This window comes from Microcoleus asticus IPMA8 (genome assembly GCF_013179805.1).
Taxonomy (GTDB): Bacteria; Cyanobacteriota; Cyanobacteriia; order Cyanobacteriales; family Microcoleaceae; genus Microcoleus; species Microcoleus asticus.
Map to the genome: position 1 here is coordinate 1 of NZ_SRRZ01000015.1, position 82,348 is coordinate 82,348.

Below are 82,348 nucleotides of genomic sequence, written 5' to 3' on the forward strand. Positions count from 1 at the left end.
GGTTTTCTTTTTCACCCTCATTCTCTCCTGCCGCGGTGGCTCTAGTTCTTCTTTGGCCACCGTTCTCATCTTTGGTTAGTCTAAACTACAGTGAATGATGGTTGAGTGTTGAATGTTGACTCGATTTTACGCCCGACGATCAAGCGCAGATTTGATATTAGATGCTTCTGAGTCTGGTTCGGTGGTTGTCCAGGTTTTGTCTGCCACTCGGGCGAAACGGAAAGCTTCAACAAAGCGTACTTTGGATAAGTTTCCCGTTCAAAGTTTTCGGACGTTACTGACGAATTTATCGAGGATCGCTAAAAATCGAGTGCAGCATAAACTAGGGGGTGTTTCAGTTAGTTTCGACCTGACGACCCCAACTCCTTTACAGCATAAAGCTTTCGATTTGCTGGGGGTTTCGCTGACATTCTAGTCATGTATCCGGCGGGGGCTAAAGCCCGATCGCCCTACTGGTGGGGGCAATACTAGGAACTTTAAGATCGCGCGCGGGAAGTTCCTTTTCAGGTGCCGTTACTCTGAGGTAATCGGCAATAAACTCACCATACGTTTTCCTGATTTCGTCAGGGAGAAATTTATATCCAAGGATCTTCGATCGACATTCGGCGGAGCCACAACAACATTTGGGAATGTCAATGAAAGTGTACTCTGTTGTAGAGTAATCCCATGTAATCTCGCTTCCCGAAGGAATATCAACCAATGCCACGAAATCGTAGGCTCCGAATTGATTATTCCGAACCCCTGTGTTTGGGCTACAAGAATGATTGATCAATAATGCCGGTTCATCTAATTCTATATGCAGGTCAAAGTCCATCTGAATCGAGTGAGTAGTTCTTTCGGGCAAGATATCGACTCGGCGTCCAACCACCACCGTCTCACCTTTACGGAAGCCTCGGCTGGCAAAAACGCCTCTACCTTTCTCTGTTTGCTGGATCAAAGTATCGAAACCCATTTTCCTCACTCTTAATACAAATTACAAATCTAATTCTAATTCCACGAGGTTACTCTGAAGCGACACTGGAGCGTTAATGGGCTCAGTATCCGAATCTGACAGCGCTGCGACTATCGATTCGTTAACCTGGATTTCGCCATTGTGCTCAGCGTCCTGAGATTTGCTTTGACCAAAAACCATTGCCACCACTACAAGAGATGCGCCAATCACACCGCGTATTCCAAGTTTCTCTCCCAGTAGTAGAAAGGAGAAAATCGCTGCGAAAATCGGATCGAGCGTATAAATTAGCGCCGTCTGGTAAGCGTTAACCCATCGTTGAGCTAATACTTGAAGCACAATCGTAGCAGCAGTATCAAATAAGCCAATATATAAAATAATACCAAAATTCGCGCTAATTGCTTCCTGTTGTGTAACCAGATCTGGAGCGGCCCAAATTAAAGAAAATATTGTTATCACCCAAAGCTGGATCGCGGCGAGTGGCAAAATGGGGTGGCGCAACGTGGTGGACTCAAGCTTAAGAGTGTAGATCGAGTAGAGGAAGGCGTTGCCCAAGATCAACAGATCGCCGATCGCGATCTGTTCACTCTCCCAACACATCACTCCAATGCCAAAGATGGCAATTCCTGCGGCGAGAAAAGTTTTTGGGAACACCTGCCTACCTAGCAGTTGCCCTAGCAGAGGAACTAGGATGACGTTGAAACTGGCAATGAATGCAGCACGATCGGCAGAAGTCGTCTCAAGGGCAAGGGTTTGGAGGACTGATGCAGGAAACAGTATTAGTGATAAAAAGACTCCATCCCGTAGCAGGGAAAGATTCAGGAAGCGCAAATAGGGGGTAAACGGCAACGCTGCTATTACGTAGCGGGTTGCAAATATTGCAGAAGGAGAAAGACTGCTGAGAGCTCCCTTGATAACCGGATAGCTTGTACCCCAGATTAGGGTGACAAGGATCAACACTGCTATACCCCAAGCATGGAGAGTGCTTGGCGATCTTTGAGAACCAATATTTAATTCTGTAGTCATTGAGTAGCCTAATCGATTAGCAATTGAACTAAATTCCGTTAGTTAACCGTAAAGAGGTTGACTAGAGTAAGAAATATCAATATTTTTAACTCTAATGCAGCTTAAACTAGCGGGTATTGCAGTTAGTTTAGGTCTGACGACGCCCACTCGTTTACAGCATAAAGCCTTCGATTTCCTGGGGGTTCCGCTGATATTTTAGTCGTGTATCGGTCAGTGGATCGAACCCGATCGCCCTACTGCCAGATAGTTTACATGGAACTTACCCCGCGTGCGGGGTAAGTTCCGTTTAATTAGCCTTTTAATAGTCGCAAAAAAGAGTTTCGCGAGTATCTCTACCCGTCACGGGATTAGTACCTTTTGCAACTTTACAAAGTTTTTCTATCATATCGTCTCGCAGCAGTGTTTCTGTAAAATCAGCACCGTCAATGACAGCTCCTTCGAGTCTGGTATTGTAAGCGAAAGCACCCTCAAGGATAGCATTAGTTAAATTTACTTTCCTCATGCGAGCCAAATCTAAAGTAGCACCCGTTAAATTAGCCCCTTCTAAATTGGCCTCTTCCAGATTGGCACCAAAAAAGCTGACGCCGCGCAAATCTGCATTAGTAAAATTGCTGTTGCGAAGATTAGCTTTATTAAAACTGTCGTCAGTCAGAACTTTGCCAGTAAAATCAGCGCCGACTAGGATTTCTTTGTCGTGATCCAAAGCGAAAGCAGGTGCGGGATTAATGCCGATCGCCCCAGCGGCAATTACTGCTAAAATAACAAAACTCAGCAAAAAAGTATAAATATTTTTGCCATGTTGGCGAATTCGAGAATTCATAAGTTAAAGCTAATGGGCAGCAGTGACAGTTCAGAATTGAATTCTACCAGAAAGCGCGATCGCCCGATGATCGCGAAGCCCTCAAACAAGATCGCGACGGCTGACTCAAGTTCCCCCCAATCCCCAAACTCTCGGGATATCGGCACATTGGGAGAAAAATTAGTCGCCGAGTGGTTGCAGCAGCAAGGCTGGGAAATCCTGCACCGACAGTGGCACTGTCGCTGGGGAGAGATTGACATCATCGCACTCGGAAGAGATGAAGAAAGCGCAAAAAACCGAGTTCTTCCCAATCATCAATCCCCAACATTAGCATTTGTCGAGGTAAAAACTCGCCGCCGGGGAAATTGGGATGCTGGTGGAATGCTGGCTGTTACTACCACAAAACAAGCCAAACTTTGGCAAACAGCCGAAATATTTTTAAGCACTCGTCCCGATTTAGCAAATAATTCTTGTCGCTTTGATGTCGCCCTAGTCAGGTGCGAACCTTCACGACCAAACACTAAACAAATATTACCGTTAACAGCAGCGAACTCTCAATCCGCCCTTGCAGAAAACTACCGCCTTACCCTGCAAGAATACATTCGATCTGCTTTTAGCAATTAAAAATATATAATTAAAAATTAGAGGGTAAAATCACAGAGCAATGCCACTAGGTAGTTTTTAATTGTTAATTTCCCTAGGCTGTTGCGCATTTCTCTCTCGATCTTTAACGGACGTGAAAAAAGCGTTAAATCTTCTCCCTCTCTCCATTTCTCTCCCTCTCCCCCTCTGCCATAACAGCTAATTTATATGAGTAGAAGTCTAGGCGAGAGTTTCCGGGCAATATCCCAGGCCCTTGACAAACTGCTGGCGAAACGCTTCAATTTCCTTGCGGTCAGGGCTGCCGTGACAAACCACTGCCACCTGGTAGCGGCGCATCACGCTCAGCGGCGACTGTCCCGTTTCCAAACTCCAAAGAGCCATTTGCAAGCGAATTTCAGGATCGTAAGGAATCCCGAGTTCGTTCATAAAAGCCCGAAAATCCCCGTGCAATTCTGGAGTTAAATATTGGCTCATTTTCACCTTCACCACCCAGCCGTCTATTTGGTGAATAACAGTGATAAATTGCAAGGGAAGATGATGAGCTGTGCGCAGGTAATCTACGACTCTCAGAGTAAGGCTAGTATTGGCGATATAGTAGAGGTATTCCATAACGATCCTTCGAGCAAAGCTGATGCTATACCTCTATCATGGCGGGCTATACCCGCCGCCACAAGGGGAAAAGCACCCGACTTTGGATGGGGGTTTTTACCCAATTTGTTACCCAGTTGACAGATCGATCGCACAGGAATTCACTCGATGACAGAGATTGACTGGTCTTTGGACGGCTACGACTACGAACTTCCGCCCTCGCGCATTGCCCAAAATCCCGCAGTGCCGAGGGACAGTTCTCGGTTGCTGGCTGTAGATTCTCCCAGCAGCCAGCAACACCGGATTTTCCGGGATTTGCCAGATTTGCTGGAACCCGGAGACTTGCTGGTACTCAACAACACCCGCGTGCTGCCGGCGAGGCTCTACGGGCACAAACCCAACGGCCCGGCTGTGGAGATATTGTTGATGGAAGAACGGCAGCACAACTGCTGGCTGGCTTTGGTTAAACCCGGGAAACGCTTAAAGTTGGGGTCGCAAATAGAGTTTGACCCGATCGCCCCAGCAAGTGAGGACTCCGCAGCAGCTCCTTGCTGTTGCCTTCCCCAAGCCGCCGTGCTCGATCGTCGATTGACTGCGACAGTTATCGCCAGGGACGACGCAACAGGAGGGCGGCTGCTGGAGTTTGACATCCCCACAGATGCGAGTCTGGCGAAGTTTTTGGACGAATACGGCCACGTACCCCTGCCGCCCTACATCGAAAATTCCCAAGCTTCAGCGGAACAGTACCAGACTGTTTATGCCGATCGGCTTGGGGCAATTGCGGCCCCCACCGCCGGCTTGCACTTCACCGAAGATTTGTTCAGTCGCTTGCAGCAGCGGGGAATCGAAAAAACTTTTGTCACCCTACACGTCGGAGTAGGGACGTTTCGCCCGGTGGAGGTGGCAGACGTGACGGCTCACAAAATGCACGGCGAATGGGTGGAAGTACCCCCCACCACCGTTGAGAAAATCCGGGAAACTCAAGCCAGAGGCGGGCGGATCATTGCCGTGGGTACCACAGCAGTGCGAGCTTTAGAGGGAGCCGCCGCCGCGAGTGGCGATTTTTCCTTGCAACCTTTTTGCGGCCCGACCAATTTGTTTATCTACCCTGGTTACAAGTGGCGGGTTGTAGAGGGGATGATTACCAATTTTCACTTGCCCCGCTCTACTTTGATGATGATGATAAGTGCGATGATTGGAAGGCCTCGGCTGTTGGATTTGTACCGAGAAGCGATCGAGCATCAGTACCGCTTTTATTCGTTTGGCGATGCCATGCTAATTTTACCAACCGCAAAAATGGATTGATCGATCGGGCATTGGGTTCGCCCAATGCCCTGTATTCCGTTTCTATTCTTCCTCTTCTTCTTCATTGCCGGGATATACGAAGCTGTTGGAACGCCCAGTCAGAACAGATTTGCCCAGGGACAGAGCTTTCTGAGCTGCCACTACAGCTTTGCGCTTCCATGTGGCCTTGCGCATATTCTTCTTGGATTTGGAGGTTTTCTTCTTAGGGACTGCCATGACGCTAAATACTTTCTGCTTATATAGACAAACAAACATTCTAGCCGATTTTGCCAGCAATGCTTCCTCCACAAACGGCATTCGTCAGAAGGCATTCGTCAGAAGGCATTCGTCAGTCGATTTTAGATTTTAGATTTTAGATTTTAGGCGTGAGACGTTCGGCGAGTGCTCAGACGTTCGGCGAGTAGTAGGTTGCGTCAGCGATTAGCTTCTCGAACCACACATAAAATCACCGATTCTGACGCACCCGCAGCCCCTAAAGTTCGTGAAAGTGGTAGATCACGACACCAGTTACTGAATCGTTCTCGATACTGACATAACCCGTTTTGAGCATTGCCGTGAAAGCTTCTTCCACTTCGGCAAAAGTAGCGCCGGTTGCCATCACCCCTTGGGTGACAGATAATCTTCCCTTCTTGGTATAAGCTGCCTTCAGGAGTTTAACCCCTAACTGGTCGGGAGTTTGCTTGGGGTATGTCGCGGCGATCGCCCCGCTGCTGGGATATAGCGGTATACCTTCGCGAGATACGCCGAGTTTGCCCCTGAGAGTGGCATTGTGTTCGTCCACCATGTTCGGGAGCAGCAGCAAGTCAAACAATTGCCCGAACCCAAACAAACCAAAGGTAAACAGCCACAGTAAACCCGTACCAATTTTGCCGTTGTAGAGGCGGTGGAGTCCGAATGGGCCGAAAAAACAAGCTGCCCATAAAAGGTAACTAACACCTAAATTGCTCATTTTCTGACCGTCCTGCTTGGTTATTCTAACTATTGGACTCCCTCTCTATATTTTGTACTTTCTATTTAGTGTTTGAACAGTTTGACACGAGGAGAGATTTGTGCATCATCTGAAGGAAGAGAGAACACAAAAATTGCAATTCTCCCAGTCTCCCCCCCTCCCAGTCTCCCCCACTCCCAGTCTCCCACACTCCCATAAGTAATTCTGCGTAGCAATTCTTAACGCCAGCAATATATTTCCAGGGTCGAGAGCTTGGTAAAGTATAACGAGGCCGATCGGGCGGCCTGCCGAAGACGAACAGACAGGGGCGATCGATCGCCCGCAGTAACAGGCAACTGAAACTCAGAGTAGTTATAACCAGAAATCCAATAAACATATGGTAGATTCCCTCAAAAAACCCACTTTTGAAGAAATGCGGCCGGGAGTGAAAGCCCCAGCCAAAGAAACTATTCTCACGCCGAGATTTTACACAACAGATTTTGACGAGATGGCCAAAATGGACATCTCGGTAAATGAAGCCGAACTAGAAGCAATTATCCAAGAGTTCCGCGTTGACTACAACAAAAACCACTTCGTGCGGGATGCCGAGTTCGATCAATCTTGGGAACACATCGACGGCGAAAAGCGCCAATTGTTCATTGAGTTTCTGGAACGTTCCTGCACCGCTGAGTTTTCTGGGTTCTTGCTTTACAAAGAATTGGGACGCAGGCTCAAAGGAAAAAATCCCGTGTTGGCCGAAGGTTTCATGCTGATGTCCCGCGACGAAGCGCGCCACGCCGGATTCCTCAACAAAGCTCTCTCGGACTTTAATTTGTCCCTGGATTTGGGTTTCTTGACAAAGAGCCGCAGTTACACATTCTTTAAACCGAAGTTTATTTTCTACGCGACTTACTTGTCGGAAAAGATCGGTTATTGGCGCTACATCACGATTTATCAGCACTTAAAAGCCCATCCTGAAGACCAGATTTATCCGATTTTCCGATTCTTTGAAAATTGGTGCCAGGATGAAAACCGCCACGGAGATTTCTTTGATGCCGTGATGAGAGCTCAGCCTCAGATGTTGAACGATTGGCGCGCTAAGCTTTGGTGCCGTTTCTTCTTGCTGTCAGTGTTCGCGACAATGTATCTCAATGATATCCAGCGCGCCGGTTTTTATCGATCGCTCGGTCTCGATGCTCGCGAATACGACATCGAAGTGATTAAAAAGACCAACGAAACAGCAGGCCGCGTATTCCCCGTCATGCTCGACGTGAACAACCCCGAGTTTTACGAACGGCTGGATATTTGTCTCAAAAACAATCAGCAGTTGACCGCAATTGTTGCTTCTGAAACTCCGAAATTCTTGCAATTCTTCCAAAAATTGCCTCTGTATTTGTCGAACGGCTGGCAGTTATTGAAGCTGTACTTCATGAAAACAATTGAATCACCTTCTGTACAGGGTGCAGTCCGTTAAGTTTTGATTTTTCATCCTCTGTGACGGCGGTTCTGCGACAAGCGGAGCCGCTTTTTTTTGGTATCCAGATTCACCACAAAAAGTTCTCGCCAGACTTACACTCGCCCGGAATTGGAATTAATGCTGGTTTTTTTCATAAAATTTATCGCCATTCCCCCTGAAGGTTAAAAGCCGCCCAATAATAAGGAGAACGCCACTCTTCCTGCTTCAACATTTCCAGTTGCGCCGCCCTTAAAGCAGCCGCTGGCGTTAACCCTTTTTGCAGCATTTCCTGATAAAAACTTGCCATTAACGTAGCTGTTCCTTCATCATCCACATTCCACAAACTCACCACAACTCGCTGAGCCCCCGCATACATAAATCCCCGCGTTAATCCTACCATGCCCTCGCCTTGAATGTTCTGTCCTAATCCGGTTTGACACGCACTTAACACTACTAAATCTGCTGCTAACTTCAAATTAAAAATATCAGTAAGTCGCAGAAATCCGTTTAAGGGATTGCCCTTTTCATCTACCAGTGACAAGATGATTCCTGATAGTTCTGGGTGAGTGCTATTCGCTAAACCGTGAGTGGCAAAATGAAGGATTTTATATTGGCTTAAGTTCTGACTGGTTGCTGCGGCGCGGCTGGCTTCAAAATCCAAAGATTCGGTGCGAGAATTGGCAGGAACTAACGCTTGAATGATTTGAGCTTCTTGGCGTGTAAATTTTAAACGGCTCCACTGTATGTTATTGTCGCGACTAGAGCGGCTTAAACCGAGATTAACTGATTCTATTGCTTCCCGATTCGTGGCGGTTGACTCGTTTTTTACTCGTTCATCGTCACCGCTAAAAACTGGATCGGCGAGCATTGCTAAAGTCCGAGTAGGGGGTTGTCTGTCATTGTAGTTTTGTCTTAAGATTCCCAAGGTGGAAGCGGAAGGCAGCAGCACAATTTCATGGTTTACAATTAAAGGCGGATTCCGATTTTTACCGGGTGTTTCGGGGAGCGAGAGGGCGGCAAACGGCAGGTAATTGAGAATGCCATCGCCAACTATCAGCAGGCGTTTTTGAGCGAGTTGTGCTGCTACGGGCTGTAAAATAATTTGACTGAGCGTGTTGTTAGCTTCAGCAACTCGATCGGGAATGTTTCGGTAGCGCGGGTTAGTCACAGCATCGCGGAAATTGCGGGCGGCTTTTTCGATTTCGGCACGTTTGGGCAATTCATAACTGGTGATACTGGTTTTAGTCACAGCCCACAGATAGCTGCGCTCTTTCCCCAAAGAATACTGGAGTAAAATAGTATTGCGATCGAGGATTTGTTGTTGAATCTGTGCCAGGGTTAAAGGTTGCGGTTGGGTAAGGGCGGCGTACCGGGGACTGGTAGAGCGGATTTGGGCTTGAATGTCCTGATATTCTCCTAGTAAAGTTTGCCGCTTTTGGTCTAGTTCTGCTTGTTGTTCAGAGGTATGATTGGGGCGGCTTATAGTTTCGATTCGGCGTGTTTCTAAGGCATCGAGTTGCTGTTGTAAATTGCGTTCTCGCTGCAATAATTCCGGGGCTACACCTTGGCGAATATCGGCGTTTGCTTCTTGAAGAAGTTCCAATAAAGTGCGGGCGCGGGAGCGTTCGCTAGCTTGAAAGGCTTTTGTATCGTAACCAGAATTGGGTTGCGTTTTGTGCAGTTGCATTAACAGGTGAATGTAGAACTGGTAATAGTCCTGCACGGTGGCAAAGTATGAGATGCGGAGCTCGTGGTTGGTAATTTTGGTGCGGAGGTTTTCGATGATTTTGATGGAGGTTTCAATGTCAGTCAGGGCTGCGATTAAATTGCCTCGATCGCCTTTGATATTAGCGATATTGTAGAGGGTGAGGGCTTCCCCAGGACGATCGCCCACAGCGCGAAACAGCGGCAGGGCTTGGTTGAAATATTCTTCTGCTTTCTGCTGTTTTCCCAATTCTGAGTAAGTAGTACCTGTATTGTTGAGGGTGAGGGCTTCTCCACGCCGGTCGCCCGCTTTTTGTCTCAAATCGAGGGCTTGTTTGTAGTAGTCGAGGGCTGTTTGTTTTTCTCCCAAATCTGAATAGACTAAGCCAATATTGGTGAGGGTAGTTGCTTCTTTAGCGCGATCGCCCATAGCGCGGAATAAGGGAAGGGCTTGGTTGAAATACTCTTTTGCTTTCTGTTTTTCTCCTAAATCGTTGTAGGCTAAGCCGATGTTGTTGAGTGTGGTGGCTTCCCCAGTGCGATCGCCCAAAGATGTGTCGCTGTTTGCGGGTATGTTCGAGATGTTGCTGAGGTTGATACTTGCTTCAGGGCGATCGCCCATTTCCCGAATTAGGGAAAGGACTTGGTTATAGTAGTCGATGGCTTGCTGTTTCTCTCCCAAAGCATAGTAGACGGCGCCGATATTGTTGAGGATGACGGCTTGTTTAGGGCGATCGGCTAAAGTCCGATTCCAAGAAAGCGCTTGCTTGTAGTAGTTCAGGGCTTGCTGTCTGTCTCCTAATCTATTAGTAATGAAGCCCATTTGATGCAGCGTGTAAGCTTCCTTCTCCCGATTTCTAAGCATTTGATAAAGCGAACGTGCTGCATCAAACTTTTGCAATGCTTCCTGGTAAGATGCTCCTATTTCGCGATCGAATAATCGCCTAGCTTCCTGAACCAATCGGTCGGCTTCATCTGTTTTTTGGTTTAATAGTTGTTTGTTTTTCTGAATTAATCGATCGGCTTCCCCATCCGGGATTTGATTTCTACTGAGATCGAGGGTTGTCAGATTTACCAATCCCGCTAAAGGTTTGGCATCTGCAATTTGATTTCTACTGAGGTCTAGGGCGGTCAGATTTGTCAATCCCGCTAAAGGTTTGACATCTGCGATTTGATTGGATGCGAGAAAAAGCAGTATCAGATTGGTCAATCCTGATAATGGTCTAACATCTGCAATTTTATTCCCACTTAAATAAAGAAAATTTAACTCAGTCATTCTCGATAAAGATGTCACATCTACAATTTGATTAGATGCGAGGGACAGCCCTGTTAGATTAGTCAATCCAGCTAAAGGTTTTACATCTACGATTTGATTGGCTTCGAGGAAAAGCTCTGTCAGATTAGTCAGTCCCGATAATGGTTTCACGTCAGAGATTTGATTGAAATTGAGGACGAGAAATCTCAGATTAGTCAGTTCCGATAAGGGTTGCACATCTGTTATTTGATTTAAACTGAGGTTGAGCTTTCTCAGATTGGTTAATTTTGATAATGGTTTGATATCGACTATTTGATTGCGAATTAGGGAAAGTTCTGTGAGATTAGTCAGTGTTTTTTGAGCGCGATCGCACTCTTGTGTTTTTGCTTTTGATAGCAACACCTCCACCGTATGTCTGGCTTCAGGGGTCAAATTCTCTTTGTTGGTACAGAAATCAGCAAAACTTTCAAATGTCTTGGGATTTGGCGCGGCGGCAGATCCCATCAGGATAGTCGCACCTACAGCTAAGCCCCAACGCCCCCAAATCGAAAGTATGAGATTCATAAGCACTCGCTCAAAAAAGACATGATTAGCTGCTATCATAATCTATCGCACCTTGTGATGCGCGCTTTTCCTTCCTGCTTGCCAATTAGATGGGGAGCATTTGGTGAAACAATAGTCGCTACTGCTTCTCGCTGCACTCTCCAAGCATGATTAGAAACCGGGTTTAAGAAACTGAGTTTTTCCAAAAAACCCGGTTTCTCCTCAAAAATTCGGTTTCTGCACAAGTCCTATTTTACGTTACTCCCAACTCAGGAATTTAAAATTAGCGATCTCTATAAAATCTAGCATCTACTATTTTCTGCTGTTTTATGAAACTCAACAAAAAACAATTCAACAAATCTACTTTGGTTTTTTGCTTAGGAATGTTCGCTGTATTACTCCTATCTTTAACTCTCCGATTTTGGGAACTAGAGCGATTTAACACTTTAGTATTTGACGAGGTTTATTATGCTAAATTTGCCAACGATTATCTCACAAAAACTCCTTTTTTCAACGCTCACCCACCTCTGAGCCAGTACATAATTGCGATCGGCATTTGGATCGGCACTCACCTTCCCTTCGGCAAAACCGCCGTCAACAGTATGGCTGGTTCCCTGCTTTCCCCTTGGGATTACCGCTGGCTGAATGCTCTTACAGGTTCCTTTATTCCCCTAGTTGTGGGAGGGCTAGCTTATCAGCTAGTTCGGCGCCGCACCTTTGCTTTTCTTGCTGCTTTGTTTATCGCCTGCGACGGTTTGTTTTTAGTTGAGTCTCGCTACGCGCTGAACAACATTTATCTAGTTTTGTTTGGAATTTTAGGTCAGTTATTTATTTTAAAAGCCGTAGAAGCAGAAGGCAAAAAGCGCTGGCTTTGGCTGGTACTCTCCGGGATAGGTTTCGGCGCATCTGCGGCTATCAAATGGAACGGATTGTGGTTTCTTTTCGGTACTTATCTAATTTTAATCTGTGCTTGGGCAGTCCGTGTTATCCAGGGTAACAGAGGAAATGAAGAACAAAGCCGCGAGGTAGATTCACCTTTAATTCCTGCCGAAAGTCCCGTACAAAAACTGACTAAACTCAATTTTATAGAACTCTGCTTGAGTCTAGCTATTATTCCTCTTCTAGTTTACAGCATCTCTTGGATTCCTCACCTGCACTTTAATCCAACTCCCAATTTCTGGCAGATGCAAACGGAAATTTTGACTTATCACCAGCGGATTAAAAGCGGCCCAGATGTACATCCTTACTGTTCCACGTGGTACAGTTGGCCTTTGATGCTGCGCCCCATAGTTTACTTCTACAAAACTGCTAGCAGCAATGCCCAACCAGATCCGGTTTTGCCGCCTTTACCTGAAGGTGCAACTCAGGCAATTTTTGACGTTCACGCAATGGGAAATCCATTGCTTTGGTGGCTGTCAACCTTAGCTTTACTGCTAGTAATAGGAGTTTTAGTTCACCGGATTTTGGTGTGGCTGCAAACGCGCAACGAGGCTTCTGTTGAGACGATAGAACAGCAGCGGCCGATTTTGTTTCCGCCGACTGCTGAAATGTGGCTGGGGTTATATTTAATAGTTAATTGGGCCGCTAATTTGCTGCCTTGGGTGAAGGTGACTCGCTGCATATTTTTGTACCATTATATGGGCTGTTCTGTGTTTGCAGCCTTAGCACTTGCTTGGTGGGTTGACAGGTGGCTGCACAGCCCTCAAACTAGACTCCGAGGGATGGGGGTAACAATTATTTTTCTGGTTTTGGGTGCTTTTATTTTCTGGATGCCTATGTATTTGGGACTGCCTTTGTCGCAAATGGAATGGAAAATTAGGATGTGGTTGCCATCTTGGGTTTAAGTTAGAAATAATTCTTTTATTAACGGGCAAGATGCCGTTCCACAAGAAAATTAAGTTTTGTGGAACAGGCATCTTGCCTGTTCCTAACAAAGGTGCAAAAGGTAAGTTATAACATTTATTACCAAGGTGAGTTTGCAAAAGCGAGCATTATTTTTGATAGAGTGCTCGATAAACTGGTTCGCCCCGTTTCAGAGTAGCAATTTCTCTTTCAGTAGCAACAGGTAGGGGATTTTCTGCTAGCCAGTTGTCGCCGTTTTGACGTTGAAAACTAGGGTGAGATGAAAAGCGATCGCACATTTCCCTTTCTACTTCCTCAATATCTGACTGAATAAAAACTTCGCCGCCAATTCCCAGATAAATTGCCAATTCATTAACTAATTCCTGCTGCACCACCCGCCGTTTGTGGTGCTTTTTCTTGAACCACGGATCGGGAAACTGAATGCTAACTCGCTGCAAAATACCTGCGGGTAAAGTTTCTAAAATGGGCTTCAGGGAACTATTCGCATTGCAAAACAAATAGTGCAAATTTGTCAAGCCTTTTTCGTCCCGCCAAAGATTCGCCTCCTCTACCAGAGGTTCCCGAATTTCTAACCCGAGAAAATTCCAGTCAGTTTGTACTTGCGCCATGTGCCACAAAAACCTTCCTCTGCCGCAGCCGATATCTAAATGCAGGGGTAAATTTAAGTCGGCATAGATTTTAGTCCAATCCGGGGGACTTGCAGATGCTTGATATCTAATTGATAGGGGATTGACGTGTTCCCGCACTCTTACTCTTGCCAATGTTGCTGTCTCCTGAATGTATTTTTTAACCGCTGATGAAGGCTGATTAACGTGGATTAACGCCGATAAATATTGATTTTTGCGATATTGTTCAATACTTTTTAATTAATGAGCAATATTAAATTTCAGGGGAACAATTTAATATTGCTCATTATTGCATTAGGCTTCTGGTTCCATGCCTGCTGCTCTTAATTGTGCAGCTAGTCGATCGGCCCGCTGCCGTTCCCTTTCTACCATCTCTGCTCCCCACAATAACATCTCTCCGCTCTCATCCCACCAGCGCAACCAATATCCGGTTCTTTCGGCCTTTGTTCCCTGCCAAACACCCAAAAATAACCCAACTCCTTCTATCCAATAACGATTGTTTGAATCCGGCTGCTGTACTTGATATCGTCCTAATGAATTCAACTGATAGACTTCGAGAACTCCGGTGGCAGGTTCAAAAAGTGCATAGATTGGCACTCGCAATACTTGCTCGTAAAAAAACCATTTTCCCGGCGGATACGTTGGTTTTATTGAATATTCATCGTTGGCAGTAGCGGACAAAAATTCCATCACAATCGCCGGGACTTCCCCTTCTAAGTTGGGAGTGTAACTGCGGCGAATTTCTTGACTAGAAAGCGGCTGTACGTTGCGGGCATAAAACCAATCTGGAGCTTTGATTACTAGCTTGCTGTCTACTGTCGCACAAATTCCCATGTTTGGGGCAACTAATATTCCTGCTACTATTAGCCCCGCGATTTCTAAGATTTCTCGCAGGGCTGCGGCTAGCAAGGGTTGGTCGATATTTTCCACTGGTTCCTCGTCTAAAATGAAATCGTCTGGCAATTTTTCCCAGGTAATTTTTAAGTCTGCTGTACTGACTGTCATTGTATTTCACCTCTCAATGAGATTACTGAAGCGCGGCTCGCAATACTTCGCGATGAAAGAGCGATCGCCCTACTATAAATTTTATCCTGTCTGGCGATAATGCGTCGCCGTTGGCATAGTGTTCCATCCAGGTTTTGCTAATTAAATAAGGATCTTCTGGCAATTCTGATAATAAGTATCCCGGCATTTCTAACTCGTCCATCAATTGACTGACTTTCGGGTCGTAGCTGAGGGCAAAACAGCGGCATTCTTCGGATGCGGCCATAATTAAACTGTGGTAGCGCATCCCGATCGCCATTTCGACTCCCCGGAACACTCCTTTCAATTTTCTGGGGTCTTCTAAACTGAGGATGCGGCTTCTTTTGGGCAGCGCTTCGTGCAAATGTTGGGCAATCTCTAAGTCGTGAGACGCTTGAAAAGGCAGCAGCAAAATTAAGGTGCGAGTTGCTTTTTGAAAGTCAACTAAAGCTTGAGTTAAGATTGACAAACGGGCGGGAGTTAGTGTAGAATGAGAACGCAAACAAACAGCAACTCTGGGCGCAGGCAAATCCCACAAACCCGACACGGGAGAATTCTCCAAAGCCCACACGGGATCGGGCGCTAAAGTAAAGGGAATTTTCCAATCTGCAAGTAAAGTAGCTGAACCTTTATCCCGCACGCTGACGGCGGTGCATCCAGCAAAACACCGCTGAGATAACTTGCGAGTCATTTCCCGCTTTAAAGGGCCAATTCCCTGGGCCCAGGCAATAGTTTTTAAGCCCATCCGCTGCGCTATTCCCATCAAACCGCCATAATAGAAAGGGCTCGCAATGCTAGTAGCGTCTTGGATTAAACTACCGCCGCCCCAAATTAGCGCGTCGGAGGTGCGGAGTGCTTCGAGAACTTGGAACGCATTCATACGATCGCGCGCAGCTACCCCGTACCGCTGATTTGTCTCGACAGGATTGCCAGACAGGACGATCGGCGTCACGCCATCTGGTAACATTTGCAGTAGCGATGCCAACAGCGCCTCGTCGCCGCCGTTGCCTTTACCGTAATAGCCGCACAAAATTGCTCGCATTTCTACTCTTTTCTTTGTTTGTGATGGGGAATCTAACTATTTTAGATTTTAGATTTTAGATTTTAGATTTTTTTGATATTTGAGATTTGATCCTACTACCAAAAAAATTCTACTGTCAGCAAGCTTCAAGGCTTTACGTCATCAGTCAGCTCAAATCGCAAATCTAATAAAATTTCAACTCGCTAATCTAAAATTGTATGACCAGCCCAAAAACAGGTACAAGCCCCAACTTAAGTCGTGGATGCTCCTAAAATTTTAGACCAAAGCTCAAGCTCCAAGATTCATCTGTGGAGTAAATCTAAAATCTAAAATCTAAAATCTAAAATCGACTGACTCATCATACTTTATATGACAGTTGCGTAAGTCCCGATCGATAAATCTTTCATCTTCGTTCACGATACAAAAAATGCACGCTTTGTCAATTCCCACCTGGATTATTCACATCTCTAGCGTCGTCGAGTGGATTGCCGCCATCTGGTTAATTTGGACTTACGGCGAAGTCACTCAAAACCGAGCTTGGTGGGCCCTTTCCGCCGGAATGTTGCCCGCTCTTGTCAGCGCTATGTGCGCCTGTACATGGCACTATTTTGACAACTCTCCCGCCCTAGAATGGATCGTTACCCTGCAAGCGGCGATGACTCTCATTGGCAATTTTACTCTATGGGCGGCGGCTTGGTGGATTTGGCGATCGGCTCAGCCAGCAGAGAAAATTAAAGATTAAAAAAGGGAGAAACTAAGTGAAAAATAGCACTATTTGGGTAAACTTTGCGGCGAGTTTGCTTTTGTTGACAGCCGGATTTTTGCTTCCCAGCAAAGCCAGCAACATCCCTGTACAAGTCGCCCAACAGCCTAACTGCAAAAATCCTCAAACCACGCTAGAGATGAATGTCTGTTCCAGTCAAGAGTTTGAGGCTGCCGACAAAAAGCTCAATCAAGTCTATCAGCAACTGCAAGCAAAAATCAGCAGTAGACAAAAGCAGAGATTGACGGTGGCACAGCGTACTTGGATCAAATTTCGAGATGAAAATTGTGATTATGCAAAAGGGCAGTTTGAAGGCGGTAGTTTGGCTGCTTCTACCTACGGTTATTGCAGGGCCAGAGTGACGCAAGAACGGATTAAAGATTTGGAAGGTTATTTGAAACAAGCAAATTTGTAAAAGTTCGATCGCTATTGAGGGAGGTGCACACTGCTAACCCTAGGATATGGAACTATGGTTTTTATTGCACTTACCTAGTTAGCGAAAGAATTAGTAGCAATTAAACCTGCCTCAATCAACAATCGATCGAGACTGTCAACCAGTCCATCAAGAGAATGTAAAATTTGGCGATCGCCCGCAGGTAAGGAAATAGAATTAGTTAGACTGTGAATTTGGCTTTCCAAATCTTCAGGCAATTTTGAACACAAAGCTGTTGCCCTTTCTACCAGACGTTTTTCGCCCGGATGAGGAATAGAATTAATAGCAAAAACAATATCAAAATAACTGCCTAAAAAAGCGGCTGTTCGATGGATAATACTTACTGAATCGCGGCGCAAAACAGCGGATTCTAACTGGTGGCGAAATGAAAAAATCAGGTGGCGCAAAATCGGATAATTTTTGGCAATTACCGCTTGACGGAGTTGTTCGGGATAAGGTCGATCGACATTGGCTTGCAATTGCTGAAACCAACCGTCTCTGTCATACAATGATACTGAGGTGAGAACGTTCCACCAAAAACAGGTTGAATAACCTACTGATGCTTGATATTTGACCAGGACGCGATCGAGTTCTTCTTCGATCCATTCGGGCTGGCGGTACATAATATCTATACCGCAGCCAGTGTTAATATCTATCCACTCGTCCCCGGGTTCCCAAAATTGATTGTTGATTGCAATGCGATCGGAAAATTGTCTCGCTATTGCCTCCCGTATGTCAACAGGAATTTCCTCTTTAACATATACGTAAAAATCAAAATCCGACGACTCATCCGTAACTATCGTGGTTCGAGAACCTGCTAAAACGAGGGCTACAACTTGAGGCAAACTGCTAAACTGCTCCCCAATAGTTTGAGTCAGTGGGGGAATTTCTTTGAGAGCTAGTTGATAATTGTGCAGCATTTAATTACCTTGTTTTGCATTTAAAAAATCACAGCAAATGCTTAACTCTAGCACTCAATATTTTAACGCATAACTTTGAACTCGTAACTCAACAATTGATAATTGTTAACAAATACGGCAGAGGCGAACTGATGCGCTGTGGCATCGTATCCCCTACCACAATTATCTCAAAAGTAACATAAAACTTTGTTTTTTTATTTTACCCTTTGACACGCGGATAGTGTAGAATCTAAAATCTAAAATCTAAAATCTAAAATCCCTATGTCCTTCGTTGGTTTGCACATTCACAGCGATTATAGCCTGCTGGACGGGGCGTCTCAGCTACAGCAGCTCGCAGAACGGGCGGTGGAATTGGGGATGCCCGCGATCGCCCTTACAGACCACGGGGTGATGTACGGGGCGATCGAGCTAATCAAAGTTTGCCGAAATAAAAATATCAAGCCTATTATTGGCAATGAAATGTATGTCGTCAACGGCGACATAGAAGTCAAAGTTAGAGGTAGAAGAAAATACCATCAAGTTGTTTTAGCTAAAAATACCCAAGGTTATAAAAACCTCGTCAAACTAACCACGATTTCCCATTTAAAGGGAATGCCTGAAAGAGGTATTTTTGCTCGACCTTGCATCAACAAGGAACTGCTAAAACAATACTCCGAAGGTTTAATTGTCACCAGTGCTTGTTTGGGCGGGGAAGTTCCCCAAATGATTCTGCAAAACAAGCTAGATGCTGCCCGTGAAGTAGCCACATGGTATAAAGAAGTATTTGGGGAAGATTATTATATAGAAATTCAAGACCACGGTTCCCCGGAAGACCGGATTGTTAATGTTGAAATCGTCAAAATTGCCCGCGAACTCAACATTAAAATAATTGCCACCAATGATTCTCACTATATTTCCTGCAACGACGTAGAAGCACACGATGCTTTGCTGTGCATTAACACCAACAAACTGATTGAAGAAGACAAGCGGATGCGCTACAGCGGCACTGAATATCTTAAGTCTGCTATGGAGATGGCGCAACTGTTTCGAGACCATTTGGATGATGAAACAATCAAAGAGGCGATCGAAACCACTTTAGAGGTCGCAAATAAAGTATCGAGATACGAGCTCACAGGAGAAGCTCGGATTCCCACAATTCCAATTCCCCCAGAACATACAGCCGATACTTATGTAGAAGAAATATCCTGGCTGGGACTCTTAGAACGCCTCAAAGCCCGCACCAGAAATGAAATCCCCCCAGTCTACAAACAAAGGCTAGAATACGAACTGAAAATGCTTCAGCAGATGGGATTTTCGGAATACTTTTTAGTAGTTTGGGACTACATAAAATATGCGAGAGACAACGATATTCCAGTAGGACCAGGACGCGGTTCTGCCGCAGGTTCTCTAGTTGCCTACGTCCTCAAAATCACCAATATAGACCCCGTACACCACGGATTACTATTCGAGCGATTTCTCAATCCCGAACGCAAATCTATGCCAGATATTGATAGCGATTTCTGCATAGAAAGGCGGGACGACATGATTAAATACGTTACGGAAAAATATGGTAGCGAGCGCGTCGCGCAAATTATTACTTTCAACAGAATGACATCAAAAGCTGTCTTGAAAGATGTTGCCAGGGTGTTAGGTATTCCCTACAAAAAAGCCGACGAAATGGCAAAATTAATCCCCGTGTCCCGCGGAAAACCGGAAAAACTTAAAGTGATGATTTCCGATGAAACACCTGCACAGGAATTTAAAGACAACTATGAAAATACAATTTGCATAAATGCAGAAACTGGTACCGAAGTCCCCGTTCGTCAGTGGATTGACATGGCAATTCGCATTGAAGGAACTAACAAAACCTATGGTGTTCACGCGGCAGGTGTGGTAATTTCTTCAGAGCCGTTGGATGAACTTGTACCGCTGCAAAAGAATAATGAGGGGGCTGTGATTACCCAATATTTCATGGAAGATTTGGAATTTTTGGGGCTGCTGAAAATGGACTTTTTGGGATTGAAAAATTTAACAACGCTCCAGAAAACTGTTGATTATATTAAGCAAACCCAAAATCTAATTGTCGATCCAGAAATGCTACCTTCTGATATTGAGCGCAGAGCTCAAGAGACTTTTGGCAGAATCAAAAAGTTACCTGATGATGTAGATAAAACCTATAGACTTTTAGAAAGAGGAGATTTAGAAGGTATTTTTCAGTTAGAATCCTCGGGAATGCTGGATGTAGTGAAAAAACTCAAACCTTCCTGTCTGGATGATATTTCTTCTATTTTGGCACTTTACCGACCCGGCCCGCTGGATGCAGGTTTGATTCCTCAGTTTATTGACTGCAAGCACGGTAAAACAGTTGAGTACGATCATCCGTTATTAGAGCCTATTTTAAAAGAGACTTACGGAACACTTTGCTTTCAAGAGCAAATTATGCGGATGGCTCAAGAGTTGGCGGGCTATTCTTTGGGACAAGCTGACTTGCTGCGGCGCGCAATGGGCAAGAAGAAAGCTGATGAAATGCAGAAGCAAAAAGAAACGTTTATCGATGGGGCAACTAAGAATGGAGTTAGCCAAAGAATTGCTGATAAACTGTTCGCGCAGATGCTGCAATTCGCTGAATACTGTTTTAATAAATCCCATTCAATGGCCTATGCGTACATCACGTATCAAACTGCCTATTTAAAGGCGAATTATCCTCTAGAATACATGGCTGCACTGCTGACTGCTAACAGGGGCGATCAGGATAAAGTACAGAAATATATTGCCAATTGTCTCAAGCTGGGTATTGAGGTTGAGCCGCCAGATGTTAATAGCTCTGAACTTACTTTTACACCGATGCCGAAACAGATGACTGGCTCTGCAAAAGATAAAATTTTGTTTGGAATTTCTGCTGTCAAAAATGTGGGAGAAGCGGCAATTGAAAATATTTTGGCGGCGCGGCAGGAAGGGGGTAAGTTTAAATCGCTGCCGGATTTGTGCGATCGCGTAAATCTCCATTCTGTCAACCGCCGCGCTCTAGAAGCTTTAATTCAATGCGGAGCTTTTGACAAAATTGACGACAACCGTCATCAATTAGTAAACGACCTCGAAGGGGTAATGAAATGGGCGCAGGACCGCAAAAGAGATCGAGAAAGCGGGCAAGGTAATCTCTTTGACTTGTTAGGTACGAATAGCTTTGGCAAGTCGGTCAATACCTATGAGTCTGCGCCAAAATCTAAATTGGTTAAAGATTTTGACAAACAGGAGAAATTGCGCTTAGAAAAAGAATTGCTCGGTTTTTATGTATCAGAACATCCCCTAAAGTTTCTGATTCAAGTAAACCAAGACCCCGATGTTGTGACTCTCGAACAGTTAGCAGATAAAAAGGGGAAAGTAGCGGTTATTGTCATGCTCAGCGCTATTAAACTTGTAGTAACAAAAAAAGGCGAGGCGATGGCTATTTTGCAATTAGAAGATTTGACACATCAAATAAAAGCTGTTGTGTTCCCCAAGGCTTACGAACAAGTGAAACCTTACATTGTAGAGAATGCGATCTTACAGATTAGTGGAAAAATTGAGAAAGATGGCGAGGAAATTCAGATAATTGTAGACACTGCAAAGCCGGTTGAAACAGTACAGGTTACAGAGGAAATCGAGAGGGCGGAACCGGAAATAAACAACCCTTGGCCGGCGGAACCAGTCAACGTTGTACGATCGACAAAACCTGTCGAAGTTTTAGAAATGGTGATTGTCAAGCTGACACCGCAGCAAGTACAAGACGGGAAAAAACTCAATTCCCTCAAAGCTATTTTGCAAGAACTTTCCAATCGTGGAGAAGGTGCTAGCGTTTCTTTGGGGGGAATTGTTGTCGGTGAATATTCCTGTCAACCCCTTCGGATTAGCCCTCAATTGTGGGTGCAAGATGGCGAGGGAACTGTTAGCCGTCTTAAGTCGGCTGGATTTGATGCTTGGGTTTTTCCTCTAGACAATCGCGGGGATGCTGCGGTGTTTCGAGAAATGCGATCGCAACTTAATGTACACTCTTGGGCCAGTCGTTTACTTGACATTGACGCCGATCGCCTTCACAAGTATCTCAATTATCTCGCCCAATTAAACAGACGCCCGCCAAACTAACACTTCGCCGCCATCGCCACCGGTGACTAAAGTTTGACCGTCAGGACTAAAAGCCACCGGATTGCACCCAGCAAGACTGCACAAACATTCTCCTGTTTGCAGGTTCCAGAGTTTCACCGTACCGTCTCGACTGCCGCTAGCCATCGTTTCGCGATCTGGACTAATCGCCACCGAAATCACCGCATCAGAATGCCCGTTCAAAGTATTAATCAATTCCCCTGTATCGGCATTCCACAATTTAATAGTAGCGTCGGCACTTCCACTGACAATCGTCTTTCCATCTTGACTAAATGCGATCGCATAAACCCAATCTGAATGACCGACAAAAGTCCGTACACTCTCCCCAATACCTACAAGCCACATCTTGATAGTTTTGTCAGCACTGCCGCTGGCAAGCATCATACTTTGAGGGCGAAAACTAACAGATAAAACCTTGTCAGAATGTCCCGACAGTTTTTGAACCAATGCTCCGTTGCGCTGGTTCCACAATTTAATACTCTGGTCGCCGCTAGCACTCGCAATCGCTCCCGAGTCGCAACTAAAAGCCACCGAGTACACGGAGCCGTAGCGGTGACTGTACGGCGAACCAAAATCGCTGTAAAATTCGCGAATCATCGCCTTTTTATCCAGCTTCCACTCAATGACTTTCCTGTCAAAACTGCCGCTAACCATCATTCTCCCATCTGGGCTGATTGCCACAGCATCAACCCTGGCGGAATGGCCGAAAAAAGTATGGATGAATTCACCTGTTGGCAGGTTCCACAGCTTAATTGTTTTATCGTCGCTGGCGCTCGCGAGAATATTGCCTTGAGGATTAATAACAACAGCATTAACCGAGTCTGAATGACCGTGGAGAATGCGCGCGCACCGCCAGTTATTAGACAATAATTGCGGATTGCTAGCGGATGGCGCAACATGAACATTTTGGGCCGGCGCGGCCGATACGGCGGTTGCTGTATTTGGCTGCGAGTTAGTTAATGGCGAATTTATAGCTATTTTGGTTCGATAATTATAAGAAATTTGAGAACGGGGATATTGCCCAAATTTTACCAAGTCTTGCAGCACTTCACCAGCGGACTGATATCGATCTTTTACCGAATCTTTGAGCAATTTATTCAAAATAGTTGCTAATTTTTGGCTGACTTTTATGCCTTTTTGCGCCAAGTGCGATCGCCAAATCCATTTGCATTCCAAAGCATCGAACAAATCATTCAGTACCGCCCCAGTTAGCAGGTGAATGCAGGTAACGCCCAAACTGTAAAGGTCGCTCGCCGGATACGCTTTGCCGCTGCGAATTTGTTCGATCGGCGCATAGCCAGCAGTTCCAGTTATCGTCCCTGTTTTCGCCTCAGAAATGCCGGTAATGTGCTTAGCAACTCCAAAATCTACTAGCACAAACTGACCCCCCCTCGCCTTCCCCTGTACAGCAGGGGATTCAGCAACAATTATCCCTTCTATACCAGCAGAAGATTGAGGTAAAGTTGCCCCTCCTTTTTCTTTACCAGGAGTCGAGCTGCCATATCCCGCCGCCCACAAGGTTTGGGGAGTTCTCCGCACAATATTTTCCGGCTTAATATCGCGATGAATCACCTGCTGCTCGTGAACAAATTGCAAAACAGGCAACAAATTGATCAACAATTCCCAAATCTGTTCCTCGCTAAAAGCACCCCGCTGCTGCAACTCCTGAAACAAATTATTCCCCTCGATTAACTCTTCCACAAGATACAGACGTTTGGCTTGTTCAAAAGAAGCCAGCAAACTTGGAATCTGCGGGTGTTCTCCGAGTTCGTGCAGCCGATGAGCTTCTTGTTTGAACAGTGCAGTTGCCTTTTCTAATTCTTCCTTCTCTTGAACGTGGGGGAAAAATTGTTTGATGGCGCAGCGAGTTTTCAACCTATCTTCATCGACAGCTAAAAAAGTTCTGCCAAATGTTCCTTCACCGATAGGTTGAATGGCGCGGTAACGCTCTTTCAGTAGCAATTTAGAGCCGCACGCCAGACAAAAATTGCTTGAGTCAGCATTCTGCGGCTTTTGGCAATGGGGATTGAGGCAATAGCTCATCTTTTTTCCGGCCTGGAGATTCCCACCACAGCTAAACTTAGCAACATGGTAGTCTGTTTCCACTCACGCCCAGAGCACCATTCTCGATAATAACTGAGAAACTGGCTTTCTCAACCCAAAATCTCGGCTCTCAGGTTGAGCCTGTGGCAAGAAACCAAGGTGATGACACTAGAAGTGCTTGATGTGAGTTTCCATATATTCTAATGCTTTCCTAAAATTTTGCAGGTTGGCGGAGCACCAACTGGTATGTCAACAGTTAACTGTTAACTGCGGCTATTCGGGAGCATTTCTGCGGAGAGTAAATACAAAACTGAGATGATCCCGGCTATTCTCCCCCATCTAGAAGACACTCTTGCTCCCCGCCGCCATTCTGTGAGGATGCTTTGGCTTTAATCACCGCTTCCCTAAAGCCTAAAACTACTAAAATATTGGCAATTGTTAAGAATAATTCCGCAGAACCGTGCAGCCAATCGACATTTGCTAGCGACTCGTTGTAGGCAACTTTTGCGTAAATTGCGGCGGGAATAGTCACAGCCACAAAAACGAGAGTGCCGTAAAATCCCATCAGAGCTAAACGGGGTGTTTTTCCCGAGCGAGTCAAAAACCAGAGAAATCCCAAGTAGGGAAATAGAGACAGAACAAATAAAGTTTCTTTGGAAATCATTAGTAATTGGTGAGCAACCAGATACTATGATAAATTAAAAAATCCCAAATTAGTGTGAATAATTTTGAACTTTTAATTTTGAGTTTTTAATGTTTAATTCGACAGAGGCACCGGTTGCTCTCGAACCGCTAGAGAATCACCCAAGCTCATAGCTTTTAAGCAAAGCCGCAGCAGGTCGGAAGTATTCAAAACCCCTCACGCACATGAAGACAAAACCCGGCACTCGTCCCCTAACACGGTTTTTAGCATAACACATTTTCAACCGTGGCAGTCTGTTAATTGTCTCTCACCCCAAAGCTATCGAGCAATTATAAACTGAGACAGTTCCCAAGTTTTCGGTCTGCTAGGCATTAAGCAAGGATGGTTCAAAACCTCTAAATCCAAGCAGCGTTTTCTATCTGCTGCGATAGTTTCCTTCAGCTTAGCATCAAAATCAAAATACGGACCGCAATCTAAAATTTTGAGTTCCAACCGTCCCTTAAACACCATAATTTCCAGTTTAACAGGAGTTTCAACTGGCAGATTTTTGTGAGCGTGGCGAACTGCATTAGTGAAACCTTCAGCCAAAGCTAACTGAAACTTCCACCAAACCTCATTAGGTATCGATAAATCTTTCAACTGCTCAAACCACTCCAAAACTATAGTTAAAGCATTCACATCTGTGTTGACTTGCAGGCTAATGTGTTGAACACAACTTTCATGCAGTTCTTGTTCCTGCTGTATTTCATTCTGCCAATCCCAGGTATTTAAGCAATTCATTAACTCATCTAAAATGCTAGCATTTTTTATATTTTGCGATCGATTGCGACCTTCTACTTCGTAACTTTTGCTCAGGGACAAACAATTTCGACCGTCGAGAGTCCGTGTGTAACTTAGCTCGTCTGCAACCTGCCACATGAGTTTGATCCCCCTGCCGCCCTCTGCAAGTTGATCTATGCTGTTCGACATCTATTTTCCTCGTCTGAAAGTGTTAGCTGTACCCAATTTTATCACCCGCCGAGACACGCGGTATTTTTTTGATACTTCTTGGCTCGGTATTATTTCGGGGGTCACACCAGAATGCTATCTTTTTTACAAAAGGCAACGCATCAGCAATATGTCTTAAAAGTCTAAGCCAATTGGCTTATTTACCGATCGCCTGTACGGAGAACGATCGCCCTACGCAGCACAATCCAACTGCATCGAGTACAAATATTTATCCGCTGTCGGAGTCAGCCACTTGCTGCAGCCGTCGCAAGCTCCAGAATCCCTGGCATTCAGCGCCGGCTTCCTGCCGTGGGAAGCTGCAAGGGAGCCTGGAAGTGCGCGATCTCATCCCCAAGGCGTAGGTAATATCCGTAAGCGCGAGCGCGATCGAACCTTATACCGTCGAGCCGCGTCAATCCACTAAATTAGGACTTGCGCAAAAAACCCGGTTTCTGCTAAGAATATTGGGTTTGACAGCGAGGAATTAACGAGGAAACTGAGTTTTTAGTGCCCCGCGTGTAAGTCCAGCAGACAAATCGGTGATGAAAGGCAGTTACAGGACTTACCCAGACTATGACCAAAATCAACCTAAAAATTCTCGCTGCAGCAATACTGCTACTCCCATTTTGCGCAGCAATTCCCTTACAAGCTCAAAATCTGTCTCTACTTAAGCGGCTGCTAGAAACAAGAGGATGTCCCGGATGCGACTTATTTGGTGCTTCCTTGAGCCGTGCAGATTTGTTTGGCGCTTCCTTGAGCCGCGCCACTCTCAGCAGGGCCGACTTAGTTGATGCCGACTTGACTGCGGCTGACTTAATGGAAGCTAATTTAAATAACGCCAACATGAGAAACGCCTTTTTGACCGACGCCGACCTCAGCAAAGCCGACATGAGCAGGGCAGACATCAGGGGAGCCAACTTAGAAAATGCCAACCTCAGCGAGAGTTTTCTTCTAGACGCATCCCTCCAGTTGGCTAACTTAAAATGCAGTAATTTGAGCGCCGCCAAACTAAGTCGAACCGATCTGAGAAATGCCGATTTAAGCGGTGCAAATCTCACCGGTGCAGACCTCAAAGAAGCCGATTTAAGCGGTGCAAATCTCAGCGGTGCAGACCTGAGATCTGCCGACTTGAGGGATGCGAGATTGAACAAAGCTAATCTCACAGATGCCAATCTTTGTGGTGCCCGGATGCCAAACCAAAAAATATCTCGGCGAGGCTGCGAAGTTAAGAAAGAACAAGCGATAAGCACGAACAATTACTGTAATTACTGCTATGCCTTGAATGACTGGTGGCTTAATGTATTAAGGTTTTACTAAGCAGTATCATCGCGATAACTGCTCTGTTTCAGATATGTACTGTTAGAAAGAAGTGCGAGCAGGCGGTACAGATATTCAACTGAACCTGTTACCGCCAACAGCTTTTATCTAGTTTGAAGAACCTAAAAATTGGCTCAGTATTTGCAGATATTCTTCGCCGCCGATATGTGCCACATTAGTGTGACCTCCATCAGGAACTATGTAAAGCTGTTTGGGTTCAGGTGCTGCATCAAACAGTTTTTTGCTCATTTCCACTGGAACTACTTTGTCAGCAGCCCCGTGAATAAACAGCACAGGCATTTGCAGCCGATCGACTTTTGAAAGAGAATCAAACCGCTGTGTCAGCAAAACATCGATCGGAAACATCCAAAACAGCCCTTTTTGGAAATTCACCATCGCCCGTGTCGAAGTAAAAGAGCCTTCTACGATTAACCCCGCCGCCTCCGGGTGACGCACGGCTAGATCGATCGCGATCGCCCCTCCCAAAGAATGACCGTAGATATAAATTTGATTCGGGTTAATCCCCCGCTGTTTCACCAAATAATCCCAAGCAAGTTGAGCATCCTCATAAACCTGAGATTCGCTCGGAAAATCGCCCTGGCTTTTTCCATAACCGCGATAATCCATCACAAATACCGACAAACCTAATCGATGAAATCGATGAGCGTGTTCGACATTTGATCCCACATTTGAAGCATTGCCGTGCAGGTACAAAACTACCCCCCCTAACCCCCCCTTGTTAAGGGCGGGAACCGCAGCGATGACCCGTTTGTCACTTTGGGGCGCAGCCAGAAACGACTCCTCCTTTCTGGCTCCACCCCTTGCTAAGGGGGGGCTGGGGGGATTTTCCGAGGCAGGAATCCACCACCCGTGCACGCTTTCCACCGCGCCTGTTTTAGTTGAAATTGGCAGCCAGACATCTTGATATTTCAACTGAAAATCATCTGGCGTAGTTTCGATCGCGCGCGCGGGAAAAAAGATAAACTTACCTTGTGCTACAAATAGGAATACACAAGCAGCAGAATAAGCAACGGCCAAAACTATCCCAAAAGCTATTAGCGATTTAGACAAAAGGAATACTAGCAACTTGTTCATAGATAGAGCACGCGGGAAATTAGAGATCGCTCAAAAGCTAATGGCAAATGATTAATTCAGACAATTAGCCAAGATCGATTACTAACTTCCGCTGCCGCATTCCGCCGAATTTCAAAAATTAATGCAATTCAGGGTGGTGCAAGTGCCAATTCGTAGACTGTTCGTAAGCGTGAGCCACTTGAAACAGCCGAGATTCTTGCAAAACATTACCAATTAGTTGTATACCCACTGGCAGTCCTTTATCATCAAATCCGCAGGGCAAACTCAAAGCTGGTAAACCAGCAAGATTCACCGGAATAGTCATCAAATCTGACAAATACATACTCAGGGGGTCATTAAATTTTTCCCCTGCCTTAAATGCGGTAGTAGGAGCAGTGGGACAGACTAAAACATCAACTTGAGAAAAAGCTTTTTCAAAGTCTTCTTTAATCAAAGTCCGAACTTTTTGAGCTTTTAGATAATAGGCGTCGTAATATCCAGCAGACAACACGTAAGTACCGATCGCAATCCGGCGTTTAACTTCCGCACCGAACCCTTGAGAGCGAGTTTTGGCATACATATCCAAAAGATTATCGGAGTCTGGAGACCGAAAACCGTATTTGACTCCATCATATCGCGCCAAATTTGCCGAAGCTTCCGAGGGAGCAATAATGTAGTAAGTGGGCAAACCGTAGCGGAACCGGGGACAAGAAATGACTTGAATTTCTGCGCCCAATTGTTGAAATTGCTCGATCGCCTTAGTAACAGCGTCTTTAACCCCCGAGTCCAACCCGACACCAAAAGTTTCTTTAATTACACCAATTCTAATCTGACCCTTCGGTCGCAAACTGGGTCTTAAAGCTTGGGCGTAGTCAGGAATTGGGACATTAAGACTCGTGGAATCTCTCGGATCGTAACCCGCGATCGCCCCCAACAAAATCGCCGCATCCTCAACAGTCCGGCCAAAGGGCCCGATTTGATCGAGAGAAGAAGCATAGGCGACCAAACCGTAGCGAGAAACCAATCCATAAGTCGGTTTCAGCCCCACCAAACCGCAAAAAGCAGCAGGTTGGCGGATTGAGCCGCCTGTATCCGAACCCAAACTCACGACACATTCTTCGGCGGCTACCGCTGCGGCAGAACCGCCAGAAGACCCTCCGGGCACGCGCTCCAAGTCCCAAGGATTTGCGGTAACTTGATAGGCAGAAGTTTCTGTCGAGCTCCCCATTGCAAACTCGTCCATATTCGCCTTACCCACAATCACCGCACCGGCTGCTTGGAGTTTCGAGACGACGGTTGCATCGTAGGGAGGCACAAAATTCTCCAAAATTCGAGAGGCGCAGGTTGTGGGAACGCCCTCGGTACACATATTGTCTTTAACGGCGATCGGGATGCCGGCCAACAGGCCAATTTGCTCTCCGGCTGCGATTTGGGCATCCACTTTGTGGGCCTGCGCCAATGCGCTGTCTGCTGTCACGCACAGAAAGCTTTTCAACTTCGGCTCTAGCTGGGTAATTCGGTCTAATGCTTCTTGAGTAATTTCCACAGCCGAGCGTTCTTTATTGACCAGTTGTCGGTGCAACTCGCGGATGGATGCCATGCTCGTACCTTTATCATTTCTACTTTGAGACAATACAGTTAATATAACTGGCAATTGCACGCACTTACAGCTATTCGGCAAAGTCCGCTATTTTTGTGGCTTTGTTCGATCGCGCGATCGACCCTTTTACATACAATAGATTAAATTCTCAAAATCGCACCAGACAAAAAATATCGCTAGAGCTTTTTACCTAATGTTTTAAAAAATAAAGAATGCAACTGTATTAGGACTTAGGCAAAAAGTGGTTTGACGTGTTAATTATAAGGGTAAGGCGCGCAATGCGCCGCCTACATAATTAAGTTCTGCTTCCACAACTGTGTATGCAAAATTAAAATCCTTATAAAATTACCCATCCCGAATTCTTTAATCTAAAATCTAAAAGCAAATTAGCCCTTTCCAAAATTTAAAATTTCTCACCCAGGTTATATTCGACGCAACCAATGATTTAGCGTATAAAAATATCAAAAAAAATAAATTCCTTCCCGATTGTTGCTGCTACCCTTTATGGGGAATATAACCAGATAATCTTGGCAAGATTGCTCCTGAGCTCTTACTCCTTTCGCTAGATACAATTAATCCATAGTTTAAAAGCATATTTAGATATCAAGCGGATTTCAACTTGGATTACCCCCCTGATAGTCCTGAAAAAACTGAAGAAGAAATAGAAACTTATTAACCAATACGCTTGAGTCAACACTGTTTATTGCCCGGAGATCCCCCTCGTATACCCCCAATCGTTGGGGGGATGCAAGATCGAGTTCTTGTTGCCTCCTTGGTTCGGGGGGCTAGCGAGGATCGGGCTTAACTGAACCGTATTGACTTATGAGCAACAAGGTATTAGCTTGTAGCTGCAACTTCAAAAAGAATTATCCCCAGATAATGAAGTGCGCTATTCTAGCCAAAAATTACGAAAAGTTATCAGTCATCCGAGTGAATTAATGGCTGCAGCGTAATTACAAAAAAGATCGAGCTTTTCGCATCCACGCCCATTGTGCCACGGGTCAAAAAGCCGATCGGAAATGTGGGGTTCACAAAAAAGCTCGGAACGCTCACCGCCACGCCGAGGTCTTTTGTTAGGCGCACCTGCAAAAAAACAGCAGTGTTTCCTCACCTGCATCTATCTGCGTGCATCAGCAGCAAAAAAAGCTAGGTATTTGCCCCCACGATCCCCAGGAAAACAATTTCATCCGGAATTATCCCCAAAACCAAAGATATATGGTAAGAAGTTCCCGATGCCCCGTTGGAGGAATGCCACCTAAAGCTCACTTAGAATCCCACCTGACGGCAGAGGAACTCAAACTTCGCTACCGGCAGGCACAAAACACCACAGAGTCGCGCCGCTGGCACTTGCTGCTCTTAGTTTCCCGAAATTGGACTATCAAACAAGCAGCCCAAGTCGTAGGTCTCAACTACGACTACGCCAAAGAAATTGTCCAGCGCTATAACCGAGAAGGCCCTAACTCTGTCAGGAACCGCAGCGGAGACCGCCAGCCCCCTCCTGCGAAATCCTTGCTGAATCCTGAACAGCAAGAAGAACTGCGACAAGCGCTGCAAGGATCTGCCCCCGACGGCGGAGACTGGACAGGCCCCAAAGTAGCTCGCTGGATTGCCGAAAAAATCGGTAGCGATCATGTCTGGCCCCAACGCGGCTGGGATTACCTCAAGCGGTTGGGTGCTGACTGGCGACGGCGGCGCAGAAAGTAGATAGTTTGCAATATTTAGAGGGGGTTGATTTCCTTCGTGCGATCGCTCCCTTTATTTTGGTTATCTTAGCGCAGCGGCGCAATCAAACGATTTTAGATTTTAGATTTTAGATTTTAGATTTTAGATTTGTTCTCCTATCTAAAATCTTAAACCGTTTGACTGATGTAACAATAGCTGCTTATATAGAATTTGGTTGTGTTGAGGATGTTAAATATGCGAGGGATCAGGCCTTTTTTGTCGATCGCTAACAAGACTTTGGCAGTAGTAGCTGGCATCGGACTGGTTCAGATGTTAACAATCGCAAGTTCATTCTCTCAATCATCTAACCCGCGTTCCTTAGACGAACTCTACAAAATTCGCGATCGGCTCGTCAGCGAATTAGAACAGCCCCCCTCTCCCTCCCCAGAACCAACCCTGCTCTCCCGCTTAGTTCCCGTCGCCACAAATCCTCAAGAACAAGTCCTACAGCAGTTGCAGGCGGTGGAAGCTCAAATATTAGTAGAACAGAGGGCTAACGACAACTTACAGCAAGCAGTCCGTTTAGCCAACCGAGCCGTAGAAACTACACGGCAGCAAAATCAGTCGATCGAATCTTCGCAGCAAACTCAATTTTTGTGGCATCAGGCCCTCAACAACTTGCAGGAAGTTCCTCAAAATTCATTTTTAGCTTCTCTCACTGCCTCAAAAACTCAAGAATACCGGGAAAATTTAACAGCAGCAACCTCTCAAGTGCAGCAAGCAAAATCTGATTTTTTGGCTGCGGTTGCCCGGGAAAGCGGTTTGTCTGGGCAAGCTTCGATCGGCATTTGCCACCTTTCTAGAGAGTGCGTGCACCTGCGGGGCGATGTACCTCCTATCAGTCCGGCCAGCTTAATTAAATTGCCAATTGCTGTCGCCCTGATGCAAAAAGTCGAAAAAGAAAAAATTAGTCTGAACCAGGAAGTATTCGTCAGTCGCGGTAATTTCACCGAAGACTCATCGGCGAAGATTACGTCCAATCGCAATTACCCGCTACAGCTACTGTTAGAAGAAATGATCTATCGCAGCAGCAACATCGCCACCAATCAACTGATCGATTATTTGGGATCGGATTACATCAATCAATTCTTAGATAATCGCGGCTACGAAGTCACCCGCGTCAACTTCAAATTAATGGGGGAAAAAACTATGCCCACCAACCCCGGTTCTGGTCGCAACCGCGTGACTGCTAACGAACTCACCGAAATGATGGTGCAAATTTACAACGGCGAAACACCCGGTGCTAAACTGTTAATAGAAACTCTCAACCGCCAGTACGATCACGCTCTGGGATTTGCCGCCTTGCAAGGAACTAAAGCTCAGTGGTTGGGGGAAAAAACAGGCCAAAATTCCTGGGTGCTCGGCACAACTTTAGCCATGAGCATTGACGACGAGGCATATGTGATGACTGTGATTGACAGCCGCAGCAGCGATCTGCAAATGCGCCAGTCTATTTCTAAAATTGCCGATTACATTGTCCGAAACCCCAGCTTTTAACGGCTGGAATATAAAATTTATAGCTGGGGAAAACGCACCGCCCAAACAGTTAAAAAATGCTGCATCAAAAACTCAGTGTTTCCGTCAAAGGCCAAGGGTTTCCCATCCTCTGCTTGCACGGCCATCCAGGTTCCGGCGATTGTATGTCCGTCTTTACAGAACACTTATCAAAGCGGTTCCAGACGATCGCACCAGACTTGCGCGGATATGGCAACAGCCGCACCTCAACTTTCTTTGAAATGACCGACCATCTCCTCGATTTAGAAGCTCTTTTAGACCGATTGGGAGTCGATCGGTGTTTGGTGATCGGATGGTCTTTGGGAGGGATTTTAGCCCTGGAATTAGCCATGAAATATCCCCAGCGAGTCACGGGTTTGATTCTACTTGCATCCGCAGCCAAACCGCGAGGAAGTCACCCTCCCATCTCTTGGCAAGATAACCTTTACACCGGTTTAGCCGGAATTATCAATTGGGCGATACCCGGTTGGCAGTGGAATATTGATACTTTTGGTAGGCGATCGCTCTTTCGCTACTTGATACAGCAGCAGAAAGCCACCCCTTACCGCTACTTAGCACAGGCAGGTACCCCCGCCTACCTCAAAACTTCCAACACGGCCACCAAGGCTTTAAATACCGCTCTGAGGGCTGGATACGATCGACTGATCCACCTCGGCGACATTCAATGTCCGTGCTTGGTGTTGGCCGGAGAGGGCGATCGGCACATCACCTCGGCATCGAGTTTAGAAACAGCCCGCCACCTTCACAATTGTCAGTGGCAGTGCTATCCAAATACAGCCCACTTGTTCCCTTGGGAAATTCCCGATCGGGTACTCGCAGACATCGATAGTTGGATTGAGAAATTCCCCCAAGCAGTTGGTAATTGCTAGTCTTAAGTTTGGAGTTTGTCAGCAGCAATTAATCACCCAACAGTCAAGAATTTTGAATTTATATCGTTGCCGTTTACCTCCGAATCATAAATTTCCGAGTGCAGTGCGAGCTTCCCGCTCGCTATCAGCGCTCGCAAGCAAGGTATAATTCCGCAGTTACCGGATTTTAATTTACAACTCAAAACTCAAAATTTCCCGTGCTTCTACTGACCGCTCAAAACAGGCCACAGCCCTCCCTCAGTCAGCTTTCCCAAATCATCTGCAACCGTCAAAGTAACAGGTTTGCAGCGAAGAATTGAAACACGAAGACCTTCTGCCCCTTCATTTTCTATGTCTTCTACATATCCTGCTTTTGCAGCTTCCGCTTCTGGAGCCGTCAAAAACGGCCCAAAATAGTAAATGCACCGCGGCGCTGAAGTTTTCACTTCAACCCACCAAGCCAATCCGAAAAAATTGAGCAAGCTAATCAAGAATTCTTTCATGTGCTTTTCTAACGTATTTGACGGTGTTTTCAGGGTGCTGCGAACACGCCTAGGCTTTCGTTATTTACACGTGGCTGACTGCTACCAAGAACCTATCCAAACCTATTTAAAGCTGATATCTAAATAGATTGGTATTGAATTCCTGTTTGAACGTAGGGGGAAAGCCCCTTGTACTTTCGCCTGTCCGTAACGAAAGCCGATCGGCTCTCCTTACTTGTTCAAGGTGTGCTGCCGCTCAATTCTGGGCGGCACCCACAATAAACTACTCTGTTGTGCTCTTTTTTTCAAGCACCTTTACGATCAGTGTACGTGAAACTTTTTGGGCCCGCGCTGGCGGTAAATTTCGTATAAAGCCATCCCCGTTGCTACCGAGACATTGAGGCTAGGAGTCTTCCCCCTTAAAGGAATTGAAACTAATCCGTCACAGCCGCGCTGTATCAAAAGGCTCAAACCGTCAGCTTCACCCCCCACCACTAAAACAGTGGGCCCAGAGAACTTGATTGTCTCTACCGATTGACCGACGCCGGCAGCAGTGCCATAAATCCAGAATCCGGCCTCTTTCAATTCTTCCAGCGCCCGGTTAAGATTGACAACCCTCGCCACTGGCAGGCTTTCCAAGGCCCCTGCGGCCACTTTTCTCACTGCCGAGGTAATCCCAACAGCCCGCCGCTGCGGAATCACCATGCCCTGAGCTCCCAATGCTTCTGCGGTGCGAATGATCGCCCCTAGATTGTGGGGGTCGTTGAGTCCTTCTGCCACCACAATTACTGGATCTTCGCAAGCAGACTTAGCGTTTGCGATCAGTTCGCCCAAATCCAGGTATTCGTATGCTGATACTTGAGCGGCTACGCCTTGGTGGTTGGCTTTGCGCGTGATGTAGTCGAGGCGTAAATCGTCAACTTCATCAATGATGCTGCCGTTAGCCTTGGCTTCGGTTAGCAAGCTGTGAAAGCGGGGATCGTACCGCAGGTGCGGGACAACCCAGATCCGGTTGAGGACTTGGTTTGTTTCTAAAGCCGCTTGTACCGCATGGCGGCCGTAAATCATGTCGTCTGTGTCTGCGTCTGGTTGCACGACTGTATTTGAGGCCGTGTCAACAGGGCGAGTGTCTCTGTCTTTGTCTCTGTCTCTGAAATGGTTGCCCCGGAATTCCTGCGGGCTGCTGTCTCTGTCTCTGTCTCTGTCTTTGTCTTTGTAATAATTGCCCCGGGATTCCTGCGGGCTGCTGTCTCTGTCTCTGTCTTTGTAATAATTGCCCCGGGATTCCTGCGGGCTGCTGTCTCTGTCTCGGAAATTGTTGCGAACCGGCTGCGGGCTGCTGTCTCTGTCTCGGAAATTGTTGCGAACTGGCTGCGGGCTGCTGTCTCTGTCTCTGTCTTGGTAATAATTGCCCCGGGATTCCTGGGGGCTGCTGTCTCTGTCTTTGAAATGATTATTTCTGCGAATTTCAGGTTGGCTGTCGGAATCGGCCCTCCGTTTGAAAATTGCTCTCACGGGCATTTCTCGGGATTGGGGGGAGAAGGTCGATCGCTTTTGAGGCGCATCTACTCCGCGAGTGTCGGGACGGGGCTTGCGTTCAAAGCGGGGAGAGGAGGGTTGTGAGTCCTGACGGCGGCCTTCGCTTTTGAATGGCTTGCTATCGGAATTTGAGCGCGAGGAGCTTGGTTTGGTAAATTTTCTCATGGGTTTTTTGTGGCAGTCAAAGCGATTTTTGATTTTCGATTTTTGATTTTCGATTGAAGAATTGACGGTTCAATCTTGGGGCTGTGAGATTTTTGATTGGCTGGGGAGGAAGCATCGATTGAAGAATTGAAGAATTGACGGATCGATCTTGGGGCTGTGAGATTTTAGATTGGGTGGGGAGGGAGCAAGGATTTTGCTGTGATCAAGTTGCTAATTAATGGCTGATAAATCCTGTTTGCCCGATCGAGATTTTTGCAGTTTTAGGTTTGTCGCCGTGCAAGGGTTGTTAATTAATCCCTCCTCATTCCCAACTCTTAACTGCTAAATCATTTCATTCTCAAGTTCTAAAAGTGCCAAAAGTTCGGTCAATCTTTCGGGATCGGTGAGGTACAAATATCCGATCAAAGTTTCTAAGCTGCTGGCTTGTTGGTATATCTCTGGATCTGCTCGCTTAGAACGCCCCGATGCGGCATTGCGGCCGCGCTTGACAACTGCTAATTCTATACTGTTCAAGTAAGGAGAGATCGATCGCAAGTGACGCGCTTGAGTTTCGGCTCGTACTTGCCCCACCACCAATTCATGATAAGCTTGCAATCTTCTGGGCGGCATTAAATACAAACTCCGAATGTAGAGTTCGTATACTGCATCCCCCAAATATGCCCAGGCTGCGGGCGAAATTCTTTCTATTTCTGCTGGTGTAGCCCTCGCAGGATGCACTCGATTTAAACTGATATCAGTCAGACTCAGTTTGAGCCCGTCATCTGCGATCGGCAACATACTTTTTTAAATAAAACTTTCGCACAGCTTGGTTTTTCTAGTCACTGACTTATTTCGTCTTTCGTCACTTCAACAATTATAGCTTTCACAGGAGTGTTCGCTCTCAGAGCACGAAGCGAGATATACAGGCAAAGCTTTGCGCGACGCTCGCAGTCCTAAAAAAGGCTTTTTACACTCATCGGGATGCTCTACTTCTTATACCATTTTTCCGCGTTTTTGCAACACATATTTTACTGCCTTGCCACCGGAGCTCAAAGCATAGGGGGAAATAGCGGCAAGACTTGTCGCAGCTTCTGGGAAAATCGGTATTGCTTTACCAGCACAACAATAAAAATTTGCTATCCAGCGTTGAGAACCGGATAGCTAATTTAATCCACTTTGGCGTCAAGCATCCTTGACGTTTTTTACCGCCTCATCAACCGAAGGCTGCAAAGACAAAAACTTCTCTAAGCGAACCAGTTTAACAGTCTGAGTTACGCGGGGATTTGAGACAATTTGCAATGTCCCTTCCAAGGTTTGGGCTTTTTTGACAAGTTGCACAAGTGCACCCAAGCCTGAACTATCCACAAAGTCTATCTGAGACAAGTCCAAAATTACGTGTTTTGGGCCCTCGTCAATACATTTGCTCAGTACCTTCCGAAAAGTTGCCTCAGAAAAAGCGTCCAGCAGGCCAGTCAAGCGAAATAACTGATAGTTATTCTTGACTTCGCGAGTGCCTCTGAGGCTAACGGTCAGGGTCAATGACTCAGGAATGACACCCTCCTAGCTAGATATGGCTTAAAGTCGAGGCTTCATTATAGGAGTTTTTTGGTCTTTTGTCTACAGTTTTTTTAGTCAGCGGTTTTTAGTTTTTTTTTGAGGCAGCAGTCATTAGCGGACTACTGACTAATGACTGCTGACTAAGGACTACTTTCTGCTGGCTACTTTCTGATTGTCTCGCATTGACTGCACGAATCGATCGAACAAATAGTCAGCATCGTGCGGGCCGGGACTGGCTTCTGGGTGGTATTGGACTGAAAACAGCGGCAGAGTTTTGTGCTTCAATCCGGCTACGGTGCGATCGTTCAAATTGAGATGAGTAATTTCTACTTCGGGGACTAGGGAATCGGGGTCGATCGCAAAACCATGATTTTGGCTAGTAATTTCTACTTGCTGAGTTAAACCCGCTGGATGATTCAATCCCCGGTGGCCGAACTTAAGTTTAAAAGTTTCTGCACCCAAGGAAAGTCCCAAAATCTGGTGTCCCATGCAGATGCCGAATACCGGTTTGTCCGACTTTAACAAAGCTTTCGCAGTCGCGATCCCTTCCGTTACCGCCGCCGGATCTCCGGGGCCATTGGACAGAAAAATGCCGTCGGGGTTGTATTTGAGGATTTCCTCTGGCGACGTGTCAGCCGGTACAACGATGACCCGACACCCGTAACTCGCCAGACGCCGCAGGATGTTGCGCTTGATCCCAAAGTCTAGCGCCACCACCGTCCACATTTCGCCGCTAGCAGGTTTGACTGTAGGACTGAACTCCCAAACCGAGTCCGTGGCTTCAGACCACTCGTAAACCTTGCGGGTACTGACTTCCTGAACCAGATTCAGCCCGTCCATGCTGGGGGCATCTTGCACTTGCTCCAAAAGCTCCGCCTGGTCGAGAATCGTGGTCGAAATGCCGCCGTTGATCGCTCCCACCGTGCGAATTTTGCGAGTGAGGGCCCGCGTGTCGATGCCGTAAATTCCGGGGATATCGTACTGTTTCAGGTAGTCTTGCAGAGATTGCGAGCAGCGCCAGTTGCTGGGGCGGCTGCATACGTTCCGGGCGATCGCACCCCGAATTTGCGGGCGCGAAGATTCTTCGTCTTCGAGATTTACCCCGGTATTGCCCAATTCTGGATAAGTAAAAGTTACAATTTGCCCACAATAGCTGGGATCTGTCAAGACTTCTTGGTAGCCCGTCATTCCGGTATTGAATACTACCTCCCCGACGACGGTAGCGTTAGCGCCAAAGGACCAGCCGCGGTAAGCAGTACCGTCAGCCAGGACTAGGAGAGCGGGTTGTGCAGTTGAAAGTGACATGGCATCCTTAATTACTTTCGTTTGGTTTAATTCTTACCACTGCCAGAGATTTGATGCTAGCCGGCAAGATACAAATATTATTTTAATTTGTGCAAGAGTTCGGCAAAGCAAGGCACTTATGCCGGAGGCAGAAGCAACAGGTAATCAAAAAGTTGCAACAAGTGCAAATTGTCCCACTCCTCACCCTCGGCATCTTCTACTCTCTCCATCTCCCTCTCGACCAGCAATTTATCTACCAGCAGCTTGTGAGGGCGGGCGGAAAGTCTAAATCTATACCAAAAGGCAGTTGTCGCTGTTACGATCGAGCTACACCGTTTAATCAAACTATGGCTAGCAAATCTCCCTTGCCTTTACTCTCAAACTTATACAAGCATCTACTGAACGCTCAAAACCTGCGCCAACCGTTACTGGTGTTAACAACAGTTATTTCTCTGAGCAGTTCAATTTTAGTAGGGACTGTTGCCAACTCCTCGCGAGCAGTGGCTCAAGAAACTGAGGGATGCTTCATGCGCAGCTCCTCAGGCCGAACCCTCAACCTCAGCCAATCAGTTTGCGGTTTTCTCCCCGAAGCATTGAATCCCGCTACTTCGCCCGCGGCGGCCAAGTCTGGAGTATTTCAGGCAAAAATCAAACGCAGAGAGGCTAATATCCCCGTCATAGAAGTCACATTTAACGGCAAACAAAAGTTCGAGATGATGGTAGATTCTGGAGCTAGTGGCACAGTAATTACACCAGCAATGGCTAAAGCCTTGGGCCTTGTTCTCCAGGGAACAGTGCAAGCACAAACTCCGAACGGAGTGGCTACTTTCCCCCTCGGTCGCCTGACTTCTATTGAAGCTGGGGGTCTGGCAGTTCAAAATGTAGTTGTTGCCATCTCGCCATCCCTAGATATCGGACTTTTGGGTCACGATTTTTTTGGTAATAAAGACATAACGATTAAGCAAGATGTGATTGAATTTCGACCGCGCTCTTAAAAAGAAGGAAGAAGGAAGAAGGAAGAAGGAAGAAGGAAGAAGGAAGAAGTAAAGAAAAATTGAAAATTCAATAATTTTTCTTGTTGGTTAGTTAAAACAAAAAATTCCTTCATCCTTCATCCTTCTTCCATCCGTTACATCCGTTACAAAATCCGTTGCCGAACTTCCTTCTTCCTTCATTTCAAAAACTCAATCAACTGCTGCAACTTCAACCAAGATTCGCCGCTCAATAAAATGTCCTTAGCCAGAGAAACTCCTGCTGCGTGAGAACCCATAGGAATTGCACCTCCCACCTGAAAAGCCAAAGACGCATTCAAAGCTACAACATCCATTTGTGCTCGCGTACCTTTGCCTTGCAAAACGTTCCGCAAAATATCGGCGTTTTCCTCAACATTTCCGCCTTTTAACGAGCCGATCGCACTTGGTGTCAATCCTACCTTTTCAGGATCTAAAGTAGTGAGTTCGACTTTGCCGTCCGACAAAACCGCCAAATCAGTCACATCACCCAAACCCGCCTCGTCCAATTTTTCTCTGCCGTGAACGACTACAGCTAACTCAGTCCCCAACTCGCCCAAAGCTTGAGCAATAGTTGATACCAGACTGGGATCGAACACCCCGATTACCTGCCCTGTAGGGCGCATAGGATTGACAAGGGGCCCTAAAAGGTTAAAAACAGTCCGCACCTTCAAAGTGCGCCTGAGCGACGCTACAGCCTTAAGTGCTGGATGCCACCCCGGCGCAAATAAAAAGGTGATACCCACGGAGTCTACCGCAGCTCTTACCTTCGCGCCATCGGCGTTGAGGTTGACTCCGAGTGCTTCCAACACGTCAGCAGAGCCCACTTTGCTCGATGCCGATCGATTTCCGTGTTTGGCAACTCGAACTTTGCCTGCGGCGGCCACAAAAGCTACAGCAGTGGAAATGTTAAACGTGGAAGCGCCGTCGCCGCCTGTGCCGCAAGTATCAATTAATTGGAGATTGGAGATTGAGGATTTGGGATTGAAAACGCTCTCGGATTCGCCTGCAAGCGACTGAGAATGCAATACCTGAGCCATTCCTGCCAATTCTTGGGCAGAGATGCCTTTGGCTTGGAGGGCCACTAAAATTGCTCCTGAAAGGACGGGGGGAATAGATTCTGCTAGCCATCCCTGCATCAAGTCTGCTGCTTGGGCGCGTGAGAGAGATTGTCTGTCTAACAGTTGTTGCAGGAGGAGTGGCCACAGAGGAGAATCCGCCGTGTGGGTTGAAGCAGGAGATAACTCTGGCGTTGCTAGTAGAGGGGAATCTGTCATTTATTAGTTCTAGTCAAATTTAGCCCGATCGAGCTTTTCGGCCAAACCGAGAATCGATCGGGATTTTACCAGACTTGCCGACCAAATTTTGCGCACCTGCACCCAGATTTTTGCCCAAATGCCAGCACCGCAACAGAATTTGTCCCCCCGCAGCAGCCGAATATGAATTTTTTGATACAACAATTACCCTATTGTTGTGCCAACTTTACAGAGAAACCCCCGATCGTACAACTGCCAGCAGTCTGCTGTATTATCTATCAGAAAGAATACTTAACAGTAACTCAGAGCGCCCAAAGACCGATAAAAGTTTCCGACAGGAGTTGTGGAGACCAAAAAATTTTAGACATTAGGGAGCCCCAGATTCATCTGTGGAGTCAATTCTTTAATCTAAAATCTAAAATCTCAAATCGACTGACAGCACGGACAGGGAGCGTTTAGCTCATACAGGCGGGTTAGTTGTCTTGGGTAAGAGTCGATCGCACTCTCACCCAAATCATAAAAATAGACTTTTGCGGTTCTAGAAGTCCCTGCTTTTTATTGTAACAACAGCCTTGCCGCTAATTTATATCAGGGTATTCAACTGCTAATATATTTCAGGGAGATTTCAACGAGCGGGTTTTCTTCCGATACCTGCACCGCAGGCCGATCGATTTGGCGATCCGATTGTGACAGCCAGTCACGGCTCAAAGAAAGACAGACCGGATAAACTAAACTTCGATCGGCAACAACTAACAACTAACAGCCCTGTATGACAGATGAATAAACACATTTGTGTCCGGCTGTGCCACAGCATCTTTCTGCCTCATTAACGGCTGAAGTTAAACAGGCGGTAGACCAAAAATATTCAACTCAAATCCAAGAGCAGGGTATTCACAAGTGGGAAAACAAAAATTAGAAAATAAAGCGATAGAATGCCTGAATGTCGCGGAGGCACTGCACCAAATGGAAGCAAAATATTACAGTATGTTTGAAAATGCTGTGTCGGGCATTTTTCAAACAACCGAATCCGGTCGCTACATCAGCGCTAACCCAGCTTTGGCTCGCATCTACGGATATAATTCCGCAGCAGAATTGATGAGTTGTCTGACTGATATCAGCGATCAGCTTTACGTCAATCCCGATCGGCGCGATCAGTTTGTTTCTGCTTTGCAAGAACAGGGCATCGTATCTGATTTTGAGTCGCAGATTTATCGGCGGGACGGAACAATAATTTGGATCGCTGAAAATGCGCGGGCTGTCTGCGATGAAGCGGGCAAATTGCTCTACTACGAAGGTTTTGTAGAAGATATCACCCAGCGCAAGCAGGCAGAATCTGGACTTCGAGAAAGCGAGGAACGCCTGCGTTTAATAATTGAAGGTGTTAAGGATTATGCTATATTTATGTTAGATACTGAGGGGTATGTAGCTAGCTGGAATTCTGGTGCAGAACGCATTTTGGGATACAGAGCTCATGAAATAATCGGCAATAACTCGGAGTGTTTTTTCACGAAAGAAGATCTTGAAATCGGCAAACCCCAAGAAAAATTAATCGGGGCGGTGGCAGAAGGTCGATACGAAAATGAAGGCTGGCGACTTCGCAAAGACGGCTCGCGGTTTTGGGGGAATATTATTGTTACTCCTTTGCGCGATGAAAGCGGAAAGTTGCAGGGCTTTTCTCAAGTAATGCAGGATATTACCGATCAAAAGCGGGCGGCTGAGGAAAAGATGCAATTGATTGCTTCTTTGCAGGCGTCGGAAAAAAAGTTTCGCACTTTGTACGAATCGACGACTGATGCGGTAATGCTGCTAGACGAAGAGGGTTTTTTGGATTGCAATCCGGCTACTTTAAAGTTATTTGGATGCAGCACTGAGTCGGAGTTTTGCGGCAAGCATCCTTCGGAGTTCAGCCCGCCGTTGCAACCGGACGGGCAAGATTCTATGAGTCTTTCTCAAGATCGAATTAATACGGCTCTGCGATCGGGAAATTGCCGTTTTGACTGGCGGCACTGCCGTTTGGATGGTTCTGAGTTTCCGGCGGAAGTGCTGCTAACTTCTATGGATATCGGCGGCAAAATAGGGCTGCAAGGCGTGGTGCGCGATATCACTTATCGGGTGCAGGCTGAGGAAGCCCTGAAGCAGGCTAATGAGGTATTGGAATGCCGGGTTAAAGAGCGGACAAGTCAGTTGGAAGAGGCTATTAAAAAGTTGAGTTTATCGGAAGAAAAGTTTTCTAAGGCTTTTAGATCTAGCCCTGATCCGATGATTATTACTACTTTTGCTGAGGGTCGTTTTATTGAAGTTAATGATAGTTTTCTGTCGATGATTGGTTATGCTTTAGAAGAAACGATCTGGAATACAGTACCGGGGTTAAATATTTGGGTAAGGTCTCAAGACCGAGTTAATTTTAGACAAAGTTTGCACGAACAAGGTGTTGTTCGCAATCAGGAATGCGAGTTTCGGATGAAGTCGGGATCGGTGGTGGTGTGTTTGCTGTCAGCGGAATTGATTAACTTGGACGGCGAACTCTGTATGCTGGCGGTGATGACGGATATTACCGATCGCAAACACGCCGAAGAAGCCCTACGGGAAAGCCAGCGGGCCTTGGCGACGCTGATGAGCAATTTGCCGGGGATGGCCTACCGTTTTCGCAACGATGCCGATCGCAGTATGGAGTTTGTCAGCGAAGGTTGCTATCAGTTAGCAGGCTATTCTCCTGAAGAATTTATCGGCACTCGGCAAATTTCTCTCTCGGAATTGACTCACCCGGACGATCGCGATAATTTGTGGAATGCCGTGCAAGTTGCCTTGCAAGAAAATCGACCCTATCAGCTAAATTACCGAATTACTTCTAAAAATGGCGAATTAAAATGGGTTTGGGAGCAAGGTTTGGGAGTGTTTTCCGACTCGGGAGAATTGATAGCTTTGGAAGGGTTAATTACTGATATTTCCGAGCAGAAACGCAGTGAAGAAGCTTTGCTGCGATCCCAAACAGAGTTAACCCAACAAAAACTTCAATTAGAAAATACTTTGCACGAATTGCAGCAAACTCAAGCTCTATTAATTCACACAGAGAAAATGTCTACTCTCGGTCAAATGGTAGCTGGTGTCGCTCACGAAATTAACAATCCCGTTAGCAGCGTCTGCGGCAATCTCGTCCACGTCGGCCACTACACGGAAGATTTGCTGAATTTGATCGATATGTACCAGAAGCACTGCCCGCAGCCGCCGGCAGCAATTAAAGGTAAAATTCAGGATATCGACCTAGAGTTTCTGCTAGAAGATTTGCCGAAAGCGATGTCTTCGATGCAGGTTGGGGCCGATCGCATTCGGGAAATCGTGCGATCTCTCAGGAATTTTTCCCGCAAAGATGATTCTCAAATGAGCAAAGTTAACCTGCACGAAGGGATTGAAGGAACGCTGCTGATCCTGCAAACCCGCCTGAAAGCCAGAGGCAACTATCCGGAAATTGCGGTAATTAAGGACTATGGAAATTTGCCTTTGGTTGAGTGTTATGCGGGGAAAATCAATCAGGTATTTATGAATTTGATCGGAAATGCGATCGACGCGATCGAGGAATACAACGAAGGGGATTCAGTTCCCGAAGCCAAAGCTAACCGCAGCAAAATTAAAATTAGGACAGAAGTCCAAAACTCCAATGCTGTCATTAGGATTTCTGACAACGGCCCCGGTATGCCAGAAGAAGTTTCCCAGCAGCTATTCGAGGCTTTTTTTACCACCAAACCCGCCGGCAAAGGCACCGGTTTAGGCTTGTCAATTTCTTACAAAGTTGTCCAAGAACACGGTGGCAAACTGAGCTGCGTGTCTGCACTGGGCCACGGAGCCGAGTTTATCATAGAATTGCCGATCGAACAGCCGTAAAGTGCGATAGAGTTTTTAGGTCGGAAATTCAACTTTCAAATTATGAAATTCAACTCCACAATCTCAGTAGCATAATAGCGGCCTTCATTTTGGTAAGGTAGAGGCTTAAAATCTCAAGGGAACTTTTAAGTCGAAACTGGGAACAAAAAAAAAGGGAAGAGTGTTTGTAAAGCAGGCGGTTGCAAACCGCTGTCTCAATCACGAATAAGGTGCGGGCGGAGGATAAGGGAATTAGTATATTCTTTCTTTCCCTAGCCCCAAGTCGCTAATTCTTAGCAAGAGAACCCCTAGCCGGTTGCTCGTTCCCCATTTCCCGTTCGCTCTTTCTTCTAATAACTTGGCTCGCAGTTGCGAGGCGGCGCTAATTGCGCTAAATAGCTACTACAAACTGCTCACCCCGGAATAGAAATCAGAAACTCCGAACCCTGCCCCGCGGAAGAATTCACGAGTAACGTACCTCCATGTTTTTCCACCACAATTTGGCGGGCTATAGACAATCCTAATCCGGTTCCTTGACCCACAGATTTGGTTGTGAATAAGTGGTTAAAGATGTTTTCCTGGACAGAGTTCGACATCCCCACTCCATTATCCTTAATCCGAATCAAAACCTGATTGTTGGATTCGCTCAGAGCAGTTTGAACCGTGATTTGATTGGGTCGGGCTTTAATTTCATTAAAACTCCGCCCCTTATTTGACTCCTCCAGAGCGTCAATGGCATTGGCCAGTACGTTCATAAATACCTGGTTTAACTGTCCGGGAAAACATTTTACTAGGGGCAAGTTACCATACTCTTTCACAACTTCAATGGCAGGGCGGAACTCGCTGGCTTTTAAACGGTGCTTGAGAATCAGCAGAGTGCTCTCTAGTCCGTCGTGAATATTGAAAGCAACTGGTCGATCGCTATCTGCCCTTGAAAACGTTCTCAAACTCGTACTGATATTGCGGATGCGATCGACTCCCTCTTTCATTGAGCTAATCAATTTGGGCAAATCTTCTCGCAAATACTCCAAGTCTATATCCTCGATTTTTTCTTCAACTTTAGCTCCTGGCTTGGGAAAACTATCTTGATATACATCGATTAGCTCGAACAAATCTTGTAGGTATTCTTGAGCTGGCTGTAAGTTGCCGGCAATAAAACCTACGGGATTGTTAATTTCGTGGGCTACTCCTGCCACGAGATTGCCGAGAGCAGACATCTTCTCACCTTGCACCAATTGCAACTGCATCTGTTTGAGATCGTGAAGATAAAGCTCTAGTTTTTGGGCATATTCCTGAGATTGTTGATACAGTCGGGCGTTCTGTAAGGAAATGGCAGCTTGCGAGCAGAGGATGTTGAGGATGGCGACGCGATCGCGTGTAAATGCTCCGATTGTGACATTATTCTCTATATACAAAATCCCCATTACTTTGCCTTGATGGAGAATGGGAGTGCATAAAACACTCTTAGGTTGCTGTTGGATGATGTAAGAGTCAGAAGCAAACGTGGTTTGAGTGCTGACATTATCAAACACTAAGGTTTCTTTTGTGCGTTTGACGTAATTAATTAAGCTCAGAGGAATTGCTTGACTTTCTTCAACTAGCAGAGAGTCTAGATGGCAATCTTGACGATTTGTACAGTGGACGGCAACTCTCCAATTTCGCTCTTCATTTAAAATTAATGCTCCGGTTTGTGCTCCGGCATTCTTCACAACCACTTGCATCAAAGTAGTCAGCAATTGCTCTAGCTCGATTTCGCTGGAGAGAGCTTGAGAAGCTTCGATTACTGTCGGCAAATCTACTAATTCCGAACTGCTCGTGCTGCCAATAATAGTCTTATTTGTGCTAGAGATAGATGATGCACCATTGGTAGAGGTGTGAATGGTTTCGTTTGGATGCTGGCGAGTTTGATTCGGTTGTAGGATAGCAGCCAGCAATTGGGGATAACGCTTTTCTAGATGGTCAATTTTCGCTTTTGCTCCCCAACGAGCGTAGGCGTAATAAGCATCAATTAGATAAGGTTGTGCGAGTTTTTCTTTGCCCCATTCCAAATAGAATTTAGCGGCGAGTTCGTGAGCTAGAGCTTCTTCGTTGGGGTATTCGTTCTCTTTGGCGAGGGCAATAGCCTTGTCGTACATCTCAAGGGCTTCTATTTTTTCGCCTAAAACCCGATGCCGATCTGCCTCTACTAGATAGAATTTATGCAGATGATTCATGGGGGCATGATGCCCCCATTTCTGCATTTTTTCTTGATTAGCTTGTACTCTGTCAAGTATGCCCTGTTGCTCTGAGTGTGGAGTATCAGAATACACCGCCAACCTCACTAGAGAATCGTAGAAATAGAAGATGGCAATACTTATCTGCCCTGAAGCTGCACTCAAATAACTTTCTATTTGAGCGATATTTTTAAATGCTTCGGGGTAATTCTCAAACAGATAACAAAGCACAAGTTCGTGCAAGTATAAGTAATGAATCCCTAGGTAGTTATTGGTTCGCTGATACAGTTGCAACATTGTCTCTTCGTCGTAGGCTTCTCCCTTTAAATGGGATGGGTCTTGCGATCTTCCTATCAAGTTCAAAACGGCTTGCCAACAAATTTTTAGATAAGAGAGTGCTGCTTCCTGGTGAATTTTACTAACGGCATCTGCGTAGCTTGCTATCTCTCGTTCGAGTTGCGTTAGTTGCTTGCCAATAAAATACGAATAATAACTGTATTCATAGATAGCATAGCCAGCAAATTCTAACTCTCCAGTTTCCAGCCCACAAAAATAATCTGACAGCAAAGGTTCTAAGGTGTTTCTGAGGTGTTCTTTCCAAGGTTGAATACCAGAATGCACGATTGCGGATGTCTTGGCTTGGATTTCTTTGGCATTTAATTTTGACACTAGACGTAAAGCAAGTTCACCTAATTGATAGCCCCGCTCAATATCTCCCATGCCACAGAGAAGAAAACTATATATGGCAAAAGCATAGGGAGACAAAGAAGCATTGCCATATTGGACAGATAAATTGACCTGTTTGCAAATTACCAAAGGCGCGAGTGGCGGCAGCGCTACGTAGGCAGGAGAAAATAGGCTTGACAGAATCGTTATAGTTGCTAGTTGTTGAGGATCTGTCATCAGAGGGAGATCGATTAAGTCCTCAGTTCCCTTTCCGCTCAAAATTGACGCGGTTTCTCCTAATGCCTGTCCAATATCAGAGAAATTTGGCTCGGAGGGAAACTCTACCCCCAACTGCTTTAAGACTGGCAACCCTGTATTCAGCGCTTCCTGTAGCTTATTTTGCGCCATATAAGCTTCTATCTGTACTTCATATACCTTCACTTTTTCCAGTAGCGTTTTGGCGCAGCTTTCCACGACTGATGCTAATGTCTCCATCCGGTCAAAGTCACCGCTTAGATATGCCGCTTCTGCTGCTTCGGTATGCAGCGCTAATGTTAGTTCGTATTGATTCTCCCAACTATTGGCTGTCAGTAATTTCTTCCCAAAATTGAAATATTCAACCGCAGCAACATAAGCGGTAGCAGCTTTGGCTTTCTTTCCAGCAACCAGATTCAATCGTGCTAATTGCTCCCCTTCTGCCTCCGGGGTAATTAGCTCAACTCCCACATTCAAGTGGTTGACAATATCAAAAATTCTTTCATCTCGCTCGGCTTCTGGCGTATTCTGTAATAACAGTTGACCGATTTTTGAGTGAGTCGATCGCTTTTGGTCTTCTGGAATCAGAGAATAGGCAGCTTGTTGGACGCGATCGTGTAAGAATCTGTATTTGGGTAATTGGTCGTGGGTAATGGGTAATGGGATAGATTTGTCCTTATCACCGTTTTCCCCGTTTTCATTTCCTTCTGCTTGGTAAAACTTATAAACCTCGCTAATGGGTAATATTAGCCCTTCTTGGAGAGCTTTCCACAGGTTTAGTGCAGTTTCTTCAAGCGATTTTTCCTCAACAATTGCCAGTGTTGCTAGCTCAAATTGATTGCCAATACAGGCTGCTAACTTCAAAACTTCTTGAGTTTGGACGGGCAACTTCCGTAACTGAATTGCTACGAATTCGACTACATCATCTGTCAGCGCTAATGTTCTTACTTTTGCAATATCGCACTGCCAGTGACGGATATCAAAATTAAACGAAATTAATCCATCTTCATGCAATGACTTGAGAAATTGGGTGCTAAAAAATGGATTGCCTTTAGTTTTCTGATAAACCAGTTCGGTTAAAGGTCGTGCTAGCACTTTTGAACAACCAAGAGTATCGGCAATTAAACCATTCACATCCGACTGCTGGAGCGGCGCTAGAGTAATGGTATTCACCGTTGCTGAGGCTTTTTCAATGTCCGCCAAGGTCAGCATTAACGGGTGTGCTGGAAAAACTTCGTTATCTCGATAAGCTCCCATCAAGAAAAGATAGCGACTCCCCAAGTTGCTCATTAAAAGTTGTATCAACTTTAACGATGCTGAGTCTGTCCATTGCAAATCATCCAAGAAAATAACTAGGGGATGTTCCTTTGTGGTAAAAACTTGGATAAATTTTTCAAATAACAAATTAAAGCGATTTTGGGCGGCACTGCCGGAGAGTTCTGGTACGGGAGGTTGTTCTCCAATCAAAAATTTTAATTCGGGTACAACTTCCACAATTGCTCCCGCATTTTCGCCCAAAGCGGCTAAGATTTCTGAATTCCACTGCTCGATTTTTGCGTCTGTTTCCGAAAGCAACTGCCCGATTAAATCTTGAAAGGCTTGGACAAAAGCTGAGAAGGGAAGGTTTCGTTGAAATTGGTCGAATTTTCCTTTAATAAAGTAGCCGCGCTGCCTGACAATTGGTTTGTGGACTTCGTTGACGACGGCGGTTTTACCAATGCCGGAGAAACCGGCAACGAGCATCATTTCAGTGCTGCCTGCACTCACCCGGTCAAATGCTTCTAGCAGGGTTTGCACTTCGGCTTCTCTGCCGTACAATTTTTCGGGGATGATGAAGCGATCGCACAAATCTCGCTGCCCTATTTTAAAGTTAGTCAGCGCCCCTGTCTCTTGCCACTGAGATAAGCAAGTTTCTAAGTCGTACTTGAGTCCCAGCGCGCTTTGATAGCGACCTTCAGCATTCTTCGCCATCAGTTTGCTGACAATCTCAGACAGCACCAATGGAACACTCTGGTTGACTCTTGAGGCTGCCAGTGGTTGTTTGGCGAGGTGGCAGTGTACCAAATCCATTGGATCGTCTGTTTGGAACGGTAACTTTCCTGTTAGTAATTCGTAGAATGTTACTCCTAGCGAGTAGAAATCTGTGCGGTAATCAATGCCTCGGTTCATTCGCCCAGTTTGTTCGGGAGATATGTAAGGTAAAGTGCCTTCGAGGACGTTGGGATTTTGAATTTCTTGGGTTTCGCGCGGCAGCAGGGAAGCGATGCTGAAGTCAATTAACTTGACTTCTTTGCTGGTGGGATTAATCAGAATGTTGGCGGGCTTGAGGTCTTTATGGATGACTCGGTGGCGATGAAGTCCGTCGAGTGAGTTGGCAATTTGAATCGCCACGGGCAGAAACTCGTTAACGGGCAAGCCTTCTAGGGGTTCCTTGCTTGCTGGCGCTAGACTAGCGAGGTAGCTACTTAAGGAAATTCCCCCAAAGTCTTCCATCACCAGAGCATAGTGGTTCTGGTACGTCTCCAGGCTGTATGCCTTCACACTGCCGGGGATATCTAAGTTTTTAGCAATGACGTACTGGTTGCGGAAGTGAACGAGTTCGTTGAAGCGGGGAAAGTCATTTCGCAGCATTTTGATCGCGACGGGCTGCCCATTTGAAGAGCGAAAGCCGCGATACACTAGAGTTCGAGTGCCTGCGTATATTTGCTCGTTAATGTGATATCCTAGGAAAAGATTTGTGCTGCTAGTCATACCTACGTATTCCTACTACTTCTATCCAGCCTGAAGCTTCTTAGAGTTACTATCTACTATTGTGGCTCTATCTGCCTTGCTCTGCATTAATTACATTTTTCTTAACATATTTTGAACAAGAAATTATGAAAGAGCGATTTGAAAAACCAGACTTAATATTTTATGTAAGAGCTGTTGATACTTCTGTTGAGACTAAGTAGAAAATGACTCCGCTAACGCTGATTGAACGACAGCAGTTGAGGGAAGAGGAACTTCAGAGGCTAATCAGGTACTTAAGAGTGTTTTTGAAACCGATGCTTGAAGGCGATCGCCTATAAAATCTAATTTTTAGTTGAGATAGTAATTTAATGTCATCAGTACAATTGGGGCGGATCGGGATTTAAAGCCGCAAGCAGACGAAATCGACTTGGTGCGCCAGAAGATTGCGGATCGCTTGGGGGTTGCCCGATCGCAAGCTGAATTATTTGACCAGATGCCACAACAAGCTGCCCAACTCTAAGAAGTGAATCAGCTATTAAATGCCAAAGTTCAGAAACGGACAATGAAACTAGCCGAAGTCAATTACGCACTGCCAGCAGAGATTAGAGTTCGTCAACCATCGTCGGGAGATCTGGCAATTGAGGCAGCGCCGCGATCGCCATTCGGCTAAGTTTTTTTTACTTGTCAAGTAATTTCAGGAAATGAATTACTGATTGACCAATCCAACTAAATGTGTTGATTCGGGAATTAGTCACTGCTGCAGCAGGCGGAACACCGTCCCTTGAGGTATCGCTACGCCAACGGACGATCGCCCCGACGCTTTCCGATCGCGGTTTTCATTGCAGTGAGCTAAAAAACCCGGTTTCTGAGCGTCGCAGTGCGTCCAGGAAGGGCAGAAAGCTCTCAGAAACCGGGTTTCTGAGCTTTTGCGTATCCTGTCTCTTTCTGCGAAACATCCCTCCTGCTTGCTCTCCAAAGGCGTAAACTTGATGCTCGATCAACCTATGATGAGAATTGTTATCATTCGCAAATCAGCAATTCTCATGCAAGCGAACTCAGAAGCCACGCCACCCCAAATTGATTTAGCTTTAATCGGCGCTGGGCCCCACGCCCTGACTTTGACAGCACACATATTAAAAAAACGCAAGATCCTCCGGGATAAACTTTTAGCATTCGATCCGAGCGGCGAATGGCTGACTCAGTGGCGGAGGCAATTTGCAGCTTTAGAAATTGGGCATTTACGATCGCCCGCAGTGCACCACCCAGATCCCAACCCCTACGAATTGCGAAGGTTTGCCGAAAATCGCTCCTCGGAATTGTTTCCCCCCTACGATTTGCCTGGAAGTCGGTTATTTGAGGAATTTTGCGGGGACACAATTAGACGGTGGCAATTGGGCGATCGAGTTATCAAAGCAAAAGTTACCCGCATTCAGCCGAAATTTGGCCGTTTCCGCCTGTGGTTTGAAGACGGAAAAAGTGCGATCGCCCGCCGAGTAATCGTCGCCGCCGGAAGCGGAAAACCGTATTTACCAGCGTGGGTAAATCAAATTCAAACACAGCATCCCGCCGAAAGAATTCGCCACTCCCATCAAGTAGATTTGCCAAATTTGCAATTGCACGGAGAACAAATATTAATTGTCGGCGGCGGACTAACCAGCGGACATTTAGCAGTAGGAGCAATTGCCAGAGGAGCCAAAGTCCTGTTAATTACGAGGCGCTATTTCCAAGAAAAACTATTTGATGCCGAACCCGGTTGGTTGGGGCCAAAATACCTCAAAGGATTCGCCGCCGAACCAGATTGCCAGAAACGTTGGGAAACCATTCAACAAGCCCGCAACGGTGGCTCGATGACACCGGAAATTATGACACAGTTGCGGAGGCTCTCGCACAGCGAAAAGCTGACATTTCACGAACAGTGCGAAGTTGTTGGCGTGCGGTGGGAAAATAACAGATGGACGGTTGATTGCAGCGGTGGGGAGACGTTATTTGTCGATCGAATTTGGCTAGCAACCGGCACGAAACTAGACATTGCAGCCGAGCCCATATTCAAAGAAATGCTAGAAACGCATCCCCTTGAAATAGTTAAAGGTTTGCCAGTCTTAGACAAACACCTGCGTTGGCCCGGATGCGAATTATTTTTGACTGGTGGTTTAGCCGCGCTGCAAGTGGGGCCAGCCGCAAGAAACCTTTCTGGGGCGAGAATGGCGTGCGATCGCATTGTACCGGCGATTGTCAAATCCAGCATTGCACTCTCGCCAGCAATAATTAGTCAGCAGTCATTAGTTATCAGTGAGTAGCGACGATCGGTTATTAGTTAAGTTGTTGTACATTTAAATTGCATATTTCTGGCGTCGGAGCAATGAGCCACTCATGGTTTGATTATTTGTTGACACACAATTTAAATGCTGAGCGAGCTTATTAGCAAGTTACTTTTTAACTCGGGGGTAATCATAGCAATTTCACAAATTCCTACTACAAACATTGGATTTATTTACTTATTCCAATACCTGCGCCAGTGAAACAGATTCTCCCATAAATTGCGCGAAAAAGTATTGCTACCCAAGCGCTGCGACTCCCAAAGAGCAGCAGTTTGACCGTTAATTGCCGAAAAACTCGACCAAATATAAGGAAGTTGGGCGATCGCCTCAACCTTCATCCCGTGACGCACAGCCAAAGCGATCGCGTGAATCAACTCAGCAGCTTGCGGCCCCACAATACTCGCTCCCAAAATCTCCCCGTTGCGACGCCCGACAATCTTACAAAAACCCGTTGTATCCCCGGACATTTGAGCTCTTTCAACATTCTTGAAATATTCCCGACAAACAATAAGATCGTCTCCAAAACGGCGCCTTGCTTGCGCTTCAGTCAAGCCAACCCTCGCCAACTGCGGATCGGAAAAAATCGCCCAAGGAATCCCGCGATAATCTATTTGAAACAGCGGCAAAAACAAAGCATTTTTCACAGCAACCGCAGCTTCGTAATTAGCGATGTGAGGAAACGGATAACCCCCAGCAACATCGCCGATCGCATAAATGCGGCGATTAGTTGTTTGCAGCTTTTCATTTAAAATCACCCCCCGAGCGCTAAATTTAACCTTAGCCGCTTCGAGATTTAACGATGAAAAATTGTGCCCTCTACCGGCGGCCAGAAAAATCTCCTCAGCTTCGATCGCCCTTGGCCCAGCTTGAATCCACTTTTTACCCTCAATCACCCTAGCTTGAGTCACCTCAGTAGCAGTCAGAATCCGCACTCCTTCAGCTTCCATTCCAGCTTGCACCAAACCAGCAGCCTCCCGGTCTTCTTTAGCCAAAATGTGCGAACTTTTCACCACCAAAGTGACAGCAACCCCCAGCCGAGCAAAAGTCTGAGCCACTTCGACACCGCTGGGATCTGCGCCGATTACAGCCAAACTTTTAGGCAACTCTGAAAGTTTTGCTAATTCCCCGACAGTTTCCGAAGTAAAAAAGCCAGCAGACGAAAGTCCTTCAATATTGGGAATCGCCGGCAGAGTTGGACAAGCTAGCAAATAACTGAGCGATCGCAATGAACGCCCGCCGACAACAAAAGCCAAATCCGGTTTCGCAACAAACTCGCCGCTGCCAAAAATAACATCGACTCCGCGAGCAGCTAAAACGCTGAGAGAATCTATTTCTGACAAATTAGAAACAACACCCTCTGCCCACTTTAGAACCCCGTCAAACCGCAATTCGCTCGGCATGGAGGAATTAGCGACTTCCCAGCGAACCCCCAACTGCTGGCGGCTGATCTGCTGGGCAAAACGAGCAGCCTCCCTCAAAGTTTGGCTGTATCTCAAACCAAGGTCGATCGACTCTTTTCCCCCTGTCGGCAAATCTTGCGAATTACTTAGCGGTTCCACCAAAGCAACGCGGGCCGGGAAATTAGTTGCAGTCAAAGCAGCATAGCGTCCGGCCGGAGTCCCACCAATAATCACTAAATCATAGTCAAGCATAAATAAAGAAGTCAATCGATTTTAGATTTTAGATTTTAGATTTTAGATTTTAGATTCAAGCATTGACCCCACGGATAAATTCGGGGGCTCCTTTATCGGATACAGGTTTTTTATTTCTGGACGGATGAATCCGGGGGCTTGTATCCTGGATGCTTTCGGTCAGTAGTCATTAGTCATTAGTTAGTAGTTTAGGACGATCCGCGTGCGGGGTCAGAAACCCGGTTTCTTCCTAGATATTTCGCTGCAAAACCCAAGATTTATCAGAGAAACCGGGTTTCTTGGGGATGTCCGCTCAAACGACCAATAAAATCGGTTTGTCAACTTTTATTGGTTGTTAATAGTCAACAGTCAACTGACAACTGACAACTGTCAACTCTCAGCTAACGAATAACTTCGGCAAGTCCAGCAATCAGCCGCAGATTGTCCGCCCTTGAGCGCACAGCCACTCGAAAAAACCGATCGCCCAACTCAGGAAAACTCAAACAATCCCGAATCAAAATCCGGTGTCGTTCCAACAGACTTTTTTGAATCAAAGAAACCGACATCGACGACTCAACCAACAAGAAATTAGCCGCCCCGGCAATTGGCTGCAAACCCGGTAAATTAGCCAAACCCTCAAATAGCTCTCGGCGAGCCACAGGCAGCCAATCCCAAGTTTGCCGCTCAAAAACAGTATCTCGCACCACAGCAGCAGCAGCAGCAGCAGCCAAAGCATTCACAGGCCAAGGATCGCGCTGCAACTGCCAGCGGTCCAGAATATCGGGATGGGCGATCGCACAGCCCAACCGCAGTCCCGGCAGAGAATAGAATTTAGTGAGCGATCGTAAAATCACCAAATTCGGAAACTCCTCAACAGCATCGATCAAAGTTTCCTGCTCAGAAGGCGGTAGAAAGTCCATAAAGGCCTCATCTACCACCACCATACCTAACTGCTTCACATAAGGCAAAATCGCCTCCCTACCAAACAGCAAACCCGTAGGATTGTGCGGGTTGTTCAGGAGTAAACCTCGATCGGCATTGAGAGCAAGAGGAACCGGGAGATGGAAAGAAGGGGAGACAAGGGAACGGTTAGACACCGACAAATCATCCGTTTCTAACGGGCGAACAGGCTCCGCGTCCAACAATTGGAGATCCAAAGGACATTTGAGCACCTTCGCCCCGAAAGCCGAAAGAGCCCGCCAGTAATCGCCAAAAGCCGGAGTCACCAAATAAGTCGCCTCCAGCTTCGACAAATCCCAAGCCGCCCAAGTCAACAATTCCGCCGAACCATTCCCCGGCAAAATCCAATCCGGGTCAACATTCAAAGCCTCACCCAAAGCAGTCCTGAGCTCTCCATAATCCGGGTCTGGGTAAGCCGTCAGACTGCTCAAGTGTGCTTGAATCGCATCCAGGGCCGACTCAGGAGGGCCCAAAGGACTGATACTCGCAGAAAAATCGAGAATAGCAGAGGGAGGGCAGCCTGCCAGTGCGGCTGCCCAAGCTAAATTCCCACCGTGTACAGGTCTAATCAAGACTCAGTTCGCCAGTTATTCCGCGTTTTTCGGCGGTGCAACTCTGTCCTTAAACAACTTCCCTGCGGAAAATGCAGGAACTCGGGTTGCTGGGATTTCCATCTTGTCGCCAGTTTTGGGATTGCGACCCTCGCGGGCTTTGCGTTCCCGCGACTCAAACGAGCCAAAACCGACCAGCGTCACCTTGTCGCCGTCGGAGACAGCTTCCATGATTGCTTCCAAGGCTGCACTCAAAACAGCATCTGCCTGTTTTTTAGTGACACTAGCCTTTTCTGCCACTACATCAACCAATTCACCTTTGTTCATTGCGCACTCCTTCAGGGTTTGCAAAATACGTCAAACAGAGTTCAACTATTAGCTGTGAGTTATCAACTGCATGGGGGTGTGGCTTGGGAGGTTTGGGTTGTTCCCTTTGGCTCCTGTCCGCTTCCCCAATTCAAAACTCCTGCTGAATACTAATTACCCTAGGGTAATTGGTCAGAAAAGGAATTTTTGTTTCTAATTGCTGAAAACCCCACAGCATCTAATTTTCACTGCATTATTCTAAAGTCTTGCCGACCGTTATGGATCGGTGGAACCTTTAATTTATATGGAACTTGGCAACTTTTTAGAATTAATACCCAAAATTAGGTAAAAAAATACCACTTAGGAGAGAAGATTTCTCGCCTCGGTGGATGTGACATCTGAAAAAAATGAAAAACAGAAAGAATAAAATGTCATTTGTCAAGAGCTAAAGGAAAACTTTTTTCCTTCTCCGTTCTTCATTTCCTGCTCTTTCCTTCCCCCCGTGGGGCAGGGCTGTTTCATTCTCCCGAAACCCGCCAGGGACAGAAGTCCCTGTCTCATAGCTGAAGTAGTCTGAAGACGACTGAAAGAGTCATGTCTAGTCCTCTAAAAGAGGACTAATGAGTTCTATAGTCCTCTTTTAGAGGACTTTAGCTTTGAGGCAGGGGTTTCAACCCCTGTCGGACTGAGGGGAAAGAGCGTTAAGTTGACACCAATGCCCTCTTCCCTCTTCCTTCGCTCTACTGCCTCGGCTGGACGGGCTGACTGCGCTGCAACAGTTGGCGCGCGTCGGGACTGATGTTGTTTTGGTAGCCAAAGTTCGATCGATCGCTATCATCCAAAATCTGCGGAGTCAGCAATACAATCAACTCCGCCCGCTGGTTCCTCTTATCGGTACTCCTGAACAGGGAACCGATAATCGGCAAATCTCCCAAAATCGGAATCTTGTTCGCTGTAACCCGTTCTTCGTCGCGGATAATCCCCGAAACAATCAAAGTCTGACCGTCCCGCAGGCGAATTAACCCCGATTGCAACGAGCGCTCGCCCAGCAGAGTGATCTGATTGGTGTTCGCGCCAGTCGAAAGGTTTTGAGTGTTGCCGGGTGTCCTGATAATCGGGTTCACCCGCAGAGAGACAAAGCCGTTGTCGTCAACCCGATCGATCGCCACCCCTAACTGCAAACCAGCCCTGTCTTTGACGGCCGTCACAGTTTGGGTACTTGTATTTCCTGTAGTCTGCGTTTGCGACGTGATGTTAGTGATCACCTCATCAGTAATATTCACATTCGCCGTTTCCCCTTCTTGGACAACCAGAGTCGGATCGGTCAGGATTTTGGCATTGTTGCTGGTAATACTTGCCCGCAAGGCCGACAGGAACCTCCTGGGATATTGGAACAGCGGGAACAAGCCGAAAGTCGCACTTCCCACAGAGCTTAACGCTCCAGTGGTTAAGTCTCTCTCAAACGGCTCGTAATCGGTAATCCCAATTCGCCTAGGGTCATCAGTAATCGGCGCTGTCGGCTGCACGAACAACCCGCCGCCCGGTGCTGTCAGCGGCACGTTAAGTAGCCTGCCGTTCGGATCGTAGAAAGGCTCCCCGGTTACTGGGTTGTTGATGATCGGTCGAGCGTTGATCCCCGTAAGGGCAGTCCCGCTGGGCGGATTGATGCCACCAAAATTGAGACTTGCTGCTCCGTTGTCATTGACGAAGAAATTGTTATTAATTCCGAAAGAGAAACTGCTGTTGGTGACGTTGGCTCCCGCCAAGTTGATATCGATCACCTTGACGTTGACAGCCACTTGACGGCGGCGCAAATCTAGCTGTGTCAAGAAAGCCACAGCCATGTCAACTTTGCGCGGGTCGCCCACTAAAGTAATGGAATTGAGCCGAGAATCCGCCAGCACCGACAGTCCCCTCAGCAAGAGCGGCCCGGTGCCTTCCCTAGCGCCGATCGCCTTAATGTCCGGTTCCCTAATTTCCACATCCCGTGCCGCATTTCCCTGGCCCACGCTTTGAATAGTCACCCGAGTAATCGGCAGTTGAGTTTCCGCGCCTTGAGCGCTCAAAAAGTTAGCTGCATCCGTAGACCGAACTTGATTGAGCCGCAAAGTCCGAATGATAATATTGCGCGAGTCGATCGGCAAGCTAGTCCCTACAAAAATCGTCCGCCCCTGGCGGTTAGCTTGCAGCCCGCTAATCCGCAGCACGTAGTTGAAAACATCTTGCACAGACTCATTTTCGATGTCCAAGGAAATCTTCGGCCCTTCATCGGAGCCTGTCGCTCCCGGTGCGACCGCGGGTTGGCCGGGTTGACCGGGGGCCCCGCCGCCTGTAAAAGCGATGTTCAATCCCGCAGCGCGGGCCAGCAGAGCTAAAACGTCTCGGACTGGGGCATCCCGCAACACCAAGCGGGGGATGCGTTCTCCCGAACTCAGTTCAATATTTCCCACGCCTGGGGCGATGTTAGACACCGCGATATCTCCCAAGGGCGGCGCCACGGCCCGCGGCTGGAAAGGCGCCGCCTGATTTGTCTGGGATTGTATTTCGCTGGGGAGGGGCGGACGATCGTTTCTGCTAACAGTAACTTCGGGATTTGGCAGCAGCACGCCTGGGTTTTGCGACGTGCGAATTTGGGGAGCCGGCCGGGGATCTGTTTGGCTCAGCGGCAGTCCCGGAGGTGGCGGAGGTGCAGTTTGGGCAGACTGTGCAGTCCCGCCCTGTCCGGCAACGCTGAGGACGATGCTTTGGCCTTGTCCCGGAACAATTTGTCCGTTGGGAACTCCGTTGGTGCCTGCCACCACAACGCGGATGCTGTTAGCCTCTACCTGGCTGATTTCTACTGAAGAAATTCCCGGAGCGGGGTTATCTTGACGGAAGCTGTTGCCTTGTGGCAAGCGGAGCTGGGTGTTAATAATTGTGGCTTGGTAAGTATTGCCGTTATTGATGGCGAAAACTTGCGGGCGATCGCCCTTTTCCGTAGCTAGGACAATATTTACCCCATTATTGCCTTGACTTACTTGCACTCCTGTGACTTGAGTCGGCACTGCCAAGACGGGGGCTTGGGCGATCATAACTCCTGCAGCGCTGCATAAGAGTCCTCCACTTAACCGTAGATGCTGTTTCACGTTCTCTCCTCAACTACACTTTGTTATTTGTTGTTAGCAGTCTTTTGTCGCTAGCTGCTAAACTGACTGAAAGATTCTCGATTCGATCCTTTTTGAAAGGAGAAGTTATGCCCTTTTCGATTTTAGATTTTCGATTAGGAATAACTGATGATATAAGGGTTAGAAGCTATCCTACAGTTTCATTATTTTTTGGAACTGATATTAGAATAAATTCGGTCTAAGACCGAATTTTTGAGTGCCATATAATAAATTATTTGATGGCATTCCTAATTTTTTGACTTCTACCTTCAATCTTCAAAGTTCTACCTTCTGCATTCTCCATTTTTGTGAAATAGCGACTTGGGAATAATAGCTAATATCCGCCAAACAACCACTACTTAGCAACAGGACTCGGAGCCGGAATTTGCGCTTTTTCTTCTTGCTTTAACGGCAGCAGCGCGTGCAAGTCAAAAGCAGTTTTAATTTTAGTTGGCGGCTGCTCCACAGGAACTATTTTCCCTTTCAAAAAGTCAACTTCAATTGCCTGATTTGATGCTAGCAATTCAGATTTCAAATTCCTCACTACCAACAGCGACTGCATCAACTCCAAGTTACGCATAAAATTGCGGGTTTGAGCGAAAGTGCCTTCAAACTCTACCTTAAATTTTTTGCGTCTGAGCTTGCCAGCCAGGGACGGCCCGAAGGAGGTATCGGCCAGAATATCTGGGTCTGGAGCTCCCGGCGCGGCCGTTGCTGCTGCTGGCGGGATATCCGGCTCAAATTTGGTAATTTTAGCCTTGAGGTCATCTCCTTGCACGCCGGCGTTGATTCTATTAACCAGTTGGGTCATGTCCAGCAAAAGCGTGTTGGCGCTGGCGTCGCTGGCAAACATTGCAGTCACGTTGGCGCGGCGCTGTTTTGCTTCTTCTTGCTTTGCTTCTGCTTCTGCCTTTTTTTGAATTTGAGTTTGCAATTGCAGTTGCGTTTGCTTGCTTTCGCTAAGCTTTTGCTTGAATTCGCCGCTTTTTTGGAATTCGGGCAGTACGAACTGGTAGCCGAGGTAGCCGGCAATTCCGAGACCTAGAACCGCGACGCCGATTGCTTGGACTTGGGGCGTCAGCTTAATCCCGAATATTTCCTTAGCTGAGGACTCTTCTGCTTTTCCGCCGCTGGGAATAAACTCATTTGCTGCTGTCATTGTTTTTTCACCTCTGGTTTTTGTGGTTCTAGCACTCCTTTTTCTTGAAGTGTTTCTATCCGTATTGCTAGCCCGTCTGCTTGCTTGCTCCGCAGCTCGGGGAGCAACTCGGAGGCTCCCGTCGGGCTGAGCGTTGTTTCAATTTTATATTCCACCACCGGCCGCAGTTTGGGAAGTTCTGCTGGTGCTGCTGCGTTTTGGTTGCGCACTTGTAATTGTGCGGGGTTGTTTTTTAATGTGGCCGCTACCAGTTTGGTATCGGTGTTGAGGAAGAAAGGAGACCGCTGGACTAGCAACATAAAGTCGTTAACTTGAGCAAAGGTACTTGCTATCCCTGAAATTTGTACTTTTGCTGCCTGCGGCGGCGGAACGACGGGGGCGGGAGCAGCAGCCGGGGTGGGGCTGGCTGGAGACGGACTCGCCCCCGGGGAGGCAGCGGGAGTTGCTGCGGGGGGAGGGGGTGCTGCTGCAACGGGGGACGGACTGGGGTCGATTTGCTCGATTTTGGCAATTTGCACTCCCGCCGGAGTGCGGGCGCTCAGGTCTTGCAGCATCGCCGACCAAGGTTTAATTTGGTCGAATACTCCGGCTAATGCTTTGTATTCGGCGGTAACTTGGTCGGTTTCGGCGTTGATGGCTTTGATGGTGTTGGCTTGAGTGTTTAACTTTGCCAGTTCTTCGTCGATGGTTGCTTGTTGTGCGGCCAAGTTGGTATTGTCGTTAGTCGCCCACCACCAAGCGCCCATGACTGCGGCGTTGAGGCCGAAGGCAAACAGCAGCGCCCCAATTAGGGGCAGTTGGTCTTTGGCTCCACCGGAACTTTTTTTAGCTGAGCTTTTGGCTGCTGCGACAGGTTTGTAGTCCGGCCGGTCGTTGAGAAAATTAATATCTAGGCTGTACATGGCTTCACTCGATTTTATAGCAGAAGGAAGAAGGTAGAAGGCACAAGGTAGAAGGTAGAAGGCACAAGGTAGAAGGTAGAAGGTAGAAGGTAGAAGACACAAGGAAGAAGGTAGAAGTAAGAAGGAATCGACCGCTTATGTTTCAGCAATTAAGAAGGTCCTAACTGTCTTGGCTGTTGCTATAGATTTAAATTTGAAATTTTAGATTTTTGACAGAACCCAAGATTGCTGGTACAAGTGAAGGATTTATTTAGGGAAGAAAGAAACAACTTTCTTCCTTCTACTGAAGGAATGGGCTGCTTCTACCTCAGAGATATTCTACCTTTTACCTTCTACCTTCTACCTCCAATATTCTACCTTCTGCTTTCTGCCTTCTTCTTTGGGCAGGGGTTTTTACCTAAAATTCTCAAATCGGTTTTTCTCCCATCTAAAACTGTTAGGTCACATCACCTCCCTGAGTCCTAAACCTAGGGCGACTCCTAAACCTGCTCGCTGTTCTGGGGTAATTTCTTCGCTGATTTCGAGTCCTAGGGTTTCGATGGGATCGACTTGAGATGCCGGCAAGCTTAATCTTTGCATGAAAAATTCGTCTAGTTTGCCGATCGCAGCTCCAGGACCCGCTAACAGCAGTTGCGCTACTTCAAGTTCTTCGCTCTGGTTGAGGTAAAAGTCTACTGAGCGGCGCAGTTCGTCTGCTAGTTCTCCCAATACTTTAATCATCGCATTTGTGCCGGGATTGGCGTCTCCCGATGCGCCCATTGTATCTGTGACTGGCAGAGTCATCCCTTGCAGTTCGCTGGTGTCTCTGGTTGGCGGCAGGTTCATGGCTTGGTTGAGGGCGGTCTGGATTTGGTAGGTGCCGATCGGGATGGTACGGTTGAACTGAGGTATACCGTCCACTACTATAGCTAACTCGGTGCTGTCAAATTCTATGGCGGTGAGAACTGCTGCTTCTTGGGAGGAAAATTGTTGCAGTTGTTCTTTGAGGGTGCGGATTAAGGCAAAGCTGGTTACTTCTAGTACGTCTATAATCAGTCCGGCTTCTTTAAAGGTTTCGATGTATGTGTCGGTAACTTCTCTGCGGGTTGCTACTAACACGACTTGCACTTTTTCTACTCCGTCGTCATCTACAAAAAGGCCTATTTTTTGATAGTCTACGTCGGCGTCTTCTCTGGGAAACGGCAAGTACAGTCCTGCTTCTGCGTTCATGTAATCCCGCAGTTCTTCTTCGTTGAGCTCTGCGGGAACTGGGATGAGGCGGATGACGGCTTCGCGGCCGGGAATGGCTGTGGCTACTCGCTTGGCTTTGATTTTGTTTTCAGCGAGGACGGCGCGTATGAGTTCTGCCATTCCTGGCGGATCGACTATTTGTCCTTCTTGTACATAGTCTTCTGGAACTTCTATTGAGGCTAGGATGCCTAATTTTAATGCCTGAGCTTTCTTTTCGAGCTGAATGATGTTGATGCGGTCTGGGGCTATTTCGATCCCGATTCCTGGCTGGCGTTGGGAAAGTAGACCTTTGAAAAAGTTAACCATGTGATTGGGTCGCCGGTAATTGCTATTTTTTTCTTTTGTAGTTGGCCAGCCTGATTCAGCGCGCGCGGTGTTGGAGGGTTGGTTTCCAACTGCCGCAAGAGTGCTGCAATCTCGGTATCCCGCCGTAGCTGCGCAGATCCGTCTGTGTTGCGCGATCGCTAGTTCCGATTTTATGCTATCCAATTTACTTGACAATAGCTATTCTGCTGCGAATGTCAATAAATTCCAGCTCGATCGACCGAAAACCTGCCGATTCTGCACAAAAACAGACTATCTCGCTCCTGGGCCCAGGTACAAAACTCTGTTACTGACTCGATCGCGCTTGATTCGGGCGATCGCTTTTTTCTAACGGTTCCCATAACTCTCAAATTTTATTCTATGAAACGTAAATCTTGGCAACTGTTTGCTGTTTTTGGACTCGTGGGGCTGCTGCTGGCTGCGGTGGTGAGTTGCAGCAAGCCGGCTGTTAATTCCCAGGCAAATAATACGCAGCAAATCGAGTTCTGGACTATGCAGCTTCAACCTCAGTTTACTGAGTATTTCAACAAGACGATCGCCGGTTTTGAAGCGGAAAATCCGGGGGTGAAGGTGCGTTGGGTGGACGTTCCTTGGTCGGCGATGGAAAGCAAGATTTTGGGGGCGGTTTCGGCGAAAACTGCGCCGGATGTGGTTAACCTCAATCCCGATTTTGCTTCGCTGTTGGCGGGACGCAATGCTTGGCTGGATTTGGATTCTCGGATTCCGCAGCAAGTTCGATCGCTCTATCTCCCAAATATCTGGAAAGCTAGTGTACTCGACGGCAAGACTTTTGGCATTCCTTGGTATCTCACGACTGGGGTGACAATTTACAATACGGAGTTGTTAAAGAAGGCTGGAATTGCTAAGCCTCCGGCTACTTATGCCGAGTTAGCAACTGTTGCGAAGCAGGTGAAGGAGAAGACTGGTAAGTTTGCTTTTTTTGTGACTTTTGTGCCGGAAGATTCGGCGGAAGTTTTGCAATCTTTCGTGCAGATGGGTGTGCCTTTGGTTGACGCTAAAGGCAAGGCTGCTTTTAATACTGATAAGGGGAAAGCTGTTTTTCAGTATTGGGTGGATTTGTACAAGGGCGGACTTTTGCCGCAGGATGTTTTGGTGCAGGGACATCGCAGGGCGATCGAGCTTTATCAAGCTGGGGAAACTACTTTGTTAGCTTCGGGGCCTCAGTTTTTAAAGGCGATTTCTGAGAATGCTCCGAGTATTGGTGCTGTTTCGGCTGCTGCGCCTCAAATTACGGGGGAAACAGGCAAGAAGACTGTGGCGGTCATGAATTTGGTTGTGCCCCGCGACAGCAAGCGCCCTGATGATGCTGTCAAGTTTGCTTTGTACGTGACTAATTCTCAAAATCAGTTGGCTTTTGCTAAGGCTGCTAATGTTTTGCCTTCTACGGTTGAGGCTTTGCAGGACGGTTATTTTAAGAGCGTTCCCGCTGATGCTCCTGCAGCCGATCGAGCTCGGGTTGTTAGTGCTTCTGGGTTGAGTTCCGCCGAGCTATTGATTCCGCCTCTCAAGGATGTTAAAAAGCTGCAAAAGGCGATTTATGACAATTTGCAGGCGGCAATGTTGGATGAGAAGTCGGTAGAGCTAGCTGTCGCTGATGCCGCTAAGGCTTGGGATCAAAGGTAGTTTTTAATTGAAGCTGGGGCGGGATTTTTTTTGCTCTCGCCCTTGCTTTTTTCTACAAGTTGACGTATTCTTAAATAATGGGAATTTGTGTCGCCATAGATAAGCAAATATCAGCTTTTAAGTTATTATCGAATGATGAAATTACCGCCTCTTCACAACGCAGAGTCAGAGGAAAAATCTGGATCAGTCAATCTCGACTATTTTAGAGGTAAATGTTTGTTGATAAGAACGATCGCTCATCCCAGAAACCGGGTTTATTTATCCCGTGCGATCGCCTTTCTCAATTCAGCTTGATTGATAATTTGTAGGAATATAGTCTGAATTCATCAAATATTCAGAAATTTGACTCGTGTTAAAATCAAAGCTCAGATCGGAATAGGAGAAAATTCTTATGCCAGCGATGACACTCAAAGATTTAAACCAAGTTCAAACCCTTTTTTCCGAAGCGGGTTTAGATTACAAAATTGAACTAGAAGACGGGAGACTTTCAGTTATGGGGCCGTCAGACATCGTATCCAGTGAAATCAGTAGCCGTCTCATCGCCTTTCTTTTCGCTTGGATAAATCCCCGTCGCTTGGGGAGAGTCTTTGACTCCGCAGGCGGTTTCATCATGCCGGATACGAATGTCAAAGCACCGGATGTTTCTTTTGTGCGCGCCGCCCGCTTGCGCCAAAGTCCGCGTTATTTTGGAGAACTTGTCCCCGATTTGGTGGTTGAGATTAAATCTCAGAGCGATCGCATTAAGCCTATAGAAGCCAAGGTTTTGAAGTTTATAGAACTGGGTGCGACCGTCGGAATTCTGATCGATCCTGATGAAGAAACATTGACAATTTATCGCTCTACAGGTGAACCGACTGTTTTAGGAAATGGCGATATCTTAACAGTAGCAGAACTTTTTCCCGGTTGGGAATTGCCCGTTTCGGAATTGTGGCCTCCTATCTTTACTGAGGAAGAAACACAATTCTGATGCGTTTAAGCTTGGGATTGTTGTTGTTGCAAAAAATAGCCGACGAGATAAAGCGAACCGCAAAGGATTGTTAGGTTGTCGCCTGTAACAGCAGCATCTAAAGCTGTTGTTAAGTCGGAGAAGGCTTGACAGAGAGTTAATTCGGGGCAGATAATTTGAGCTAGGGCGGCTAATTCTGCGGGGGATGATGAGTTTTGATCGGGTACGGGTACTAGGTAAAGTCGATCGCCCTTTTTGAGTAATGCTTTCAAAATATCATCGCAGTCTTTAGTCGCAAGAATGCCAATTACCCAGTTAATCGGTGACGGGTGATTGTTCAGGCGATCGACATATTCACGCAGGGCGATAGCTGCGGCTGGATTGTGCGCGCCGTCAATTAATATATTGCGGTTTTTCCAAGTTGTCTGCTGGAGTCTTCCGGGCCATTGGGTTTTGGCGATACCGTTTTCGATGGCGGTTGGGGAAATTTGCCATCCTTGGTTTTGGAGAGTTTGCAAAGTTGCGATCGCAATTGCTGAATTCATTAGTTGAATTTTTCCCAGCAGCGGCAATTGATATTTTATTTTAACCGCATTTTGATTTAACTGATATTCTGCGAATCCTTGTCCTAAATCTATTGCTGGTTTTACCCAAGTTGCCGGACAGTCTAATTCTTGAATGCGTTTTTCTACTACTATTCTAGCTGATTCTGGCAATTCTCCGATCGCGGCCGGACATTTTGCTTTAAGAATTCCCGCTTTTTCCCCAGCAATATCGGCCACGGTGGGGCCGAGTATTTGCCAGTGGTCGAGACTGATAGAAGTGATAACGCTAACGAGAGGTGTTTCGCAAACGTTAGTCGCGTCTAATCTACCGCCCAATCCAGTTTCTACGACTGCGATGTCTGTTTTTTGTTCGGCGAAATACAGCCAAGCTGCGGCGGTGATTATTTCAAATTGAGTAGGAGTTTCGGTGTTGTTTTCGGTGGCGGCGACAACTCGTTCTAGACACTCTTGCAATGCTGTTGGGGAAATCGATTTTTGGTTGATGCAAATTCTTTCTGTCCAATCGATTAGGTGGGGGGATGTGTAGCGTCCAACTCGATAGCCTGCTTCTGTTAGTACGGAAGAGAGATAAGCGCAAACGGAACCTTTGCCATTGGTGCCGGCAATGTGGATAATGGGTACTTGTTGGTGGGGGTTGTCTAGTTTTTGGAGAAGTTGGTGAATTCTTTCTAGGCCGAGATGGACGCCAAAATGTTGGTAAGATTGAAGGATGGATTCTGCATTCATTGAGGGTTATTGGATTTTTTAACGAACCGCGAAGGCGCGAAGGAATAGAGGAGATAGATGTCGATTGGTATGAATATTATTTCTCTGTTTTCGGGTTGTGGCGGGTTGGATTTGGGTTTTCGCTTGGCTGGGTTTAATCCGGTTTGGGCTAATGAGTATGATAAGTCTATTTGGGATACTTACGAGTTTAACCATCCTGAAACAATTTTAGATGGCAGAGATATCAGAAAAATCAAATCTGATGAAATTCCCAACTGTATTGGGATAATCGGCGGGCCTCCTTGTCAAAGTTGGAGTGAAGCCGGGGCGAAACGGGGGATTGATGACTGTCGGGGTCAACTTTTCTGGGAGTATATCAGAATTGTGCGGGACAAGCAGCCTTTGTTTTTTTTAGCTGAGAATGTTAGCGGTATTTTGGCTCCCAGAAACAAGGATGCTTTCACTTATATATTATCGCAGTTTGAGGACATCGGATATCGGGTTTCGTACAAGTTGGTGAATGCTAGAAATTTTGGTGTCCCGCAAGATAGGCAAAGGGTGATTGTTGTTGGTTATCGGGAAAATCTGGGTTTGAGTTTTGAGTTTCCCGAACCTGGAACAGATGTTTTGACGCTGAAAGATGCGATTTTTGATTTGCAGGCGATCGCCCCTATGTCAGTTAAGAGTAAATTAGATAATTATCACGATTCTGTCCCAAATCACGAATCTGCGGATTTGGGGTTTTCGAGCATTTATATGTCGCGGAATCGAGTTAGAAGTTGGTCAGAACCTTCTTTTACAATTCAGGCAAGCGGTAGACACGCACCTCTCCATCCTCAAGCTAGTAAAATGATTCTGGTGGGCAAAGACAAACGCATTTTTGATCCCAATTCGCCTCTGCCTTACCGTCGGCTTTCTGTGCGAGAGTGCGCGAGAGTTCAGACTTTCCCGGATGAGTTTATTTTTAAATACAAGTATATTGCTGATGGATACAAAATGGTCGGCAATGCTGTTCCTGTGAATTTGGCTAGAAATTTGGCGAGTAAGATTTTTGAAGATATTGTCATAGGGAATCGGGAATCTGGCATCGGGAATCGGGCATTATCTGTCATCTGATTTTTGTCAACTAACCTATGTTTTTAGGACGTTTTGAATTGCTGAAAGCATCGCTTATTCTGCTGCTCTAGTCGTAAAGCCGATCGAGCTTCAAGAACGTTTGCAACAGCGCATTTGCTCCCTGAGTACACTGTTCGGGGGAAGTATATTCATCTTCTGCATGGCTGATGCCGCCGCGAGAAGCAACGAAAATCATCCCCATATCGGTAAACCGTCCGATTTCTTGAGCGTCGTGTCCGGCGCGGCTGATTAAATGCGTGTAACTCAAGCTTAATTCCCGGCAAACTTCTGCAATTGCATTTTGAATTTTTGGTGCTGCTAGCGTCGGCAATACGTGCAGCATTTCGGTCATTTCAACTTCGGTTAGGGTGGCAAGTGCGATCGCCCCAAACTCCTGTTTCATTTTAACTAACAACTTTTCCAAATGAGTTTGAGATATATCGCGCAAGTCGATTTTAAAATCCACCTTTCCCGGAACAATATTTGTAGCATTCGGCGACACATTTAAGTAACCCACCGTTGCTACCTGTTCTCCGGGTGTTTCCACTCCCAACTTGTTGACTGCCAGTACCATTTGTGCGGCGGCTACCAGCGCATCTTTTCGGGCGTGCATGGGCGTCGAACCGGCATGATTCGGGCGGCCCGTTACCGTTACTGCATAGCGGTACTGTCCGACAATGCCTTTGACTACTCCTATTTCGTCGGCGGTACTTTCCAAAACGCCTCCTTGTTCGACGTGCAGTTCTACAAAAGCTGCTATTTCTTGGGGATGGCGTTTGGCATCCCCAATTTTTGACCAATCTCCGCCAATTTTTTCCAAGCAAGTTTCAATGGAAGTACCGTCGGTGCGTCGGTAATATGCGGCATCGCTGATTGTATTTCCGGCCATCGCTTTGCAGCCGATAACGGTGCATTCTTCGTCAGTAAATACGATCGTCTCAATGGGATGTTCCAAGCGCACGTTATTTTCGTGCAGTACCCGCACCACTTCAATGCCTGCCAAAACTCCCAAAACTCCGTCGTAATGGCCGCCCACAGTCACGGTGTCGATGTGAGAACCTGTGGCTAGCGCTGCACCTTCGCGCTTTCCGGGATATCGACCGATAATATTCCCCGCCGCGTCAATGCGAACTGTCATCCCTGCTTCTACCATCCAAGATTCAACGAGTTGGCGGGCAAGCAAATCTGCTTTGGTAAATGCTACCCGACTGACGCCTCCTCCCGGTAGTTTGCCGATTTGAGCGAGTTGGGCGATGCTGCGGTTGAGGCGCGACCCGTTGACTGAAAGTGTAAATGTAACTGTCATATAAAGTTCTGCTATTGATTGATTTAACTAATTGTTGTATACTGTATGCAATAGCATTTAAATAGGCGAAACAATGTAGCCTTGTTTACAAAAATCGATGGCTTTGGCACTTAAACTGCTGTATGCAAAACACAGTAAGCAGAATAAAGGCGATCGCGGCCATTTAACTGTACAAAAAAGCACAATTTTTTATCGGGTGGATATGACTCAAACAGCAATTGCAGCCAAACGAGTGTTCATTTGCGGTTCTGCCCTTCGGGGTCAGCCGGACAACAGCAACCTTGGAGAAGCCAAGTTTATCAGAGAAGCGAAAACTCGTCCGATTTACCGCTTGCACTCGGCAGAAAATGGCTGGCATCCTGCAATTTACGAAGTGGCCGCCTCCGGCGTATCAATTCCGGGCGAAGTGTACGAACTGACTCCAGAGCAATTTGAAAAGCTTGCAGCCGGAGAACCGCCGTATATGTATCCGTCGGATGTGGTTTTGGAGGACGGGGAAGTGTTAACGGCTTTCTTGTACCCGCGGGAGTTAGTGGAGAAGTACAAGTGGCTGGATATTTCCGATCGAGGTGGGTGGGCCGCTTATAAAGCGGGTTCGTAGTAGTAGGGAAACGGCACTACCGTTTCCCTAGGGATTTCAGACACGGCACTACCGTTTCCCTACGGATTTCAGGTTTGTAGTGAGGACTTCAGTCCTCCTTGGAGACTATCGGCTTGTGATATTCGTGCCAGTGTCGGGCAATATCGATGCGGCGGCATACCCACACCTTTTCGTGCTGCTGCACGTAATCCAAAAAACGCGCCAGGGCAGCAGCGCGCCCCGGCCTGCCTGCCAAACGGCAGTGCAGTCCCACACTCATCATCTTGGGTGCTGTCTCCCCCTCGGCGTAGAGTAAGTCGAAAGCATCCCGCAGGTAAGCAAAAAACTGATCGCCGGAATTAAACCCCTGACTCGTGGCAAACCGCATATCGTTGTTGTCGAGGGTGTAGGGAATTACTAGGTGGGGTCTGGCGCACTCGTACACCCAGTAAGGCAGGTCATCCGCGTAGCTGTCGGCATCGTAGAGAAAACCGCCTTCCTCGGCTACTAGCTTGCGAGTATGGGGGCTCGTGCGCCCGGTATACCAGCCGAGGGGACGGCTGCCTGTAACTTGCGTATGGAGGGCGATCGCCCTGTGCAAGTGCTCCCGTTCCGCTTCTTCTCCAAAATACTTATAATCGATCCAGCGGTAGCCGTGGCTGGCAATTTCCCAATCGGCCTCTAACATCGCTGCTACTGCTTCGGGATGCCTTTCTAATGCCATCGCTACCCCGTAAACTGTTACCGGAATTCTCCTAGAAGTAAACATCCGGTGCAGCCGCCACAAACCGGCCCGACTGCCGTATTCGTAACAGGATTCCATATTCATGTGGCGCAGTCCCGATAGGGGGACGGCCCCGACAATTTCTGACAGAAACGTTTCCGAAGACGCATCTCCGTGCAGGATGCAGGTTTCTCCGCCTTCTTCGTAATTGATGACAAATTGCACGGCTACGCGCGCTCGATCGGGCCATTTGGGGTGGGGCGGATTTTGCCCGTAACCGATTAATTCTCGCGGATAATTTGCTGACATATTACAGTGCGAGCTTCCCGCTCGCGATCGTTAATTGAGATTGTCGCGAATTGAGATTGTCGCTCTGGCGATCGGGAGAGATTCTTTTTAATGGTACGATCGCCTTTATTTTAACTTATCTATTTTCCCGTGCTGCTGTTCTATCTCCTGAATTTCTTTAATTACCCGCGCTTTGCTGGCAATTAAATGTTCTTTAATTGCTTGGACAGCGGCGGCCGGATTTTGTTCGCTGACAGCTTGATAAATGCGGCGGTGTTCGCTGCGAATTTCCAATACTCCCGGATTGTATTCCATTGTGCGGAGCCGCACTAAGATCATTTTGTCAAATACCTGATCTAACAAAGTTACCAACCAAGAATTGCCCGAACTTTGGGCTAGCAAACGGTGAAATTGGCAGTCTGCGTACAATAATTGATAGTTTGTCAGTTCGCCCGAGCGCGCCTGTGTGTTATTTTCTGCTTGTTGGACGATCGATTCGAGTTGTTTCAATTGAGTTGGTGTCGCATTTTGACTCGCCCCGGCCACTGATAACTGTTCCAAAGCAATCCGACAATCGTAAAGATCCGCTGCATCGGCGATCGAAAGCGTAGCGACGCGCAATCCATTATTCGGATCTGCCGTCACTAAATTCTCTCGTTGCAGTTGGCACAAAGCTTCTCTCACAGGAGTTCTGCTGACGTTTAGCATTTGGGCCAGTTGTGTTTCGATCAGGCGTTCTCCACCTGCTAATTCCCCCGACAGGATAGCAGTTCGGAGAGCTTGGTAAGTTTGTTCGTGGAGGGATTGAGTGCGGCGAATCGCGCGAAATGAAAGGCCCAAAATCAGTTATCCTTCAGTTTAAAATAAAGTTAGTTTACTATTGTTAAAAATGGTTGATTCAGCCTCCTATCTAAAACTTTTATGTTAAATGAGAGTTTGTTTTGGCTGACTCATTATCAATGATACAGCACATTGACGCTTCTGTAGCAGATAGGTATAGATTGCAGGTGACATTTGTAGGGACTATAGATTGTACGCGACACCTGTAGGGACACGGCAGTGCCGTGTCCCTACCCACACCTGCAACTGTAGGCATACGGCAATGCCGTGTCCCTACTTAAAAGGCGTGTGCCTACTTAAAAGCTAAACTGAGTGCGAAGATTTCCGACAAATACAGTGGGGTTGCCATCAAAATTGTTGGCATTGAAAATAGCGTAAAATGCCGGGACGATCGCAATATTATTAGTAATCGGGTAATAGTACGAACCCTCTACCTCGTACTGAGTACCTCCATTACCCCCGCCCGACAGCAAAAATCTGCGGCCCGATATATAATTGTGGGGAATCACAAATGAAAGTACACCCAGCGCGCCCTTTTTTCCCAAATCGGGAAATCCCATCCCGACTTGAAAAGACTGTACTTTAATATCTCCACCAGAGCGATCGCGATTTACCGGATTTACCTCAAGTTTCCCGTAGGAATACCGCCCGAATAAACCAAAATTTCGGGTCAGCAACCAATCAAAATTGACAACAAAAGCATCTGCACCGGAGTCTCTAACTCTTCCCCCAAAACCGTCATCTGCATAGCCGTAAGGCAGCGGCTCGCCCACTGCACCGCCGATGAATCCATTATAAGGTTTGAGGCTCGATCGCGCGTAAATCAGCCTGAGATTGAAAGAGTTGCTGGGAGAGTATTCTAATTGCGCTGTAATCGTGTTTGAACTGTTGAACAAACCATCGCTGGGATTGCTAGCGGTATTGAATACCGCAGGATTCAAAAATTCGGTATTTTCAGCCATATAGGCAGCAGTAAACCTGACTGGTTTGGCAATTTGCCAAATGACAGCAGCACCCGATCCGCGATCGACGGCATTCAACAGTGTACTTCCGTTCGAGTTAAAACTCGTTGCTCCTCTGAGAAAAAACGTGAAGCGGTTGCCGTCAAAGTATCGATAATAATTCAACCGCGGCCCGATCGAAACTTGAACTTTATCTCCTACCGGAAACGTGTAGGACATCTCGCGAATTCCCACATTATTAGCCGCCGGCACGCCAGTTTGATCTAAAAACGGCGTTCCCCAAGAGTTGTAAAAACCCGCCGATACAAGTTCGTTCGCAGGCGAGTTGCCGTTGCCGAAAACTAACTGAGTCACCAGGGAATCTTTGCCCGTAAACGAGGTATTTAGCGTCAAGAAAGCGTAGTAGCTAAAAGTATTTTCAGGTCGATCGCGATCGACGCGAGTCGGTCGATTGTTTGCATCGCGAGTTGGGGGAGCAAAGGCGCTGTTCGGGGCAGTGCGGCTGCGTTCGGCAGTGATGTCGCCTGTGGGAAATGCTGATGTGAGGTTGAACCAAACCGTAGCATTGAGTTTCGTTGTGGTCGAGAATTGATTAGATTCTAGCTCCGCCGTGCGAGCTTCTAATACATCGACTCTACCGCGCAGCGTTGCTAGTTCTGCCGCAAATTCTTCTTGCAGTTTCTGAAGTTTTTCTAAATCTTCTTTTTTGACAAAATTCGAGGTTCCGCCTGTTATCAACTCGGAAACTTGATCGAGGCAAGCGTTCAAGCCGGCGGCGAATTCGTAGCGAGTCATGGCTCGATTTCCGCGATAGGTGCCGTCGGGATATCCTGCGATGCAGCCGTAGCGTTCAACTAATGATTGCAGTGCTTGAAATGCCCAATCTGTGGGTTTGACATCGCTGAGTTGGGAAACTGAGGTGACTTGCTCTATTTCGGAAGCCTCGTTTATTTCCAGGCTATCTATCTGTTCGATGTCGTCAATACTTGCCGGATTTTGCTGCGTTTGGATTGACTCCGCCAATACGTTCGATCCACCGGATTCTTGGGCTGCTGTTTCTGTAGGTTTTACCTCGTTTTCTTGAGAAAATGCTGTAACTTTTTCCGGCTCGGTTTCTGGTTGATTTTTGGGTGCGATATCGGCGGAATTTTCTGGTGTTACCGCTGGATTTGTCTGGGTGGGAATTGGTGCGATCGCAATTTGTGCTTCGCCGGATTCTTCAGTTACTGTGTTGGCAGGTGTAACATCGTTTAGCTGAGAAACTGATGTGACTTGATCGCTGTCTGGAGTGAGTGAACTATTCTCCTGTTGTTGTCGATCGTTTAGTTCTATCTGGGCTGCTATTTCTGGCGTTACCGCAGGGTTTATCTGTGTTTGACTTGGTGCGATCGCCACTGGCGATGCAACCAATTCTGCTAGCGGTAACTCTGCTGTCAGGGCTTTTGCTTCCTCGGTTTCAGCAGCGGCAATTTCCGCAGCAAAGCTGGCAGGACAATGCAGAAAATTAATACAAAAAAAGGCTGGCGTTGCTGTCAGCAGGATTTGGAAAAACAAAGATTTAGACATTATCCTCACACCGTAAATAGCGAAATTGGAGGCAGAGCCTCCGGATCTGCGTTACCAGGCTCTGCCTGGTAACGAGTAGAATACCCCTCGATTTCTTAGTCCGCGCAGGCGGACTTTGTTTGTGTAGTAGCGGTTTCAACCGCCGAGCGATCTCGGACAACGGCAATATATTCGATCGACTTTTAAGTCAAGGGTTTGCGATCTGCAGCAGCAGGTAAAGCTCGCTCTTCTTTCGGAGGCAAGTAGCTCTCATCAAATATCTGATTAACTGGCGGAGCTGCTATTTGTAAGACTTCTGCTACTTGTTTAGCTGTGGCTTCCAGACGAGTTGGATCGACTCCTCCCAAGCCAACTTTTTCAACTTCGGGAGTAACGTACAGCCTTTCTAAAGCAATTTGCAGGCGGCGCTTTTCCGCATTTTTGTCCATCAAGCTATCTCCAGCTTTCACCACCGATTCCAATCCGGCTGCCGGATCTTTTAATGTATCTTGAAGTCCTTTAAAATACGCTCTCAAAAAGCCTTTTACTACTTCTGGATTTTTTTCTAAAAAGGCTTTTTTAACAACGATCGCATTTCCGTACAAATTTAAACCGTTCTCGGTGTAGTAAAAGACATTCATATCTTCCGGCTTTTTGCCTGCTTTTTCTAATGCAGGGATTATCGTTGTTGCAAAGCCGCTCACCGCATCCACATCGCCTTTAATTAATAATGTTTCGCGCAGCTTTGGCTCCATTGTAATCCACTCTACCGAGTCTGCCTGCACGCCCGTTTTTTGGGCAAATACTGGCCACAATTTGCGGGGTGCATCTCCTGCGGGAGCTCCTAGCTTTTTGCCGGCTAATCCTTTAGGATCTGCAATGTTGCTCGACTTGAGGGCAACAATTGCAAAAGCCGATTGGTTGTAAGGTATTGCAACTGCTACTACTGGATCGTTTGGATTCTTGGCGTTGAACTCCATCATCGAGTAAATATCGCCAAATCCGATCTCGAATTGGCCTGCTGCAACTTTGGTAATTGTGTCAGATGAACCGTAGCCCCGCTCGATTTTGACATCCAATCCTTCGGCTGGGAAATAGCCTTTTTCAATGGCAATTGTTAGCGGTGCATTGTCGCCTTGCAGCAGCCAAGATGGATTGACTTTGATACTGCGTTTCTGTGCGGTGTCAGCCGCCGTTGTTGCTGTTGTTCCCCCGGATGCAGGGGTGGTTGCGGCATTCGGCTGTTGAGATTGGCAACTGCTCAGAATTAGTAGCGCTGCGATCGGCACTAGGGATAGCGATCGTACTAACCACGTATTTTTCATGGATAAAAGCTTGCTATTTGGACAACCAACCAAAGAAAAAACCTATTTAGCGCGCCAAACACGATCGCTAATCTCTGCGGATCTTGCGTCCAAGTTAAGCAGCGCTCTGGCTTGCCGTATACCGTATACTCTAATTACTTGACGTACTGTATACAGAAACACATTTATTTGGTTTTTGTCAAAGAACAATCAAATAAATAAGTTGTTATTTTCGGCGGCACTGGCTGATGCTGCGATCGCTTACTTGCTTGTGCGAAAGTTTGTATTCTCTGATACAGCACAGTTCCCAATTATCAACAATAAATAGATAAATTTGAAATTGTTTTTGTATACAGGATAGAGGTGACGGGATAATGTTGAGATAATACTGTTTACCGCATCCACATCTGAGTTTCTATTAAAGAAAGGAGGTAGACTAATCGTGGTACAGCCTAAAATTATAACAGATACGATCGAAACGCAAGAACCGACTCTTTTGGAATTCGATCGGGTGGGCTTAGAGTATCGAGTTGACGGGCAAACCAGGCGAATTATTGACGAGATTTCTCTGTCGATCGCCCAGGGGGAATTTGTGTCGTTTGTGGGGCCGAGCGGCTGCGGTAAAACTTCTATTTTGAGGATGGTCTCCGGGCTATCTCCAGCCCCGATCGGCGAAATTCGGATTCGGGACAAAAAGATTACCAAACCGCTCAAAAATGTCGGAATTGCGTTTCAAAATCCCGTGCTGTTGCCTTGGCGAAATACCCTCGACAACGTACTGCTGCCGCTGGAAGTAGTGCAGCCTTACAAGCGGGAATCTAAAGATCCGAAGCGGCGCGAAAAGTTTGTGCGCCAAGCCCAAGAATTGTTAGCTACAGTCGGATTGCAAGACTTTCAGAAACAGTTTCCCTGGCAATTGTCGGGAGGAATGCGGCAGAGGGCTTCCCTGTGTCGGGGGTTAATTCACCAACCGGAAATACTGCTGCTGGACGAACCTTTTGGGGCGCTAGATGCTTTCACCCGCGAGGAAATGTGGGTGATGCTGCAAGATTTGTGGATGCGGGTGAAGTGCGTTTGCATCCTGATCACTCACGATTTGCGGGAGGCAGTTTTCTTATCGGATACAGTCTATGTAATGGGCCCGCGTCCGAGTTCGATCGTCTATAAAGTCAAGGTCAACCTGCAACGTCCCTGCACTCTAGATATGATGATGTCGGATGAATTCAACCGCATCGTTGCAGAACTGCGCCGCCACATTCACCGCAATTAAAAAACGAAAAAGCAATGGATAATTTAGAAAAATTTGCGCGCTCAAAAACAGCAAGCATTGTTCTGCCAATTGCTGCCACAATCTTGCTGTTCGTGGTGTGGGAAATTCTGGTATTCCTGTTCAAAATTCCCCCGTACAACTTGCCCGCACCCTCCGCCATCATCGCAGCAACCTTCACTCAAAGCAAGGCACTGATCGAAAACACGGGACAAACCCTGTTTACAACTCTAGCGGGTTTCATCCTCGCCATTGTGGCAGGCGTAGTGCTGGGGTTTCTGATCGGATATTCCCGAATTGCATATATAGTTCTTTACCCGCTATTAGTTGGGTTCAATACTGTACCGAAAGTAGCGTTAGTGCCGCTGTTTGCGCTGTGGTTTGGCATAGGTACGGTGCCGGCAATTCTGACTGCTTTTTTGCTGGCATTTTTCCCGATCGCCGTCAATGTAGCTTTAGGATTAGATACAGTGGAACCCGAGATGAAAGATGTAATGCGATCGCTTGGTGCATCCCAAATCGAAATTTTCCAAAAAGTCGGGTTCCCCCACACCTTACCGTACGTTTTTGCATCCCTAAAAGTAGCAATTTCCCTCGCCTTTGTCGGCGCTGTAATTTCGGAAACAGTAGCATCCAACAAAGGCCTCGGTTACTTAATTGTCACCGCGAGTTCTAACTTTGACGTGCCTTTAGGTTTTGCAGGATTGATGGTTTTGGCTGTGATGGGAACCGTACTTTACGGCTTGTTTGCGGCGGCGGAGAAATACCTGATTTACTGGGCGCGGTGATTGGATGGGCTAAGCCACATCCAGTGCCGGAAAATGCCGTGCAGGTGGCCTACAGGTTCTTCGTGCTGAGCCTGTTTAATTTCTTCTACAGGTACTGGCGCGGGGGATTTTTTTGTGAGTTGGCGATTGAAGAATGTCATATATTTGCCTCCAAGAGAGTGGTTTCTGGGAGACACATGGAAACCTGTCACCATACCAGCTTGATTTGGTATGTCCGAATCTTTTTCTGTGCCTTATGATACTATTATAGAACTTTTTGGGCGAGAAGTATCACCCGATCGGGTGATATTGACTTAGGCATGGGGGCAAAAATTGAATTTTCTTGTGGGGTGGGCATCCTGCCCGCCCGCAACAGGCAAGATGCTTGTTCCACAAAAATTGAATTTTCTTGTGGGGTGGGCATCCTGCCCGCCCGATTAATTTCGGATTGCCGACTCGATCCGAAAGCGGGCAATCTCGCAAATTTCAGCTAAAGCCTGCTGCATTTCAGTTTCAAAGGAATTATCGAGGCGGCTTTTAAATGCTTCGATAATGCTGGTTTTAGTGTGTTTTTTCACCGCAGCAATGAAGGGGAAATCAAACTTTTCGCGGTACGATCGATTCAGGAATTGAAAGCGATCGAACTCCTCAACAGATAGCCGATCTAAACCTACACCTGTCTGTTCGCTAACTGATGCTTCCGCCATTTTTGCTTTGCTTCCTAAGTCGGGATGCGCTTGAATCAAAGCTAATTTTTCGGCATCAGTCATGGCGCTGACAACTGTTACCATTTTGGCGTGCAAATCGGCTGTGGAGGCAAAAGGGCGATCGTCCCAAGTGCGGCGGGCGATGGCGGGTGTGTGTTCAAAAATCTCGCCCAGGGCTTGTGTAAATTCTTCCTGGCTGATTTGGTTGAGTTGAACTAAAGAGTATGGCATTTTGAATTGGGTTGATTAATTTTAATTAGGTTTGTTTTATTCTTTTGGTATCGGAGGAATTATTTTTATTGAACCGCGAAGACGCAAAGGGTACGAAGGAAGAGGAAGAAGGGGGAATAAGTAAATAATCTTCTACTAATGTAACGGCGCGATCTAAGGCAATAATATCGATCGTTTTGGCATCGGCTTCCGTATCGTTGCGGAGGCAAAATTGCACCATTTGAGAAGTCGAATCGTTAATCGGAGTCATCGTATTGACTATAAACTGACCAAGAATTTCTTGATGGTACCCGCCACGTGATTTATCCGTGGAATCAATCCAAAATCTAAAATCTAAAATCCTCAAGCCCCCGAATTTATCCGTGGGGTCAATCCAAAATCCAAAATCTAAAATCTAAAATCGAATCACCCTTCGACTACGCGAGCAGGCACCGCAACTGATAACTAAATTTTATTCAGCTACCTCTATAAGTGCTGTACGACCAAGGGGAAACTAGCAAAGGTACGTGATAGTGTGCAGTGGAATCGGCGATGCCGAACTGAATCGGAACGCTATTTAAAAACGGCGGTTCTGGCAAAGTTTCGGCGCACTGTGCGAAGTATTCGCCAACGGAAAAGACTAATTCGTAAACTCCCGGTTTGAGTTCGCTTTCTGATAGTAACGGAACTGCGGTGCGACCGTCAGCATTAGTTGTTACTGTTTTCAGCAGGGTTTTTTCGCCGGAGTTTGGGTCAATAGATTGCAGGGCGATCGACATATTTGCTGCCGCACAGCCGCGGGCTGTATCGAGAACGTGAGTAGTAAGTTTGCCTGACATTTTTGCAAGGTTAAATGTTAGTGTTCGATCTATTTTGCGCGCTGCAATTTAAATGAAGCCGGTATCCGTAGGGACACAGCAGTGCTGTGTCCTGGCAATTATCTGTTTCTATTAGTGTAACGGGCCGGCCGCGATGACTTTGGCGATCGCATCGGTGACATCAGTTGGCCGTTCATCAGCCAATTGTTCGTACCACTGTTCTGTTACCTGCGGATCTTTACCGTGTATTTGTTCTGCGCGCTGTCGGGCTTTTTCTACAACTGCATTGGCCCGCTGTTTGCGCTCTGTTTCGTAACGTTTTAGCGCGTATTCTACGCCCAAATTCGTACTCAAAAGGTAGTTGCTCAGTACCAGCCCATCTTCCATCGCCTGACAGCCGCCTTGTCCGAGATCCGGGCAGGTGGCGTGGGCGGAATCTCCCAGCAAAGCAACTTTACCGCGAACGAAGCGGTCGATCGGCCCTACGTCGTGAATTTCCGGCCGCGCCACTGCACCCGGATCGAACCTGTCTATCAGCAATTGCACGGGCTCGGCCCAGCCTTGAAAGTGTTCTTTAAGTTCGGCTTTGTATTTGTCGGGATTGGCGGGAGTGCCTTTGGGTAAGGGAACATCTAAGAAAAAATAAAATCGATCGCCCGCTACCGGCATCATTGACGCCCGTTTGTGATCGCCGACATAAATCGCCCAAGTGTTTTTCGGCGCCAGTTCTTCCGCAGCGGGAACTAACCCGTTCCAGTTGATATAGCCGCCGTATTTCGGCTCTACTTCGCGACCCAATATATATGTACGCAAAATCGATCGCACGCCGTCAGCAGCCACTAACAAATCGCCCCGCGCTTTGTCTCCGTTTTCAAAGATTGCTGTTACTCCGGTTTCGTCTTCTTCTACAGAAACACACTTGCGATCGAGCTTGACTTCTCCCTTAAATCCTGCTAGCAACATATTTTGCAAATCTCGGCGGGCAACCGGATAGGGGCGCTGACCGACTTGTTGAATTAGCGGCATTAAATCGATGTCATTCAGGAGTTCGCCGGTTTTGGTGCGGTATTCCATTCGCTCCATTTGCCCGCCAATTTTTGCCATCTTTTCGCCTAAACCGAGTCTGTTGAGAACTTTGACCCCGTTCGACCACAGGGAGATTCCTGCTCCTGCGGGGCGCAGTTCTTTAACGCGATCGTAAATTTCAACTTGATAGCCCGCTTGTTCGAGGGCTATGCCCGCAGTTAAGCCGCCAATTCCCGCACCGATGATGACAACTTTCAAGTCGTGCATTCTCTGTTTCTCCTGCTGAATGACATCTTATTTCCAGAATTGATAACAGTTAAATAACTATTGTTTCCGGTCTGCCCTAGTTGTGAAACTCACTATCTTTTATAATACCAAAATTGCGGTTTTTACTGTATCGTAAATTACTAATTTATGCGGTTTTAGACAATTGCGATCGGCTTTGGTGTGGCATATCCCCGTAGGGACAAGGCATTGCCGTGTCCCTACTGTGGGTATCTTACTCAGCTATAAATTTTGTTAACTCGCCGAGATTGTGCTGAATCGCATTTGTTCCGCGAATATGAGACAAGGGAGAACCTCCGTACAAAAAGCTATTCAAACTAACTTGATAATTTTGCTGAACTGCTAAATCTAGCCACAAATTGTTAATCGCATCTCCCGGCTTGTAGTCTGGAATGTTGTGCTGATAGTAAGGAAAACTGTCTATACAAGTATTGAAAAAGTTCTTGCGCCCGCAATGCTTTAAATACTGATATCGCGGTTTGAATTCTGTTTGATGTTCCAATACTGTATATATAGTATCTGCGAGAGATTCCGGGTCAAATTTGGCGTAAAGACCCGCACCTTCCGGGAAAACTGGCGAGTTTCCTCTGGCGTATTGGTTGAATTCTTCAAAACAAATTACTGGTACGTTGCAACTCATGGCTTCGGTAATTCCCCGGTTTTTTCCTTCGAGAAGGGAACCGAGGACGAATGCTTGTGATCGCGAATAATATGTGGGGATTTCGCTGTAGTAGTCAACTCTCGGCACTAAGTTAATGTAGTCGGAGGGATTTGTTAAAATTTCCTCGACTTGTCGCCATTCTTTTAATGCGTACTCGTCGAGAGTTTTCAGGTTGCTAGCATCAAATTCGTGGCCGCTGACTACTGTTAATTTTATCGGTTTTTGCGGATATTTTTGGCGGTAAACTTTTAAGGCTTTCGCAATAATTGGCAAATTTTTTTCTTCGGAAATTCGGGCGACGGCTAACAAGTCGATGTCTTTGGCGGGGACGTTGCGCGGGGAAATTAAGTATTCGTTAATGAAGTCGGTGTCTTGTAGGGGTATGATTGGTTTGTGGGCGCGATCGACATAAGTTTCGCGAAACCACTTATCTCGCTGCGGGTTTTTGTATAAACTCGAATAGGCATCAGCTATGGGGGCCCAGGAATAGGAGATTCCCGGGGAATAGGCGAAGGATAAAAATACTGAGGAAAGTTGGGGAAATAGTTTGTTGATGAGTTCGACTGCTTCGCTGAAATAAATTCCTTTGATGAAACGCCCTTCGTAAAACAGTGGGGGAAGCAAGACGTAGAAACTGACGGTATCGAAGCGGTGGGGTTGGTCTTCAAATATCTCCCAGGTAAAGGCGTCTAAGTCTGCATAAATTTCGGCGATTGGTTTGTTGATGTGGGGGTTGCGTAAATATGGTTTTTGTCGATCGTAGTTTCCGCGTACCATAGAAGTTTTTTGGTATTATTAGACATCTCCAAAATAGTAACATTTTGTGGTACAAGAAGATCGTAAAGCTTTTTTGAGACAGAAACATGAGCGACATCCTGAATCATATTGAA

General features: G+C 46.8%; 67 protein-coding genes. 23 read left to right on the forward strand and 44 right to left on the reverse strand.

Annotated features, from left to right (window positions below; genetic code table 11):
- Positions 1 to 433: 433 nt before the first annotated feature.
- The 3 genes from E5S67_RS05805 to E5S67_RS05815 all read right to left on the reverse strand — a co-directional run bounded on the left by E5S67_RS05805 (position 434) and on the right by E5S67_RS05815 (position 2,795).
- The gene (locus E5S67_RS05805; protein ID WP_172186122.1) at positions 434 to 952 is read right to left on the reverse strand and encodes an SET domain-containing protein-lysine N-methyltransferase; all 519 of its coding nucleotides are present in this window, start codon (positions 950 to 952) and stop codon (positions 434 to 436) included.
- Between the two features lie 21 nt (positions 953 to 973).
- Entirely contained in the window at positions 974 to 1,975 is a 1,002-nt protein-coding gene (locus E5S67_RS05810; protein WP_172186123.1) for a DMT family transporter, read from the reverse strand.
- Between the two features lie 298 nt (positions 1,976 to 2,273).
- Complete coding sequence (locus E5S67_RS05815) at positions 2,274 to 2,795, reverse strand: pentapeptide repeat-containing protein (protein WP_172186124.1); 522 nt, start codon at positions 2,793 to 2,795, stop codon at positions 2,274 to 2,276.
- Between the two features lie 12 nt (positions 2,796 to 2,807).
- Between E5S67_RS05815 and E5S67_RS05820 the strand changes: the two genes are divergently transcribed.
- Entirely contained in the window at positions 2,808 to 3,398 is a 591-nt protein-coding gene (locus E5S67_RS05820) for a YraN family protein (protein WP_172186125.1), read from the forward strand.
- Between the two features lie 198 nt (positions 3,399 to 3,596).
- On the opposite strand, the gene E5S67_RS05825 is transcribed toward E5S67_RS05820, so the two are convergent.
- Positions 3,597 to 3,986, reverse strand: a complete 390-nt coding sequence (locus tag E5S67_RS05825) for a hypothetical protein (RefSeq protein ID WP_172186126.1) — start codon at positions 3,984 to 3,986, stop codon at positions 3,597 to 3,599.
- 147 nt (positions 3,987 to 4,133) lie between these two features.
- Here E5S67_RS05825 and queA point away from each other — a divergent pair, with 147 nt between their 5' ends.
- Positions 4,134 to 5,270: a tRNA preQ1(34) S-adenosylmethionine ribosyltransferase-isomerase QueA gene (gene queA / locus E5S67_RS05830; protein ID WP_172186127.1), complete on the forward strand. Its 1,137-nt coding sequence runs from the start codon at positions 4,134 to 4,136 to the stop codon at positions 5,268 to 5,270.
- A gap of 42 nt (positions 5,271 to 5,312) precedes the next feature.
- Here the strand turns inward: queA and rpmF are convergent, their stop codons facing one another.
- Together rpmF and E5S67_RS05840 are read right to left on the reverse strand one after the other, a co-directional pair.
- Entirely contained in the window at positions 5,313 to 5,486 is a 174-nt protein-coding gene (gene rpmF, locus E5S67_RS05835) for a 50S ribosomal protein L32 (RefSeq protein ID WP_006632406.1), read from the reverse strand.
- 256 nt (positions 5,487 to 5,742) lie between these two features.
- Complete coding sequence (locus E5S67_RS05840) at positions 5,743 to 6,219, reverse strand: TM2 domain-containing protein (RefSeq protein ID WP_172186128.1); 477 nt, start codon at positions 6,217 to 6,219, stop codon at positions 5,743 to 5,745.
- Positions 6,220 to 6,595: 376 nt separating this feature from the next.
- Here E5S67_RS05840 and acsF point away from each other — a divergent pair, with 376 nt between their 5' ends.
- The gene (gene acsF / locus E5S67_RS05845; protein WP_172186129.1) at positions 6,596 to 7,672 is read left to right on the forward strand and encodes a magnesium-protoporphyrin IX monomethyl ester (oxidative) cyclase; all 1,077 of its coding nucleotides are present in this window, start codon (positions 6,596 to 6,598) and stop codon (positions 7,670 to 7,672) included.
- Between the two features lie 142 nt (positions 7,673 to 7,814).
- Here the strand turns inward: acsF and E5S67_RS05850 are convergent, their stop codons facing one another.
- The gene (locus E5S67_RS05850) at positions 7,815 to 11,177 is read right to left on the reverse strand and encodes a CHAT domain-containing protein (RefSeq protein ID WP_246276636.1); all 3,363 of its coding nucleotides are present in this window, start codon (positions 11,175 to 11,177) and stop codon (positions 7,815 to 7,817) included.
- Between the two features lie 308 nt (positions 11,178 to 11,485).
- Between E5S67_RS05850 and E5S67_RS05860 the strand changes: the two genes are divergently transcribed.
- Positions 11,486 to 13,000, forward strand: a complete 1,515-nt coding sequence (locus tag E5S67_RS05860) for a dolichyl-phosphate-mannose--protein mannosyltransferase (protein WP_172186130.1) — start codon at positions 11,486 to 11,488, stop codon at positions 12,998 to 13,000.
- A 147-nt stretch (positions 13,001 to 13,147) separates the two neighbouring features.
- Here E5S67_RS05860 and trmB read toward each other — a convergent pair whose 3' ends face one another.
- From trmB to csaB, 3 genes are all read right to left on the reverse strand, one after another.
- Positions 13,148 to 13,780 (reverse strand): tRNA (guanosine(46)-N7)-methyltransferase TrmB, encoded by a 633-nt coding sequence (gene trmB, locus E5S67_RS05865; protein WP_172186131.1) that lies wholly within the window; start codon positions 13,778 to 13,780, stop codon positions 13,148 to 13,150.
- Positions 13,781 to 13,939: 159 nt separating this feature from the next.
- On the reverse strand, positions 13,940 to 14,650 hold the full coding sequence (locus E5S67_RS05870) for a Uma2 family endonuclease (RefSeq protein ID WP_172186132.1): 711 nt from the start codon (positions 14,648 to 14,650) through the stop codon (positions 13,940 to 13,942).
- A 22-nt stretch (positions 14,651 to 14,672) separates the two neighbouring features.
- Complete coding sequence (csaB, locus tag E5S67_RS05875) at positions 14,673 to 15,710, reverse strand: polysaccharide pyruvyl transferase CsaB (RefSeq protein WP_172186133.1); 1,038 nt, start codon at positions 15,708 to 15,710, stop codon at positions 14,673 to 14,675.
- A gap of 406 nt (positions 15,711 to 16,116) precedes the next feature.
- On the opposite strand from csaB, the gene E5S67_RS05880 reads away from it, so the two are divergent.
- Both E5S67_RS05880 and E5S67_RS05885 read left to right on the forward strand, forming a co-directional pair.
- Positions 16,117 to 16,431, forward strand: coding sequence for a DUF2499 domain-containing protein (locus tag E5S67_RS05880; RefSeq protein WP_172186134.1), 315 nt, complete (start codon positions 16,117 to 16,119; stop codon positions 16,429 to 16,431).
- Positions 16,432 to 16,447: 16 nt separating this feature from the next.
- Positions 16,448 to 16,867 (forward strand): lysozyme inhibitor LprI family protein, encoded by a 420-nt coding sequence (locus E5S67_RS05885; protein ID WP_172186135.1) that lies wholly within the window; start codon positions 16,448 to 16,450, stop codon positions 16,865 to 16,867.
- A gap of 74 nt (positions 16,868 to 16,941) precedes the next feature.
- On the opposite strand, the gene E5S67_RS05890 is transcribed toward E5S67_RS05885, so the two are convergent.
- A complete protein-coding gene (locus E5S67_RS05890) occupies positions 16,942 to 17,805 on the reverse strand; it encodes a DUF4037 domain-containing protein (protein ID WP_172186136.1) in 864 nt (287 codons plus the stop codon).
- Positions 17,806 to 18,066: 261 nt separating this feature from the next.
- Between E5S67_RS05890 and E5S67_RS05895 the strand changes: the two genes are divergently transcribed.
- Positions 18,067 to 21,906, forward strand: a complete 3,840-nt coding sequence (locus E5S67_RS05895; protein WP_172186137.1) for a DNA polymerase III subunit alpha — start codon at positions 18,067 to 18,069, stop codon at positions 21,904 to 21,906.
- Here E5S67_RS05895 and E5S67_RS05900 read toward each other — a convergent pair.
- The 3 genes from E5S67_RS05900 to E5S67_RS05910 form a co-directional block, all read right to left on the reverse strand.
- Entirely contained in the window at positions 21,883 to 23,967 is a 2,085-nt protein-coding gene (locus E5S67_RS05900) for a serine/threonine-protein kinase (RefSeq protein WP_172186138.1), read from the reverse strand. The genes E5S67_RS05895 and E5S67_RS05900 overlap by 24 nt on opposite strands.
- Before the next feature lie 325 nt (positions 23,968 to 24,292).
- Positions 24,293 to 24,631 carry a DUF3593 domain-containing protein gene (locus E5S67_RS05905; RefSeq protein ID WP_172186139.1) on the reverse strand — a complete coding sequence of 113 codons (339 nt, stop codon included), beginning with the start codon at positions 24,629 to 24,631 and terminating at the stop codon, positions 24,293 to 24,295.
- 297 nt (positions 24,632 to 24,928) lie between these two features.
- Positions 24,929 to 25,579 (reverse strand): ATP-binding protein, encoded by a 651-nt coding sequence (locus E5S67_RS05910; protein ID WP_172186140.1) that lies wholly within the window; start codon positions 25,577 to 25,579, stop codon positions 24,929 to 24,931.
- Between the two features lie 170 nt (positions 25,580 to 25,749).
- Here E5S67_RS05910 and E5S67_RS32260 point away from each other — a divergent pair, with 170 nt between their 5' ends.
- Positions 25,750 to 25,959: a hypothetical protein gene (locus E5S67_RS32260; RefSeq protein ID WP_216670219.1), complete on the forward strand. Its 210-nt coding sequence runs from the start codon at positions 25,750 to 25,752 to the stop codon at positions 25,957 to 25,959.
- A 211-nt stretch (positions 25,960 to 26,170) separates the two neighbouring features.
- Complete coding sequence (locus tag E5S67_RS05915; RefSeq protein WP_172186141.1) at positions 26,171 to 26,914, forward strand: pentapeptide repeat-containing protein; 744 nt, start codon at positions 26,171 to 26,173, stop codon at positions 26,912 to 26,914.
- Positions 26,915 to 27,022: 108 nt separating this feature from the next.
- On the opposite strand, the gene E5S67_RS05920 is transcribed toward E5S67_RS05915, so the two are convergent.
- Together E5S67_RS05920 and gatA are read right to left on the reverse strand one after the other, a co-directional pair.
- Entirely contained in the window at positions 27,023 to 28,009 is a 987-nt protein-coding gene (locus tag E5S67_RS05920; RefSeq protein ID WP_172186142.1) for an alpha/beta hydrolase, read from the reverse strand.
- Positions 28,010 to 28,127: 118 nt separating this feature from the next.
- Positions 28,128 to 29,588 (reverse strand): Asp-tRNA(Asn)/Glu-tRNA(Gln) amidotransferase subunit GatA, encoded by a 1,461-nt coding sequence (gatA, locus tag E5S67_RS05925; RefSeq protein ID WP_172186143.1) that lies wholly within the window; start codon positions 29,586 to 29,588, stop codon positions 28,128 to 28,130.
- A gap of 1,248 nt (positions 29,589 to 30,836) precedes the next feature.
- On the opposite strand from gatA, the gene E5S67_RS05930 reads away from it, so the two are divergent.
- The 3 genes from E5S67_RS05930 (at position 30,837) to E5S67_RS05940 (ending at position 33,694) form a co-directional block, all read left to right on the forward strand.
- Positions 30,837 to 31,292, forward strand: coding sequence for a helix-turn-helix domain-containing protein (locus tag E5S67_RS05930; RefSeq protein WP_172186144.1), 456 nt, complete (start codon positions 30,837 to 30,839; stop codon positions 31,290 to 31,292).
- A gap of 213 nt (positions 31,293 to 31,505) precedes the next feature.
- The gene (locus E5S67_RS05935; protein WP_172186145.1) at positions 31,506 to 32,807 is read left to right on the forward strand and encodes a serine hydrolase; all 1,302 of its coding nucleotides are present in this window, start codon (positions 31,506 to 31,508) and stop codon (positions 32,805 to 32,807) included.
- Between the two features lie 56 nt (positions 32,808 to 32,863).
- Positions 32,864 to 33,694, forward strand: coding sequence for an alpha/beta fold hydrolase (locus E5S67_RS05940; protein ID WP_172186146.1), 831 nt, complete (start codon positions 32,864 to 32,866; stop codon positions 33,692 to 33,694).
- A gap of 203 nt (positions 33,695 to 33,897) precedes the next feature.
- On the opposite strand, the gene E5S67_RS05945 is transcribed toward E5S67_RS05940, so the two are convergent.
- From E5S67_RS05945 to carA, 5 genes are all read right to left on the reverse strand, one after another.
- A complete protein-coding gene (locus E5S67_RS05945; RefSeq protein WP_172186147.1) occupies positions 33,898 to 34,176 on the reverse strand; it encodes a DUF1816 domain-containing protein in 279 nt (92 codons plus the stop codon).
- Positions 34,177 to 34,476: 300 nt separating this feature from the next.
- On the reverse strand, positions 34,477 to 35,859 hold the full coding sequence (gene rlmB, locus E5S67_RS05950; protein WP_172186148.1) for a 23S rRNA (guanosine(2251)-2'-O)-methyltransferase RlmB: 1,383 nt from the start codon (positions 35,857 to 35,859) through the stop codon (positions 34,477 to 34,479).
- A 321-nt stretch (positions 35,860 to 36,180) separates the two neighbouring features.
- On the reverse strand, positions 36,181 to 36,636 hold the full coding sequence (locus tag E5S67_RS05955; RefSeq protein WP_172186149.1) for a Mini-ribonuclease 3: 456 nt from the start codon (positions 36,634 to 36,636) through the stop codon (positions 36,181 to 36,183).
- Between the two features lie 384 nt (positions 36,637 to 37,020).
- Complete coding sequence (locus tag E5S67_RS05960; RefSeq protein ID WP_172186150.1) at positions 37,021 to 37,377, reverse strand: STAS domain-containing protein; 357 nt, start codon at positions 37,375 to 37,377, stop codon at positions 37,021 to 37,023.
- A 165-nt stretch (positions 37,378 to 37,542) separates the two neighbouring features.
- Entirely contained in the window at positions 37,543 to 38,700 is a 1,158-nt protein-coding gene (gene carA, locus E5S67_RS05965; RefSeq protein WP_172186151.1) for a glutamine-hydrolyzing carbamoyl-phosphate synthase small subunit, read from the reverse strand.
- Positions 38,701 to 38,861: 161 nt separating this feature from the next.
- On the opposite strand from carA, the gene E5S67_RS05970 reads away from it, so the two are divergent.
- Positions 38,862 to 39,674, forward strand: a complete 813-nt coding sequence (locus E5S67_RS05970) for a retropepsin-like aspartic protease family protein (protein WP_339382747.1) — start codon at positions 38,862 to 38,864, stop codon at positions 39,672 to 39,674.
- Positions 39,675 to 39,850: 176 nt separating this feature from the next.
- Here E5S67_RS05970 and trpD read toward each other — a convergent pair whose 3' ends face one another.
- Together trpD and E5S67_RS05980 are read right to left on the reverse strand one after the other, a co-directional pair.
- Entirely contained in the window at positions 39,851 to 40,966 is a 1,116-nt protein-coding gene (gene trpD / locus E5S67_RS05975) for an anthranilate phosphoribosyltransferase (RefSeq protein WP_172186152.1), read from the reverse strand.
- 9 nt (positions 40,967 to 40,975) lie between these two features.
- Positions 40,976 to 41,146 carry a hypothetical protein gene (locus tag E5S67_RS05980; RefSeq protein ID WP_216670221.1) on the reverse strand — a complete coding sequence of 57 codons (171 nt, stop codon included), beginning with the start codon at positions 41,144 to 41,146 and terminating at the stop codon, positions 40,976 to 40,978.
- 696 nt (positions 41,147 to 41,842) lie between these two features.
- On the opposite strand from E5S67_RS05980, the gene E5S67_RS05985 reads away from it, so the two are divergent.
- Positions 41,843 to 44,824, forward strand: coding sequence for a PAS domain S-box protein (locus E5S67_RS05985; RefSeq protein ID WP_172186154.1), 2,982 nt, complete (start codon positions 41,843 to 41,845; stop codon positions 44,822 to 44,824).
- A 392-nt stretch (positions 44,825 to 45,216) separates the two neighbouring features.
- Here the strand turns inward: E5S67_RS05985 and E5S67_RS05990 are convergent, their stop codons facing one another.
- Positions 45,217 to 50,688, reverse strand: a complete 5,472-nt coding sequence (locus E5S67_RS05990) for a trifunctional serine/threonine-protein kinase/ATP-binding protein/sensor histidine kinase (protein WP_172186155.1) — start codon at positions 50,686 to 50,688, stop codon at positions 45,217 to 45,219.
- 502 nt (positions 50,689 to 51,190) lie between these two features.
- On the opposite strand from E5S67_RS05990, the gene E5S67_RS32265 reads away from it, so the two are divergent.
- Positions 51,191 to 51,337, forward strand: a complete 147-nt coding sequence (locus tag E5S67_RS32265) for a hypothetical protein (RefSeq protein ID WP_216670222.1) — start codon at positions 51,191 to 51,193, stop codon at positions 51,335 to 51,337.
- A gap of 81 nt (positions 51,338 to 51,418) precedes the next feature.
- On the opposite strand, the gene E5S67_RS32270 is transcribed toward E5S67_RS32265, so the two are convergent.
- Positions 51,419 to 51,643, reverse strand: coding sequence for a hypothetical protein (locus E5S67_RS32270; protein WP_216670224.1), 225 nt, complete (start codon positions 51,641 to 51,643; stop codon positions 51,419 to 51,421).
- Positions 51,644 to 51,710: 67 nt separating this feature from the next.
- Between E5S67_RS32270 and E5S67_RS05995 the strand changes: the two genes are divergently transcribed.
- Positions 51,711 to 52,964, forward strand: a complete 1,254-nt coding sequence (locus E5S67_RS05995; protein WP_172186184.1) for an FAD/NAD(P)-binding protein — start codon at positions 51,711 to 51,713, stop codon at positions 52,962 to 52,964.
- Between the two features lie 194 nt (positions 52,965 to 53,158).
- On the opposite strand, the gene E5S67_RS06000 is transcribed toward E5S67_RS05995, so the two are convergent.
- The 7 genes from E5S67_RS06000 to pilM all read right to left on the reverse strand — a co-directional run bounded on the left by E5S67_RS06000 (position 53,159) and on the right by pilM (position 63,173).
- Positions 53,159 to 54,652 carry a dihydrolipoyl dehydrogenase family protein gene (locus E5S67_RS06000; RefSeq protein ID WP_343045289.1) on the reverse strand — a complete coding sequence of 498 codons (1,494 nt, stop codon included), beginning with the start codon at positions 54,650 to 54,652 and terminating at the stop codon, positions 53,159 to 53,161.
- Positions 54,653 to 55,017: 365 nt separating this feature from the next.
- Entirely contained in the window at positions 55,018 to 56,148 is a 1,131-nt protein-coding gene (gene cobD / locus E5S67_RS06005) for a threonine-phosphate decarboxylase CobD (RefSeq protein WP_172186157.1), read from the reverse strand.
- A 15-nt stretch (positions 56,149 to 56,163) separates the two neighbouring features.
- Positions 56,164 to 56,454, reverse strand: coding sequence for an HU family DNA-binding protein (locus tag E5S67_RS06010; RefSeq protein WP_172186158.1), 291 nt, complete (start codon positions 56,452 to 56,454; stop codon positions 56,164 to 56,166).
- 719 nt (positions 56,455 to 57,173) lie between these two features.
- Positions 57,174 to 59,558 carry an AMIN domain-containing protein gene (locus tag E5S67_RS06015; protein WP_172186159.1) on the reverse strand — a complete coding sequence of 795 codons (2,385 nt, stop codon included), beginning with the start codon at positions 59,556 to 59,558 and terminating at the stop codon, positions 57,174 to 57,176.
- Positions 59,559 to 59,931: 373 nt separating this feature from the next.
- Positions 59,932 to 60,735 (reverse strand): pilus assembly protein PilO, encoded by an 804-nt coding sequence (locus E5S67_RS06020; RefSeq protein WP_172186160.1) that lies wholly within the window; start codon positions 60,733 to 60,735, stop codon positions 59,932 to 59,934.
- The gene (locus E5S67_RS06025) at positions 60,732 to 61,637 is read right to left on the reverse strand and encodes a PilN domain-containing protein (RefSeq protein ID WP_172186161.1); all 906 of its coding nucleotides are present in this window, start codon (positions 61,635 to 61,637) and stop codon (positions 60,732 to 60,734) included. The genes E5S67_RS06020 and E5S67_RS06025 overlap by 4 nt, the downstream gene beginning before the upstream one ends.
- Positions 61,638 to 62,078: 441 nt before the next feature.
- A complete protein-coding gene (pilM, locus tag E5S67_RS06030; protein ID WP_172186162.1) occupies positions 62,079 to 63,173 on the reverse strand; it encodes a type IV pilus assembly protein PilM in 1,095 nt (364 codons plus the stop codon).
- Positions 63,174 to 63,345: 172 nt separating this feature from the next.
- Here pilM and E5S67_RS06035 point away from each other — a divergent pair, with 172 nt between their 5' ends.
- The 3 genes from E5S67_RS06035 (at position 63,346) to E5S67_RS06045 (ending at position 65,802) form a co-directional block, all read left to right on the forward strand.
- Entirely contained in the window at positions 63,346 to 63,522 is a 177-nt protein-coding gene (locus E5S67_RS06035) for a hypothetical protein (RefSeq protein ID WP_172186164.1), read from the forward strand.
- A 29-nt stretch (positions 63,523 to 63,551) separates the two neighbouring features.
- Entirely contained in the window at positions 63,552 to 64,835 is a 1,284-nt protein-coding gene (locus tag E5S67_RS06040; RefSeq protein ID WP_172186165.1) for an ABC transporter substrate-binding protein, read from the forward strand.
- A 391-nt stretch (positions 64,836 to 65,226) separates the two neighbouring features.
- Entirely contained in the window at positions 65,227 to 65,802 is a 576-nt protein-coding gene (locus tag E5S67_RS06045; RefSeq protein WP_172186166.1) for a Uma2 family endonuclease, read from the forward strand.
- Positions 65,803 to 65,807: 5 nt separating this feature from the next.
- Here E5S67_RS06045 and E5S67_RS06050 read toward each other — a convergent pair whose 3' ends face one another.
- A complete protein-coding gene (locus E5S67_RS06050; protein ID WP_172186167.1) occupies positions 65,808 to 67,073 on the reverse strand; it encodes a bifunctional folylpolyglutamate synthase/dihydrofolate synthase in 1,266 nt (421 codons plus the stop codon).
- A gap of 69 nt (positions 67,074 to 67,142) precedes the next feature.
- On the opposite strand from E5S67_RS06050, the gene E5S67_RS06055 reads away from it, so the two are divergent.
- A complete protein-coding gene (locus E5S67_RS06055) occupies positions 67,143 to 68,168 on the forward strand; it encodes a DNA cytosine methyltransferase (RefSeq protein WP_246276637.1) in 1,026 nt (341 codons plus the stop codon).
- 67 nt (positions 68,169 to 68,235) lie between these two features.
- Here the strand turns inward: E5S67_RS06055 and E5S67_RS06060 are convergent, their stop codons facing one another.
- Positions 68,236 to 69,474 carry a Zn-dependent hydrolase gene (locus E5S67_RS06060; RefSeq protein ID WP_172186169.1) on the reverse strand — a complete coding sequence of 413 codons (1,239 nt, stop codon included), beginning with the start codon at positions 69,472 to 69,474 and terminating at the stop codon, positions 68,236 to 68,238.
- A 97-nt stretch (positions 69,475 to 69,571) separates the two neighbouring features.
- Here E5S67_RS06060 and E5S67_RS06065 point away from each other — a divergent pair, with 97 nt between their 5' ends.
- A complete protein-coding gene (locus E5S67_RS06065; protein WP_246276638.1) occupies positions 69,572 to 70,075 on the forward strand; it encodes an allophanate hydrolase-related protein in 504 nt (167 codons plus the stop codon).
- Between the two features lie 88 nt (positions 70,076 to 70,163).
- Here E5S67_RS06065 and puuE read toward each other — a convergent pair whose 3' ends face one another.
- The 4 genes from puuE to E5S67_RS06085 form a co-directional block, all read right to left on the reverse strand.
- On the reverse strand, positions 70,164 to 71,087 hold the full coding sequence (puuE, locus tag E5S67_RS06070) for an allantoinase PuuE (RefSeq protein ID WP_172186170.1): 924 nt from the start codon (positions 71,085 to 71,087) through the stop codon (positions 70,164 to 70,166).
- A 105-nt stretch (positions 71,088 to 71,192) separates the two neighbouring features.
- Positions 71,193 to 71,906: a GntR family transcriptional regulator gene (locus E5S67_RS06075; RefSeq protein ID WP_246276639.1), complete on the reverse strand. Its 714-nt coding sequence runs from the start codon at positions 71,904 to 71,906 to the stop codon at positions 71,193 to 71,195.
- Positions 71,907 to 72,202: 296 nt separating this feature from the next.
- On the reverse strand, positions 72,203 to 74,434 hold the full coding sequence (locus E5S67_RS06080; RefSeq protein ID WP_172186171.1) for an iron uptake porin: 2,232 nt from the start codon (positions 74,432 to 74,434) through the stop codon (positions 72,203 to 72,205).
- A 182-nt stretch (positions 74,435 to 74,616) separates the two neighbouring features.
- Positions 74,617 to 75,738 carry an ABC transporter substrate-binding protein gene (locus E5S67_RS06085; protein WP_172186173.1) on the reverse strand — a complete coding sequence of 374 codons (1,122 nt, stop codon included), beginning with the start codon at positions 75,736 to 75,738 and terminating at the stop codon, positions 74,617 to 74,619.
- A gap of 421 nt (positions 75,739 to 76,159) precedes the next feature.
- Between E5S67_RS06085 and E5S67_RS06090 the strand changes: the two genes are divergently transcribed.
- Entirely contained in the window at positions 76,160 to 76,987 is an 828-nt protein-coding gene (locus tag E5S67_RS06090) for an ATP-binding cassette domain-containing protein (RefSeq protein WP_172186174.1), read from the forward strand.
- Positions 76,988 to 77,001: 14 nt separating this feature from the next.
- The gene (locus tag E5S67_RS06095; protein ID WP_172186175.1) at positions 77,002 to 77,772 is read left to right on the forward strand and encodes an ABC transporter permease; all 771 of its coding nucleotides are present in this window, start codon (positions 77,002 to 77,004) and stop codon (positions 77,770 to 77,772) included.
- Here E5S67_RS06095 and E5S67_RS06100 read toward each other — a convergent pair.
- The 6 genes from E5S67_RS06100 to E5S67_RS06125 all read right to left on the reverse strand — a co-directional run bounded on the left by E5S67_RS06100 (position 77,757) and on the right by E5S67_RS06125 (position 82,235).
- Positions 77,757 to 77,912 carry a hypothetical protein gene (locus E5S67_RS06100; protein ID WP_172186176.1) on the reverse strand — a complete coding sequence of 52 codons (156 nt, stop codon included), beginning with the start codon at positions 77,910 to 77,912 and terminating at the stop codon, positions 77,757 to 77,759. The genes E5S67_RS06095 and E5S67_RS06100 overlap by 16 nt on opposite strands.
- 276 nt (positions 77,913 to 78,188) lie before the next feature.
- Complete coding sequence (gene uraD / locus E5S67_RS06105; protein ID WP_172186177.1) at positions 78,189 to 78,689, reverse strand: 2-oxo-4-hydroxy-4-carboxy-5-ureidoimidazoline decarboxylase; 501 nt, start codon at positions 78,687 to 78,689, stop codon at positions 78,189 to 78,191.
- A gap of 25 nt (positions 78,690 to 78,714) precedes the next feature.
- Positions 78,715 to 78,939, reverse strand: coding sequence for a hypothetical protein (locus E5S67_RS33140; protein ID WP_246276640.1), 225 nt, complete (start codon positions 78,937 to 78,939; stop codon positions 78,715 to 78,717).
- A 205-nt stretch (positions 78,940 to 79,144) separates the two neighbouring features.
- A complete protein-coding gene (uraH, locus tag E5S67_RS06115; protein WP_172186179.1) occupies positions 79,145 to 79,507 on the reverse strand; it encodes a hydroxyisourate hydrolase in 363 nt (120 codons plus the stop codon).
- 111 nt (positions 79,508 to 79,618) lie between these two features.
- Positions 79,619 to 80,779: an FAD-dependent urate hydroxylase HpxO gene (gene hpxO / locus E5S67_RS06120; protein ID WP_172186180.1), complete on the reverse strand. Its 1,161-nt coding sequence runs from the start codon at positions 80,777 to 80,779 to the stop codon at positions 79,619 to 79,621.
- 232 nt (positions 80,780 to 81,011) lie between these two features.
- Positions 81,012 to 82,235: a glycosyltransferase gene (locus tag E5S67_RS06125; protein ID WP_172186181.1), complete on the reverse strand. Its 1,224-nt coding sequence runs from the start codon at positions 82,233 to 82,235 to the stop codon at positions 81,012 to 81,014.
- Positions 82,236 to 82,348 lie beyond the last annotated feature (113 nt).

Bases quoted from the DNA above. Each gene is read 5' to 3' on its own strand.
- E5S67_RS05805 (WP_172186122.1), bottom strand. From the start codon at position 952: ATGGGTTTCGATACTTTGATCCAGCAAACAGAGAAAGGTAGAGGCGTT.
- E5S67_RS05810 (WP_172186123.1), bottom strand. From the start codon at position 1,975: ATGACTACAGAATTAAATATTGGTTCTCAAAGATCGCCAAGCACTCTC.
- E5S67_RS05815 (WP_172186124.1), bottom strand. From the start codon at position 2,795: ATGAATTCTCGAATTCGCCAACATGGCAAAAATATTTATACTTTTTTG.
- E5S67_RS05820 (WP_172186125.1), top strand. From the start codon at position 2,808: ATGGGCAGCAGTGACAGTTCAGAATTGAATTCTACCAGAAAGCGCGAT.
- E5S67_RS05825 (WP_172186126.1), bottom strand. From the start codon at position 3,986: ATGGAATACCTCTACTATATCGCCAATACTAGCCTTACTCTGAGAGTC.
- queA (WP_172186127.1), top strand. From the start codon at position 4,134: ATGACAGAGATTGACTGGTCTTTGGACGGCTACGACTACGAACTTCCG.
- rpmF (WP_006632406.1), bottom strand. From the start codon at position 5,486: ATGGCAGTCCCTAAGAAGAAAACCTCCAAATCCAAGAAGAATATGCGC.
- E5S67_RS05840 (WP_172186128.1), bottom strand. From the start codon at position 6,219: ATGAGCAATTTAGGTGTTAGTTACCTTTTATGGGCAGCTTGTTTTTTC.
- acsF (WP_172186129.1), top strand. From the start codon at position 6,596: ATGGTAGATTCCCTCAAAAAACCCACTTTTGAAGAAATGCGGCCGGGA.
- E5S67_RS05850 (WP_246276636.1), bottom strand. From the start codon at position 11,177: ATGAATCTCATACTTTCGATTTGGGGGCGTTGGGGCTTAGCTGTAGGT.
- E5S67_RS05860 (WP_172186130.1), top strand. From the start codon at position 11,486: ATGAAACTCAACAAAAAACAATTCAACAAATCTACTTTGGTTTTTTGC.
- E5S67_RS05870 (WP_172186132.1), bottom strand. From the start codon at position 14,650: ATGACAGTCAGTACAGCAGACTTAAAAATTACCTGGGAAAAATTGCCA.
- csaB (WP_172186133.1), bottom strand. From the start codon at position 15,710: ATGCGAGCAATTTTGTGCGGCTATTACGGTAAAGGCAACGGCGGCGAC.
- E5S67_RS05880 (WP_172186134.1), top strand. From the start codon at position 16,117: ATGCACGCTTTGTCAATTCCCACCTGGATTATTCACATCTCTAGCGTC.
- E5S67_RS05890 (WP_172186136.1), bottom strand. From the start codon at position 17,805: ATGCTGCACAATTATCAACTAGCTCTCAAAGAAATTCCCCCACTGACT.
- E5S67_RS05895 (WP_172186137.1), top strand. From the start codon at position 18,067: ATGTCCTTCGTTGGTTTGCACATTCACAGCGATTATAGCCTGCTGGAC.
- E5S67_RS05900 (WP_172186138.1), bottom strand. From the start codon at position 23,967: ATGAGCTATTGCCTCAATCCCCATTGCCAAAAGCCGCAGAATGCTGAC.
- E5S67_RS05905 (WP_172186139.1), bottom strand. From the start codon at position 24,631: ATGATTTCCAAAGAAACTTTATTTGTTCTGTCTCTATTTCCCTACTTG.
- E5S67_RS05910 (WP_172186140.1), bottom strand. From the start codon at position 25,579: ATGTCGAACAGCATAGATCAACTTGCAGAGGGCGGCAGGGGGATCAAA.
- E5S67_RS05915 (WP_172186141.1), top strand. From the start codon at position 26,171: ATGACCAAAATCAACCTAAAAATTCTCGCTGCAGCAATACTGCTACTC.
- E5S67_RS05920 (WP_172186142.1), bottom strand. From the start codon at position 28,009: ATGAACAAGTTGCTAGTATTCCTTTTGTCTAAATCGCTAATAGCTTTT.
- gatA (WP_172186143.1), bottom strand. From the start codon at position 29,588: ATGGCATCCATCCGCGAGTTGCACCGACAACTGGTCAATAAAGAACGC.
- E5S67_RS05930 (WP_172186144.1), top strand. From the start codon at position 30,837: ATGCCACCTAAAGCTCACTTAGAATCCCACCTGACGGCAGAGGAACTC.
- E5S67_RS05935 (WP_172186145.1), top strand. From the start codon at position 31,506: ATGCGAGGGATCAGGCCTTTTTTGTCGATCGCTAACAAGACTTTGGCA.
- E5S67_RS05940 (WP_172186146.1), top strand. From the start codon at position 32,864: ATGCTGCATCAAAAACTCAGTGTTTCCGTCAAAGGCCAAGGGTTTCCC.
- E5S67_RS05945 (WP_172186147.1), bottom strand. From the start codon at position 34,176: ATGAAAGAATTCTTGATTAGCTTGCTCAATTTTTTCGGATTGGCTTGG.
- rlmB (WP_172186148.1), bottom strand. From the start codon at position 35,859: ATGAGAAAATTTACCAAACCAAGCTCCTCGCGCTCAAATTCCGATAGC.
- E5S67_RS05955 (WP_172186149.1), bottom strand. From the start codon at position 36,636: ATGTTGCCGATCGCAGATGACGGGCTCAAACTGAGTCTGACTGATATC.
- carA (WP_172186151.1), bottom strand. From the start codon at position 38,700: ATGTCACTTTCAACTGCACAACCCGCTCTCCTAGTCCTGGCTGACGGT.
- trpD (WP_172186152.1), bottom strand. From the start codon at position 40,966: ATGACAGATTCCCCTCTACTAGCAACGCCAGAGTTATCTCCTGCTTCA.
- E5S67_RS05990 (WP_172186155.1), bottom strand. From the start codon at position 50,688: ATGACTAGCAGCACAAATCTTTTCCTAGGATATCACATTAACGAGCAA.
- E5S67_RS05995 (WP_172186184.1), top strand. From the start codon at position 51,711: ATGCAAGCGAACTCAGAAGCCACGCCACCCCAAATTGATTTAGCTTTA.
- E5S67_RS06010 (WP_172186158.1), bottom strand. From the start codon at position 56,454: ATGAACAAAGGTGAATTGGTTGATGTAGTGGCAGAAAAGGCTAGTGTC.
- E5S67_RS06020 (WP_172186160.1), bottom strand. From the start codon at position 60,735: ATGACAGCAGCAAATGAGTTTATTCCCAGCGGCGGAAAAGCAGAAGAG.
- E5S67_RS06025 (WP_172186161.1), bottom strand. From the start codon at position 61,637: ATGTACAGCCTAGATATTAATTTTCTCAACGACCGGCCGGACTACAAA.
- pilM (WP_172186162.1), bottom strand. From the start codon at position 63,173: ATGGTTAACTTTTTCAAAGGTCTACTTTCCCAACGCCAGCCAGGAATC.
- E5S67_RS06035 (WP_172186164.1), top strand. From the start codon at position 63,346: ATGCTATCCAATTTACTTGACAATAGCTATTCTGCTGCGAATGTCAAT.
- E5S67_RS06040 (WP_172186165.1), top strand. From the start codon at position 63,552: ATGAAACGTAAATCTTGGCAACTGTTTGCTGTTTTTGGACTCGTGGGG.
- E5S67_RS06045 (WP_172186166.1), top strand. From the start codon at position 65,227: ATGCCAGCGATGACACTCAAAGATTTAAACCAAGTTCAAACCCTTTTT.
- E5S67_RS06050 (WP_172186167.1), bottom strand. From the start codon at position 67,073: ATGAATGCAGAATCCATCCTTCAATCTTACCAACATTTTGGCGTCCAT.
- E5S67_RS06055 (WP_246276637.1), top strand. From the start codon at position 67,143: ATGAATATTATTTCTCTGTTTTCGGGTTGTGGCGGGTTGGATTTGGGT.
- E5S67_RS06060 (WP_172186169.1), bottom strand. From the start codon at position 69,474: ATGACAGTTACATTTACACTTTCAGTCAACGGGTCGCGCCTCAACCGC.
- E5S67_RS06065 (WP_246276638.1), top strand. From the start codon at position 69,572: ATGGCTTTGGCACTTAAACTGCTGTATGCAAAACACAGTAAGCAGAAT.
- puuE (WP_172186170.1), bottom strand. From the start codon at position 71,087: ATGTCAGCAAATTATCCGCGAGAATTAATCGGTTACGGGCAAAATCCG.
- E5S67_RS06080 (WP_172186171.1), bottom strand. From the start codon at position 74,434: ATGTCTAAATCTTTGTTTTTCCAAATCCTGCTGACAGCAACGCCAGCC.
- E5S67_RS06085 (WP_172186173.1), bottom strand. From the start codon at position 75,738: ATGAAAAATACGTGGTTAGTACGATCGCTATCCCTAGTGCCGATCGCA.
- E5S67_RS06095 (WP_172186175.1), top strand. From the start codon at position 77,002: ATGGATAATTTAGAAAAATTTGCGCGCTCAAAAACAGCAAGCATTGTT.
- E5S67_RS06100 (WP_172186176.1), bottom strand. From the start codon at position 77,912: ATGACATTCTTCAATCGCCAACTCACAAAAAAATCCCCCGCGCCAGTA.
- uraD (WP_172186177.1), bottom strand. From the start codon at position 78,689: ATGCCATACTCTTTAGTTCAACTCAACCAAATCAGCCAGGAAGAATTT.
- E5S67_RS33140 (WP_246276640.1), bottom strand. From the start codon at position 78,939: ATGACTCCGATTAACGATTCGACTTCTCAAATGGTGCAATTTTGCCTC.
- uraH (WP_172186179.1), bottom strand. From the start codon at position 79,507: ATGTCAGGCAAACTTACTACTCACGTTCTCGATACAGCCCGCGGCTGT.
- hpxO (WP_172186180.1), bottom strand. From the start codon at position 80,779: ATGCACGACTTGAAAGTTGTCATCATCGGTGCGGGAATTGGCGGCTTA.
- E5S67_RS06125 (WP_172186181.1), bottom strand. From the start codon at position 82,235: ATGGTACGCGGAAACTACGATCGACAAAAACCATATTTACGCAACCCC.